The 85216-nt window shown below is 60.5% G+C and carries 51 protein-coding genes and 10 pseudogenes (1 of these 61 only partly in view); 31 read left to right on the forward strand and 30 right to left on the reverse strand.

Annotated elements, in window-relative coordinates; all coding sequences use genetic code 11:
- A protein-coding gene (locus JN403_RS24895) for a calcium/sodium antiporter (protein WP_275900189.1) crosses the window boundary here: on the forward strand, positions 1-384 show its end. It extends 678 nt beyond the left edge of the window; 384 of the gene's 1062 nt are visible here — the last part of the coding sequence; the start codon falls outside the window, past its left edge; the stop codon is at positions 382-384.
- 193 nt (positions 385-577) lie between these two features.
- On the opposite strand, the gene JN403_RS24900 is transcribed toward JN403_RS24895, so the two are convergent.
- The 5 genes and pseudogenes from JN403_RS24900 to ptsP form a co-directional block, all read right to left on the reverse strand.
- On the reverse strand, positions 578-1519 hold the full coding sequence (locus JN403_RS24900) for an AEC family transporter (protein WP_205484705.1): 942 nt from the start codon (positions 1517-1519) through the stop codon (positions 578-580).
- A gap of 101 nt (positions 1520-1620) precedes the next feature.
- Positions 1621-3182, reverse strand: a pseudogene (locus tag JN403_RS24905) (alkaline phosphatase D family protein).
- Between the two features lie 489 nt (positions 3183-3671).
- Positions 3672-5401: pseudogene (locus JN403_RS24910) on the reverse strand (PTS fructose-like transporter subunit IIB).
- 16 nt (positions 5402-5417) lie between these two features.
- Positions 5418-6356 carry a 1-phosphofructokinase gene (gene pfkB / locus JN403_RS24915; RefSeq protein ID WP_205484706.1) on the reverse strand — a complete coding sequence of 313 codons (939 nt, stop codon included), beginning with the start codon at positions 6354-6356 and terminating at the stop codon, positions 5418-5420.
- Positions 6356-9216 (reverse strand): annotated as a pseudogene (gene ptsP / locus JN403_RS24920) (phosphoenolpyruvate--protein phosphotransferase). The gene pfkB and the pseudogene ptsP overlap by 1 nt, the downstream one beginning before the upstream one ends.
- A gap of 382 nt (positions 9217-9598) precedes the next feature.
- Here ptsP and cra point away from each other — a divergent pair.
- The 3 genes from cra to JN403_RS24935 all read left to right on the forward strand — a co-directional run bounded on the left by cra (position 9599) and on the right by JN403_RS24935 (position 11901).
- Positions 9599-10594: a catabolite repressor/activator gene (cra, locus tag JN403_RS24925; protein ID WP_205484707.1), complete on the forward strand. Its 996-nt coding sequence runs from the start codon at positions 9599-9601 to the stop codon at positions 10592-10594.
- Positions 10595-10599: 5 nt separating this feature from the next.
- Positions 10600-11379, forward strand: a complete 780-nt coding sequence (locus JN403_RS24930; protein ID WP_205484708.1) for a TatD family hydrolase — start codon at positions 10600-10602, stop codon at positions 11377-11379.
- 93 nt (positions 11380-11472) lie between these two features.
- Positions 11473-11901 (forward strand): low affinity iron permease family protein, encoded by a 429-nt coding sequence (locus JN403_RS24935; protein WP_192170688.1) that lies wholly within the window; start codon positions 11473-11475, stop codon positions 11899-11901.
- A gap of 163 nt (positions 11902-12064) precedes the next feature.
- Here JN403_RS24935 and garD read toward each other — a convergent pair whose 3' ends face one another.
- The 7 genes from garD to JN403_RS24970 all read right to left on the reverse strand — a co-directional run bounded on the left by garD (position 12065) and on the right by JN403_RS24970 (position 21058).
- Entirely contained in the window at positions 12065-13618 is a 1554-nt protein-coding gene (gene garD, locus JN403_RS24940) for a galactarate dehydratase (protein WP_122534962.1), read from the reverse strand.
- A 12-nt stretch (positions 13619-13630) separates the two neighbouring features.
- Positions 13631-15001: an MFS transporter gene (locus JN403_RS24945; protein ID WP_205484709.1), complete on the reverse strand. Its 1371-nt coding sequence runs from the start codon at positions 14999-15001 to the stop codon at positions 13631-13633.
- A gap of 176 nt (positions 15002-15177) precedes the next feature.
- The gene (gene kdgD / locus JN403_RS24950) at positions 15178-16089 is read right to left on the reverse strand and encodes a 5-dehydro-4-deoxyglucarate dehydratase (protein ID WP_122534960.1); all 912 of its coding nucleotides are present in this window, start codon (positions 16087-16089) and stop codon (positions 15178-15180) included.
- Positions 16090-16538: 449 nt separating this feature from the next.
- The gene (locus JN403_RS24955; RefSeq protein ID WP_108120830.1) at positions 16539-17288 is read right to left on the reverse strand and encodes a FadR/GntR family transcriptional regulator; all 750 of its coding nucleotides are present in this window, start codon (positions 17286-17288) and stop codon (positions 16539-16541) included.
- Between the two features lie 120 nt (positions 17289-17408).
- Positions 17409-19145 carry an ABC transporter ATP-binding protein/permease gene (locus JN403_RS24960; RefSeq protein WP_205484710.1) on the reverse strand — a complete coding sequence of 579 codons (1737 nt, stop codon included), beginning with the start codon at positions 19143-19145 and terminating at the stop codon, positions 17409-17411.
- Between the two features lie 99 nt (positions 19146-19244).
- Positions 19245-19805, reverse strand: a complete 561-nt coding sequence (locus JN403_RS24965) for a response regulator transcription factor (protein ID WP_065990162.1) — start codon at positions 19803-19805, stop codon at positions 19245-19247.
- Complete coding sequence (locus tag JN403_RS24970) at positions 19802-21058, reverse strand: ATP-binding protein (protein ID WP_122534957.1); 1257 nt, start codon at positions 21056-21058, stop codon at positions 19802-19804. The genes JN403_RS24965 and JN403_RS24970 overlap by 4 nt, the downstream gene beginning before the upstream one ends.
- 207 nt (positions 21059-21265) lie before the next feature.
- Here JN403_RS24970 and JN403_RS24975 point away from each other — a divergent pair, with 207 nt between their 5' ends.
- The 11 genes and pseudogenes from JN403_RS24975 to JN403_RS25025 all read left to right on the forward strand — a co-directional run bounded on the left by JN403_RS24975 (position 21266) and on the right by JN403_RS25025 (position 37157).
- Positions 21266-21982 (forward strand): SIMPL domain-containing protein, encoded by a 717-nt coding sequence (locus tag JN403_RS24975; protein WP_122534956.1) that lies wholly within the window; start codon positions 21266-21268, stop codon positions 21980-21982.
- Positions 21983-22231: 249 nt separating this feature from the next.
- On the forward strand, positions 22232-24403 hold the full coding sequence (locus JN403_RS24980; protein WP_205484711.1) for an HET-C-related protein: 2172 nt from the start codon (positions 22232-22234) through the stop codon (positions 24401-24403).
- A gap of 112 nt (positions 24404-24515) precedes the next feature.
- Positions 24516-26114 (forward strand): ABC transporter substrate-binding protein, encoded by a 1599-nt coding sequence (locus JN403_RS24985; RefSeq protein ID WP_122534954.1) that lies wholly within the window; start codon positions 24516-24518, stop codon positions 26112-26114.
- A gap of 283 nt (positions 26115-26397) precedes the next feature.
- Positions 26398-28026 carry an ABC transporter substrate-binding protein gene (locus JN403_RS24990; protein WP_205484712.1) on the forward strand — a complete coding sequence of 543 codons (1629 nt, stop codon included), beginning with the start codon at positions 26398-26400 and terminating at the stop codon, positions 28024-28026.
- A 340-nt stretch (positions 28027-28366) separates the two neighbouring features.
- Positions 28367-29968: an ABC transporter substrate-binding protein gene (locus JN403_RS24995; protein ID WP_205484713.1), complete on the forward strand. Its 1602-nt coding sequence runs from the start codon at positions 28367-28369 to the stop codon at positions 29966-29968.
- A 156-nt stretch (positions 29969-30124) separates the two neighbouring features.
- On the forward strand, positions 30125-31504 hold the full coding sequence (locus JN403_RS25000; RefSeq protein ID WP_122623265.1) for an OprD family porin: 1380 nt from the start codon (positions 30125-30127) through the stop codon (positions 31502-31504).
- Positions 31505-31601: 97 nt separating this feature from the next.
- Complete coding sequence (locus JN403_RS25005) at positions 31602-33209, forward strand: ABC transporter substrate-binding protein (RefSeq protein WP_205484714.1); 1608 nt, start codon at positions 31602-31604, stop codon at positions 33207-33209.
- A 64-nt stretch (positions 33210-33273) separates the two neighbouring features.
- Positions 33274-34284, forward strand: a complete 1011-nt coding sequence (locus JN403_RS25010; RefSeq protein WP_065990182.1) for an ABC transporter permease subunit — start codon at positions 33274-33276, stop codon at positions 34282-34284.
- 10 nt (positions 34285-34294) lie between these two features.
- Positions 34295-35205 (forward strand): annotated as a pseudogene (locus JN403_RS25015) (ABC transporter permease subunit).
- A 10-nt stretch (positions 35206-35215) separates the two neighbouring features.
- Positions 35216-36183 (forward strand): annotated as a pseudogene (locus JN403_RS25020) (oligopeptide/dipeptide ABC transporter ATP-binding protein).
- On the forward strand, positions 36183-37157 hold the full coding sequence (locus tag JN403_RS25025) for a peptide ABC transporter ATP-binding protein (RefSeq protein ID WP_122534948.1): 975 nt from the start codon (positions 36183-36185) through the stop codon (positions 37155-37157). The pseudogene JN403_RS25020 and the gene JN403_RS25025 overlap by 1 nt, the downstream one beginning before the upstream one ends.
- Before the next feature lie 138 nt (positions 37158-37295).
- On the opposite strand, the gene JN403_RS25030 is transcribed toward JN403_RS25025, so the two are convergent.
- Both JN403_RS25030 and JN403_RS25035 read right to left on the reverse strand, forming a co-directional pair.
- Entirely contained in the window at positions 37296-39848 is a 2553-nt protein-coding gene (locus tag JN403_RS25030; RefSeq protein WP_205487699.1) for a sulfite reductase flavoprotein subunit alpha, read from the reverse strand.
- Between the two features lie 253 nt (positions 39849-40101).
- A complete protein-coding gene (locus JN403_RS25035) occupies positions 40102-42351 on the reverse strand; it encodes a TonB-dependent siderophore receptor (protein WP_205484715.1) in 2250 nt (749 codons plus the stop codon).
- Positions 42352-42546: 195 nt separating this feature from the next.
- Between JN403_RS25035 and JN403_RS25040 the strand changes: the two genes are divergently transcribed.
- The 5 genes from JN403_RS25040 to JN403_RS25060 all read left to right on the forward strand — a co-directional run bounded on the left by JN403_RS25040 (position 42547) and on the right by JN403_RS25060 (position 47402).
- Positions 42547-43227, forward strand: coding sequence for a Fe2+-dependent dioxygenase (locus JN403_RS25040; protein ID WP_205484716.1), 681 nt, complete (start codon positions 42547-42549; stop codon positions 43225-43227).
- Between the two features lie 3 nt (positions 43228-43230).
- On the forward strand, positions 43231-44034 hold the full coding sequence (locus JN403_RS25045; protein WP_205484717.1) for a tetratricopeptide repeat protein: 804 nt from the start codon (positions 43231-43233) through the stop codon (positions 44032-44034).
- Positions 44035-44257: 223 nt separating this feature from the next.
- Positions 44258-45505 carry an alpha-xenorhabdolysin family binary toxin subunit A gene (locus tag JN403_RS25050; protein WP_205484718.1) on the forward strand — a complete coding sequence of 416 codons (1248 nt, stop codon included), beginning with the start codon at positions 44258-44260 and terminating at the stop codon, positions 45503-45505.
- 11 nt (positions 45506-45516) lie between these two features.
- Complete coding sequence (locus JN403_RS25055) at positions 45517-46512, forward strand: alpha-xenorhabdolysin family binary toxin subunit B (protein ID WP_205484719.1); 996 nt, start codon at positions 45517-45519, stop codon at positions 46510-46512.
- Between the two features lie 152 nt (positions 46513-46664).
- On the forward strand, positions 46665-47402 hold the full coding sequence (locus tag JN403_RS25060; protein ID WP_205484720.1) for a hypothetical protein: 738 nt from the start codon (positions 46665-46667) through the stop codon (positions 47400-47402).
- A gap of 50 nt (positions 47403-47452) precedes the next feature.
- Here JN403_RS25060 and JN403_RS25065 read toward each other — a convergent pair whose 3' ends face one another.
- The gene (locus JN403_RS25065) at positions 47453-48616 is read right to left on the reverse strand and encodes a type III PLP-dependent enzyme (RefSeq protein ID WP_205484721.1); all 1164 of its coding nucleotides are present in this window, start codon (positions 48614-48616) and stop codon (positions 47453-47455) included.
- Positions 48617-49151: 535 nt separating this feature from the next.
- On the opposite strand from JN403_RS25065, the gene JN403_RS25070 reads away from it, so the two are divergent.
- From JN403_RS25070 to JN403_RS25080, 3 genes are all read left to right on the forward strand, one after another.
- Entirely contained in the window at positions 49152-49640 is a 489-nt protein-coding gene (locus tag JN403_RS25070) for a PAAR domain-containing protein (RefSeq protein ID WP_122534940.1), read from the forward strand.
- Positions 49641-49643: 3 nt separating this feature from the next.
- Positions 49644-50978 carry a PAAR domain-containing protein gene (locus JN403_RS25075; RefSeq protein ID WP_205484722.1) on the forward strand — a complete coding sequence of 445 codons (1335 nt, stop codon included), beginning with the start codon at positions 49644-49646 and terminating at the stop codon, positions 50976-50978.
- Between the two features lie 83 nt (positions 50979-51061).
- Positions 51062-51988, forward strand: coding sequence for a hypothetical protein (locus JN403_RS25080; protein ID WP_205484723.1), 927 nt, complete (start codon positions 51062-51064; stop codon positions 51986-51988).
- 60 nt (positions 51989-52048) lie between these two features.
- On the opposite strand, the gene JN403_RS25085 is transcribed toward JN403_RS25080, so the two are convergent.
- Genes JN403_RS25085 through JN403_RS25100 form a run of 4 tightly spaced genes read right to left on the reverse strand, consistent with a single transcriptional unit; the run spans position 52049 to position 55590 of the window.
- Positions 52049-53218, reverse strand: a complete 1170-nt coding sequence (locus JN403_RS25085) for an ABC transporter ATP-binding protein (protein WP_205487701.1) — start codon at positions 53216-53218, stop codon at positions 52049-52051.
- Between the two features lie 11 nt (positions 53219-53229).
- Positions 53230-53883, reverse strand: coding sequence for an ABC transporter permease (locus JN403_RS25090; RefSeq protein ID WP_065990219.1), 654 nt, complete (start codon positions 53881-53883; stop codon positions 53230-53232).
- Positions 53880-54848, reverse strand: coding sequence for a glycine betaine ABC transporter substrate-binding protein (locus tag JN403_RS25095; RefSeq protein WP_205484724.1), 969 nt, complete (start codon positions 54846-54848; stop codon positions 53880-53882). Before JN403_RS25095 ends, JN403_RS25090 begins: the two co-directional genes overlap by 4 nt.
- A gap of 28 nt (positions 54849-54876) precedes the next feature.
- The gene (locus tag JN403_RS25100; protein WP_205484725.1) at positions 54877-55590 is read right to left on the reverse strand and encodes an ABC transporter permease; all 714 of its coding nucleotides are present in this window, start codon (positions 55588-55590) and stop codon (positions 54877-54879) included.
- 332 nt (positions 55591-55922) lie between these two features.
- Between JN403_RS25100 and JN403_RS25105 the strand changes: the two genes are divergently transcribed.
- Positions 55923-57506, forward strand: coding sequence for a peptide chain release factor 3 (locus JN403_RS25105; RefSeq protein ID WP_122534936.1), 1584 nt, complete (start codon positions 55923-55925; stop codon positions 57504-57506).
- A 131-nt stretch (positions 57507-57637) separates the two neighbouring features.
- On the opposite strand, the gene ggt is transcribed toward JN403_RS25105, so the two are convergent.
- Both ggt and JN403_RS25115 read right to left on the reverse strand, forming a co-directional pair.
- Complete coding sequence (gene ggt, locus JN403_RS25110) at positions 57638-59305, reverse strand: gamma-glutamyltransferase (RefSeq protein ID WP_205484726.1); 1668 nt, start codon at positions 59303-59305, stop codon at positions 57638-57640.
- 122 nt (positions 59306-59427) lie between these two features.
- On the reverse strand, positions 59428-60327 hold the full coding sequence (locus tag JN403_RS25115; RefSeq protein WP_205484727.1) for a DMT family transporter: 900 nt from the start codon (positions 60325-60327) through the stop codon (positions 59428-59430).
- A 181-nt stretch (positions 60328-60508) separates the two neighbouring features.
- Here JN403_RS25115 and JN403_RS25120 point away from each other — a divergent pair.
- Positions 60509-61386, forward strand: a pseudogene (locus JN403_RS25120) (LysR family transcriptional regulator).
- 4 nt (positions 61387-61390) lie between these two features.
- Here JN403_RS25120 and JN403_RS25125 read toward each other — a convergent pair.
- The 3 genes from JN403_RS25125 to JN403_RS25135 all read right to left on the reverse strand — a co-directional run bounded on the left by JN403_RS25125 (position 61391) and on the right by JN403_RS25135 (position 64001).
- On the reverse strand, positions 61391-62287 hold the full coding sequence (locus JN403_RS25125) for a LysR family transcriptional regulator (RefSeq protein ID WP_205484728.1): 897 nt from the start codon (positions 62285-62287) through the stop codon (positions 61391-61393).
- Between the two features lie 152 nt (positions 62288-62439).
- Positions 62440-63024 (reverse strand): NAD(P)H-dependent oxidoreductase, encoded by a 585-nt coding sequence (locus JN403_RS25130; RefSeq protein ID WP_205484729.1) that lies wholly within the window; start codon positions 63022-63024, stop codon positions 62440-62442.
- 212 nt (positions 63025-63236) lie between these two features.
- The gene (locus tag JN403_RS25135) at positions 63237-64001 is read right to left on the reverse strand and encodes a sulfite exporter TauE/SafE family protein (protein WP_205484730.1); all 765 of its coding nucleotides are present in this window, start codon (positions 63999-64001) and stop codon (positions 63237-63239) included.
- Positions 64002-64262: 261 nt separating this feature from the next.
- On the opposite strand from JN403_RS25135, the gene argH reads away from it, so the two are divergent.
- Complete coding sequence (gene argH, locus JN403_RS25140; protein ID WP_205484731.1) at positions 64263-65690, forward strand: argininosuccinate lyase; 1428 nt, start codon at positions 64263-64265, stop codon at positions 65688-65690.
- Positions 65691-65772: 82 nt separating this feature from the next.
- On the opposite strand, the gene mmsB is transcribed toward argH, so the two are convergent.
- The 3 genes from mmsB to JN403_RS25155 form a co-directional block, all read right to left on the reverse strand.
- Positions 65773-66663 carry a 3-hydroxyisobutyrate dehydrogenase gene (gene mmsB, locus JN403_RS25145; RefSeq protein ID WP_205484732.1) on the reverse strand — a complete coding sequence of 297 codons (891 nt, stop codon included), beginning with the start codon at positions 66661-66663 and terminating at the stop codon, positions 65773-65775.
- A 151-nt stretch (positions 66664-66814) separates the two neighbouring features.
- A complete protein-coding gene (locus JN403_RS25150) occupies positions 66815-68341 on the reverse strand; it encodes a CoA-acylating methylmalonate-semialdehyde dehydrogenase (RefSeq protein ID WP_205484733.1) in 1527 nt (508 codons plus the stop codon).
- 57 nt (positions 68342-68398) lie between these two features.
- Complete coding sequence (locus tag JN403_RS25155; RefSeq protein WP_205484734.1) at positions 68399-69727, reverse strand: MFS transporter; 1329 nt, start codon at positions 69725-69727, stop codon at positions 68399-68401.
- A gap of 186 nt (positions 69728-69913) precedes the next feature.
- Here JN403_RS25155 and JN403_RS25160 point away from each other — a divergent pair.
- The 5 genes and pseudogenes from JN403_RS25160 (at position 69914) to JN403_RS25180 (ending at position 75817) form a co-directional block, all read left to right on the forward strand.
- Positions 69914-70860: pseudogene (locus JN403_RS25160) on the forward strand (LysR family transcriptional regulator).
- A gap of 424 nt (positions 70861-71284) precedes the next feature.
- Entirely contained in the window at positions 71285-72136 is an 852-nt protein-coding gene (locus JN403_RS25165) for a TIM barrel protein (protein ID WP_205484735.1), read from the forward strand.
- Positions 72137-72149: 13 nt separating this feature from the next.
- Positions 72150-73214: an isopenicillin N synthase family oxygenase gene (locus JN403_RS25170; RefSeq protein WP_205484736.1), complete on the forward strand. Its 1065-nt coding sequence runs from the start codon at positions 72150-72152 to the stop codon at positions 73212-73214.
- Positions 73215-73288: 74 nt separating this feature from the next.
- Complete coding sequence (locus tag JN403_RS25175) at positions 73289-74107, forward strand: ABC transporter substrate-binding protein (RefSeq protein WP_205484737.1); 819 nt, start codon at positions 73289-73291, stop codon at positions 74105-74107.
- 161 nt (positions 74108-74268) lie between these two features.
- Positions 74269-75817: pseudogene (locus JN403_RS25180) on the forward strand (amino acid ABC transporter permease/ATP-binding protein).
- Between the two features lie 3 nt (positions 75818-75820).
- Here the strand turns inward: JN403_RS25180 and recD are convergent.
- The 3 genes and pseudogenes from recD to recC form a co-directional block, all read right to left on the reverse strand.
- A pseudogene (recD, locus tag JN403_RS25185) lies at positions 75821-77907 on the reverse strand (exodeoxyribonuclease V subunit alpha).
- Positions 77904-81602, reverse strand: coding sequence for an exodeoxyribonuclease V subunit beta (recB, locus tag JN403_RS25190; RefSeq protein ID WP_205484738.1), 3699 nt, complete (start codon positions 81600-81602; stop codon positions 77904-77906). The pseudogene recD and the gene recB overlap by 4 nt, the downstream one beginning before the upstream one ends.
- Positions 81599-85083 (reverse strand): annotated as a pseudogene (gene recC, locus JN403_RS25195) (exodeoxyribonuclease V subunit gamma). Before recC ends, recB begins: the two are co-directional and overlap by 4 nt.
- Between the last annotated feature and the right edge of the window lie 133 nt (positions 85084-85216).

The raw sequence follows: 85216 nt of genomic DNA on the forward strand, positions 1-85216 counted from the left end.
GCCTTGCGTGGCGAGCGCGATATCGCGGTGGGCAACATCATCGGCAGTAATCTGTTCAACCTGCTGGGTGTGCTCGGCATCACGGCGCTGATTTCCACCGCGCCGTTATCGATCTCGCCCAATGCGCTGGATTTCGATTTGCCGGTGATGCTGGGCGTCGCGGCGCTGTGCGTGCCGCTGTTCTATTCGGGGTACCGGATCACCCGGCTGGAGGGGCTGCTGCTGCTCGGGCTGTACGCGGTGTATGGGCTGCACATCGTGGCGTTTACCACGGGCATGCCACTGGCCGAGCGACTGGAGCGCCTGATGATTCACTACGCGCTGCCGGTAATCGCCCTGTGCATCGTGGTGGGTACGGTGCGAGCATGGCGGCGTCAGCACTAAGCCCTGAAAAATCGTAGGGGCTCGCGAATGGTGGGAGCGAGCTTGCTCGCGAATGCGCAGGGACATCCACCAAATCTTCAGCGGCTGAAGTGACGTCTTCGTGAGCAAGCTCACTCCCACACGGAAAGTGATTGCTGCGCGAAAGCTTGGCGTACGGACGACAGCTATCTCCCACCCTTCAGCGCCGGGATTCCTAAATCCACCCGCCCCACTGCAGGATGAAAATCCCGATATTGGTGGTAACCGCCGCTGCCAAGGTGGTCATGACAATGATCGACGCCGCCAGCTCGTGATTGCCATTGGCCGCGCGGACCATGACGAAACTGGCCGATGCGGTCGGGGCGCCAAAGTACAGAAACAGAATACCCAGCTCCGCATGACGGAAGCCCAGCAACCACGCGCCCAGCGTGCAGATCAGCGGCAGCCAGACCATCTTCATCAGGCTCGCGCTGATCGCCAGCGTGCCGCTATCCCGCAACGACTTCAACGACAGCGTGCCGCCGATGCACATCAGCGCCAGCGGCAGAGTCATCTGCGCCAGATAGCTGCCGGACGTGTCGAGCCATTTGGGGAGCGGGATCTGGAAGTAGGCGAACGGCGCCGCAATGACAATGCTGATGATCAGCGGATTGGCCATGACGCTCTTGGTAATGCTCCACGGGTCGGACTTGATGACCGGGCTGTAGACCGCCAGCACAACGGTGGACAGGGTGTTGTAGAAAAGAATGACCAGCGCGGCGAGGATCGCACCCAGGGAAATGCCATAGTCGCCGTACATGCTCGCGGCCAGGGCGAGGCCAATGACACCGTTGTTACCGCGAAACGCGCCTTGGGTGTACGTGCCTCGTTCGGCGAACGGCACGCGGTAGATGGCCCAGCCCCACGACAACGCAAAACCCGCCAGCGTGGCGACGATGAAGTAAATCAACACGCCTGGCTGAAACGCCGCGTGCAGGTCAGCGTGAATGATCCCCAGAAACAGCAGTGCCGGCATGGTGCAGTTGAACACCAACGAGGAAGCGGTGTGAATGAAGCTGTCGTTGATCCAGCCCACGCGCTTGAGCAATACGCCAAGAAACAACATCGCGAAGACCGGCGCGGTGATGTTCAGGGTTTCCAGAAAGATTGCCAGCATGCACGCCAAACCCTGAGCCGTCGTTAGGTGGCTAATGATAGGCCAGCGGCGCGGGAAGTGTTACCGGCAATTGCGCAGTGGTCGTACAACCCAAGGATGCGTCAGGCGATGGGCGCGGGTTGCAGCGTCTTCTCAAACACCGAAACCCCGTCCAGATCCCGCAGCGTCACGGTCATCTCCCCGCTCTGGCCATCGATGTTCACCTCACCAAAAAACTGGAACCCGGCAAACGGCGAGGTGTTCTGCGCCGGCGGCGCCTTCTGGAACACCAACTCAGGCCCGAAGGTCTTGTCGAGTGTGTTAGGTCCGAAACTGCCTGCATTGAGTGGCCCCGCGACAAACTCCCAGAACGGGTCGAAATCCTGGAACACCGCTTGATCCGGGTGGTAGTGGTGTGCCGCGCAGTAATGCACATCGGCCGTGAGCCAGACGGTGTCGCGCACCTTCTGCTGGCGCAGGAAACCCAGCAGCTCGGCGACCTCCAGTTCGCGGCCCTTTGGCGCGCCATTTTCACCGTTGGCGATCGCCTCCCAGCGCATCACGCCGGGGCTGATCTCGCCGTCGGGCACGCCGAGGCCGATAGGCATGTCGGCGGCAATGACTTTCCACTGAGCGCCGGACGCTTGAAGTTCGCGCTTGAGCCAGTCCAGTTGCTCGCGGCCCAGGAAGGCGGTGGTCGGCCCGGGCTTGTCGGCCAGATTGGCGTCGTTGCCGTCGCGGTGGCTGCGCATGTCGAGCACGAACACGTCCAGCATCGGGCCGTAAGCGATCTTGCGATAGACACGCCCGCCGTTGTCGGCGCTCTGCAGGCGCATAGGGGAGTATTCGAGAAACGCCTGACGCCCGCGGGATGCCAACAGTTGGATGTCTTTGACCTTGTAGCGGTCGTCGAGCTGCTTGCTCGGTGACCAGTTGTTGGTCACTTCGTGGTCGTCCCACTGCCAGATCTGCGGGACCTCGGCGTTGAAGCGCCGCAGGTTCTCGTCCATCAGGTTGTAGCGGTAGGCGCCGCGGTATTCGTCGAGGGTTTCCGCGACCTTGCTCTTCTCTTCAGTGGTGATGTTGCGCCAGATGCGCCCGCCTTCGGTGACCACTTCGGCGGGCACCGGGCCGTCGGCGTAAATGGTGTCGCCGCTGTGGATGAAGAAGTCCGGCAAGCGCAGGCGCATGGCCTCATAGATGCGCATGCCGCCGATCTCGGGGTTGATGCCGAAGCCCTGGCCGACGGTGTCACCGCTCCAGACGAAGCGGATGTTGCGGCGACTGACCGGCACGCTGCGCAGGTGGCCGAACCAGGGTTCGCTGGCGACGCCGGTTTGCGCGTCTTCAAAAACACGCGGTAGAAGATGGCTTGATCCGCCGGCAGACCGGTCAGTTCGACGCGAGCGGTGAAGTCCGTGCGCTGGTCGGCGAGCAGCGAGACCGTGCGGCGGGGGTTGCTAAACATGCTGCGGGTGTCCCATTCGACCACCATGCGCGCCGGCCGGTCGCTGCGACTCCAGACCATGGCGCGGTCGCCGAGCACATCGCCGGACTGCACGCCGTCGGTCATCTTCGGGCGATCCTTCACCGAGGCAATGACCGCCGGCGCAAGCCCCGGCAACAACAATCCGGCGCCAGCGGCCTGGATGATACGGCGGCGAGTCAGGTCGAACCGGGACATGTTTATCCTCCTCAAGGGAATCCAAAAGGAGGACGCTAGCAGCGGATTGTTTGCGGGAGATGACAGGGCCGTGGGGTGAGGCTGAATGTTGACCCTGGCTGGCACAAAATCCAGTGCCATACTTCGCCCTGTGGGAGCGAGCTTGCTCGCGAAGAGGCCCGAACATCCGACACATCTCCGGAAGCCGGACCGCGCACTTGTAGGACTGGCTTTAGCCGGGAAGGCGTCAGCATTCACACCAAAAATCTGATGGCGAAAACACCGGCCTCTTCCCGGCTAAAGCCGGTCCCACTGACCGCATGCACTTTGTAGACTGGCTTTAGCCGGGAAGGCGTCGGTATTCACACCGCATTTTTTGATGGTGTGCCGACGGGCCTCTTCCCGGCTGAAGCCGGTCCTACAAAAGCATCGCGTGCATCCAACAGGACCGGCTGGAGCCACAATTTGTAGGACCGGCTTTAGCCGGGAAGAGGCCGGTGCGGTCGGCGATTACGCGCCGGCGGGCACCGCGTCCAGCTCTGCCGTTTCCGGTCGTTTCAGCAGCGCGTACAGCACGCCCGTCACGACGCTGCCCGCCACGATCGCCAGCAGATACAGCAGCGCATGGTTAATCGCATTCGGGATCAGCAGCACGAACAACCCACCGTGGGGCGCCATGAGTTTGCAGCCGAAGAGCATCGACAGGGCACCGGTCAGCGCGCCACCGACGATGCTCGCCGGAATCACCCGCAGCGGGTCTTTCGCCGCAAACGGAATCGCGCCTTCGGAGATGAAGCACAGCCCCAGCACGAACGCCGCTTTGCCCGCCTCACGCTCACTCTGGGCAAACTTGCGCCGGGCGATCAATGCCGCGATGCCCATGCCAATCGGCGGCACCATGCCAGCCGCCATGGTTGCCGCCATCGGCGCGCCGCTGCTCGAGGCCAGCAAGCCCACCGAAAACGCATAGGACGCTTTATTGATCGGCCCACCCAGATCCACGCACATCATCGCGCCCAGCAGCACGCCGAGCAGCACCGCGTTGGCCGTGCCCATGGTGTCGAGGAAGTGGGTCAGCCCTTCGAGCATACCGGCCACCGGCTTGCCCACCACGTAGATCATCACCAGACCGGTGAACAGGCTCGCCAGCAGCGGAATGATCAGAATCGGCTTCAGCGCTTCGACACTGGCCGGCAACTTCGCGTAGCGATTCACCGCCCAGGCGCTGTAACCCGCCAGGAATCCCGCGATGATGCCGCCAATGAAGCCCGCGCCCAAGGTGCTCGCCAGCAGACCACCGATCATCCCCGGCGCAAGGCCCGGACGGTCGGCAATGGAATAAGCGATGTAACCGGCCAGCAACGGCACCATCAACTGGAACGCCGCGCCCGCGCCGATCTGTTTCAAGGCTGCCGCCAGCGTGCCCGGTTCTTCCGCCGCATGAATGCCGAACACGAACGACAGTGCGATCAGCAAACCGCCCGCCACCACCATCGGCAGCATGAAAGACACGCCGGTGAGCAGGTGTTTGTAGACGCCGGTCTTTTCCTTTTGGAAGAGGCCTTGGACGTTGAAGCCGTGGACTCAACCTCCGCCTCCGCCAGCGCTTTCTTCAGCGTCGCTTCAGCTTGCTTGAGCGCAATACCGGTGCCGCAGCGATAGATGCGCTTGCCGGCAAAACGCTCGGTGGCGACTTCGATATCACACGCCAGCAGCACCACATCGGCGTCGGCGATGGCCTGGGCGCTGAGCGGGTTACGCGCACCGACCGAGCCCTGGGTTTCCACCTGCAGTTCATAGCCGAGCTTTTTGGCTGCCTGCTGAATCGCCTCGGCCGCCATAAAGGTGTGGGCAACGCCGGTCGGGCACGCTGTCACCGCCACCAGACGCGGCTGCGCGCTGGAAGCAGTCGGCGCAGCAGAAGTCGCGGTGTGCTCGCTGGCCAGCGCCGCCGCTGAACGCAGAAAGCCATCGGCGTCCTGCAATGCTTGGGCGGGCGTGGCCTGGTACAGGCGCTTGCCGGCGAAGCGCGCCAGGTCCAGCGCGCCGGTGTTGACGACCAGAACCCAGTCGGCCGCTTCGATCTCGCCCGGCGACAGTTGCTTCTCCGGATGACGCGGATCATGGATCTCGACGCTGGTGCTCCAACCCTGGCGCTGGGCCGCTGCATCCAGCAGACGTGCACTGAGGACGCTGCTGATTTTGCCGTTCGGACAGGCCGTAACGATGGCTAACTTCATCACACTTCCTCTCTTGTTATGCCGTCAGGGCGCGGACGTTGACGCCGCTTTCCAGACGTTTCAATTGCGCCGGATCATTGATGCCGAAGCCGATCTGAGTCACGGCCATGGCCGCAATGGCCGTGGCAGTTCGCAAGGTTTGCTCGGGTTTGTGTCCAGACAGCAAGCCGTGGACCATCCCGGCCAACAGCGAATCCCCCGCGCCGACGGTGCTGGCGACGGTGACTTTGGGCGGCAGTGCCTGCAACGCCACGTTGGAACTGAACCAGTGAACGCCCTCCGAGCCTTGGGAAATCACCACGTGCTCAATGCCACGCTGGCGCAGATCGGCCGCCGCCTCGGCTTGCGCAGCGATGGAAATGATCGGCGCATCAAGGGCGTCGGCCAGTTCTTCGGTATTGGGCTTGATCATCCACGGCGACGCTTCCAGGCCGGCGCGCAACGCTTCGCCGCTAGTGTCCAGCGCCACTTTCAAACCCATGGCGTTGAGGCGCAGCAACAGCGTTTTCAGCCACTGCGCGCTGACGCCGCGGGGCAGACTGCCGGCCACGACCACCGCATCAAAACTCGCCGCGATCTGTTCAACCCGAGCGGCCAGCGCCTGTTGCGCCTGAAGGCTGACTTCCGGGCCCGGGCCGTTGAGGTCGGTGATACGCCCGCTGCTTTCCGCCAGTTTGATGTTGCTGCGCGTCTCGCCCGGCACCCGCACGAACTCATCGACGAAGCCGCGCTTGGCGAACAGGGTTTCGAACGGCTGCTGGTTGTCGACGCCGAGGAAGCCCGCGACGGTCAGCTCGTGCCCCAGATCAGCCAACACCTGGGCGACGTTGATGCCCTTGCCCGCCGCGTGGCTGAGCATGGCGTCGCTGCGGTTGACCTGGCCGATCTGTAAGGGGCCCAACTGCACGGTCAGGTCCAGCGCCGGGTTCATGGTCAATGTCAGAATTTTCGCCATTACAGCCCCTCCACGAGGGCACGCACGTCCGCCGCGCTGCCAACGGCCAGGGCCGCCTGCGCAAGTTTTCGGGCTTCGATCAGATTCAATTCACGGACGCAGGCTTTGACTTCGCCGATGCTCCGCGCCGAGACGCTCAATTCATCCACACCCAGGCCGACCAGCACCGGCACGGCCAGCGGGTCGGCGGCCAACTCACCGCAGACGCCCACCCACTTGCCATGGGCATGGGCCGCACGCACGGTGATGTCGATCAGTTGCAACACCGCCGGGTGCAGGCCATCGGCCTGGGCGGACAGAGTCGGGTGACCGCGGTCGATCGCCATCGTGTACTGGGTCAGGTCGTTGGTGCCGACGCTGAAGAAGTCCACTTCCTTGGCCAGCACCGGCGCCAGCAACGCCGCCGACGGCACTTCGATCATGATCCCCAGTTGCAGGTCGGCCACCGGGATCTCCAGACGCAGGCGCTCGGTCATGTCCCGGGCCTGACGCCATTCTTCAACGGTGCCCACCATCGGGAACATGATGCGCAGCGGGCGATTGTCCGCCGCACGCAGCAACGCACGCAGCTGGCTTTCCATGATGTCCGGGCGTTGCAAGGTCAGGCGAATGCCGCGCACGCCGAGAAACGGGTTTTCTTCCTTATCGATGGGCCAGTACGGCAGCGGTTTGTCGCCGCCGACGTCCAGGGTGCGAACCACCAGCGGGCGACCCTCGAGATCAGTGAGCACGCGGCGGTATTCCGCTTCCTGGGTCGCTTCATCCGGCGCGGAGCTGTGGGCCATGAACAGCAATTCGGTACGCAGCAGACCAATCCCTTCGGCGCCCTGCTCCACCGCGGCCGGCGTGCCGGCGCTGTCTCCGATGTTGGCGAAGACCTCAACGGCGTGGCCGTCTTGGGTGATCGCTGGCTCCATGCGCAGGGCAGCGGCAGCCTTGAGGCGTTGCTCGCGGGTGTCACGGTCTTGCAAGGCGCGCTGCAGGGTCGCTTCGTCGGGCGCAACGTCGAGACGCCCGCGCTGGCCGTCAATCAACAACTGGGTGCCGGATTTGATCAGCAACACCGCATCGCCCGCACCCACCAGGGCCGGGATGCCCAGCGCCCGGGCAACGATGGCGCTGTGGGCCGTGGCGCCGCCGCGGGCGGTGAGAATGCCGGCGACACGGGCAGGGTCCAGACGCGCGACGTCGGACGGACCGACTTCATCCATCACCAGAATGTACGGTTCTTCCGGCTCAACCAGGTCTTCGACGCCGCAGATCTGCGCCAGCACCCGGCGGCCGACATCCCGCAAGTCAGCGGCACGCTCGGCCAGCAGCGCGTCTTTCAGCTGTTCCTGCTGACGCGCAGCGGCCTCGATCACGTTCATCCACGCGGCAGCGGCGCTTTCGCCTTGTTTCAGGCGCTGGGCCACTTCGTCGACCAGCTCGGGGTCGGCGAGCATTTCCTGGTGGGTGACGAAAATCTCGCGAATGGCCTTCGCCGTGCTGCGTTGAATCAATTGCTCGATGTCGACGCGCACCTGCGCCAGCGCGCTGTGCAGACGTTCGTGTTCGACGCTTTGCGATTCGCCCTGTGCCGGGTAATCGAACACCGGCAGAACATGCACGTGGGCCGGGCCGACGGCGATGCCGGGCGCAGCAGGCACGGCCTGAACCTGAGTGCCTGCGGCGGGGGCGCTGAGGGTTTTTTCAACAACCGCCGTGGCTGGCTTGACTTCGGTATGGGTCGGCAACGGCTCGATTTCTTCGCCCAGGCCTTCGAGCACCGCAGCAATCAAAGCGGGCAAGGCGTCGGCAGCAATGGTCGGCTCGGCAATGAACTCAAGGGACTGACCGCGCTGCACGCCGAGGCTCAGCAGTTTACTCAGGCTCTTGGCCGACACAGGATTTTCGGTGCCGTCGACGATGCGCACGCGAATGTCGCCGTCAAAGCCCTTGGCCAGTTGCGCGAGGATTTTGCGGGACGCGCATGCAGGCCGTGGGCATTGGCCAGGGTCACGCGCTCGCTCGGCCAGTCGGGCGGCACCTCGCCGCCCAATGCCTGAAGCACCGCGCGACTGCTGGTCGCTTCACCCAGTACGTGGCCGCGACCTTCGATCAGCAAGGCGCACAAACGTTCGAGCAACGCCTGGTGGGACTCACCCAGACTCGCCAGACAGAACAGCCCGGTCAGCGACTGGCCCAGATGACGCATGGGTTTGTCCGGCGTAACAAAGGCCAGGCCGGGCTTGTTGACCATCTGCTCGCTGTGCAGCCACCAGAGGCCTTCGCCTAACGGCAGCGGCTCGACCTGCTGCAGCACCGCCGCGAAACCGTTGTTCACGCACTCGGCCTTGCGCAGCAGACGCGCGCCGCGCCAGACCAGCTCTTCGAAATCGTCGACCATGACGCCCAGGCTGATCATCTGAGCATCGAGGGCCAGTTCCTGCGGCGCGCCTTGCAGCAATTTGAGCAGCGACTCGGGATCCTTCGCCTGACGCAGCGCTTCGCCCAGGTCGTTTTCACCCAGGGCGCGGGTCAGCAGTTGAAGCAAGCGCAAATGCTCGTCGGACTTGGCAGCGATGCCGATGGCCAGATAGACCATTTGCCCGTCGCCCCAGTCCACCCCCTCGGGGAATTGCATCAGGCGCACGCCGGTGGCGAACACCTGGTCGCGGGTCTGCGGCGTGCCGTGGGGAATGGCGATGCCTTGCCCCAGAAAAGTCGAACCCTGTTGCTCACGCGCCTGCAAGCCTGCAAGGTAGCCGGGAGCCACCAGGCCATCGGCGACAAGCAAGTCAGCCAGCAGTTGCAACGCGGCGGGCTTGTCCACCGCCGACTGGTCCATGGAAATTTGCTCTATGGTCAGCTCGAGCATTGCGTTCTCCTGTGCTGCGCGGGGTCGCGCCAGATTCTTGTTGTAGGACCGGTCGTACACACCGATGACTTACGGTTTGCTACTAATGAATGCGTAAACTCACATTGATACTTCGACTCAGCCCCGCCTTAGGCAAAGAACAGGGCAGAAGGCGCCATAAACAGGCCTGCTGAATCGTTTAATCTAGCGTGCCGCGCACGTTACTTGATAATCCATGCGGATTGAAGCTCATCCGGTCGAATCGTGTAGGAAACATCCTTCGCGGCACACACGCTTCCTACGCGACAACGGTCTGCTGTCATGATGGCTGTTAATCGGTGAAAATCCCTGCCACGGTAGTTCAGCTCTCACTTCTGCTTCTCATCACGAAAGGATGCCCGGCTTGAAACTCAGTGATATTGCGCGTCTGGCCGGCGTTTCTGTGACCACGGCCAGCTACGTGATCAACGGAAAGGCCGAACAGCAACGCATCAGCAGTGCGACGGTCGAGCGCGTGCGCGCGGTGGTCGACGCCCACGGCTTCCGGCCCAACCCGCAAGCGGCCGGGCTGCGCAGCCGGCATACCCGGACCCTTGGCTTCATCCTGCCCGATCTGGAGAACCCCAGTTACGCGCGCATCGCCAAGCAACTGGAACAGGGTGCCCGCGCGCGTGGTTACCAATTGCTGATCGCCAGTTCAGACGACGATCCCATCAGCGAGTTGCAGTTGTTGCAGCTGTTTCGCGCGCGACGCTGCGATGCGCTGTTCGTCGCCAGTTGCCTGCCGGCCAGCGATGACAGCTACCGCGCGCTGCAGCAGCAAGGGACGCCGGTCATCGCCATCGACCGGGAGATGGACCCGGCGCACTTCTGCTCGGTGGTCAGCGATGACCATGACGCCAGCCAGCAACTGACCCGCAGCCTGCTGGAGATCAAGCCGCGGCACATCGCCCTGATCGGCGCGCGGCCGGAGCTGAGCGTCAGTCAGGCGCGGGCCAGTGGCTTCGAAGATGCGCTGGAGGGTTTCGAAGGCTCGGTGATCATCGAACACGGCGACGCGTTCAGCCGTGACTGCGGCCAGCAACTCGCCAGCGAGATGCTTGATCGCCTGGGGTATTTCCCCGACGCGCTGATTACGACGTCCTATGTCCTGCTGCAAGGGGTGTTCGATTTGCTGCACCAGCGCCGCCTGAATCCGGACCAACTTCACCTGGGCACGTTCGGTGACACGCAGTTGCTGGATTTCCTGCCGTTGCCGGTCAATGCCATGGCCCAGCAGCACCATCTGATCGCTGAAAAAGCCCTGGCCCTGGCGTTGTCGGCCATCGAGCAGGATCAGTACGAGCCAGGCGTGCATGCCATCGTGCGGACATTCAAACAACGGATTCACGAGGCGTAAGCAACGTGCGACTGATCGACACCCACACGCACCTGGATTTCGATGACTTCGACGCCGACCGCGACGCCGTCCTCGCCAACAGCCGGCAGTTGGGTGTCGAGCGCATCGTGGTGCTGGGCGTTTACCAGCGCAATCTGCAGCGGGTGTGGGATCTGGCGATCAGCGAGCCTTCGGTGTACGCCGCGCTGGGTCTGCACCCTGTGTTCCTCGAAGAACATCAGCCCGAGCATATGCAGCAGATGCGCGACTGGCTGACGCGTCTGGCCGGGCATCCCAAGCTCTGCGCCGTGGGTGAAATCGGTCTGGATTACTACATCGAATCCCTGGACCGCCCGCGGCAACAGACGTTGCTTGACCAGCAGTTGCAGCTGGCGGCCGACTTCAACCTCCCTGCCCTGCTCCACGTGCGCCGCAGCCACGCCGACACCATTGCCGCGCTCAAGCGCTTCAAGCTCAAGCGCTGCGGCATCGTTCACGCCTTCGCCGGCAGCCGCGAAGAAGCCCGGGAATACATCAAGCTGGGTTACAAGCTGGGGCTGGGCGGTGCGGCGACGTGGCCGCAGGCGTTGCGCATGCACCGGGTGATCGCCGATCTGCCGTTGGAAAGCGTCGTGCTGGAAACCGACTCCCCGGACATGGCGCCGGCAATGTTTCCGGGCATGCGCAACAGCCCCGAGCACCTTCCCGATATATGCGCGGCCATCGCCGAACTGATGAAAATCCCTGCGGACAAACTGGCCGCAGCGAGCACCGCCAATGCGTGTGAAGTGTTCGGCTGGGACTGAAACCTGTCGCCGATTTCATGTTGCGATAAGAAATTTCAAAGACTTAGCGTGGTCCCTTGGGTATCTCTCTTGGTTAACTAAGGAAACCCGTTAATGAAATTCTCGAAGTTCGCGCAGGCCTTGTCGCAGTGGTCCGGCAGCCCACGAACCTTCCTCGTGGCGATTGCGCTGATCTGTGTGTGGGCCGTGACCGGGCCATTCTTCCACTACAACGACACTTGGCAGCTGATCATCAACACGTCCACCACCATCATTACCTTCCTGATGGTTTTTCTGATTCAGAACACCCAGAACCGCGACACCGATGAGATGCATATCAAGATCGACGAACTGCTGCGCGTGACGAAAGACGCGCAGAACGCCGTGCTGAGTCTGGATAATCTTGATCAGAAGGAATTGCACGCGCTGCGCAAGAAATACAAGGCGATGGGCGAAGGCGTGGAGTTTGATCACACCGAGGCGTTTCCGGAACCGGAGCCTGAGGCGGGTGAAGAGAAAGCGGGGTTGGTGACTAGCCGCTGATGCCTTTGACTCTTCAGTGGTTGAAGTGACGTATCCGCGAGCAAGCTCGCTGCCACAGGGGCGCTGAGTACGGCGCAGAAACCTGTGGCGACACGACCGCTCCCACATGGACCATGTACCAGCCGGGCTACCAAGCCCGGCTGGTAAAGAGCTGAACTCCGGCTTATGTGATCGGCGCCGGGTTGAACAGGGTGATGTCGTTGTGCAGACGATACTTCTCGGTCCAGGTCGTCTTCTTTCCGCTGGCGACGTCGAGGTAGAAGTGAAAAAGCTCCCATCCCAAGTCCTCGATGCTGGCGCGCCCGGTTGCAATGCGCCCTGCATCAACATCGATCAGATCGGGCCAGCGCTGTGCCAGCTCCGTGCGGGTCGACACTTTCACCACCGGTGACATCGCCAGACCATACGGCGTGCCGCGTCCTGTGGTGAACACGTGCAGGTTCATCCCGGCCGCCAGCTGCAGCGTCCCGCAGACAAAATCGCTTGCCGGCGTTGCGCAGAAGATCAGGCCTTTGCGCGTCACCCGTTCGCCAGGGCCAAGCACCCCGTTGATCGCGCTGCTGCCGGATTTGACGATCGACCCCAGCGACTTCTCAACGATGTTCGACAGCCCGCCCTTCTTGTTCCCCGGCGTGGTGTTGGCGCTGCGGTCCGCTTCGCCCTTGGCCAGGTAACGGTCGTACCAGTCCATTTCGCGAACCAGGCCTTCAGCCACTTCCATGTTTTCGGCACGGGAGGTCAGCAGGTAGATCGCATCACGCACTTCGGTCACTTCCGAAAACATCACGGTTGCGCCTGCGCGCAACAACAGGTCCGAGGCATAACCCAGCGCGGGGTTGGCGGTGATGCCGGAAAACGCATCGCTGCCGCCGCACTGCATGCCCAGAATCAATTCCGACGCCGGCACGGTTTCGCGACGGCGCTGGTCGAGCTTCTTCAAGCGTGTCTCGGCCAATTCCATGATCTGCTCGATCATTTCGTTGAAGCCGTGCTTCGAGTCTTGCAAGCGATACAGCCAGGGCTCGCTCAGGTCGACCGAGGCGTCGCCCGTGTGCATGACCTGATCGGCCTGCAGCTTCTCGCAGCCCAGGCTGATCACAAGCGCTTCGCCACCCAGGTTCGGGTTGCGCGCCAGGTTGCGCACCGTGCGAATCGGGATGTACGCGTCTTTGGCAGTGATGGCGACGCCGCAGCCGTAGCTGTGGGTCAGCGCCACCACGTCATCGACGTTCGGGTACTTGGGCAGCAGTTCCTCGCGGATGCGCTTGACAGCGAAATCCAGAACCCCGGTGACGCACTGCACCGTCGTCGTGATGCCCAGGATATTACGCGTGCCGACGGTGCCGTCGGCGTTGCGGTAACCCTCGAAGGTGAAGCCTTCCAGCGGCTCACCCCTGACCGGCACGGCGTCTGACATCGGCAGGCTGTCCAGCGCCGGCGCTGATGGCATGCGCAGCTGATCTTCCTTGACCCAACTGCCTTTCGGGATCGGCTGCAGCGCATAGCCGATGGTGTGGCCGTAACGAATGATCGGCTCCCCTTCGGCGATGTCCACGGTGTTCACCTTGTGGCTCTGCGGCACATTGTCGACGGTCACCAGTCCGTTATCGAATTCAGTCCCCGCCGGTACGCCCTGGTCATTGACCACGACGACGACGTTATCAAGCGCGTGCAAGCGAATGTAACGCGGCGAGTCGGCATGTTGGATCAAGTTCATCACGGTTTTTCCTCAGAGTTTCGCTTGAGAAAGCTCGGCTTCACTGGCCGGCAAGGCACCCTTCTGTGGGGTTTCCTTGAGTTCTACACGTTTGATTTCACCGACGATGAAGATGTAGCTGATCACCGCCACCAGCGCGTTGGCGCCGACGAACACCAGGGCCCATTTGAACGAACCGGTGGTGCTGATGATGTAGCCGATGACAATCGGGGTGGTGATAGAAGCGATGTTACCGAACATATTGAACAGACCGCCGCTCAAACCGGCGATTTGTTTCGGTGATGCGTCGGACATGACCGCCCAGCCCAGTGCGCCAACGCCCTTGCCGAAGAAGGCCAGTGCCATGAAGCCCACGACGACCCATTCGATGTCGACGTAGTTGCACGTCACGATCGAGGTCGACAGCAGCAGCCCACCAATGATCGGCGCCTTGCGAGCGAAGGTCAGCGAGTGGCCTTTGCGCAGCAGGTAGTCGGAAATAATCCCGCCCAGTACGCCGCCGATGAATCCGCAAATGGCCGGCAGCGAAGCGATGAAACCGGCCTTGAGGATGGTCATGCCGCGTTCTTGAACCAGGTACACCGGGAACCAGGTCAGGAAGAAGTAAGTGATGCCGTTGATGCAGTATTGAGCCAGGTAGATGCCCAGCATCATGCGGTTGGTCAACAACTGACGCACGTAGTCCCATTTCGGGCCGCTGGCAGAGCCTTTGCCCTTATCCTGATCCATGTCGACCATGCCGCCGTTGTTGGCGATGTGATCGAATTCTTCCTTGTTGATTTTCGGGTGGTTGCGCGGGCTGTGGATAACTTTCAGCCAGATCAGCGAGAACAGGATGCCGATGCTGCCCATCACGATGAACACGTGCTGCCAGCCGAAGGTGTAAACGATCCAGCCCATGATCGGGGCGAACAGAACGGTGGCGAAGTATTGTGCCGAGTTGAAGATCGCCGAGGCCGTGCCGCGTTCAGACGTCGGGAACCAGGCCGCCACGATACGGGCGTTGCCGGGGAACGACGGTGCTTCGGCGAGGCCGACCATGAAGCGCAGGGCGAACAGCAGGAAGATGGCGGTAGAGAGACCGAATTCGCCGACGTAGCCTTGCAGCACGGTGAACAGCGACCAGGTGAAGATGCTCAGTGCGTAGACTTTCTTGGAGCCGTAGCGGTCCAGAAGCCAGCCGCCGGGGATCTGGCCGGCGACGTAGGCCCAACCAAATGCGGAGAAGATGAAACCGAGGGTGACGGCGTCGATGCCGAGGCTTTTCTGCAGGCTGGAGCCCGCGATGGCGATGGTTGCACGGTCGGCATAGTTGATCGTGGTCACCAGAAACAGCATGAGCAAGATCAAATAGCGGACGTGCGTCGGCTTGGTTTTCTGCATGTTCGAAACTCCCACTAGTTATTTTTTTGCGCGGGTAAACGATCTTATGTGTGTGTGCTGCTCGCCTCTGCCCCTAAAACAGATGCGATGTGTAGCTGTGCTGCGAGCTGTCCGTTAGCGAAGCCCCGAGGGCAAAAAACCGCTGATCGCTCAGCGGTTTTGCGGCAACTGGGCGATTACTGCTTGCCCTGCTTGTCCATCAATGCAGCCAGCATGTCGACTTCGTCCGACGTCAGGTCAGTCAGCGGCGCGCGGACAGGGCCTGCGTCGTAACCGGCAAGCTTGGCGCCCGCCTTGACGATGCTCACCGCGTAGCCGTGTTTGCGGTTACGGATGTCCAGATACGGCAGGAAGAAATCGTCGATCAGCTTGCCGACGGTCTCGTGATCGTCTTTGGCGATGGCGTGGTAGAAGTCCATCGCCATTTTTGGCAGGAAGTTGAACACCGCCGAGGAGTAAACCGGCACGCCCAGCGCCTTGTAGGCAGCGGCGTAGACTTCTGCCGTTGGCAGACCACCCAGGTACGAGAAGCGGTCGCCCAGACGACGGCGGATCGAAACCATCAGCTCGATATCACCCAGGCCGTCTTTGTAGCCGATCAGGTTAGGGCAGCGCTCGGCCAGTTGTTCCAGCAGCGAAGGGGTCAGGCGGCAGACGTTACGGTTGTAGACGACAACGCCGATCTTGACCGATTTGCAGACCGCTTCAACGTGGAGGGCGACGCCGTCCTGGCTGGCTTCGGTCAGGTAGTGAGGCAGCAGCAGCAGGCCTTTTGCACCCAGACGCTCGGCTTCTTGAGCCATCTGGATCGCCTGGCGGGTCGGACCACCGACGCCAGCCAGAATCGGCACGCTGGTTTCGCAGGTGTCGACGGCAGTCTTGATGATTTCGGAGTATTCGTCGCCGGTCAGGGAGAAGAACTCACCTGTACCGCCTGCGGCGAACAGTGCGGAAGCGCCATACGGGGCGAGCCATTCCAGACGCTTGATGTAGCCAGCGCGGTGGAAGTCGCCTTGGGCATTGAAATCGGTAACCGGGAAGGAAAGCAGACCGTGAGAGAGGATGGACTTCAGTTCTTGTGGATTCATTATTCGAACACCCTGGGGAGCTATTTTTGTGGATGAAGCACCAGTCCTGCGCTGATGTCGTAAGTCATCGTACAACTGAGAGGGGGATCACTCAATAGCGTTTTGAAATATTTATGACGGGGGAGGATGAGTGGTGCCTGCTGATGCTGGCAGGGTGCGAAGCCCGGTTATGAGAGGCCGCAGTCGCTGCAGAGGCGTGCTGAATGGCGCGCTTTGTAGGAGTGAGCTTGCTCGCGATCGGGTGCAAAGCGGCAGCATTCTTGGTGATGCGGCGCGTCTGAAAGCACCGGAGCGTCATGTTTACGACTGCTGCGCAGCCGATCGCGAGCAAGCTCACTCCTACGGCCTCCGGCCAGAGTCAGCGAGCCGACGTCCAAGCCTGAATCACCGACCCGCGCAAACACCTTAGAGGGCAGCGCAGCTATGCCCTACCCTTCTAACAACGTGCCTCAAGCCCGCTGCGATTCAGCCTCTTCATGGGCATGACGCAGCCGTTCGCGGCTGTTAGTCAGGTGCAGACGCATGGCGGCGCGGGCGGCATCGGAATCCTGGCGCGCGATGGCGTCGTAGATTTCCTCGTGCTCGCGGCTCAGGCGGCTCATGTAATGCTGGTTGTCGTCGTGGGCCAGGCGCGCAGAATTCAGACGGGTACGGGGAATGATGCTAGTGCCCAGGTGATTCATGATGTCGGTGAAGTAGCGGTTGCCGGTCGACAGGGCGATGGCCATGTGGAACTGGAAGTCGGCGCCGACAGCATCGCTGGCATGGGCCGCGCTTTCGCTGAGTGCATCCAGCGCGGCGCGCATATCGGCCAGTTGCTCGGCGGATCGGCGTTGGGCGGCCAGGCCGGCTGATTCGACTTCGAGACTGATGCGCAGCTCGAGAATCGCCAGGACGTCACGGAGGGTGACGATGGTGGCCGGATCGATACGGAAACCGCTCGGGCTCGGCGTGTCCAGAACGAACGTGCCGATGCCATGCCGGGTTTCGACGAGTCCGGAGGCCTGGAGGCGAGAGATGGCTTCGCGAACAACCGTGCGGCTGACGCCCTGCTCTTCCATGATTGCAGACTCGGTAGGCAACTTGTCCCCGCGCTTTAGCCCGCCAGTGCGGATCCGCTCGGAGAGTTCAGTCACCAGTTCCTGTGCGAGACTGCGGTGCTTTCTGCGTGCGCGAGGCGGAGCGCTCTGATTTTCCATATCCAACATGCATCTCTAAATACGCTGAACGCTGATGATAGCTCACCGGGTTGTGCGATCACACAACAACCCCGGCGAAGCACTTGGTTTACGACACTTTATCGCTTCAGCACTCTACGCTTAAAGTGCCGATTCGGTTAGCGGCTGCTCGTGCAACTGGCCACCGTCGATGCGCACGTGGCGACCATGGAAGCACTTGAGGCTGCTGCGGTGGCCGATGCTGAGCAGGGTCACGCCCGGTAGCTCGTCCAGCAACGCCTGATACAGCGCGGCTTCATCCTCTTCGTCCATCGCGGATGTGGCTTCATCCAGGTAAAGCCAGTCCGGCGCGAACAGTAACGCTCGGGCAAAAGCGACGCGTTGTTGCTCGCCCGGCGACAGCAGGCGCTGCCAGTGTTCACTCTCGTCCAGTCGCGGGATCAGGTGATCGAGGCGGCAGGTTTCCAGCACCTGAGCAAAGCGTTCGGCAGGATAGACTTCGGGCGCCTGGGGATAACTCAGCGCCTCCCGCAGCGTGCCAATCGGCAGATACGGTTTTTGCGGCAGGAAGAACGCGCGTTTGGCGGGTAGCTTCACGGCACCATGGCCTTCTTTCCACAATCCGCCCATCGCCCGCAGCAGCGTACTTTTGCCACTGCCGGAGCGGCCGCTGAGCATGACCTTTTCGCCTGCCGCAATGCGAATGTTGGCATTGTTCAGCAACTGGCGACCGCCGGCGAGAGACAGCGCCAGACCCTCGAGCTGCAAGGCATCGCTCTCATGACTGACTTTGATGGCCGGCACGCGCGCTTCGTTTTCGTCCATGGCCTGACGGAAGCTGAGCAGACGATCACAGGTGGCGCGCCACGATGCCAGTTGGGTGTACGCGTCGATGAACCAGCTGAAATTCTCCTGCACATTGCCGAACGCCGAGTTGATCTGCATCAGTTCGCCCAGTTCGATCTTGCCGGCAAAATAACGCGGCGCAGCAACGACGAAGGCAAAAACGATGGCGATCTGCGAGTAACCGGCGGTGAAGAACGTCAGGCGCTTCTGCACCTTCATGATCGTCCAAAAGTTGCTCCAGACCATGCCGAACCGTGCGCTCAGGCGCTGATTCTCGTTGGCCTCGCCATCGGACAGGGCGATGCTCTCGGCGTTCTCGCGAACGCGCACGAGCGAGAAACGCATGTCGGCCTCGTAACGCTGTTGCTGGTTGCTCAGCACGATCAAGCGTTTGCCGATCAGGTGAGTCAGCAAGCTGCCGACCGCGGCATAAATAAGTGCGGCCCAGAACATGTAGCCGGGGATGGTGATGCCAAACAGCTCGATGCTGCCGGACACGCCCCACAGGATCACCGAGAACGACACCAGGCTGACCACCGTGCGCAGCAGGCCGAGGCTCAGGCTGAGGGTGTCGGAAGTGAAGTTATTGAGGTCTTCAGACAGACGCTGGTCCGGGTTATCGGTGTAACCGCCCTGCTCCAGCCGGTAGTAGTTCTTGTGCGCAAGCCATTTGGCAAAATGCTGTTCCGTCAGCCATCGACGCCAGCGGATGGTCAGCATCTGGGTCAGATAGAGGCGATAGACCGCGCCAAGTATGGCAATGGCGGCAATGCCGCAGAAGTACAGAATCAGGTGGGTAAAGGCGCCCAGATCCTTGTTCTGCAGGGCGTTGTAAAAGTCACGGTACCAGCTGTTGACCAGCACCGAGATAAACACACTGAACAGCGACAGCACGATCACTGCGATGAGCAGCACCCAGGCCATGCCTTTTTCTTCGCTGCGCCAGTAGGGCGTCACCAGCTTCCAGACCCGGGAAAAGAAATTCCCGTTTACAGCGTCATTGACCCTGGATTCGTCTACATCAAAATTCATGGCAAAAGCTCGGCAGCAGGCAATTGAAGGCGTTGGCGCCAATGTGCCAGACGCCACAGACGATCTTCCATGAATAAATGTTTAAGAAGCAGTCCCTGCTTAGCGACGGACCGGGCGCTTCTGCAACTTGCGCTGCAAGGTACGTCGATGCATGCCCAGCGCACGCGCCGTTGCGGAAATATTGCCCTCGTGTTCGGTCAACACGCGCTGAATGTGCTCCCACTGCAAGCGGTCGACGGACATCGGGTTTTCCGGCACCAGCGTGTCCAGGTCGGCGTGTTCGGACAGCAGCGCTGCCAGCACGTCATCGGCATCGGCGGGCTTGCACAGGTAGTTGCAGGCGCCGCGCTTGATCGCCTCGACGGCCGTGGCGATGCTCGAATAACCGGTCAGGATCAGCACGCGCATTTCCGGGTCCAGTTCCAGCAGCTTGGGCAACAGCACCAGCCCCGAATCGCCTTCCATTTTCAGGTCGACCGCGGCGTAGTCCGGAATGTCCTGCTGCGCGAGGGCCAGGCCCTCATCGGCGGAGCCGGCGGTGCTCACGCGAAAACCGCGGCGCGCCATAGCCCGCGCCATCACGCGGGTGAAAGTGGCGTCATCGTCCACCAGCAGCAGGTGCGGCAGTTCTTCGCCTTCAACCTGGATTTCGTCAGTCATGCTTCATCTCCTCGTGCGTCACGGGGCAGGCGCAGCTCGGTCAGCGTGCCGCCTTCCTCGTGAGGATAGAGTTTCACCGAGCCGCCCGCGCGGGTCACGCTGGCCTTACTCAAGAACAGGCCAAGGCCGAAGCCTTTGCCCTTGGTGGTAAAAAACGGTTTACCGATCTGCTCGGCGATGGCCAGCGGGACCCCGGCTCCATGATCGCGGATGCTGATGCGGATTTCAGTCACGGTCCAGTCCAGATTCACCTCAAGCCCTTCGGCGCAGGCATCGGCAGCATTGTTGAGCAGGTTCAGCAGCGCCTGGGTCAGGTCCGGCGGCGGCGCCAGCATCGGCACGTCACCCTGCCCCAGCCGTTGAAAGCGGTAAGTGGCTTCCGGGCGCATCAGGTGCCAGCGATTAAGCGCCTGATCGAGCCAGTGCGTAACGGTTTGTTCCTGCACCGACAGCCGGCGATTCGCTTCGGCGGCGCGAACCAGTTGCTGCAACGTCTCTTTGCACAGCTTGACCTGATCCTGCAGCACCGAAAGGTCGTCCTGCAGCGCAGGGTCTTTATGGTCCTGCTGCATTTCCTTGAGCAACACGCTCATGGTCGCCAGCGGCGTGCCAAGTTCATGGGCGGCGCCGGCAGCTTCGGTGGCCACCGCGAGTAATTGCTGATCGCGCGCGCCCTCTTCGCGGCGCAAGGCACGCATGTGTTCCTGACGGCGCAGTTCTTCAGCCATGCGCGCGGCAAAGAAAGTGATCACCCCGGCCGCCAGCGCGAAACTCAGCCACATGCCGTAGATCTGCATGTTCTCGCGGGCCACGAAGGCATCCAGCGGGAAGAACTTGGCCAGCATCAGGGTGTACAACGCCAGCGCAATACCCGACAGGATCAGCGAATAACGCCACGGCAGCGTCACGGCGGCGATGGTCAGCGGCACCAGGTAATAAGAAACGAACGGGTTGGTCGAGCCGCCGGAAAAGTACAGCAGCGCACTGTGGATAAACAGGTCGAATGCCAGTTGCACGGCGTATTCGAGCTCGGTCACCGGCCACGAGGTGCGCAAACGGATGGCCGTCAGCAGGCAGACGATCGCCGAGAAACCCAGGGTGATGTCCAGCTGCAGCCAGGGCAGCGGCAGCAAATCGAACAGATAGGCGAACCCCACTGAGCCCGCCTGTGCACCCAGCACCAGAATGCGGATGAACGTCAGGCGCCAGAGGTTCTGACGGGTGGCAGAAAGCAGTTGCAAGGGGGCGAGCATGAGCTCTCCTGATGAGCGCTCCAGGCGAATCGGAGCGAGTATAACCAATGCGACAACAGTTGCCGTCAAAGTGCGTCAAACCGCCACATCCATTTGACCTCCGCCCAATGGCGCAGGAACAAGCCTCCGGGTTCACAGTCTCATGGGCATCCGTCCGCCGAGGACTTGCCACATCCCTCGGGACGGTTCGCCAAACAAGGAGTTTTTATGTTCAGCCTTCGCCCCACTGCCACATTGTTCACCCTCGGCGCACTCGCGCTGGCCAGCACCCCTGCCCTCGCCGACGACGTTCACTACAACCAGGTTTCGGTCCGCGCCGAAGTCAGCCAGGAAGTGCAGCGCGACCTGATGACCGTCACCCTCTACACCGAATCGCAGAACACCGACCCGGCCAAGCTGGCGGCCGGCGTCACTGAAACCCTGAACAAGGCCCTGGGCGAAGCGCGTCAGGTCAAGGACATCAACATTCGTCAGGGCAGCCGCAACAGCTACCCGATCTACGACGACAAAGGCCAGAAGATCACCGGCTGGCGTGAACACGCCGAACTGCGCCTGGAAAGCGCCGACTTTGCCGCCCTCTCCAAGTTGACCGGCGACCTGCTGGGTGGCGACATGAAAATGGGCGGCATGGACTTCTCCATTTCCAACCCCGCACGCAAGACCAGCGAAGACGCGTTGCTCAAGGACGCTGTGACAGCATTCCGTGCTCGCGCGAAATTGGTGACCGACGCACTGGGCGGTACCGGCTACAAGCTGGTCAACCTGAACCTGAACACCTCCGGTTTTCCGCAGCCGTATCTGCGCGCGCCAGTCATGATGATGAAGGCCGCGCGTGCCGACGCCGCGCCAACGCCTGATGTCGAGGCCGGCACCAGCCAGGTCAGTGTGGCAGCAGATGGCGTGATCGAAGTCGCTATCCCTTGATGCACCCGGCGGCAGCCAAGGGCTGCTGCCTTTTCCCTCTCCCGCCCCCGCGTTATTCCGGCTATCCCGTGGCCGCTTCCCCATCAGCGCAGCTCCTATCTCCTACGTCCCGGGGCGATTCGGCCGATTTTCACGCTGCCCGAAATAAATAGAATTGTCCGCAGCAAAACACACCTGACGCGCACTCAAGGCCGCCTGCTCCAGAGGGCACAGCCGTGCGCAGCCAATGATTCAAGGAAGAATCCGATCATGCCTTTTCAAGCTCAAACCGTTACTCCTGTCGACGTGTCTACCCGCACGTTGCGCAGTACATTCGCGCTGGATCTACTGACCCACGTGGCCGAAACGCTCGCGCCAGAATCTTTTTCAATCGAGATGGGCAACGTCTTCGGTAACGACATTCCGCCTCACCTCTATACGAAGCTGCGGGACAAACTGCTGGCGGGTGAGGTGCAAAACCCTGCCGTGCTTCTCTCCTGGGAGCTGGGCTTCGAAGCCGACTATGACAACCGCGAGCGGGTCATCCGTGTCGATTGGTCATTCTTCGCGCGTACGACCGCCCATCCGCAGCACTACTGGTGGTTGCTCACCGCACTGCTCCACGAATTCGGCCACCACATCGACAACGTCCTGCGCCATGAACTGGCTGATGAAAACGCGCCATTGGCGAACGATGCCCCATTCGAGGAAGGCCATCTGTTCACCTTGTGGTTGACCGAAGCAGCCTCCCCGTCACGAGACGACCTGAGCTTCGCCACGTATTCCGAAGTGGCTTCCAGCGATCGTGAGTATGAGATGTCCTGGAAGAACGCTTGCGAAGCCATTCGCGACTATCTGGCCTCGACCGATCTGCGCATCGAGCCTTCCCACAGCAATTCCGACCGCGAAGCCTTCGAAGCCGGCAACGCCGAGGCGAAAGGCAGCACCCACCAGACGATTGAATGGGTACTGCAGGATTTCAAATTCAGCCGAACGGAAATCGACGCCGTTTATTTCGGCAACTGGCTACGGGATTACTCCCAGGTCGTTGATCCCAAGATCACCCGTGCACCCGACATGCCAAAAGAATTCCCGGCGACACTGTCCCGCGAGGGCTGGACGAATCTGGTCGACGTGCTGGCAGCCAAGAAATTTTTCGACCTGCGGATGCGCTATCCGAACGAAATGAAGGTCACGCCCACAACACTGGGTGTTTACCGGCCGACGGAGCACATCGACAATCCGCTGGTGACCAATCCGCCGTTCCCGGACCCGAAAGTGCGTGACCCGGACTTCGAAGCCTGGGTGCTATCCGGTGATCCGTCCCTTGGCGCGGACTTGGCCACGTCAATGAAACGCTACATCGGCAACGCGGTGGGCTACATGGAGCAGGAGCTGCGCCTGGCCATGGAACAGGGCCGTTCCCTCGACGGACTGCGCAGCTTCGGCGCCGCGCTGCATGTGCTCGAAGACCTGTTCGCCCATTCAAACTTCGCAGAACTGAGCCTGATCAAGGCCGGCCATGTCAGGGTTCTACCCTGGACAACGCCTGTTCACGTCAAATGGAACCTGCCTCTGGTCACGGGCACATTCGGGGCCACCGACGTCATCGCCAGTCTGGCGGGACCGCTGGGCAAAATCCTCTTTTCCACCCAGGAGCTTGAGTTCGAGCTCACTCAGCCGGGTTATCGTTCGGACAGAGATAAAGTGATGCTGGTGTTGCTGAGCGAACACCCTGATCAGGATTATTTCAACGCATTCAACGCGCTGCTGACGGCCAGGGACGGCCTGGTGACGCTCGCTAAAAAAATGGGCGTAGACACCCTGAAGTTCTATCGCTGGCTGATCAACACCCCGGCGGGCATTTTGCTGAACGCGTACAACAGCGCGGCACAAGGTGTGCTGACCTGGATCGGCAACAGCGTCGACGATGCGCAGACTCTGCTGGGCAGTGACCCGAACACCGATCCGACGCTGGAGCCGAGCCATTCGCAACTCTCCAAGGACCACGCCGAGCACCCGCTCCACGATTTGGCCGCGCTGCTCGCTACCGAAGCCGTGCGCAAAGTTGCCCAGTCCATGGTCGATTACTGGGCTGGCAAACCTGAGGCAGATCCGGTCGCCGTCGCGTCGGCATTCTTCTGCCATCCTGCCGACAGCGAATGGCAGTACCCGATCGTCAACGCATGGGCGGCCAGCAATCCGGCGGAAGTGGCACGCAGTGAATCGAAGAGCGAGCTGGACAAGACCCAGCAAGCGGCAATCGACGAACTTCGCGCCATCCAGAACACACTCATCAAAGACAGCCAGAGCTATCTGGACTACGTGTTCAACAGCAAAACCTCACAGGCCTCGGGCTTGCAGGGCATTCTGGAGCAGGGATTCATGAAAGTGGTTTCCGGCACCACCTGGTGGAAGGAGTTGCAGAACTTCATTAAGTAATAAGCTTATGAATTTACCTGGCTTGTTGCCCGAGTGAGCCGTGCGGCATTCTTGGCGGTCTATCATCCCGTCGATGAATTCAGGCATGAGTGCCGCACTTAATGAGGTTCACATGGACACCACCTTCAAACCCCTGCTCCTGGCAGCCGCAATGGCGCTGTGCGTTCCCTCGGTGCAGGCGGCCAGCACCCTTGTCTATTGCTCGGAAGCCAGCCCTGCCGGCTTCGATCCCAGTCAGTACACCAGCGGCACCGAGTTCGATGCGTCAGCGGAAACAGTCTTCAACCGCCTGACCCAGTTCAAGCGCGGCGGCACCGATGTCGAGCCGGGCCTGGCAACGAAATGGGACGTGTCCGAAGACGGCTTGACCTATACCTTTCACTTGCGGCCTGGCGTGAAATTCCATACCACGGACTATTTCACACCGACCCGCGACTTCAACGCCGATGACGTGCTGTTCACTTTCAATCGCCTGCTGAACCCGGACGACCCGTTCCGAAAGGCGTACCCGTCGGAGTCGCCGTACTTCACCGACATGGGGATGAACACCACCATCAAGCAGGTCGAAAAGGTCGACGACCAAACCGTCCGCTTCCAGCTGAATAACATCGACGCGGCGTTCATCCAGAACCTGGCGATGAGCTTCGCCTCGATTCAGTCGGCTGAATACGCGGCCCAATTGATCAAGCAAGGCAAGGCAGGCGACATCAACCTGAAGCCGATCGGTACAGGGCCGTTTGTGTTCAAGCGTTATCAGAAAGACGCGCAGATCCGTTACGTCGGCAACAAGGAATACTGGAAGCCGGAGGACGTGAAGCTCGATAACCTGATCTTCTCGATCAACACCGACGCCGCCACCCGTCTGCAGAAGCTGAAGACCGGCGAGTGCCAGATCAGTGGGTATCCGCGTCCACAGGACATCGAAGAAGCGCAGAAAGACCCGAACCTCAAGGTGTTGAGCCAGGCCGGTTTCAACCTGGGCTTTCTTGCGTATAACGTGACCCATCCGCCGCTGGATCAACTGAAGGTGCGTCAGGCGCTGGACATGGCCATCGACAAGCCGGCCATCATCAAGGCGGTCTACCAGGGCGCCGGGCAGCTGGCACAGAACGCTCTGCCACCTGCGCAATGGAGCTTTGATCCGAACATCAAGGACGCGCCCCACGATCCGGCAAAAGCCAAGCAGCTGCTCAAGGAGGCCGGCGTTGCGCCAGGCACGCAGATCAACCTGTGGGCGATGACCGTACAGCGTGCGTCCAACCCCAACGCACGCATGTCGGCGCAGATGATCCAGTCGGACTGGGCGAAGATTGGTATCAAGGCCAACATCGTCAGCTATGAATGGGGCGAGTACATCAAGCGCGCCAAGGCTGGTGAGCACGACGTGATGATCTACGGCTGGACCGGTGACAATGGTGACCCCGACAACTGGCTCGGCGTGCTGTACAGCTGTGGCGCGGTGAAAGGCAGCAACTACGCGAAGTGGTGCAACCCCAGCTACGACAAGCTGGTCACCCAGGCCAAGCTGACCAGCGACCGCGATAAGCGCGTCAAGCTGTACCAGCAAGCGCAGAACATTCTGAAGAACGACGTGCCAATCACCCCGATCGCTAATTCCAAGGTCTTTCAGCCGATGCGTAAAGAGGTTCAGGACTTCAAACTCAGCCCGTTTGGCCTGACGCCTTTCTACGGCGTAAGCCTGGCCAAGTAACTCGCTGAAACCAACAGAGAAGTAACACTCGATGACCGAAGCGGGTGCAATCGTCACGTTGCGATGCACCCTTTTGGTGCTACAAAGATATCGATATGCGACACGCAAACGTTCAACAGCGTCAGAAATTACACTTATGCGACATTCGTGTACGTTCGTGCCACTGTTTGACACCTTGCTGGCGCCAACATCTTGCTTTGGGTATGGCGCCTGCATAAGTATCCGTGGGACCGGCTCAAAAGGCCGTACCCTCAATCAAAAAATGACAACAACTGAGGCCACCATGCTCAAAAAAGCGGTCATTCCGTTTCTTCTCGGCGCAGGTTTGATCGCCAGCGCTCCCTTCGCCCATGCAGCATCGAATCTGGTGTTCTGCTCCGAAGGCAGCCCTGCTGGTTTCGATCCAGGTCAATACACCACCGGTACCGACTTCGATGCTTCGGCCGAGACCGTTTTCAACCGTTTGAGCCAGTTCGAACGTGGCGGCACCGCTGTCATTCCAGGCCTGGCCACCAGCTGGGACGTTGCCCCGGATGGCCTGACCTACACCTTCCACCTGCGTGAAGGTGTGAAATTCCACACCACGCCGTACTTCAAGCCGACGCGTACCTTCAATGCCGATGACGTGCTGTTCACGTTCAACCGCATGATCAACAAGGACGACCCGTTCCGTAAGGCGTACCCGACCGAATTCCCGTACTTCACCGACATGGCGATGGACACCAACATCACCAAGATCGAGAAGGTCGACGATCACACCGTCAGAATGACCCTCGGCACCGTCGATGCTGCGTTCATCCAGAACCTGGCGATGAGCTTCGCGTCCATTCAGTCCGCTGAATACGCAGCCCAGCTGCTGAAAGAAGGCAAGCCGGAAGACATCAACCAGAAGCCGATCGGCACTGGCCCGTTCGTGTTCAAGAGCTACCAGAAAGACTCCAACATCCGCTTCACCGGGAACAAGGACTACTGGAAGCCTGAAGACGTCAAAGTCGACAACCTGATTTTCGCCATCACCACTGACGCCTCGGTTCGTGCGCAGAAGTTGAAGAAAGGCGAATGCCAGATCACCGCTTACCCGCGTCCGGCTGACCTCGCTCCGCTGAAAGCCGACCCTGCGTTGAAGATGCCTGACCAGGCCGGCTTCAACCTGGGTTACATCGCCTACAACGTGATGCCCCAGATCAAAGGCGAAGACAAGCCGAACCCGCTGGCTGACCTCAAAGTGCGTCAAGCGCTGGACATGGCAGTCAACAAGAAATCCATCATCGATGCCGTGTATCAAGGCGCGGGCCAACTGGCGACCAACGCCATGCCGCCGACCCAGTGGTCCTACGACACCACCATCAAAGATGCACCGTTCGATATCGCCAAGGCCAAGGACCTGCTCAAGCAGGCGGGCGTGAAGGAAGGCACCGAAATCACCCTGTGGGCGATGCCGGTTCAGCGTCCTTACAACCCGAACGCCAAGCTGATGGCCGAGATGCTCCAGAACGACTGGAAGAAGATCGGCATCAACGCCAAGATTGTTTCCTATGAGTGGGGCGAGTACATCAAGCGCGCCAAGGCCGGCGAAAACGGCGCAATGCTGATTGGCTGGAGCGGCGACAACGGTGACCCGGACAACTGGCTGGGTACCCTGTTTGGCTGTGATGCCCTCAACGGCAACAACTTCGCCAAATGGTGTGACAAGCCGTTCGATACCTTGATCCACCAGGCCAAGGAAACCACTGATCAGGCCAAACGCACCGAGCTGTACAAGCAGGCTCAACACCTGCTCAAAGACGCGGTCCCTATGACCCCAATTGCTCACTCGACTGTTTATCAGCCAATGCGCAAGGAAGTTCAGGACTTCAAGATCAGCCCGTTCGGTCTGAACTCGTTCTACGGCGTCAGCGTCAGCGGCAAGTAATATCTTTAAATGACCACCCGGTCGCGTTGCCCCAGGGCGACGCGATCGCGTTGTCATGTGCTCGATCGTTAAATGAAATTGACTATCGTTAGATGAGTAGCGACTGGATTACAGTTATTGCCTACCAACGATAAGCACTTTTCCTACAAACTTTGAAGCATGCGTAACTATGGACTGTGCGGCGCCGGAGACATACCGTCTGACAAGCCGCACATACGGTCCGTTGTTTATCTTGAACAGTGGGATTTTTTTCCAGGCGTTGACTCTCCATTTGCGCAAACGATTGCAATGGATCGCGCAGGTATTCGCAGTAAATGCGCCTCTCACGATAAGGAATATCATGCGTACGAATATCGTTATGCCATCACTCATTGCCGCCGGCCTTCTGGTGATGACGCCTGTCGCTCAGGCTGCCAGCAAAAGCCTGGTCTTCTGCTCGGAAGGCAGCCCGGCCGGGTTTGATATCGGTCAGTACACCTCGGGCACCGACAACGATGCCGCCGAGCCGATCTACAACCGTCTCGCCGAGTTCGCACGCGGTGAGACCACCGTGGTCCCTGCTCTCGCGACAAGCTGGGATATTTCCCCTGACAACCTGACCTACACGTTCCATCTGCGTGAAGGCGTCAAGTTCCACAGCAACAAGATCTTCACGCCCACGCGCGATTTCAACGCCGACGACGTGCTGTTCACCTTCAATCGCATGCTGCACAAGGACCATCCGTTCCGCGTGGCGTATCCGACGGAGTTTCCGTTCTTCACCAGCATGGGCCTGGACAAGAACATCAAGTCGGTGGAAAAGACCGACCCGATGACCGTCGTATTCACACTCAACAAAGTTGATGCGGCGTTCATCCAGAACGTTTCCATGAACTTCGCGGCAATTCTGTCCGCCGAATATGCCGAAAAATTGATGGCGTCGGGCGATGTACGCGATATTAACCAGGCGCCTATTGGCACGGGTCCTTTTGTATTTCAGCGCTATCAAAAAGATTCTCAGATTCGCTATGTGAAAAACAAACAGTTCTGGGACCCGAGTCGGGTCAAGATTGATCAGTTGATCTTCGCCATCAATACAGATGCTTCGGTGCGTATTCAAAAACTCAAAAAAGACGAGTGCCAGGTGACGCTTAATCCGCGTCCGGCTGATGTCGCGTCGCTTGAGGCGGACAAGGACCTGCAGGTCATCAAAAAGCCCGGCTTCAACCTCGGTTACGTCACCTATAACGTGCGCCACGCCCCGCTGGACAACTTGCAGGTTCGTCAGGCGCTGGACATGGCGGTGGATAAGAAAGCGATCATCGAGGCGGTGTACCAGGGCGCCGGGCAACTGGCCCAGAACTCCATGCCACCGACCCAGTGGTCTTACGACGACACGGTCAAGGACGCGCCCTACAACCCGGAAAAAGCCCGCGAGCTGCTGCGCGCCGCCGGCGTCAAGGAAGGCACTGAACTGACCCTGTGGGCCATGCCGGTCCAGCGCCCCTACAACCCCAACGCGAAGCTAATGGCCCAGATGCTTCAGGCCGACTGGGCGAAGGTGGGCATCAAGGCAACCATCGTCAGTTACGAGTGGGGCGAATACCTCAAGCGCAGCAAGAACGGCGAGCATGACATTTCGCTGATCGGCTGGACCGGTGACAACGGCGACCCGGACAACTGGATGGGCACGCTCTACAGCTGCGCCTCCATCGGGGGCAATAACTACTCGATGTGGTGCGACGAAAAATATGACGCACTGGTCAAGGCCGCCGTTTCGAATACCAACAAAGACGAGCGCATCAAGCTGTACAAACAGGCTCAGCATTACCTGAAAGAACAGGTACCCATTACGCCGATTGCCCACTCGACGGTGATCCAGCCGCTGCGTAAGGAAGTGCAAGGTTTCCTGGTGAGCCCGTTCAACCGCAACAACTTCTCGGGCGTCAGCATCGCCGAATAATTCAAAACTTGCCTGGGGCGCAACCACGCCCTTTGGCATTGCTTTATCCGCATTTAGCCGGATAGGCAAGAAACTGGCCCATAGGGCCGCACCATCGAGCGGGCTACACCATAAAAAGCCCGCCTCTAAAAAAGCAGCAATCGGGAGCTTCAAAACGTGAAAAAAGCCAGCACCGCTGTATTCGCCTTATCCGTACTCGCCATCAGCGTCGCGGCCCAGGCAGAGCCGACCAGTCAGGAGTTCGTTCCGACCACACTGGCCACCAGCAACCTCCAGGGCGAAGCCAAGGGCTTTCTGGAAGACTCGAAGCTGACCGGTTCGACTAAGAACTGGTACGCCAACGAACTGTTGCGCCGTGGCGGCGAGTTCACCCGCAAAGAGAACGGCGTTGTGGTCGACAGCGACCCGCGCCGGATCAACTGGGTTCAGGGCACCATCGTTGACTACAGCTCGGGCTTTACCCAGGGCACTGTCGGTTTTGCCACGCAGATGGCGGTCTACAACGCCGTTGCGCTGGACCGTGACAAAGACGACCTGATGGGCGGCGCCAACCGTACGCTGACCGAGAACAACGGCGACCCTGTCGGGCAGTGGAGCAAGATGGGCCTGGCCAACATCAAGGCGCGCGTTTCCAATACGACCCTGACCGCCGGCCGCCAGTCGATGAACACCCCGGTGCTGGCCTACATCGGCAACCGCGCACTTCCTTCGAGCTTCGAAGGTGTGAGCATCCTGAGCGAAGAGTTCAACAACATCTCGATCCAGGCCGGCAGCTTCGACCGCGTGTCGCCACGTACCGAGCAGAGCCTGACCAAGTTCCGCTCCGAGTACACCAACAACACCGCCACCGCCGACCGCGTTGACATGGCGGGCGTGGATTACAAGCCGTTCAAGAGCCTGACCACCAGCTTCTATGCCTCCAATGTCGAAGACTTCTGGCATCAGTACTACTTCGCCTTCACCCACGAACTGGGTGACCCTGATGTACTGGGCCTGAGCACCAACCTGAACTACTACAAGACCAAGGATTCCGGTCAGAAGAAGATGGGCGAGATCGACAACGACACCTACAGCCTGTCGTTGACCGCCACTCACAAGGCGCACAGCTTCAGCGTCGCGTACCAGGAAGTCGAAGGCGACACCTACTTCGACTACGTCCACGACACCAACGCCATCTTCCTGGCCAACTCCCTGCTCTCGGACTTCAACGGCCCGAACGAGAAGTCGGTTCAGCTGAGCTACCTGCTGAACATGGCCGACTACGGTGTGCCAGGCCTGAAGTTCAACATCTATCAGGCGCGCGGTTTCGACATCGACGGTACCCATTACAAAGGCACCGCCTATGACGTCTCGCGAATGGACGGCGAAACTCACTACGAATACGGTGTTGGCTCGTCGTACACCCTGCAGTCCGGCCCGCTCAAGGCTTCGACCATGCGTGCGACCTACACCACTCACCGCGCGAGCGCCAATCAGGCTGACGGCAGCATCAACGAGTTCCGTCTGGTGACCACGATTCCATTCAACATTATGTAATCAGCATGATCGATCGGGCCTCACGGTGCGGTTTATACCGAACTTCGGGGCCCGATACCGACTCACTAATGGCTTCATCACTTGCGGAGTGCGTTACTTGAAATCGACATTCAAACTCGCAACATTGCGCAGCGCGATCGCACTGGCGGTATTCAGCGTTGCGGTCGGCGTATCGGCCAAGCCTCTGGTGGTCTGCACCGAAGCCAGTCCGGAAGGTTTCGACACGGCGCTCTACACCACCGCCGTGACCGCCGATGCGTCGGCGGAAACCATTTACAACCGTCTGGTGGATTTCAAGCCGGGCACCACCGAGATTGTTCCCGCGCTGGCTGACACGTGGGAGATCAGCGATGACGGCCTGACCTACACGTTCCATCTGCGCAAGGGCGTCAAGTTTCACACCACCGAATACTTCAAACCGACCCGCGACATGAACGCCGATGACGTGGTGTGGAGCTTCCAGCGTCAACTGGACCCCAACCACCCTTGGCACAAACAGTCGATGGTCGGTTACCCGTACTTCGAAAGCATGGGTTTCAAAGAGCTGCTGAAGAACGTCGAGAAAGTGGACGACAGCACCGTCAAGTTCACCCTGACCCGCCGCGAAGCGCCGTTCCTGGCTGACGTCGCCATGGCATTCGCTTCGGTGTACTCGGCGGAGTACGCCGATCAGTTGCTCAAGGCCAACAAGACCGACAACCTCAACAGCCAGCCCATCGGCACCGGTCCGTTCGTCTTCCAGCGCTACGCCAAGGACGCTCAGGTTCGCTTCAAGGCCAACCCGGATTACTTCCGTGGCAAGCCGCCGGCTGACACCCTGATCTTCGCCATCGCCACCGACAACAATGTGCGCCTGCAGAAGCTCAAGGCCAACGAGTGCCAGATCGCCCTGTATCCGAAGCCGGACGACATCCCGAGCATCAAGAAAGACACCAACCTCAAGGTTGATGAGCTGAACGCGATGACCACCGCGTACATCGCCATGAACACCACGCACAAATACATGAGCGACGTGCGGGTGCGTAAGGCCATCGAAATCGCATTTGATAAAGAAGCCTACGTCAACGCGCTGTTCGGCAAAGGCAACGCCACCGTCGCCGTGAATCCGTATCCGGACACGCTGCTGGGTTACAACAAAGACCTGAAAAACCCTGCCCACGACCTGGACAAGGCCCGCGCCTTGCTCAAGGAAGCGGGTGTCCCTGAAGGCACGGTACTGACCCTGTTCACGCGCAACGGCGGCGGTCCGACCAACCCGAACCCAATGCTCGGCGCACAAATGATGCAGGCCGACCTGGCCAAAGTCGGCATTAAGTTAGATATACGCGTCATGGAATGGGGCGAAATGCTCAAACGTGCCAAAAACGGCGAACACGACATGGTGTCGGCCGGCTGGGCAGGTGACAATGGCGACCCTGATAACTTCCTGACCCCGAACCTCAGTTGCGAGGCCGCCAAAAACGGCGAAAACTACGCGCGCTGGTGTAATCAGAAGTTCCAGACGTTGATCGATCAGGCTCGGGAAAAAACCGACCCGGCCGAACGCGCTGCGCTCTACGAGCAAGCTCAGGTGATCTTCAATCAGGACCTGCCATGGATCAGCATGGCGCACACCAAGATGTTCACTGCAATGCGCAACAACGTGGAGGGTTACCACATCAGCCCTCTCACCACTAATAACTTCGCTACCACCCAAGCGAAGTAGAAGAAGAATCCGGCGGGCTCTGCTACCCAGAGACTCGCCGGTACCTGATGAGGTACACGAGAAGATGTTTAGTTTTATCGCTCGCCGAGTGGGGTTGCTCATACCCACCTTCTTCGGCATCACCTTGCTGACCTTCGCCTTGATTCGCCTGATTCCGGGCGACCCTGTCGAAGTCATGATGGGTGAACGCCGGGTCGATCCGGAAATGCACGCCCAAGCCATGGAACGTCTTGGCCTGAACAAACCCCTTTATGCGCAATACATCGATTACGTCGGCAAGCTCGCCCATGGCGACCTGGGCGAATCGCTGCGTACGCGCACGAGCGTGTGGTCCGAATTCACTTCGCTGTTCCCGGCAACACTGGAACTGTCGATTGCGGCGCTGATCTTCGCAGGCATCCTCGGGCTGCTCGCCGGTGTGATTGCGGCACTGAAGCGAGGGTCCCTGTTCGACCATGGGGTCATGGGTATCTCCCTGGCGGGGTACTCGATGCCGATCTTCTGGTGGGGCCTGATCCTGATCATGTTCTTCTCGGTATCCCTGGGCTGGACCCCGGTATCGGGACGTATCGACCTGCTCTACGACATTCCTCCGAAAACCGGCTTCATGCTGATCGACACCTTGCTCAGCGATGAAGAAGGTTCGTTCATGGACGCCCTGCGTCATCTGATTCTGCCGGCCATCGTGCTGGGTACTATCCCGCTGGCGGTCATCGCCCGGATGACCCGCTCCTCGATGCTCGAAGTCCTGCGTGAAGACTACGTGCGCACGGCGCGCGCCAAGGGCCTTTCGCCGGCTCGCGTGGTATTCGTTCACGGCCTGCGCAACGCGCTGATCCCGGTGCTGACGGTTTTCGGTCTGCAAGTGGGCACGCTGCTGGCCGGTGCGGTTCTGACCGAAACGATCTTCTCCTGGCCGGGCATCGGCAAGTGGCTGATCGAAGCCATCGGCGCCCGTGACTACCCTGTCGTGCAAAACGGCATCCTGCTAATCGCCTGCCTGGTGATTCTGGTCAACTTCGTGGTGGACATCCTCTACGGCTTTGCCAACCCACGCATTCGTCATCAGCGCTGAGATCCCTTTTATGAGCACACCTACTCCCGTAGTAGCAGTCGATCAAAGCCTGCTCTACCCGTCCGTTTACAAAGAGTTCTGGCTGCACTTCGCCAAGAACAAAGGCGCCGTCGCGGGCCTCTTGTTCATGCTGGTGATCGTGTTCTGCGCCCTGTTCGCGCCGTGGGTTGCCCCCATGACCCGAGCGAGCAATACCGTGATTTCCTGCTGACCCCGCCGGTCTGGCTTGAAGGCGGGCAATGGCAGTTTCTCTTGGGCACCGATGAACTGGGCCGCGACCTGCTTTCGCGTCTGATCCAGGGTTCGCGCCTGTCGCTGCTCATCGGTCTGTCGTCGGTGGTGATGTCGCTGATTCCGGGGATCCTCATGGGTCTGCTGGCCGGTTTCTTTCCGAAGATCCTGGGTCCGACCATCATGCGTCTGATGGACATCATGCTGGCACTGCCATCGCTGCTGCTGGCTGTGGCCATCGTCGCGATCCTCGGCCCTGGCCTGATCAACACCGTCATCGCCATCGCCATCGTTTCGCTGCCGTCGTACGTTCGTCTGACCCGTGCTGCGGTCATGGGCGAACTGAACCGTGACTACGTGACCGCCGCGCGTCTGGCCGGCGCAACGCTGCCGCGCCTGATGTTCATCACCGTCCTGCCGAACTGCATGGCGCCGCTGATTGTTCAGGCGACTCTGAGTTTCTCCTCGGCGATCCTCGACGCTGCGGCGCTGGGCTTCCTCGGTCTGGGTGTACAACCGCCGACGCCTGAGTGGGGCACCATGCTCGCTTCGGCCCGCGACTACATCGAACGCGCCTGGTGGGTGGTGAGCCTCCCGGGTCTGACCATTTTGCTCAGCGTGCTGGCAATCAACCTGATGGGCGACGGTCTGCGCGATGCGCTGGACCCGAAACTCAAGAACGCCGCCTGAGGACGTCCGAATGTCTCTTTTAAACATCAAGAACCTCAACGTGCGCTTTGGCGACGCCACGGCCACCCCGGTCGTCGATGGCCTGGACCTGGCCGTCGACAAGGGCGAAGTGCTGGCCATCGTGGGCGAATCGGGCTCGGGTAAATCCGTGACCATGATGGCGCTCATGGGCCTGATCGAGCACCCCGGCATCGTCACCGCCGACGCTCTGGTCTTCGACGGCAAGGACATGCTCACGCTCAATGCACGCCAGCGTCGCAAGATCGTCGGCAAAGACATGTCGATGGTCTTTCAGGACCCGATGACCGCGCTGAACCCGAGCTACACCGTAGGCTTCCAGATCAAGGAAGTGCTCAAGCAGCACTTGGGTCTGTCGGGGCGTGCTGCCCATCAGCGCGCACTGGAATTGCTGCAGAAGGTTGAAATCCCGGGCGCTGCACAGCGTCTGGACGCCTACCCGCATCAACTCTCGGGGGCATGAGCCAGCGCGTTGCAATCGCCATGGCCATCGCCGGCGAGCCGAAACTGCTGATCGCCGACGAACCGACCACCGCGCTGGACGTGACCATTCAGGCGCAGATCATGGACCTGCTTCTGGCCCTGCAAAAAGAGCAGGACATGGCGCTGGTGCTGATCACCCACGACCTTGCGGTGGTGGCTGAAACCGCTCAGCGGGTCTGCGTGATGTATGCCGGGCAGGCGGTGGAAGTGGGTCAGGTCCCCCAACTGTTCGACATCCCGGCGCACCCGTACAGCGAAGCATTGCTGGCAGCGATCCCCGAACACAGCATGGGCGCCGCGCGCCTGTCGACGCTGCCGGGTATCGTGCCGGGTCGCTATGACCGTCCAAGTGGTTGCCTGCTCTCGCCGCGCTGCCCGTACGTCCAGGATAAATGCCGCCAGCAGCGCCCGGGCCTCGACCCGAAAGCCCATAGCCTGGCGCGTTGCTTCTTTCCGCTGAATCAGGAGGTGGCGTGATGAGCGAAATCGTACTGACCGCTCGTGACCTTACTCGTCACTACGATGTGTCCCGTGGGCTGTTCAAGCCCCATGCAACCGTGCGCGCGCTCAACGGCGTGTCGTTCGAACTCGAAGCCGGCAAGACCCTGGCGGTGGTCGGTGAGTCCGGCTGCGGCAAGTCCACCCTCGCCCGCGCGCTGACGCTGATCGAAGAGCCTTCTTCGGGATCGTTGAAGATCGCCGGCCAGGAAGTCACCGGCGCGACCAAGGCGCAACGCAAGCAGCTGCGCAAAGACGTGCAGATGGTGTTCCAGAGCCCGTACGCATCGCTCAATCCGCGGCAGAAAGTCGGTGATCAACTGGGTGAGCCGCTGCTGATCAACACCAGCCTTTCCGCCGCCGAACGCCGAGAGAAAGTGCAGGCGATGATGGCTCAGGTCGGTCTGCGTCCCGAGCACTATCAGCGCTACCCGCACATGTTCTCCGGCGGTCAGCGTCAACGTATCGCGCTGGCCCGGGCGATGATGCTGCAGCCCAAAGTGCTGGTGGCGGACGAACCGACTTCCGCGCTCGACGTGTCGATTCAGGCCCAGGTGCTGAACCTGTTCATGGACCTGCAGCAAGAGTTCAACACTGGTTACGTGTTCATCTCCCACAACCTGGCGGTGGTGCGTCACGTCGCCGACACGGTGTTGGTGATGTACCTCGGTCGCCCGGCCGAAATGGGTCCCAAGGAAGAGATCTACAACCGTCCTCTGCACCCGTACACCCAGGCGCTGCTGTCTGCGACTCCGACGATCCACCCGGACCCGTCGAAGCCGAAGATCAAAATCGTCGGCGAATTGCCTAACCCGCTGAACCCGCCGTCCGGCTGCGCGTTCCACAAGCGCTGCCCCTACGCGACCGAACGCTGCGCCGTCGAAGTGCCGGAGCTGCGCTGGGTCGACAACCGCCAGGTTGCCTGCCATTACGCGGAACAGTTTGTGGCGTGATAGTTGAGTAAGGAAAAGGCCGTTGCGTGTGAGCGCAACGGCCTTTTTGTGGCTGGCGTAGGACCGGCTTTAGCCGGGAACTGCAGTTTAGGCTGGCTTTAGCCGGGAGTGACCCGACAGGCTCACAAGCAGATCCGATCAATACACATCCCGCCGATACCGCCCCTGCTCTATCAACTCCCGCACCGCGTCCTCACCCAGCAATGCGTTCAACGTTTCATCGACCCCGGACGCCATGCCTTCGAGGCTGCCGCAGATGTAAATCACAGCGCCTTCATTCAGCCAGCGACGCAGCTCATCAGCCGCCTCACGCAACCGGTCCTGCACATAGATTTTTTCAGCCTGATCCCGGGAAAACGCCAGGTCCAGACGCGCCAGATTCCCACTCGCCAGCCAGCCATTAAGCTCGTTCGCGCAGTGGAAATCGTGCGCTCTGTTTCGCTCGCCAAACAGCAACCAGTTGCGCTGCTCACCCGAAACGACGCGCGCTTTGAGCAAGCTGCGCAGGCCTGCCAACCCGGTGCCGTTGCCAATCAAAATCATCGGCATCGACTCGGCCGGCTGATGGAAACCACTGTTGCGACGCACCCGCACACTGACCGCGCCGCCCACTGCGACATGCTCGGTCAACCAGCCCGAACACAGCCCGAGACTGCCATCGGGGTGCAGTTCCTGACGCACGATCAGCTGCAACACACCGTCCTCGGCAATCGACGCGATTGAATACTCGCGCATCGCCAGGGGCACCAGCGCATCGACCAACGCCTGCGCATGCAGGCCGACCAGATGACTGCGATTGACCGGCAACTGACGCGTGGACAAGGCTTGGCCGAGGGTGTCGCTCAGGCCGTCGACGGTGACTTGCGTGTCGGCAGCAATACCCAACCCGGACAGGAGCTGCTCGACCATAGACGCCGGGTTGCGCGGCAATACCTCCACCAGATCGCCGGCCTCCCAGCGAGTCGCCGACTCACACGTCAGGCCGAGCATGAACACTTTCGATCCCACGCTTCCGGGGTTCAGCCATTCCCGGGCCACCAGCGTCCAGTTCCGATACTCCGGCGCTTGCCAGACCGTCGTCGGCGTCGAGCCCGTCAACTGACCCAACTGCTGTTGCCAGTGTTGCAGCGCTGCACCGTCGCCGCTGTCCACTTCAACCGGCGCGAACAGCGTGCGCCCGCCCCGCTCGGCCAGCCAGCCGTGCAGCCGCTGAGCGAAACCGCAGAACTGTTGATACTGGCGATCGCCCAGCCCAAGCACCGCGTAGTTGAGGTTATCCAGCGCCAGCGGCCGGCCCAGCACTTTGCGCTCGAACCCGCGGGCACTGTCCGGTGCTTCGCCGTCGCCAAAGGTACTGACGACGAACAGCGCGTTGCGGCTCTGGTGCAGGTCCTGCTCTGTGATGTCGCCCAGACGCTGCACCTTCACCGGCAGGCCGGCGGTCTGCAGTTGGCTGGCCGTCTGCCAGGCGAGTTGCTCGGCAAATCCGCTCTGGCTGGCGAAGCCGATCAGCCAGGCCGCGCCCTGCTCGCCTGTCGTCGCCGACACTTCACCGCGGGCGTTGCGGATCTCGCGCTTCTTGCGTCGGCGGTCCAGGTAGAGCAACCAGCCGGTGATGAAGAACAGCGGCATCAGCAACGCGGCCACGGTCACGACGATGCGCCCGATCAGGCCAAAGTAGCTGCCGGTGTGCAGCGCGTAGTTGCTGATGAGCAACTGGGCGCCGAGGCTTTTCTCGGTGTAACGCGACACTGCCTTGAGCGTACCGTCGGCCGGATCGAGGGTGATCTGGTTCAACGCGCGGGGGTGCGGCGCGGATTTGAGGAGGTAGAACACCGTCGCCATCTGGCCCGGTGCCTGAGGCATGCGCAGGTTGTACGTCTTGAGGTCCGGTCCGGCCGCGCTCTGAATGGTCTGCCAGATCGCGTCGTAATCCGGGGCCGACGCCGTGAGTTCCTTAGGCGCCTCTTTCACAGCAGGACCTGGACGCGGCCCTCCGCCACGGCGTTGTTCGCCCGCCACGGGAGGATCGCCAATCAGCTTGGTCATGCCGTTGCTGAACCAGTCGTAGGACCACATCAGCCCGGTGATCGCCAGCAGCAGATAGATGATCAGGCACCAGGTGCCGAACACCGAATGCAGGTCCCAATTGAAACTGCGTCCCTTCTTCGCCCAGTCCATGGTCAGCCAGACGCGCCAGTTCAGCGGCTTGCGCGGCCAGCGCAGATACAGCCCGGACAGGCAGAAGAAAATGAGGATAAGCGTGCAGGCCGCGGTGACCTGTTTGCCATATTCCCCTGCGGCAAGGAATCGGTGCAGGTTAAGGATGAAGCCGAAGAAGTCCTGACCCACGGCGTCCTCGGTGAACGCGCCGGTGTAAGGGTTGAAGTTGTGCATCTCGCCGCGACGCTGCCCCGGCGGCGGCTTGAACCAGACCTGAGCGACCTTGTCGCTGTCGACATCAATGCGAAACATCGCCACCGTGTCTTTGCCCTGGGCTTCAACCTTGCTGACCATTTCCGCCAGAGACAGTTGACGCCCCTGAGGCTGCACGAACAACACATCGGGGTTGAGCACGTCGAGTATCTCGTCCTCGAAGGAATACAGCGCGCCAGTGATCCCCATCAGGGCGAGCACCAGACCGGCCGTGATTCCGAAGAACCAGTGCACTTGAAACAGGACTTTCTTCAACACCCTCGACCCCTCACTCACCCGCCACGGCGCGCATTATGCGCACAAACGGCATACATTCTCATCTGTGGCTGATTCTTGATGCGAAGATGTGGGGTGAACGCGTCCTGACACCCCGCGCTCACCCGGCCAACATACATCCTGTAGGAGTGAGCTTGCTCGCGAGGAGGCCGGGACATCCGCTGGATACCCAGCGGTCGATTCCGCCTTCGCGAGCAGGCTCGCTCCCACAGGTGTCGGGTTCGCTTTCAGATCAGAAGTGGAAGCTGGCACTCATCAGCGCGGTACGCCCGGCGGCCATGTGGGCGTAGTGAGTGGTGAAGACCTGGTCGTAATAGCGCTTGTCGGTCAGGTTCTGCACGTTCAGCTGCAGGTCGACGTTCTTGGTCAGCGCGTAGGTGGCCATTGCGTCGTAGCGCCAGTAGGACGGCACCTCCACCGAGTTGGCTTCATTGCCGAAACGCGAGTCGACGAAGGTCGCGCCGCCGCCCACGGTCAGCTTCGGCATCAGTTCGTAGGTCGACCAGAAGTTGAAGCTGTTGCGCGGCGTGCTCGGCATGTGATTGCCCTCGTCCGCCTTGCTGGTCGCACTGACGATCTCGCTCTCCATGTAGGTGTAGCCGCCGTAGACTTTCCATTTGCCGGTGATGTTGCCGCTGTAGGTCAGCTCCAGACCGTCGACACGCTGCTCGCCGTCCAGCACCTGGAACGTCGCGTTGTCAGGATCGGTCACCCGCGCGTTGGTCTTCTCGGTGCGGAACAGCGCAGCCGTCAGCGACAGGTTGTCGTCGAAGAAATCCCACTTGGTGCCCAGCTCGTAGTTGCGGTTCTTTTCCGGATCGAGGTTGGCGTTGTTCGCCGCGATTTCCAGACCGCCGTTGCCGCTGGTCTCACCCGACGGGTTGCTGGACGTCGACCATGCTGCGTAGATGCTGCCGTTCGGCAGCGGCTTGTAGGTCACGCCGACCTGGTAATTCCACAGTTGGCTGGTGTTTTCACGCTTGAAGCCGCCCGCCACCGAACCGCGGCCGCCCGTACTGTAACCGCTGGAGCGCACGTCGTAATCGTCGTAACGCAGGCCGAGGTTCAACGACCACTGCTCGTTGAATTTCAGCGTGTCGAACACATACGCGGCACTGGTTTTGGTGTCGGTATCGGTGTACGCCTGGCTGTCGGTGATGGTGCCGTTCCAATCGTCTTTCGGTGACGGGTTGGACAGGCTGGTGCAGTCGCCCGAGGCCAGCAGCGCTGCGTTGCACGTCGAACCAATGGTCCCGCCACTGGCGCTGAGCACGTTGTAGCCGCGGTTGTGGGTGTCCTGATACGAAAACTCAAGGCCGGTCACCAGGCTGTGCTGAATGAAACCGGTGTCGAATTTCGCTTGCAGGTCGGTCTGGTTGACGAAGCCGCTGGAGGTGGAATTGCGGCTCTTCGCCGAGCGCGAGACCAGGCCCCTGGCGACGTTGCCGCGGCTGTCGTCCGGGTTGGTGACAATGTAATCCAGCGTCGAGCGCGACATGCGGAAGCTGTTGGAGATCGTCAGGTTGTCGTTGAGGTCGTGTTCGAGGCGGATCGTGCCGCTGTCGTTGACGCTCTTGCGGTAATCGCGGTCGGTCAGGCCGTAGAAGTTGTTTTCATTGACGTGGGCCGGCTTGTCGACCACGTACTGGCTGCGACCGGGGGTGCTGGTCAGCGGGATGCCATAGTCGGGCATGTCGTCGGTGGACAGGTGGTAGTAGTCGACCTTGACCCGCGTGTCGGTGCCCAGACCGAATGCGAACGAAGGCGCAACGCCCCAGCGGCTGTTGTCGACATCGTTGCGGCCGGCGACGTTGGAATCATGCTTCATCAGGTTCAGGCGGAAGGCCGAGGTGTCGGTCATCTGCTTGTTGACGTCGAGGGTGTAGCGCTGAGTCTGGTCCGAACCGAAGGTGTAGCCACCGTTGAAGGCATCGCCCAGATGAGCGCCTTTGGTGACGAGGTTCAGGCTGCCACCCGTGGAGCCTGCGCCGGTGAAGGCCGAGCCCGGGCCTTTGCTGACCTCGACCGACTCGACGTTAAAAATCTCCCGGCTCTGCGCCGCCACGTCGCGCATGCCGTCGACGAACACGTCGCTCTCTGCGTTGAAGCCACGGATGATCGGGCGATCCGCATTCGGGTTACCGCCCTCGCCCGCGCCAAAGGTAATGCCGGGGGTGGTGCGCAATGCGTCAGTCAGGCTCGTGGCTGCGGTGTCGCGGATCACTTGCTGCGGGATCACCGTCACGCTCTTTGGCGTCTCGCGCAGGGGTGCGGTGTACTTTTTCGAGGTCGATTCTTCGGTCTTGTAAGCCGTGTCGGCCCGCTCGCCGTCAATGTTGGTGGCCCCGAGATTCAGAGCATCCGATGCAGGTTCCGCAGCCTGCGCCATATGGGCGGCTGACATCGCCGCAAGGGCAACACCGACGGCGCTGACGATGGAACGCTGCGAATGGGCGGTAACCGGTTGTGCTTGGCGCGACATTTTCCTTCCCCAAGGAAACAATAAGGCGGCGGAATATAGTTGAGACTGCTTCGCATTCGCAGAAAACTTACATTCTTTACACTTTCCCATTACCGAATTTTCACATCTACCCATTCACGCGCGCGGGCCACGTTTTACACGATCAATAAGAATCACTATCATCCGCCGCTTCATTCTTCTCGCGGGTCGCGATTCATGCTCCTACATATCCCCGGTCTGTTTTCACCCGAGGAGGTGCTACGCATCCGACAGGCTCTGGAAGAAACCGAATGGGCTGACGGCAGAATCACCGCCGGGCATCAGTCGGCGAAAGCCAAGCACAACCTGCAGTTGCCCGAAGGCCATCCGCTCGCCGTGGAGATTGGCGCGGCGATGCTCGAGCGCTTGTGGCAGAACCCGCTGTTCATGTCCGCCGCCCTGCCCCACAAGGTCTTCCCGCCATTGGTGAATTGCTACACCGGCGGCGGCAGTTTCGATTTTCATATCGACAACGCCGTGCGTCAGGCCAAGGGCAGCACCGAGCGAGTGCGCACGGATCTTTCATCGACGCTGTTCTTCAGCGATCCCGATGATTACGACGGCGGTGAGCTGGTGATTCAGGACACGTTCGGCGCCCGTCAGGTGAAGCTGCCGGCGGGCGACCTGCTGCTTTATCCGGCCAGCAGCCTGCACAAGGTCAACGCCGTCACACGGGGCGCGCGGTACGCCTCGTTCTTCTGGACCCAAAGCCTGGTGCGGGACGATGGCCACCGCACGTTGCTATTCGAAATGGACACGGCCATCCAGCAACTCAGCCGCGATGTGCCTGATCACCCCTCGCTGCTTCAACTCACCGGCACCTATCACAACCTGCTGCGGCAGTGGGCCGAGGTCTGAGTCATGACCTGGAATCTGCGACGTGAAGAGGTGCTCGATGGCGACCAGTTGCGCGCCATGCTGGAAGAGAGCCCGGCCAGTGCCGCAAAGGCGATTCTGAGCGCGGCGCAGGCCAACATCGTCGACGCCCAGGCGCTGCTCGGGCAGATCCTGCTCGACGGCAGCGGCATAGAACGCGACCCGGCGCTGGCGCTGGTCTGGTTTCAGATTGCGGCCCGTCGCGGCCACGCGATGGCCCAGAACATGGCCGGCCGTTGCCACGAGCATGGGTGGGGCTGTGAGCCGGATGCCGCAAAGGCTGCCGAGCATTATCGTCTCGCCGCCGAAGCCGGACTTGATTGGGGTTTTTATAACTATGGCAATCTTCTGGCAACCGGCCGTGGCGTCAATAAAGACCAGGCCCGCGCATTGGCGTGTTACCGCAAGGCGGCAGAGCTGGGTCATGCGAAGTCGATGAACCTGGTGGGGCGTTATCTGGAAGAGGGTCTGTCCTGCGAGCGAGATCTCGCCGCTGCCCATGAGTGGTATCGGGGCTCGGCGGAGGGCGGCGACTTCCGTGGGCAGTTCAGCTATGCGTCTGTGCTGGCGGATCACGGTCAGGTCGATGAAGCTCTGATCTGGTTCAAATCTGCGCTTGCCCTGGGCAACCTCAATTTCCTGCGGGTTAGTCGTAGAACACTCATAGCTTCCAGCCATCCCGAAATACGCGCGCTGGCCATCGACTACAGCCGCAAGGCGGCGGATCTGGGCAACGACGACGAGACTGCCTTGTCTGAATGCGTGGGTATTACTCGCACGCCCGCTTAGTATTCTGTTGAAACATCTACAATAACCACGCCTTATCTGCCCGCCCCTGTTGAGTCAAGGGCGACACCGGATGGAAGTTGTAATTGTTCCTACAGCAGATGAAGCCGAAGCCGCTTTGACATTTCGTGATAGACGCAACTAATCTACGGCAACTGCAGCAGCAAGTGCAGTGAGTATGTTGAAAAGACGCCAGGAAGGCGCCTAACTAAAACAGGGAATTATTATGAGTAACGCACTCAACTTAACGCCGGATGCCTCTCTGGCAGAGACGGCGAACAACGCAGCCAAGGCACCTAAAACACTAATTGATGCTTCAACCGGCGCGATGACCGGCAGCCTGAGACCCAAAGGGCTAATCCTGACCAAACAACAAATCATCGACCTGTACCTTTATGAGCAGAAAGGCCTGCATTTACCCACCTCCGAGGCGGATGTAAGTTCATACCTCGGATATGACTCGATGATCTCGCCTGGCCGTGGACTCGCTGTCACCGATTTTGTCAAAACGTTCACAATTATCAAATCCCATGCCAGTCAATGGGATGGCCTGCGCCAGCGAGTTAAACAAGTCAGCAGCGAGCTGAAAGTGTTTGCCGCCAGTATCATCAATACTGGAAAACACATGACGTCGACGCTTGACGAAATCGCGGCGCTCAAAGTGTTGAAACAATATGGCATTAAAACGCTGGAAGACCTGAGAAGGGTTGAAGCGGAGATGGGCGATAAGTTTCCGGGGATCACGCTGGACGATGATGATCTGGAGAACGTGACCACCATCACGGCGTTGCTCGAAGTCCTGCAGGAAAAAATCGACGCCCGAGCGCTTCAGACAGAACAACTCAAGATTGACCTGGACAACTTCTCGCTCGAACTGGCCACCCGCGTTCGACCGCAGATCACGTACCAGTTGACCGCCATCGATAACAATAACTTTAAAGAGGACGTCGTCCGCCTGCAAACCGAAATCGAGGCGCTCACTAAAGAAGTAGACGAGAAGAATGCCAGCTATAAAAAAATGGTGAATGATTCATTGACGTCTGCCTCCAGCCTCAACTTAATCGGCTTGGGCATGGCCATCTATATCGGTGTAGAAGCAGAAAAGGTCCGGAAGGAACGAAACGAGCTTAAAAAAACCCGAGATGCGAAAAATGCGGAAATGGGTATGAAAAACATGATTCTGAAACGCCTGAATGAGGTTAAGGCCGACCTGCAGGATCTGGAGTTCCTGAGCCTTCAGGCCGACGCCGCTACGCAAAACCTTGTGACTGTCTGGAATGCCCTTCATCTGTACGTCAGAACGTCAAAAGAGCAATCGGACATTATCACCGACGCGCTGAAAGTTAGCCTGCTGGCGTATCACTTCGACGAAGTTGTGGAGCCGTGGAAATACATTCAGAGCGACGCCGACGCACTGTACGCGGTGTTCGCAGAAGCCGACGAAGAAATCAAAAAACTACCTCGTTCCGTTTAAGGTCTTTTCCCATGAACATTATCCCGTTTAGCACCGAAGTCACCTACACCGCACCAGACTATGAGCTGATTAAACTCAATATTGGCAAAATGCTCCAACAAAACGCCGAGGCGGATTTTGCCTTCAATGAAACCAAGTATCTGCCCTCCATTCACACCAAGGCGCGTGGTCTGCACACCTCTATCGTGCAGGCAAAGCGCAACATTGACGAGAGTATTGACACGCTGAAAACGGTCTCTGCCAAGGCGCTCAGTAACCTGAATAAATATCGTGCGCAGGCCACTGAAGAACTGACGGACGAAGAAATTGAAGCGAATACTTACGCGCGAGAACAGACAATCATCACCTTTAAAAAAGCGTATGCGCCTGCGGTGGAGGTCATTCAACAGCGATACAAGGCACTCGCGGACGTTACATTTGATCCGGCGCTGACGACGACCTACAAGGATGCCCTGCAGGCTGATTTGACGCAGCTGAACACGGCGCTGGCAGCCATTGATGCTGAAGCCGCCGCGCTGGAAAACTCTCGGACCATTATTAACGATGCAATGGCGGTGCTTGAGAAGGGTAACTTTGTCGATATCGCCAAGGACACGCTGATCACCGCCGAAAGCATTTCCGCCCTCGGACTCGTCGCCCCGCAGGTCGAGATCATCAAATTTGCTATCGAGCACATGAAAAAAACACTCGAGAACATTGGCGAAGCGCTCAACTATCTCACCATGTATGAGCAACGCGAGCTTCTGGTCAGCAAGATCAAGGCATTGAAGCCCAAACAGGCAGATTACGCGGCACAGGTAAAGACCATCAGCAGCAAGACGAAACTGATCGTCAGCATTCACGGTTTATTCGAGAACTTTTTCGGCGCACGTGCTGAGTATTCGAAAGTTGAACAATCGATCAGCGCATTCGCTGATCTTATGGCGGTAACCAAACAGGCAGACTATGAAGACCGGTTGGTGGCTGCGGCCCCTTCTCTTGTTGCCTATCTGAACATTGCTCGCTGAGCCCCTGGAGACAGTGACAGCCAATGCGCTGTCACTGTCAGTCCACCGACAAGGATGTCGATATGTCCACACCCTTCTTCGCGCTCACCAACTTCGAAGCGCTCAACCGCTACCGTATTACCCTGCAACAGGCCAAGGAAACCACCGACCGCGTGAAGCAGGAACTGGGGCTGACCTCGAATCAGGTGTTTGTCCAGCTTCACCAGCCGAGCCTTGATATGACGCTTATCCAGGTGAGGGGCCGGCTTCAAAGCTGGCCCGAATTGTTTGAGTGGCCCAATCGGATTTTCTATCAGCAGTCAGACCTGGTGGGCGATATAAGGCGGCTCGACGCTGAATACTCGCGGGTCTTGGACGGAATGAACACCGCTGAGCGTGGCGGTTTTTTGTCTGCGCTGGACTTCTCACGGGCGCCTTTTGAACTGAACGGCCGGATGAAAGTGTTGAGTGTCGGACCGGGTTTTTCGTTCGTTCAGCAGGTAAAGCAACACGTGCTCAATCTAAACAATCAATACAACAGCGCTGCGTTTACCTGCAGCAACGTGTACCAGAACTCGTCGCTCATCTTGCCGCGTCTGATCAACTTCATGCAGGTTGCGATCGAGACGTATGCAAAAGAGCGCAATGTCGATCCTCTGAGCAACGACGCCGGGATTGTCACCGTAAGAGCGCTCATTGAACAAATGAAGGACGAACAGCGGCTACTGGCGGATGCATCAAGGGATCTCAGCGAGGGTTATTCCAACCTGGAGCGTCTTGTTTCCGGCGCGCTGGATGAATTCAAAGACCTTTTCACCTCGATCACCCTCCAGAGGTTTCATGAGATGGTTGAATCGGCGCTGGTCCGACTGGACTTGGCAGAAGAACTGACCGAGCACACCCGACAATGACTCAATAAAAAACCCGCGATCTCTCGCGGGTTTCTGTCCGGCGGCCGGGCTTAGACGTAGTAAGACTTCAGCGGCGGGAAGCCGTTGAACTCAACAGCGCTGTAACTGGTGGTGTACGCCCCTGTCGAGAGCCAGTACAAACGATCACCGATGGCCAGGTTCAATGGCAGGCCGTACTTGTAGTTTTCGTACATGATGTCGGCGCTGTCGCAGGTCGGGCCGGCAATAACCACTTCTTCCACTTCGCCTTTCTTCTCGGTCCAGATCGGGAACTTGATGGCTTCGTCCATGGTTTCGATCAGGCCTGAGAACTTGCCCACATCCGTGTACACCCAACGCTCGACAGCAGTGCGGGATTTACGCGACACCAACACCACTTCGCTGACCAGAATACCGGCGTTGGCGATCAACGAACGGCCCGGCTCCAGAATGATTTCCGGCAGGTCATCACCGAAGTCTTCTTTCAGGTAGCGAATAATTTCTTCGGCGTAGGTTTCCAGGCTGTTGGTGCGGGTGATGTAGTTGGCCGGGAAGCCGCCGCCCATGTTAATCAGCTTGAGAACGATGCCGTCTTCTTCTTTCAGACGCTCGAAGATCACTTTCACTTTAGCGATCGCGGCGTCCCAGACGCTGATGTCACGCTGCTGCGAACCAACGTGGAACGAGATGCCGTAAGGGACCAGGCCCAGTTCACGGGCAAGGATCAGCAGGTCCATTGCCATGTCGGTCTGGCAGCCAAACTTGCGTGACAGCGGCCAGTCAGCCGTGGTCGAGCCTTCGGTGAGGATGCGCACGTAGACTTTGGAGCCCGGCGCAGCCTTGGCGATGTTGCGCAAGTCGGCTTCGGAGTCGGTGGAGAACAGACGCACGCCCTTCTCGTAGAAGTAGCGAATGTCTTTGGATTTCTTGATGGTGTTGCCGTAGCTGATGCGATCCGGGCTGACACCGCGATCCATCACCTTGTCCAGCTCGTAGATCGAGGCGATGTCGAAGCTCGAGCCCTTGTCCTTCAGCAGGTCGATGATTTCGACCGCCGGATTGGCTTTAACCGCGTAATACACTTTGGCAAATTCGAAGCCTGCACGCAGGTCGTCGTAGGCCTTGCTGATCATCGCGGTGTCGATGACCACGAACGGGGTTTCTTGCTTGTCGGCAAACGCCTTCATCTTATCGAAGGTGCTTTTCTCGAAATAATCTTCGACCTGGATCGACATGCGGGGACTCCTGTTGGCAAACGGTAAAAAACAATGGGTGTGAGCGCGCGGCTCGTGAACGTCCTCCGTATCCCCACTTTGGTTCGCCTACTTCGCAAGGCTGCTCGGCCGAAAGCAAAAGGCCATCCGGTGACAGGTCACGGTTGGCCTTGCTGTCTCGTCGTCAGTACTTGAGCCGGATGGATCGTTTCCAGCATGGACGTTCGGCGCGAACTGTAGGACCTGAGGGGCCGGAGATCAACTAAAAATGTCGCGTTTCTGCCCGTTTTTGCCAGACGGGAATCCGCGCACGTTCAATCAACCCGTAGTAACCGACCGACATGACAGGGTGATGTTCCCGGTGGGTGGCAAATGGGCAATCCGCCACGAAAGCCACCTGTCCGTCAGACATCGGCTACCTGATCACCCGAAATGCCCTACGCACCGGATCTCTCTCCCCCACGTATCCCATTGATCCTGATCACTAGGGTTGGCGTCCATTCGCTTCGCTCGAACTGTACGAGGCGCTGAATCAACCTGACCAAGGATCAAAGTCATGCACAAGACTGCCTATTCCCCGCTGTACACCAATGACGTCACCTCCGAGTACCTGCGTGATCTGGATCGACCGCCCTTTTCGGAAGAGGCGCTGACCACGTTCAGTCCGGCAGCGCTGGCTCAGGTGAGAGAGAGTGAGGCATACAAGCAAGCCCACCCCTGCACCGGCATTTTCCGGGTGGCGGCGGAAGGCAGCCAGACCCGCGATGGTGGTGTGATCGTGAGAGGCACCCTTGGCGTGGAGTTCAGGCTGGCGGACGGCCGTGAGGTTGCGGGTGCTCGCGTCGGTGACTGCGCCGTTTACCCCGATGGCACTGAGGCACAGGTCGTCACTGGTGCAGGAAAGGCGAACAGCCAAATGGCGCTGGTGGGCAGCCGCTTGAGCAACGGCGACGTGATCATCAGCACGCCGCAGGGTTCTCTTCTTCTGCTTCAGCGCAAGGATGTCGCCTGGCCGGATGACTTTCTGCCCGACGTGGAGAATTGAAGCATGACAATCTTCGATATCAACGGCCGGGAGCAAGGCCTCGACGGCGACCTAACCACCACCGGCGCCATCTGCCACGCCAGCCTTGCTCAAACTTCGCTGGAAGATGGCCGCATGGCATTGCGGCTCGGCGACAAGACCAGCCCTTGCGGCGTGTGTGGGCAAGTGGGCGAAATTGTCGAAGGGGACGACAGCTTCACGTGGGATGGCATACCGACCGCCGTGCATGACGCGCTCGTGTTGTGCGCGTGTCCGCCGGGCGCGAATCGATTGATTGCTCCGCGGTCAGGGCGTGCGGGAGCCAGTCGAGCGGCACCGGACGCCGCTGCGGCGCCACATCCTGCTATGCCCATGTCGAACACCTCGTCTTCTGTTTATCCACACACCACTACGGCGCCGGGGAAAATCTTCGCCCGTGCGTTCGCCATCCGCGACAGCGAAACGGGGCAGCCGCTCGCGAACCGGACATTCACGGCGACGGTGGATGGTCAGCAAAAGTCAGGTACCACCGACAGCAACGGATTGGCGCGCGTTGAGGGTTCTTCAGCAGATTCTGTCGTTTCCGTCCACGTCATGTTCCGCTCGCCCGCACGCGAGTTGAACGAGCTTGCAGGAATGAACACCCGGGTGGTGACCAGTACGACGCGTGTCGAGACGTTGATCCACGGGGAAACGCCGAAGCCCATGGTGATCACCGTGAATGATCGGGCCGCAACGCGCGAGGCGATCATCCGGAAGGTGCGTGAGCTGGGCCACGGGTTTGTTGAGCGGTCGGAGTGGCACGCGAAGCCGCCTAAAAAACCTTTGGTTCGCGACTGGGATTACACAATGATTGCGCTTCATCATGCAGGGAGGAGTTATTCGTGTGGTGTGGGGAGTGAGCAAATGCTGGACACTCAGGCGAAGCAACAAGGCAAGATATTTGACGACTTCAGTTACCACTTTGCAATTGATTGCGCGGGCATCATTTATGAAGGAAGGGACATTCGCTTCAAAGGCGAGCATCTAATTCTCTATAACTCGAATGCCATCGGCATCGTCTTGTTGAACAACTTGACGACCGAGGAGGAAGGGGCTGATTTCATTGCAAAGGCCCGAATCACGTTGAATCATATGGGGCTCAGCACTACCAACGAACTCCCCACCCCTCAAAAGAGCGCAACTATAAACCTGATCACCGCACTAAAAAGCGTATTCTCGATCAATTTCTTTGGCGGCCATAGGGAGTTTCCTCGCCAAGACACCAAAGAAGCAAAAATCTGCCCAGGAAACATTGGGATGGGTTTCGTTAACGTGGTACGCGCCACCACCGGCCTACACAGACCACTACGAGAATAAAAATATCGCCTTCTATCAGAGCTCACTCAAAACCAAAAAACACATACAACCGAACCTCACATTTACGGCACATTGACTCGCTTATGACCCAATCCAAACCGCTAGGCCTTACCACGCTAATCCTATTTGTATTCAGCAATGCCATGATGATGAACTACATCACTTACAAGCAAAACGTGGACCTGGAGCCCGTCGTCCTTGCCAGCGTCGCATCGCTGGCATCTATCATCATAGCGTTACCCCTGTTCCTGTTTAACCGCTCTCCGCCACTCACTGCTGTATCTTCAAAAAGACTGATCAAGCCTTACCTCTGGATCACCCTGTTTACGTTTACCTGCTGGACCAGCGGCTATACCGCCTTGTTAAATCTAAACCCAGCCGCGGTTGCCGCCATCGCCCTAGCCGTCAGCGCGCTCATCATGGCGTTGACGGACGTACTAAAGCTGGGAAGGCTGGGAAGGCTGGGCGTAGTCGGCTCAATGCTTGCATTGGGCACAGTTTGGGTGCTGTCAACTTCATATAGCTCAGTCATACAAGGCGCAGGCCTACATGATGATTACGAGCTGGAAATAGGCGTGACTTTTTCAATAGCGTGCGGTATTTCGCTTTACTTCATCGCACTCCTAAGCAAGCGACTCAACGATCTCGGCCAATCTTTTCACAAGATACAGGTCCGTCGATCACTGTTCGCGTTTCTAGTGTGCACAACGATCGGATTGCTGGATGGCGCCCTCGCGACCATCGTTTCTGAGGCGCCTCAGTTGGCGGCGCTGACAGTGCTCTTCCTGATCTTGATGCAATCAGCACTTGTGCTGTCCATAAGAACAATCAGCCGGCCTATCCTGACGGTGGGTTTTGCTGGAACCGCCCTTTACACACTGATCGCACAGCTAGCGTTTTTCCAACAGTCCGTTGACTCACTCATGGTCATCACGATTTTAGGGAACGCCCTGGGCGTGGTCCTTATGTCGTTCGTGCAGACCAAGAGCAACCTGACATGTCAGCGGTGACGAGTCAGCGGCACCACCGTCAAAAAGGCCCGGGCACCAAAGGCACCCAGGCCCTTCACCTCAACTCAACGCAGCCTGCTCCACCAACTCAGCCGGCGAAACAATGCTGGTCTTCATCCCGCGCGACTGGCCGGAACTCAGGTAAGCCGCGATCGATTCCTGCGTCACTTCACCCAGGAATACATTCTCGGCATCCAGCACCGGCAGCCACGAGCGGTTGAACTCGTACATGCGCGACAGCAGGATGCGCAGGTGTTCGTCGTAGGCGGCGGTGGCGTTGAACGGGCGCAGGTATTGCTCGCACGTGCCGGTCTGGCGGTGCAGGTCGCGGCGGCGGACGTAGCCCATCGCCTTGTTTGCGGCATCGGTGACCACCACATAGCGGCGGTCGTTTTCGTCCATGATTTCCAGCGCATCGGCGACCGGGGTTTCCGGGCTCACGGACGGCGCGTTGTCCGCTGCGTCTTCGGCCTTCACCAACAGCAGGCGCTTGAGCGTGCTGTCCTGGCCGACGAAGTTGCTGACGAAATCATCCGCCGGGTGCGCCAGCAGGGTGTCCGGGTGATCGATCTGCAGCAGCTTGCCGGCGCGGAAGATGGCGATCTTGTCGCCCAGCTTGATGGCTTCGTCGATGTCGTGGCTGACCATGATCACGGTCTTGTTCAGCGCGCGTTGCATCTCGAAAAACTCGTTCTGGATCATCTCGCGGTTGATCGGGTCGACCGCACCGAAGGGCTCGTCCATCAGCAGCAGCGGCGCGTCGGCGGCCAGCGCACGAATCACACCGATCCGCTGTTGCTGACCACCCGACAGCTCGCGCGGATAGCGATGCAGGTACTGCTTGGGTTCCAGCTTGATCATGCTCATCAGTTCGCGGGCACGGTCGTGGCACTTCTGCTTGTCCCAACCCAGGAGCTTGGGCACGACCACGATGTTTTCTTCGATGGTCATGTTGGGGAACAGGCCGATCTGCTGAATCACGTAGCCGATGTTGCGGCGCAGTGTGACCTCGTCGAGACCGGTGGTGTCCTCGCCGTTGATCAGCACTTTGCCGGAGGTCGGCATGATCAGCCGGTTGATCATTTTCAGCGTTGTACTTTTGCCGCAACCCGACGGACCCAGGAACACGCAGATCTCGCCTTCATTGACGGTCAGGCTCACTGAGTCGACGGCCTTCACTTCCTTGCCGTTGCTCTGGAAAGTCTTGGTGAGGTTCTGCAGCTCAATCATTTGTTTGGCGATCATTTCAGGAGTCCTTTTGGAGTCAGCGAGCGTTGCAGCCATTGCAGAAGCAGGTCGGCGAAGATGGCCAGAATGCTGACCAGTACGGCGCCGACGATCAGCATCGACATATCGCTGCGGCTGATGGAAGCGAGGATGAGTACGCCCAGACCGCCCGCGCCGATGGTGGCGGCGATGGTCATGACACCGATGTTCATGACCACGGCAGTGCGTACGCCAGCGAGGATCACTGGCACGGCGATCGGCAGTTCAACCATGCGCAGGCGCTGGCCGAAGGTCATGCCGATGCCCTTGGCGGCTTCACGAATGCCCGGCTCGACGCCGGTGAGCGCCAGGTAGGTGTTGCGCATGATCGGCAGCAGCGAGTAGAGAAACACTGCGGTGATCGCCGGCATCGGGCCGAGGCCCTGACCGAACTTGGAGTAGAACGGCAGCAGCAAGCCGAACAGGGCAATCGACGGGATGGTCAGCAGCACCGTGGCGCTGGCCTGCAACGGCCCGGCGAGGGTCGGGAAGCGTGTCATCAACACGCCCAATGGCACGCCAACCACGATCGCCAGCGTCACCGCGATGCCGACCAAGGTGATGTGTTGCAGCGTCAGGTGCATGACCTGATTCCAGTCCAGATGGGAGAAAGCGCTGAGGAAACTCATGGTTTCTCCTCCTGTTTTGCCGCCGGCGCCGGTGGGACCGGCACGCTGTCGGCGGAAGGATTGATCGGATGCTCGCGCAGGAATTCAGCCGCCACCACGGTAGGACTTTCGTGGTCGACGTCGATGCGCGCGTTCAGCGTGCGCATGGTCTGGTTATCCAGCAGCGCGGCGAGGGGCTTGAGCAAATCGGCCAGTTCCGGGTGCTTGTCCAGGTATTCTTTGCGAATGACTGGCGCCGCGGTGTAGTCCGGGAAGTAGTGCTTGTCGTCCTCCAGCACCTTGAGTTTGAACGCGTTCAGACGGCCGTCGGTGGTGTAGACGAGCCCTGCAAAAACCTGCCCGTTGCGCAGCGCGGTGTAGACCAGTCCAGCGTCCATCTGACGGGTGTTTTCACGCCCCAGGTTCATGCCGTAATGCTTGACCATGCCCACCAGGCCGTCGGAACGGTTGGCGAATTCGGTGTCCAGCGCGACGATGTGACCCTTGTCGGCCTCGGCCTTGAGCACCGTGGTCAGGTTAGACATGTTGTTGACCTGCGGGTACTGCTGGGCAATTTTGTCCGGCAGCGCCAGCGCATAGGTGTTGTTGAACTTGGACGGTGACAACCAGACCAGCCCCTTCTTGGCGTCCAGCTCCTTGACGCGCTGGTAGGTCTGATCGCTGTCGAGCTTTTCGTCGACATGGTTGTAGGCAACCAGCGACACGCCGGTGTACTCCCACAGCAGATCCAACTGGCCGGTTTCCTGGGCACTGCGCGCCAGGTTGCTGCCAAGGCCGCCAGTGATCTGAACCTGATAGCCCTTGTCGCGCAGGTATTGCGCCGTCAGTTCGGCGAGCATGGTCTGTTCGGTGAACACCCGCGCGCCGATGCGCAGCACGGGCATTTCGGCCGGTGCATCCGCGGCCTGGACGAAACCGGACAGCAACATCCCGACGCCCATGATTAATGTGCATAACTTCTTCATAGCAATTCCTTTCTCAGCGGGGCTCGACTTATCGAGCCAGGCCGCGTTCCAGCCAGAGACGGCTTGCCAGGGTCACGGCACCATCGAGCAACAGCGCGAGCAACGCGGTACACGCGGCGCCCAGCACCAGTTGCGGCTGATTGTTCAGGGCGATGCCGGGGAAAATCAGGCTGCCCAAGCTGTTCGCGCCAATGAGGAACGCCAGTGGCGCGGTCCCGACGTTGATCGCCAGGGCCACGCGCACGCCGCCGATGATGATCGGCACGGCATTGGGCAGCTCGACGCGCCACAGCACCTGGCGCGGTGTCATGCCGATGCCGCGAGCAGCTTCTTTAAGGGAACCCTGAACGTTTTTCAGGCCTTCGTAGGTGTTGCGCACGATGGGCAACAACGAAGCGAGGAACAAAGCGAAGATCGCCGGACCGCTGCCGATGCCCAGAATACCCAGAGCGATGGCCAGCACGGCGAGAGGAGGAACGGTGTTACCGATGTTGAAGATCTGCATGAAGCGTTCGGCGCGGCCAACCATGTTCGGTCGGCTAAGGACAATGCCGGTCGGGATCCCGACCACCAGTGCCGCCAGCATCGAAGCCAGCACAAGCCAGACGTGGGCTTGCAGATAAAACAGCAGATCATCCTGATATTGCCTGATGGTACTGATGCCGATCCATTGGATCAGCAGGGCCAGGAGTGCGATGACAATCACACCTCCCAACAGCCCCTTGCCATAGCGATTTGCCACGGGCGGACTCCTTATTTCAGTCGGCGAACGTCTGGCGTGGAACTGGCCTCTTCAGGCAGCACGCGAACGTTCGCGAAGAGCAGCGGGTGGGTCGCCGGAAAGGTTGATACCTCGGCGAAAACACAAGCCATGAGCGCAGCTTCGTCAAGCTAACTTGCTGATTTTGCAACCCTTGGCGTGTAGCGATACCAGGGAATGGACGTCTCCTTAACCGCAAAGGTTCCCACGTGCGATGGTATCTGGCCACCCCTTATCGACTGAACGGTTCGGTTATTGCTCTGGTTTGGGCTATAATCGCCGCCCTTTTTGAATCACCTCTCGGGCGATTTCCCATGACCAGACAGGCCGCCGAAGTCGCGAAACGCCGCACTTTCGCCATCATTTCCCACCCCGATGCGGGTAAGACCACCATCACTGAAAAGCTGCTGCTGATGGGCAAGGCCATTTCCGTCGCCGGTACGGTGAAGTCGCGTAAATCCGACCGTCACGCCACCTCCGACTGGATGGAAATGGAGAAGCAGCGCGGGATTTCCATCACCACCTCGGTCATGCAATTCCCGTATCGCGATCACATGATCAACCTGCTCGACACCCCGGGCCACGAAGACTTCTCCGAAGACACCTACCGCACGTTGACCGCTGTCGACTCGGCGCTGATGGTGCTTGATGGCGGTAAAGGGGTTGAGCCCCGCACCATCGCACTGATGGACGTTTGCCGCCTGCGCGACACGCCGATCGTGAGCTTCATCAACAAGCTCGACCGCGACATTCGCGACCCGATCGAGCTGCTCGACGAGATCGAAGCCGTCCTGAAAATCAAGGCCGCGCCCATCACCTGGCCGATCGGTTGCTACCGCGACTTCAAGGGTGTGTATCACCTCGCCGACGACTACATCATCGTGTACACCGCCGGTCATGGTCATGAGCGCACCGAGGTGAAAATCATCGAGAAGCTCGACTCGGACGAGGCCCGCGCCCACCTGGGCGATGAGTACGATCGCTTTGTCGATCAGCTGGAACTGGTTCAGGGCGCCTGTCATGAATTCAACCAGCAGGAATTCCTCGACGGTCAGCTGACGCCGGTGTTTTTCGGTACGGCACTCGGCAACTTCGGGGTCGACCATGTGCTCGATGCCGTGGTCGACTGGGCGCCGAAGCCACTGGCCCGCGTCGCCAACGAGCGCACGGTAGAGCCGGTCGAGGAGAAATTCAGCGGCTTCGTGTTCAAGATCCAGGCGAACATGGACCCCAAGCACCGCGACCGCATCGCGTTCATGCGCATCTGTTCGGGCAAGTACGACAAGGGCATGAAAATGCGCCATGTGCGCACCGGCAAGGACGTGCGCATCGGTGACGCGCTGACGTTCTTCTCCAGCGAGCGTGAACAGCTTGAAGAAGCCTACGCGGGCGACATCATCGGCCTGCACAACCACGGCACGATTCAGATCGGCGATACATTCAGCGAAGGCGAGGCGCTAGGCTTCACCGGCATCCCGCACTTTGCCCCTGAGCTGTTCCGTCGCGTACGCCTGAAGGATCCGCTGAAATCCAAGCAGCTGCGTCAGGGTCTGCAGCAGCTGGCCGAGGAAGGCGCCACTCAGGTCTTTTTCCCGCAGCGCAGCAACGACATCATCCTCGGCGCCGTCGGTGTGCTGCAGTTCGATGTGGTCGCCAGCCGCCTGAAGGAAGAATACAAGGTCGAGTGCGCCTACGAGCCGATCACCGTGTGGTCAGCCCGCTGGATCGACTGCAGCGACAAGAAGAAGCTCGAGGAATTCGAGAACAAGGCTGTGGAAAACCTGGCCGTGGACGGCGGCGGTCACCTGACCTACCTCGCCCCCACCCGGGTCAACCTGGCCTTGATGGAAGAGCGCTGGCCCGACGTGAAATTCCGCGCGACGCGGGAGCATCACTAAGGCTCACTCCTCCGAGTGATCGTTCCCACGCTTGTGGGAGCGAGCTTGCTCGCGAAAGCGGCATGACAGACAGTATGAGTAGCCTGAACTGACGCATTCGTGAGCAAGCTCACTCCCACACGGGCCTCTCGTTACTTCACCACCATCCCCACACCCCGCCCACGGGGATCGGACGCGGTTTCGACCTTCGTGCCGTCGATCTTGATCGCCTGCACATTGCCCATCGACCAGCCCTGATCCTTCAGCGTGTAACCCATGGCCGTCAGCTCGTCGGCCACCGGGGTTGCCAGCGGTGCAAATTTCTCGGTGTAGATCGTGTCTTTCGGCAGCAACTGGTGATGAACCCGCTGCGCCGCGACGGCGTCTTTCAGCGGCATGTGGAAGTCATAGATATTGTTCAGCACCTGAAACACCGTGGTGAAAATCCGTGAGCCACCCGGCGTGCCCAGCACCAGTGTCACGGCGCCGTCGCGGGTGACCAGACTTGGGCTCATCGACGACAACATGCGCTTGCCAGGCTGAATAGCGTTGGCATCCCCGCCCACCACGCCGAACGCATTGGCAACGCCCGGCTTGGAGCTGAAATCATCCATCTCGTCGTTCAGCAAAAAGCCTGCGCCCTTGACCACCACGCCGCTGCCGTAATCCCAGTTCAGGGTGTAGGTGTTGCTGACCGCGTTGCCCTTGGCATCGACGATGGAAAAATGCGTGGTCTGGTGCGACTCAAGCCCGGCCTTCACGTTCTCCGTGGGCGAAATTGCCGTCGGGTTGACCTCGTGGGCGCGCTTGGCCAGATAGGCGTTGTCGGTCAGCTGATTCACCGGCGCCACGGAAAAGTCCGGATCGCCGAGGTAGTTGGCGCGATCGGCGAACACGCGTTTTTCAATTTCAGCGAGCAAGTGGATGTAGCGCGCCGAGTTGAGCGGCACGTCTTTGAAGTCATCGGCAAGCAGCTGCTTCATGCCGATCAATTGCGCCAGCGCAATGCCGCCGGAACTGGGCAGCGGCGCGGTATAAAGCGTGTTGCCGTTGAAGTTCACATGCAGCGGCTTGCGCCAGACCGCCTTGTAATCCTGCAGGTCCTCTTTGGTGATAAGGCCGTTGTCGTGCTGCATCTGCGACACCAACAGGTCAGCCGTCTGCCCTTGGTAAAACTCGTTGGCACCCTTGTTGGCAATGCGCTCCAGGGTCTTGGCCAGCTCCGGTTGGCGGAAGGTCTCGCCGGTCTTCATGTCGCCGAAGTAATCGGCAAAATTGGTCTTGCCGTTGAGCTGCTTGATCGCTTCGGCACCGTACATGTACTGCTTGTCGGCGACCTTGAAGCCGTTTTTGGCGTAACCAATGGCCGGCGTCAGCAGCTCGGCCCACGGCAGCTTGCCGAATTTCTGATGGGCTTCCCACAGCCCCATCACGGTGCCGGGAACGCCTGAAGCACGTGCGCCCACCAGGCTCATGCCCGGGATAACCTCGCCCTTGTCGTCCAGGTACATGTTGCGCGTCGCCGCTTTTGGCGCGGCTTCGCGGTAGTCGAGAAAGTACGGTCGGCCGTTCATGAACAGCGTCATGAAGCCCCCGCCGCCAATGTTCCCCGCTTCGGGGTAGGTGACCGCCAGCGTGAACGCCGTGGCAACCGCAGCGTCGACTGCGTTCCCGCCCTTTTTCAGAATCTGCGCAGCGACCTGAGCACCGTATTGGTCCGGGGCCGCAACGGCGCCGCCTTCCAGTACCACGGCATATACCGGCGAACTCGCGGCGAAGATCACCGACAGGGCAAGGGTTTTGAAGGTCACTGCACGCATGGGGCTTCCTTGATGACAAATGCGACAGCTTGAAACTGATGGGCTGTCTGGAGGCTGAAGAGACTAACGGTCCGGCTGCACATTAATGATGAAACTTGCCACAAACGCAAACAGCCAGGCCCCTAAAGCGGGGGACGTTCAGGCTCATCCCGGACGGGAAACACCACCGCCCTCTCCCGCCGCAGATTGAGTGCCAAGACACTCGCCAGCACCACAATGGAGCCTACGATAACTCGCTGCGAAGGCAGCTCGCCCAGCATCACCGAGGCAATGGCGATGGCCATCGGCGGCGTCAGGTACAAACTCATCGACGCACGGCTGACGTCCATATGCTTCAAGACGTACGCCCAGGCCAGGTACGCCAGTGCGCTCGGGAACAGCCCCAATACCCCTACGGCCACATTGACCCGCAGCGGCGCGTTGAGGATCTCGCCGATCAGCCCCGGCAGGTAAACCAGCAGAAATACCGTGCCGGCCCAGACCGTGTAGCAGACCATGGTCAGGCCGTCGTACCGGTGGCTGTGACGCTTCTGCAGCGAGAAATACACGCTCCAGGAAAACGCCGCCGCCAGAATCAGCAGCCCGCGCGCGTCCATATGGCCGATGCCACGATCTCCGGTGACAACAATCGCGGCGCCCACCAGGCCGAGCGCCACACAACCCCAACGCCAGACGCTGACTCGCTCCTTGAACACGAAATGCGCCAGCAGCGCGGTGAACAGGGGCGTCGACTGCACCAGCACGCTGGACGCCCCGGCACTCACGCCGGCCTGGCCGAAATTCAGCGCGATGTGGTGCAGGCTGACGGCGAAGAAACCCAACACCGCGAGCAACGGCAGGTCCTTCAGGCGCGGCAACGCGATACGGTGCGACGAGGCGATTAACAGCATGAACACCGACGCGATCAGAAAGCGCAGCAGCGCCAGATGCCCGGGCTCGTAGGCCTGCAAACCGATGCGAATGCCGGTCGGCGAGAAGCCCCAGCAGGCGACCACGAAGAAAGTGGCCAGGGCGACTCTCATCCCCTGCCAAGGCACCGCAGCACTAACCGTTGTCTCCGACCCGCAAACGGGTTCAGCCACCACGTTCATATCGATACTCCTGCCGACAAGCCCGACGCCTGCCCATGGCTGCGAGTATCGAAACAACCTATGCTCACCACAACCGAACAATAATGACTCAACCCCTCACTTTTGGTGATGAATGGAACTGGCCCAGATTCGCATGTTCAAGACCGTCGTCGACACCGGCAGCATTGCCCGTGCCGCAGAGGTGTTGCATTGCGTGCCATCGAACATCACCGCACGGATCAAGGCGCTGGAGGCGGAGCTGGGCACCGAGCTGTTCTACCGCCAGGGCCGCGGTTTGCGCATCAGCCCGGCGGGGAAATCTTCCTCACCTACGCCGGCAAGATGCTGAGCCTGGCCGACGAAGCCAAACGCGCGGTGCATCCGGATGCGGCGCCCTCCGGGCCGTTGCGCATTGGCGCCATCGAGTCCTCGGCCACGGCGCGGCTGCCGAGACTGCTGGCGCGTTTTCATGCACGTTACCCACAAGTGTCGCTGGAGCTGACCACCGGCACCGGCACGCAACTGCTCGATGCAATGCTCAACCAGAAGCTCGATGGCGCGATCGTCGCCATCGACGTCAAACGCCCACGGCTCAAGCGCACGTCGATGTACCGGGAGGATCTGGTGCTGATTGCGGCAGAGTCGTTGGGGCCGATTTCCAGTGCCGCAGATCTGCAGGGCAAATCGATTTTCATGTGGCCCGAGGGCTGCCCTTACCGCGCAGCGCTTGAACGCTGGTTGCACAACGACGGCCAGACCCAGCCCATCGTCAGCATCGCCAATTACGGCACCATCGTCGGTTGCGTCAGCGCCGGGGCGGGCGTGGCGCTGGTGCCCAAAGGGGTTTACGAGCAGTACCGAAAAGGCTCGGGTTGGGTCGGTTATGAATTCCCTGAACTGACCTCCATCGACAACCTGTTTTACTGGCACGAAAGCGCCCAGCATCACCCCGCGCGGGAGGCGTTTGTGGAGATGTTGCGGGCGGAGTTCAGCGGGGTTGGCGACGCGTAACGCGTCAGGCGGCGTACACCGCCAGCTTCTCCTGAATGAAATCCAGAAAGCACTGAATCCGCAACGCCAGTTGCGAGTTGCGGTAGTAGACCGCGTGGATCGGCTGGCGATAGCCACTGTTGGCTTGCGGCAGGATGACGTTGAGGCGGCCCTGGCGGATGTCCTCGTGGGTCATGAAGTGTGACAGGCAGACGATGCCCTCACCCGCCAACGCTAACTGGCGCAACGTCTCGCCACTGGAAGCGGAGACCGTCGGCTGAATGAACAACCGATCCCCATCGGCGTGGCGCAACGGCCAGTGGTTGAGGGTTTCGGTCTGGGTGAAGCCGAGCAGCGAATGCCCGCTCAGCGCCTCCACGGTTTTCGGCGTGCCGTGTTTTTCGAGGTATTCCGGGCTGGCGAGGATGTTCAGCGGGCTGCTGCCGAGTGGCCTTGCGTGCAGCGTGGAATCGGCCAGCACGCCAATGCGGATTGCTACATCGGTGCTCTGTTCCAGCAGATCAATGATCAGATCATTGCTGTTCAGCTCCAGCTGGATGTCCGGGTACCGCGCGCGAAACTCCGCGACGTACGGAACAATGGAATGCAGCATGAAGGGCGACGCCGCGTTGATCCGCAAGCGGCCGGAGGGTGTCTGCTGGCGCACCGACATGCGCTCTTCCAGCTCTTCCATCTGATCCAGAATCTGCCTGGCCCGCTCGAGGAAATACTTGCCCTCCTCGGTCAGGTCCATGCGCCGCGTGGTGCGGTTGATCAACGTCGTGCCCAGCTTGCCTTCCAGTCGCGACAGCGTGCGGCTGATCGCCGACGGCGTCTGCCCGACCTGCTCGGCAGCGGCGGAAATCGAACCGCTCTCGATCACCGTGACAAACACCTGCAACTCATCCGACCTGGCTTTCACTGTTGTCTCCCGCTCACAAGAGACCGGATATTAGCGCTCTTCGGAGCAAGCTATAAGCTATAAGCTGCAAGCTGCAAGCTGCAAGTGAGCCGTGAGCCGTGAGCCGTGAGCTTGAAGCTTGCCGCTTGAAGCTTGTAGCTCGCTCCTCCCTCTCAGATTCCGAACACCGACGCTAAGTGCGCCTCATACCGCTTCACGTCTGTGTCGACATTCGGCATCTTCATCACGTCCACTGCCAGGAAGGTCGGCAGGCCGGTCATGCCCAGGAACTGGTTGGCCTTATGGAACGGGAAGTACACGGCATCCACGCCCTTGGCTTCGAAGAAGTCTGCGGGGTCGTCGAACGCTTGCTGCGGCGCGTTCCAGGTGGCCGAAATCATGTATTGCTTGCCGTGCAGCAAACCGCCGCTGCCATACCGCCGGGACGCATCGGAACGGGTGCGACCGTCGTTGGTGTACAGGCTGCCGTGACCTTCGGTGAACACTTCGTCGATGTACTTTTTCACCGTCCACGGCGCGCCCATCCACCAGCCCGGCATCTGCCAGATGATCACGTCGGCCCAGAGAAACTTCTGCACTTCCTCGGCCACGTCATAGCCACCGTCGATGAAGGTCTGCTGCACATCAAACCCGGCGCGGTCCAGAAACGCCATGCCGGCTTCATGCAGGGTGGTGTTGTAGCGGCCATCGGAATGCGCGAATTGTTTGCCGCCATTGAGAAACAGTACTTTTTTCATATCAAGCCTCGTCCGCCGTCAATGCAGCCCGCGGTTCAGCGGCACTGGATTGAGGGTCTTCAATTGGAATGGACGGCAGAATATCGGTTGCATCAGGCGGGAATAAGCCGGGAGCGGGCAAAATACCTTTGCGTGCCAATCACGAATGAAACGCTGATTCATGAATTCAAGTTGTCGCGCACGTAGATGAAAGTCTTAGCCGGAGCGAGTTTTCAGCCAGCAATCATCAGGTGCGTACCCAGCAGCGCCATGCCGATAAAGAACATCCGCTTGAACACCAGCGCGCTGATACGTTGACGCAGCCACTGCCCGAACATCATGCCCAGCAACGCGGGAACCAGCGCCAGCAACGAGGCGCCCATTTCGGCGCTGCCCACCGCGCCATTCCAGAACAGACCAACGCCCAGTGCCAGGGTCGAGACGGTGAACGACAGTCCCAGCGCCTGCACCAGTTCATTGCGATCCAGCCCCAGGCCCTGAATGTAAGGCACCGCTGGAATCACGAAGACGCCGGTGGCCGAGGTGACCAGGCCGGTGATGAAGCCGCACAAGGGCCCGAGCCAGCCCTCCGCAGCGGACGGCACTTTGAGCGTCGGCAGAAACAAGCCGCATAACGCGTAGACGAACAGCGCGCCGCCCAGCGCCCTCGCCATGCCGTGCCCGTTGCCGAGGCCCAACGCGTATGAGCCGAGCAGCGTGCCGATGACGATCGTCAGCAGCAACGGCCACAACCGCACGCACAATCCGCGCAAATGCCCGCCGATTGCCAGCTGCCAAAGGTTGGTGAGTGTCGAGGGGATCAGCAGCAACGCCGCCGCCTGGCTGGGCAGCATCATCACCCCCAGCAGGCCCATCGCAACCGTCGGCAGCCCCATGCCGATCACGCCCTTGACCGTCCCCGCCAGCAGAAACGTCAGCAGCACCAGCACTGACAACGTCCAGCCAAGGTGCTGATACAGCGATAGAAAATCAGTCATGGGCGCATCCTGCGAAAGGTCGACGATGGGCAACAACGAACGTTGCAATCGGCGCCACTTCACCACATTCCGGCGCCTGGGGTAATGGAAAAAATGCTCAGCACCACGCGGCTGATCAGCAGGCCAATGCGGGCAGCTTTCCATTTTTGCCAACCCGACTTGCCATTTGTGACGTTTCAACGGCAGCGGGTTTTTCCTAGGATCCCCTGACGTCGCCGACGCCTGGTTCGCCAGCCATCACGTGTTTAAGGGAGAATGCATATGTCCGATGCCACTGAGCGTCTATGGGGCGCGCGCTTCAAGTCAGCGCCGGCTGAAGCGATGGCCAACCTGTCACGCTCGCCCGCCGTCTATTTCCGCATGACGCCCTATGACGTCGCGGGGTCCAAGGCCCACGCCCATGAACTGGAGCGCGCCGGTTTGCTGGACGCCGATGAAACTCGCCGCATCATCGACGCGCTGGAATCGATCGACGAGGACTTCGCCGCCGGCACGATTCAGCCGATTCCCGCCGACGAGGACGTGCACACGTTCATCGAGCGCCTGCTCACCGAACGCCTCGGCGCACTGGGCGGCAAGCTTCGCGCCGGGCGCTCACGCAACGATCAGACGGCCAACGACATGCGGCTGTTTTTGCGTGACCGCATTCGCGTGCTGACCCTGTCGATTCTGGATTTGCAGCAGGCGTTGGTCGGCCAGGCCGAAGCGCATATCGAGACCATCGCGCCGGGTTTCACCCACTTGCAACAGGCTCAGCCGATTGTCTTCGGGCACCATTTGATGGCCCATGCCCAGGCGATTCATCGTGACATCCAGCGCCTGCAAGATTGGGATCAGCGCTTCAATCTATCGCCCCTCGGCGCCGCCGCCATGGCCGGGTCCGCCATCGCCCGCGACCCTCAACGTTCGGCGGCGGAAATGGGCTACGCCGGCCCGTGTGAGAACTCCATCGACGCCGTCGCCAGCCGCGATCACGTGGCCGAGTTTCTGTTCTGCGCGAGCATGCTGGGGATCAATATTTCTCGCATGGCCGAGGAGTTCTGCATCTGGACGTCGCGGCAGTTTCGCTGGGTCGAGCTGGACGATGCCTACGCCACGGGCAGCTCGATCATGCCGCAGAAGAAGAACCCGGACATCGCCGAATTGGCGCGGGGCAAATCCGGCCGTTTGATCGGCTCGCTGACAGCGATTCTGTCGGTGCTCAAGGCGCAGCCGCTGTCGTACAACCGCGACTTGAGCGAAGACAAACACGCGATCTTCGACGCGCTGGACACGCTGAATCTGGTGCTGCCCGCTTTCGCCGGTATGGTCCGGACGATGACGGTGCGCAAGGACGAATTGCTGCGTCAGGCGCCATTGGGTTTTACCTTGGCGACGGAGATTGCGGACTGGCTGGCCGTTCGCGGCGTGCCGTTCAAGGAAGCCCACGAGATCACCGGGCAACTGGTTCAGCTGTGTGAGGCGCAGGACATCGGGCTGCCGGAGCTGACGCCAAAGATGCTCGCCCACACCGACCCGCGCCTGACGCCACAGGTGTTGGAGAGCCTGACGCTGGAAGCCGCACTGGCAGCGCGCAGCGGCTGGGGCGGAACGTCGCCGGTGCGAGTGGCCGAACAGATCGCGCGGTTTAAACAGCACCTGGTGGCGCAAGAGCAGTGGGCCAAGGATTACAGCGGCCCGCGGGGTTAATTGCGCGCAGCCGGTCCCACTGACTGATCGCGTGCCTATTGTGGGACCGGCTTTAGCCGGGAAGAGGCCGGGCCATGCACCATCATTTTTCCTTCTTGATGTACCCCTCAACCACCGCCGAGAAATCCTTGCCGCCATCACCCCGCAGGCTCATCGCCTGATACAGCTGCTGTGCCAGCGCGCCCATGAGCACCGGTTGGCGCGCGGCTTTGGCAGCCTCGGTTGCCAGGCCCAGGTCCTTGAGCATCAGCTCCGCACCGAACCCTCCGGTGTAGCCCCGCGACGCCGGGGCGGTTTCCACGACGCCGGGCCACGGGTTGTACATTTCCGAGCTCCAACAGCGCCCGGTCGAGCTGTTGATGATGGTCGCCAGCACCCCGGTGTCGATGCCCAGGCTATTGCCCAGCGCCATGGCTTCTGCCACGCCGATCATGGAAATGCCCAACAGCATGTTGTTGCAGATCTTCGCGATCTGACCGGTGCCGACATCGCCGCAATGGACGATGTTGCGGCCCATCTGCGCCAGGATCGGCTTGAGCACCGTGAAGTGCTCAAGGCTCGCGCCGACCATGAACGTCAGCGTTCCGGCCTGCGCCCCGCCCGTGCCGCCAGAAACTGGCGCATCGCCAACGACTACACCCTGTTTCGCCGCTACCGCAGCCACATCGCGGATGGTTTGCGGATCGATGGTGCTGCAGTCCACCGCCGGCACCCCTGCGCTGATGCCAGCCAACACGCCGTCGTCATTCAGATAAACCGCGCGGACGTGAGCGGCCGCCGGGAGCATGGTGATGACCAGGTCGGCGCCCTGAGCAGCATGTTTGGGCGACTCACTGATGCGGCTGCCCAATTCGGCCAGTTCGGCCAAGACCTGTTGGTTAACGTCGAACAAATGCAGCTGATGCCCGGCACGGATCAGGTTCCGCGCCATCGGCGCCCCCATATTGCCCAGGCCGATGAATGCGATTTTCATGGTTGCTCTCCTTGTTCAGTTCCAGTTCCACAGGTGACGCAGGCCCCTTGTGGGAGCGAGCTTGCTCGCGAAGCGATCGTTCAGATGGCACAACGCTGAATGACGCAACGCGATCGCGAGCAGGCGAAGGCTCACTTAAAGCGCGTCGCACTCAACGCAAATTGATCGTCGTGTTCACCCCGTCATTCACGCTGTCGTCATCGAACCAGCGGCTGGTGACGGTCTTGGTCTGAGTGTAGAACTGCACCACCTGTTTGCCGTACGGCCCCAGATCCCCCAGCTTCGAACCACGCGAACCGGTGAAGCTGAAGAACGGCACCGGCACGGGAATCGGGATATTGATGCCGACCTGACCCACATCGATTTCACTCTGGAATTTGCGCGCCGCCGCACCGCTCTGGGTGAACAGCCCGACGCCGTTGCCAAACGGGTTGGCGTTGACCAGCGCGATGGCCTGATCCAGCGTGTCGACTTCCAGCACCACAAGCACTGGCCCGAAGATTTCCTGAGTGTAGATTTGCATCTCGGTGGTCACGCCGGTGAACAGCGTCGGCCCGACGAAGTTGCCGTCCTCGTAGCCCGCCACCGTGATGTCGCGCCCGTCCAGTTCAAGCGTGGCGCCTTCCTGAACGCCGCTCTCGATCAGATCAAGAATCCGCTGTTTCGCGCGCCTGGAAATCACCGGCCCGACATCGGTGCCCGGCTCGCTTCCCGCATTCACCTTGAGCTTCTGCGCCAGCGCCTTCAGCTCGGGAATCCACTGTTTCGCCGCGCCGACCATCACCACCGCCGACGTCGCCATGCAGCGCTGACCTGCCGCACCGAAACCGGCGCCGACCAGCGCGTTGAGGGTCTGCTCGCGATTGGCATCAGGCAGCACGACGGCATGGTTCTTCGCGCCCATCATCGACTGCACGCGCTTGCCGTGTTTGCCCGCCAGCTCGTAAACGTGAGTGCCCACTGCCGTCGAGCCAACGAAGGAAACCGCCTTGATGTCCTTGTGGGTGCAGATCCCGTCGACCACCTCTTTGCCGCCGTGCACGACATTGAGCACGCCCGCCGGCACACCCGCCTCAACCGCCAGTTCCACCAGCAGCATGGTCGACATCGGGTCCTGCTCGGACGGCTTGAGCACGAAGGTGTTGCCGCAGGCGATGGCCATCGGGAACATCCACAGCGGGATCATCGCCGGGAAGTTGAAAGGCGTGATCCCCGCGCAGACGCCGATGGGTTGACGCAGCGTGTAGGTGTCGACGCCACCGGCTACGTTTTCAGCGAACTCGCCCATCTGCAGCGTGCCAATGGAGCACGCGTGCTCGACCACTTCCAGACCGCGGAAGATATCGCCCTCGGCATCCGCAATGGTCTTGCCCTGTTCGGCGCTGAGCACGACGGCGATGCGCTTGGAATGTTCGCGAATCAGCGCCTGCAACTTGAGCATGATGCGCATGCGGGCGCCAATCGGCGTGTGCCGCCAGGTGGTGAATGCCTTCTGCGCAGCGGCGACAGCGGCATCGACCTCAGCGGCCGTGGCGAACGGCACGTGGGCCAGCACTTCCTGGGTGGCGGGGTTGACCACGTCGAGCCACTCGGTGGTTTGCGACTCAACCCATTCGCCGCCGATAAGCAGCTTCACGCGGGCCACGGTGGTGTTGTTTTTGTTCAGTGACACGTTCATTGCCATTGCTCCATTCAAGGCAGCGCGCCAGCGTGGGCGCGCTGAAAAAAGTCGATTTCAGGCAGCGCGATGGCGGGGCGGATCACGCTTCATCAGCGCGGTACAGACCAATGCCACTAACGCCATGCCGATCAGGTAAACGATCACGTAGTGCGGACTGCCGCCGCCCATGGCCAGCAACTGCGTGGCGATCATTGGCGCAAATCCGCCGCCCAGGACGCCCGCTAACTGCACCGAGACGGAGATGCCGCTGTAGCGAATTTCCGCCGGGAACTGCCGGGCAAATAAGAGGGACTCCGGCGCGTACAGGATCGGGAAGACCACGCCCACCGCCAGCACCATCGCCCACCACACCATCTGCGGTTCGCGGGTGCCAAGCATGGCGAAGAACGGATAAACGAAGGCGCAGAGCAGTAGAAGCCCGGCGAAATAAAGACGTTTCTGACCGACCTTGTCGGACAGGTGCCCACACAGCGGCATGGTCACCAGGGACAGCGCAGCGCCGGCAGTGATCGCGCTCAGCACGTCGGCGCGGGGGATGAGCAACTGGTTGGCGGCGTACGCCAGTGCGAAGGTCACCGACATGTAAAACCAGGCATTCTCGGCCGTGCGCGCGCCGATGATGGTCAGGGTTTCTTTCGGGTGTTCGCGGAACACTTTGAACAGCGGCACTTTGACGGCGATGTTGTCCTTCTTGATCTTCTCGAAATCGGGCGACTCCGGGACTTTCAGGCGAATCAACCAGCCCACGCCCAGCAGCACGACGCTGGCCAGAAACGGAATGCGCCAACCCCAACTCAACATGTCGGCCTCTGGCAATTTGGCGACCATGCCCATGGCCAGCGACGCCAGCACCAGCCCTGCGCCAACGCCGGTTTGCGGCAGGCTGCCGTAGAAACCCTTGCGGCCTTCGGGCGCATGTTCGACGGCCATCAGCACCGCCCCGCCCCACTCGCCGCCGACCGCCATGCCCTGCAAGAAACGCATCGCGACGAGCAACACTGCGGCCCAATAGCCGATCTGCTCGTAGGTCGGGATCAGGCCGATGATAATGGTCGGAATACCCATCAGCATCAGCGTGAACAGGAGCATGGACTTGCGCCCGATCTTGTCGCCGAAATGGCCGAACACGATGCCGCCCAGTGGCCGGCCGAGAAAGCCCACGGCGTAGGTGGCGAACGCCGCCAGCACACCGATGATCGGGTCCAGTGCAGGGAAGAAAATCTTGTTGAAGATCAGTGCGGCAGCCGTGCCGTAGAGGAAAAAGTCGTACCACTCGATGGTTGTGCCGGCCATGCTCGCCGCGCCGGCAAGCCGGTAGGATCGGGCATTTTTCACGGGGCTGGCATCGAGTGCGCCAGCGTCCGCCGTAATAGCGTTCTTCATAAACTCCTCCGCTTATTTATTGTTGTGCAGGGTGTTATGGCATGTGGGATGAGGCGATTTACCGGGCCGTTACCTCGTTGGTTTCAGCAGCTGCAACAGGCGTTGACGGGCAGGTTGGATCCGGCCGCGCTTCGGAGTATAGATGTGCAAACTTCTAATAAGAACGCACATAAAAGCAGGTTCAACATGCAAAAAAACATCACGTCCCTGAGCGCACTGAACTGGGATGACCTGAAGTTTTTCTCGAAGTGGCGCGCACGCGCAAGGCCAGTTCCGCGGCCAAACGTCTCGCAGTGGACTACACCACGGTGTCGCGACGGATCGGCTCGCTGGAGACGTCACTGGGCACGTTGCTGTTTGAAAAGTCCCGCAACAATGGCTTCATCCTCACCGCTGAAGGCCAGCGATTACTGGGCGCGGCCGAGTCCATCGAAAGCACGCTGCATCTGGCCTGCGAGCAGGTTTCCGGCTCCGGCGTCGCGTTGTCGGGGCATGTGCGCATGGGCTGTACCGAAGGCTTCGGCAGCTTCTTCATCACCCCGCAACTCAGTCACTTCACCGACACGTACCCGGCCATCTCTGTCGACATCCTGCCGCTGCCGCACTTCATCAGCCTGTCCAAGCGCGAGGCTGATATCGTCATCGCGCTGGAACGTCCGGAGCACGGGCCTTACGTGTGCTGCAAACTGTGCGACTACAGCCTCAGGCTCTACGCCACCCAGGATTATATCGACACCCACGCGCCGATTTTCAGGACCGAAGACCTCGCCGACCATCCGTTCATCAGCTACGTCGACGACCTGGCCTTCAGTTCGGAATTGCTCTACCTCAGCAACCTGCTCCCCGGCGCCCACGCCACCCTGCGCAGCACCAGCGTCATCGCCCAATACGTCGCCGCGCTGCAGGGACGAGCGCTGGCGATCCTGCCGTGTTTTCTGGCGGCACAGGATTCACGATTGCTACCGGTGCTGGAGAGTGAGGTGGATATCACCCGGCAGTTCTGGATGTATTGCCGCGAGGACTTGAGGAAGCTCAAGCGGATTACGTTGTTGTGGGATTACATCCGCGCCGCCACCGAGTGCAATCAGGCGTTTCTGTTGGGCAAGACTGGTCGGATGACGTTTGTGGATTGAATGGGGGATCTGGTCCGGACGGGTCGTTGAGCACCACTCGGTCCCGTGGGAGTGAGCTTGCTCGCGAAAGCGGCAGTTCAGGCGCTGAAGATGCGGTGGATGTTCCTACTTATCCGCGAGCAAGGTGGAGCGCCACCCCGGTCACTTCCACATGACCGTCGCATGCCTGAAGTCTGCGTCTACTTCGCCCCTCCCGAACATAGTTCAGAAATCTCTGAACTATGCATTTGAGCTTTCCTATTCTTCCCGTTCCTCAGCCAAATCAAAGATCGCCCCCAATAAAGGAGCCCGTCCATTAGAGACCCGGCCCGAAGATTGCCTTTTCTGATGTGACTGCCGCTGTACCCCGTCTTGGCCTGTGCCGTGGCGGAGCCCTGTCTCGGGTCACACGTCAGCCGCACGACGCAATCTTTGAGGACGCTCGATGAAACTGGAAATCTTCCGCACGCTCTGGGGCTACCGCGCCAGCAAGGCCCAGGCGCTGGACGAGTTGCTGGAAGCCGGGTTCGACGGCATGGAAGCACGCCTGCCACTGACGCCTGTCGAGCGCGCGGAATTCGGCGCCTTCCTGCGCGCCAATCACGTGCCTTACATCGCCACGGTGTTCACCGCCTACGACGTCCTTCCGGAACAATCAGCAACCATCGCAGAGCACCTCACCGATCTGGAACAGAAGCTCGCCTGGTCAAACGAAGTGGCGCCGCGTTTCGTCAACGTGCTGGCGGGCAACGACCGCTGGCAATTGCCGCAGCAGGTGGACTTCTTCGGTCAGGCGCTGGAGGTGGCGCGCAAGCATGGTCAGGCAGTGGCGTTCGAAACCCACCGCGCACGCTCGCTATTCAATCCGTGGGTCACCCTTGAGCTGATCCGCCAATTGCCCGATCTACGTTTCACCAGCGACATCAGTCACTGGATCGTCACCTGCGAGCGTTTGCTCGACGACCCGGAAGACGACCTCAGCGCGTTTGTCGAGCGCGTTAATCACATTCAGGCTCGGGTCGGTTACGACCAGGGTCCGCAAGTCCCGCATCCCGCTGCCCCCGAGTACGCCCGCGAGCTGGCTTTCCATCAGCAGCACTGGGAAGCCGTGTGGAAATCCCAGCAGGCGCGGGATTGCCAGGTCAGCACGATGACGCCTGAATTCGGCGCCGACGGCTATTTGCATCACCTGCCCTTCACCAATGTGCCGGTGGCCGATCTCTGGTCGCTGAACGTGTGGATGGGCCAGACCGAACGCGAACACTTCCAGCGCTTCACCCACACACCAAGCCGATAAGGAGCGTTTCGTCATGCCAGATCCGTCGCACGCGGCAGCCCCGAAGGTCGCCAATTTCAGCAGCATTCCCGTGGTCGATATCGCCGGCCTGTTCAGCCCCGATATCGCCCGGCGCCAGGCCGTCGCCGACCAACTGGGCAAGGCGGCGCGGGAAGTGGGCTTTCTTTACGTCAGGAATCACGGCATCGCGCCGTCGTTGATCGACGGCCTGCGTCAGGCCGCCAAGGACCTGTTCGCCCAATCCCTTGACTACAAGATGCAGCATTACATCGGCACGTCGCGCAGTCACAAAGGCTTCGTGCCCGAGGGCGAAGAGGTGTATGCCAAGGGCAAGCCGGACCACAAGGAAGCGTTCGATATGGGTTTCGAAGTGGGCGATGACGACCCGCTGGTGATCGCCAAAACCCCGCTGATCGGCGCCAACGAGTGGCCGGACCTGCCCGGTTTTCGCCCTGCGGTAGAAGCGTATTACGCGGCGGTATTTGCCTTGGGCCGCCGCCTGTTCGATGGCTTTGCGCTGGCGCTGGGCCTGGAGGAAGGCTACTTCGAAGCGATGGTCACCCGTCCGCCCTCCAAGCTGCGTTTGATTCATTACCCGTTCGACGGCGCGGCCCAAGACGCGCCCGGAATTGGTGCGCACACCGATTACGAGTGCTTCACCATGCTGCTGGCCGACAAGCCCGGCCTGGAAGTCATGAACGACCTTGGACAGTGGATCGACGCGCCCCCGGTGGAGGGCGCGTTTGTGGTCAACATCGGCGACATGCTGGAGGTCATGACCGCTGGTACGTTCGTTGCTACGGCTCATCGGGTCCGCACGGTCAGCGAGGAGCGCTATTCGTTTCCGCTGTTCTTCGCCTGCGACTTCCACACCCAGATCAAGCCCCTTCCGCAGTTCGACAAGGGCACGGCCGACTACGAAGAAATCACCATCGGCGAGCACATGTTCGGTCAGGCGTTGCAGACCTACCAATACCTGCGGCGCAAGGTCGAGAAAGGCGAAATCAAGTTGTACGAAAAGGCCCGCAAGCCGTCGAGCTTCGGCCACCTGAAGAATCAGACACAGGACGTATCGTGATGCGATACGGCGCCTTGCATCACTCAAAAACCCAGCACACCCAACCCTACCTTCCTGACGTGGAGTCACCGACGATGCGCAACACTCTGAACACTGCTGTCCGCTTGACCGTGCTTGCCTCTGCGGTGCTCGGTACATCCCTGTTTGCGGCAACCGTCGCTCAGGCTGCCACCACGGTGACGCCCGGGCAGTTCAAGGTCGGCATGGAGATCACCTATCCGCCCTTCGAGTCCTACGACGAGAAGAAGAACGTCGTCGGTGCCGACCCTGACCTCTCGCGCCTGCTCGCCAAGCACATGGACCTCAAAGCGGAGTTTGTCGACACCAAGTTCTCCAGCCTGATCCTCAGCCTCAATGCCGGTCACTACGACGCGATCATTTCGGGCATGTACATCACGCCGGAGCGCCAGACCCAGGCCCAGACCATCCCCTACGCCGTAACGGGCGCGGCGATCATGGTGCTCAAGGACAGCCCGCTCAAACCCAAGGTGCCGGAAGACTTGTGCGGGCTGAAAATCGGCCTGGAAAAAGGCACCACGTGGGTCACCCAGTTCAACAAGCTGTCCGCCGAATACTGCGTGCCGAAGGGCAAAGGCCCGGTCGCCGTCAGCGAATTCCCGTCCGCGCCGGAAGTCACCCAGGCGCTGCTGTCGGGCAACGTTCAGGCGCAAGTGGAAATCGACGGCGCCGCCGGCATGATCGCCGAACGCACCAAGGGCCGCGTGGTGGTCAGCACCGAGCATTCCATCTATCAGCAGACGCTTGGCATCTACGTCAAGAAGGGCAATGACGAGCTGTATCAGGCGTTGCTCAAGGCCTTCGACGAGACCAAAAAATCCGGCGAATACGCTGCGCTGTTGAAGAAATACAACCTGGAAGCGCCCGCCAACTGACGGTTTGATGCTTTACCCCTTGTAGGAGTGAGCTTGCTCGCGATCACGGTAGGTCAGTCACCTCAGCGGTGTCTGTGCTTATGCCTCGCGAGCAAGCTCACTCCTACAGGGATCGCGTTTGTTAAGGGAATCCCGCCGGGCCGCCCTGCTGAGGTGTGTGTATGCAATTCGAATGGTCCTACTTTTTTCTTTGTTCTCGGTCGCTGACTTCTGGGAATCCTGCATCACCGTGATCGAGCTCAGCGCCCTGGGCTGGTTTATCGGCATGCTGCTGGGTTTTCTGCTGGCCTCGGCCAAGCTGTCGACCGCGCGCTGGATCAGCGTTCCGGCGTCGATTTATATCTGGTTCTTCCGCAGTGTTCCGCTGCTGGTGCTGGTGGTGTTTACCTACAACCTGCCGCAGATGTTTCCGGTCACCCGTGACGTACTTTCCAACCCCTTCTATTCCGGCCTTCTCGCGCTGGTGGTTACGGAAGCAGCGTACATGGCGGAGATTCACCGCGGCGGCCTGATCTCCGTCGCCAAGGGCCAGAAAGAAGCCGGCCGCGCCCTGGGTGTCGGCCTGATCGGGATGCAGCGTCTGATCGTCATCCCGCAGGCGTTCCGTATCTCCCTGCCAACGCTGGTGAATGAATACATCACCGTGGTGAAACTGACCTCGCTGGTGTCAGTGATTTCCCTCACCGAACTGCTGACCGTGGGCCAACGCCTGTACGCGCAAAACTTTCTGGTGATGGAAACGCTGTCGGCCGTCGCGGTGTATTACGTGATGATCGTGACGGTATTCGGCTGGCTGTTTCACTGGCTGGAGCAGCACCTTGAGCTGAGCAATCGCAAGCCGCAGACCCTCGACGACACCGCCCTGACTCACCTGCGCGCCAGCCTGGTCGCGCAGCCCGCGGTAGTACGCCAGCCGACAACAGGACCGGGGTCGGCGCCAGCGCTGAAGCTGGTCAACATCCACAAAAGCTACGGGCAGCATGAAGTGCTCAAGGGCATCAATCTGGAGGTGAGCGCCGGTCAGGTCATTTCCATCATTGGCCCATCGGGCTCGGGCAAGACCTCACTGATTCGCACGGTCAACAGCCTCGAAACCATCGACAAGGGCGAGATCATCCTTTTGGCGAGGGCTACATTCATGCCGGCGACAACCCCAACGCGCCGCAGATCCGCCGCGGCGTGCAGCGCATCGGCATGGTGTTTCAGAACTTCAACCTGTTCCCCCATCGCACCATTCTCGACAACGTGACCTTGGCGCCGCGTTATCACGGTCGCGACCGGGAAGTCAGCGAACACCGTGCCTACGCCCTGCTCGACAAGGTCGGGCTGCTGGCCCACGCGCACAAATACCCCCACCAGTTATCCGGCGGTCAGCAACAGCGTGTCGCGATTGCCCGAGCGCTGGCGATGGACCCGCAGATCATGCTGTTCGACGAGCCCACTTCTGCGCTAGACCCGGAGCTGGTGGGCGACGTGCTGAAGGTCATCGCCGAGCTGGCGAAAGAAGGCATGACGATGCTCATCGTGACCCACGAGATGGACTTCGCCCTGTCGATTTCCGACCGGGTGATCTTCATGGAAAACGGCATCGTGCAGGTCGACGCCGCGCCGCAGACGATTCTTTCCGATCAGTGCGGCGCGCGCGTGCGCACGTTCATGGGGCTGGATCACGCCGTTGCGCAACCAGCGCCTGCGCTCAAAGAGGCGTGAGCCTCACAGCCCCAACATCAACCCGCTCAGGCGCTTGACCTTGCGCCGCAGGGCTTCTTCAAACACGCCCTGACGCGGCTCGATCAGGCTGAACCAGTGCTTGGCCCGGGTGATGCCGGTGTAGATCAGCTCCTTGGTCAGTACCGGGTTCAGCGCCTCCGGCAAAATCAACGCCGTGTGTGCGAACTCCGAGCCCTGGGACTTGTGCACCGTCATCGCGTACACCGTTTCCACGTCATTGAGCCGGCTCGGCAGCACGAAACGCACGCCGCCGCTGCCGTCGTTACGGGGGAATGCGACGCGCAGCGCCTGACGGTTCTCCTCGACCGGCCCCTCGGGCAGACGCAGGGCAATGCCGATGTCGCCGTTCATCAAACCCAGCCCGTAGTCGTTGCGCGTCATCAGCACCGGGCGGCCCTCGTACCACTGATGATCGCTCTCGATCAGACCGGCGCTGAACAGCGTTTCAGTGATCCGTCGATTCAGCCCTTCCACGCCCCACGGCCCTTTGCGCACGGCACACAGCAGCTGGAACTCATCAAACGCGTTCAGCACCTGCCGCGCCCATTCGACGCTGCGCGGGTCTTCGATCTGCGTCAGGTCTTGCGGCCGCTGCGCGTGCATCACGCCCAGATAATGACGGTAACCCTGCGGGCCGTCGCCGTGACCGTCGAGCAGCAGTCGCGACAGCGCACGGTCCTGCTCACCCTTGAGCACCAGGGAAAACAGGTCCGGATACTGACGAGCCGTAAGCAATGCGCGCGCTTCCTGGTCCTGCTGCTGATTCACCAGCTTGGCCAACTGACCGATGCCGCTGCCCGCGACGAAACGCCGGGAATGGCGCAGCATCACCACCTGTTGCGCCAACGCGTGATGCTGATCGTCGCCCTGCTGCAAACCGCTTCTGGACAGATCTTCACCGCTGACCGATTCAAGCCACGCCTGGGTCTGCGGGCTGTACATCCCCGCCTCCGCGTCGCGGCACAAATCGCCCAGCACCGCGCCGGCCTCAACCGACGCCAGTTGATCCTTGTCGCCCAGCAACACCATCCGCGCATGGGGCGGCAGCGCGTCGAGCAGGTTGGCCATCATTTCCAGGTCGATCATCGAAGCTTCATCGACAACCAGCACGTCCAGCGGCAACGGGTTGCCCGCGTGATGCCGGAAATGCCGCGTGCCCGGACGACTGCCCAGCAAGCGGTGAACCGTTGTGACTTCGCTGGGGATCTTCTGCCGGACGTCTTCCGGCACTTGCAGCGACTGCACCTGATGACTGATCGACTCGGTCAGACGTGCCGCGGCCTTGCCGGTCGGTGCCGCCAGACGAATACGCAACGGTTTGCCGCGTTCCACTGCCGGCGATTGCAGCAGCGCCAGCAAGCGCACGACCGTGGTGGTCTTGCCCGTGCCGGGGCCGCCGGTGATGATGCTGAACGCGCCTCGGGTTGCCAGGGCGCATGCCAACTTTTGCCAGTCGATCAAGGCGTCAGGTGCGTGATTGGCCGGGCCGAACAGCGCATCCAGCCGCTGGGGCAAATCGCTGAACCCCGTTTCCACCTGAGCCAGCCGCCGACGCAACGCCGTATCGATCCGTCGCTCGTACGTCCAGTAACGGCGCAGATACAGGCGCCGGTCGGATAAAACCAATGGCCTCTGCGCCGCCGCGTCGCTGGTATCCCCGGCGTGGGCAACCAGCGCGCTGGCTTCCAGGGCCTTGCACCACGTTGCGCCGTCGAGTGACTTAAGCAGCGAGGACGGCAGCAACATAGGCGTCGACAACACATCCCCTCCGGCGGCAGCGACAAGGCGAAGTCCGGCTCTTTCAGGGTTTCGTAGAGGTCCAGGCAGACGTGGCCGTGGCCCAACTGGTGGCTGGTCAGCGTGGCCGCCAACAGCACAAGCGAATCGGCGGCAGGATCAAGGTCAGCCAGGAACGCCACGAAGGCCTTGTCCAACGCGCGCAACCAGCCGCGTTCGACCCAGCACTGCAGCAACAGCAGCAAATCCTCCACGCGGCTGAGGGGTTTCAGGTCGGCCAGGCTGTCGGCGTCCAGCGCCGTGGGCATCAAGTGGGCGAAGGTGCGGTTCATACGAGGTCTCCTGACAGCACGTCTTCCGTGATCGGCGCTCGGCCCTGAAACAGCAGATCGAGACTTTCGATCAGTTCGCGGGGCGGTCTTGTAAACCACGCACCCTGACTCGCCGCACGGCTGCCGCGCACGAACAGATACACCGCGCCGCCCATGTGCCGGTCGTAATCGTAATCGGCGAGCCGCGCCTTGAGCTGACGGTGCAAGGCCAGGAGGTAGAGCACGTATTGCAGGTCGTAGCGGTTGTCCAGAATCGAGTGTTCCATCGCCTGCTCGGTGTAGGCATCGTCGTCGACGCCGAGCCAGTTGGATTTGTAATCGGCAACAAAGTAACGACCTTCGTGCTCGAACGTCAGGTCGATGAAGCCCTTGAACATGCCGTTGAGCGAGACCGTTTCTGCCGCCGCCCGAGGCGCGCCGTTATGGGTGTAGCGGCGGACCAGCGCGTCCATCTGCGCCACATCGACCTTCGAGCACGCGAACCAGAACTCCATTTCGACGCGGTACTGGTTCGGCTGGTCCAGCTCGCACAAGGCCATGGGCTGCGCATCCGTGCCCAAACGCAGCGGCAGGGTCAGCAGATGCTGCAGCCAATCGGTCAGCGTGTTGATCCAGCCTTTCCAGTCGCGCCGGTTGCAGCGTTGGGCGACGACTTTCTCCAGCGACAGCGGATCGGCAGCCGCCTCGGCAAAGCCCTTCTCGCCCGCCCATTCCAGCAAGCCGTGCAGAAAGGTGCCGGGGTTGGGGCCGCGCGGGAATCGGTGGATATCGCCGCCGCTGACCATCACCTCTCGCGGCGCATCCGGGTCGAGACGCTCATCGTCGAACAGCTTCTGCGCCTGGGGGCTGTCCGGCGACTGATCGCCGCTGTCGGTGATGGTGTCGCCAATGCGGAGCGCGCTGTAGGACGCAATCCACCAGTTCTCCCGGGCGCTGCGTCGGGGCACGCGCGGCTTGCTCAACGCGACCTCGTTGCGCGGCGCGCTGAAGGACTCTGTGGTGGGTAACGGCACAGGCTCAACCTTAACGGCGGGATGATCGTCTGCCAGCGAACGCAGCCACTGGCCCAACGCTACCGAATCAGCCAGCTTCTGCCCGCCGCCGAGCAAATAGCCCAGTGCCGAGCGGTGCAGTATCGAAGCACTGTTGCTGCCGCGCTTGAGATCGGCCACGCCCAGCCAGCACGCGTGTTGGGCGCGGGTCAGGGCCACATACAGCAGACGTAGATCCTCTGCCAGACGCTCGTCGTCCGCCTGCTCGATTAGCGCAGGCGTGGGTTTGAGACTGATCTGCGCGTGGCCTTCGGCGTCATGGAAGTGCAGCGGCAGACGGCTGCCATCCACCGGCTTCGTTGAGCAGATGAAGGGCAGAAACACCAGCGGGTATTCCAGGCCTTTGGACTTGTGGATGGTCACCACCTTGACCAGTTGTTCATCGCTTTCGAGGCGCAGGATCTGCTCTTCTCCCGCCTGACCGGACAACGCCAAATGCTCGCTCAGATGACGAATCAGCGCCTGCTCGCCGTCCAGCTCGGCGGCCGCCTGCTGCATCAGTTCGCTGAGGTGCAGCAAGTTGGTCAGTACACGCTCGCCATCGGTTCGCTGAACCAACGCCTGGGGCAATTTGAAGTCGTGCAGCAGCCGACGCAGCATGGGCAGCACGCCTTGGGTGCGCCAGATGCGTCGGTAATCGCGGAACTGCATCACGCGATTTTCCCACGCCAGTTCGTCCTGATTCAGCAGCTCAAGTTCGGCCAGCGGCAACGCAAGGGTGATGCACGCCAAGGCCGCGCGCAGGGTTCGCTCGGCGTCAGGCTCGGCGCAGGCCTTGAGCCAGGCGAGCAGGTCATGGGCCTCTTGCGCCGCGAACACCGAGTCTTTGTCCGAGAGATACACACTGCGCACACCACGCGCCGACAACTCGCCTCTCACCGCCTGCGCTTCCTTGCCGTCACGTACCAGAATCGCGATGTCGGCGGGCATCAGCTTTTTTAGCGGCTCTCCAGCTTTGGCAAAGCCCGCTTGCCCTTGTTGCCCGGCGTTGAGCAAACGGACGATCTCACTGGCGCAACTCGCCGCCAGTTGCTGACGATAAACCGTGCCCGACACCGGCTGATCGGTTTCCAGCTGCCAGACGTTGAGCGCCGCAAGCACTTGCCCGTCGACCTGCAACGTCTCTTTACGGCCCTGAGACCCGACCGCCAGAAACGGCACGGGATTGTCCTCGGACGTGCGGAACAGGAACGCACCGCGACCGGCCTCGCTCGTCTCCGCGCGCGTGAACACGTGGTTAACCGCATCGACCATCGCGTGGCTGGAACGGAAGTTGGTGCCCAGCGTGTGCAAGCGGCCGGTGGTGGCCTGTCGGGCGCGCAGGTAGGTGTAGATGTCCGCGCCGCGAAAGGCGTAGATCGCCTGCTTCGGGTCGCCAATGAGGAACAGCCCGGTGCTTTCGTCGTTGGCCTCAAGCCGGTAGATGCTGTCGAAAATGCGGTACTGCACCGGGTCGGTGTCTTGGAATTCATCGATCAACGCGACCGGAAACTGCTCGCGGATCAGCGTCGCCAGGCGCTCGCCGCCGCTGCCGCGCAATGCAGCGTCCAGCCGCAGCAGCATGTCGTCGAAACCCATTTCAGCGCGGCGCCGCTTCTCCTCTTCGAAGCGCGCACCGACCCATTGCGCAGCGTGTTCGAGCACCGCCGCATCGGGCGTTGGCAGCGTGTCCAGCGCCACCTTGAGCTCGACCATCGCCTCGAACGCCGGGTGCGACGGCGGATTGTTCTTCCACGCTTCGGCGATGCCGTCGGGCGTCAGCCTGGTGAAACCGGTGCCGAGGTCCAGTTGCTCTTGCTCATCGTCATTGGCCCAGGCAATCAGTTTGTCGAACCAGGGCCTGAAATAACGTTCCTGCATCTTGCGACCGTCGACCACTTTGCACGCGACGCCGTCGATGCAGATCGCATGCAGCTCCGCGGCCCAGTTAGCCCATGGCGCCTTGAGCTGGCGGAGGGTTTCGCGCCGCTCCTGAATCGACTGCTCGATGATCTGCGTCGGGGTTTGCGTCACGCTCGCCCGTTCACTGCCGAACAACGCGCGCACCCTTGGCAACAACGCCGCAGGGCCGCTCCAGTTCTCGCGCACCCAGATCAGCGCGTCATCGCTCATGGGGTAGCAGAACTTGCGCCAGTAATCGCGCAGCACTTCGCTCAGCAAATCGGTGTGATCGGTTTCCAGGCTCTGGGTGAACAGGCTGCCGCTGTCGAAGGCGTGCTCGCGCAGCATGCGTTGGCACCAGCTGTGAATGGTCGAAACTGCCGCCTCGTCCATCCACTGCGCCGCGATGTCGAGACGACTGGCGCAGCCGGGCCATTGCTCGATGGCAAACTCGTCACGCAAACCGGCGATCAACGCGTCGGGCGCTTCGATTTCTTCACGGAAGAACCGCGCGGCTTCGGCCAGTCGCGTACGAATACGGTCGCGCAGTTCCTTGGTCGCCGCGTCGGTAAATGTCACCACCAGGATCTGCGGCGGCAACAGCTCACGGCCAAACCCTGAGTCCTCGCTGCCATGCCCCAACACCAGACGCAGGTACAGCGCCGAGATGGTGAACGTCTTGCCGGTGCCGGCGCTGGCTTCAATCAGCTGGCTGCCTTTCAGCGGGAAGCGCAGGGCCAATGGTTGTTGTGCGTCACTCATGCGCCGGCCTCCTGGCGAGAAAGTGCCTGCCAGGGCGCTTCAAAAATGGGCTTGTATAACGCCTCGCACCAACCCACGAACTCTTCGCTGCCCAACAATGCATCGAAGTCCGGGAACTGACGCGCCAAGGCGGTGCTTTCGGCACGCTCGCCATTGCTGTTCTGGCCATCGCCTTCATAGGCCTTGCGCGCGGCGGCTTCGGCTTTGATTTCGTCGTTCTGCCCCAGCCAGGCGAAGGCCGTCTTGACCGCGATCGGCAGCGGTCGCTGCATGCCTTGGTGCCAGGCCAGCAGCAGGTCGTTGAGGGTGCGCGTGGCGGTGTCTTTGTCCAGCGGCGGCAGCAGGAGGGTTTCGTCGCTGGCCACGAGCGCGGTGGTCAACGGCAGATCGCACGCGCAGGCCACCAGATGGTTCACCCACGGCTTGGTCAGACGATGCCACTTGCGCGTCTTCTTGCTGGCAATGGCATTGGGGATAGCGGTGATCGCGAGTAACTCATTCTGAGGGTTCTGATAAAGCCCATCGACCCAGCCATCGAGCTCGACGCCCTGATGCTGATAACTGACCGGCAACGCGCTGTGCAGCCGCACCGGCCAGCGAACCAGCAATTCGTGATAGCGGGCGACGAGATCGGGCAGCGGTTCGATCAGTTCATCCTGCAACAAGGTGCCGAACCCGGCCATCGGCAGCAGTCCGCTGCCCTGCAAGCGCGTCGCTTGTGCGTGGAGCGATTCCTGAATGTGCCCGGGATCTGTGAGCGCCGCTTGCAACAAGCTGTCGCTGAGGCCGTAGCGCTCAAGCGCGTCGAGCACGAAAGGCTCCTCGTCCGCCAAGGGCGCTTCGGCAACTTCGAAGAATATCTTCAAGCGCTGACTGAAGAAGTGCTTCACCGGATTGCGCAGAAAATCCTGCAATTGCATCAGGCTAAGCGGCTCTTCCTGCTGGTGCTGTTGCAGCGCTTTTATTTCGCCTGCTTCGGTGAGGGCTTCGTGCAGCACTTGCCACTCGCGGGCGAAGCTGAAGAACTCCGGGTTCTCCTGAAAGTACTTGGCGCTGAAAGGCTGCAGCGGATGCTCGACGGTGAGTCTGTGCAGCAACTGCTGGCCCGGATCACGCTTTTTATCGTCCTCGGGCTCGATGGCATCGGCCAGCCGCCAACCGCTGGACAGATGATCGCGCAGCTGCCCGATGAGCACCGAAGCCGGCCGCTCGGAGTTGTCGCGAATACTGCGCCCCACCCAGCTGATGTACAGCTGATCACGGGCGGACAGCAGCGCTTCCAGCAACAGATAACGATCATCCTCGCGCCGGGAACGGTCGCCGGGACGGTAATCGCTGCCCATCAGATCGAAATCCAGCGGCGGTTGCGCGCGTGGGTAATCGCCGTCGTTCATACCGAGCAGGCAGACGATTTTGAATGGAATGGCGCGCATCGGCATCAACGTGCAGAAGTTGACCGAGCCGGCCAGAAAGCGTTGGGACAACCGCCCTTGGTCCAGCCCAGCCAGCCAGGCTTCACGCACGACCGTCAACGGCAACTCTTCTTCAAGGCCAACGTTCTCGCAGGTCTGCAGCCAGGTTTCACGCAGGGTTTCCAGCTGACTGAGCAGGTAGTCGTCGTGCTCACTGTCGGCCATGAAGAACAGCTGCATGATCGCCTGAAGGCGCGCGCCCCACATCGCCGGCGTCGCAGGCTGTGAGAGTTCATTGTGCGCAACCTGAAGCGCGTCGATCAGGGATACGAGAGGGCCAATCAGGGCCGCATCCAGCCCGCCGATTTCGTCATAGGGCTGAATGCCGTCGTAAGCGGCACCCGCACCGACGGCGTAGCCCAGCAACATGCGACGCAGACCAAAGTGCCAGCTGTTCTGCTCAAGCTGTTCCGGCAGCCCCAGCCCCTCACGCTGCTTAGCATTGAGCCCCCAGCGCACGCCTGCCCCCTCAATCCAGCGGTGCAGGGTTGGCAGGTCTCGCTCATCAATGCCGAACCGCGCTCTTAGCGCAGGGACGTCCAATAGATCGAGGATTTCACTGACCGGGAACCGACTGTCTGGAATCTTCAGCAAGTGCTCCACGGCGATCAGCAGCGGATCACGGCCTCGTTGGCCCTGGTCGGCGAGGGTGAAGGGAATAAAGCGACGGTCGTCGCGATCCAGTTGGCCGAAGACTGCGCGAATGTGGGGGCGTAGCTGTCGATGTCCGGCACCATGACGATGACGTCCCGAGGACGAAGGTCCGGATCCTTGCTGAAGCGCGCGAGCAGTTGGTCGTGGAGCACCTCCACTTCGCGCTGGGCGCTGTGGGCGACATGAAAGCGAATGGAGCGGTCGGTCTTGATATCCACGGGCGGCCAGACTTCGCGGGTCTCGCTCAAGGGGCGCAGCTCGAGGATATCGTCCTGGAGTTGATTCAGGAGCGTCTTGGGCTCGCTCTCGCTGAACAGGTCGATGCGCCCGTCGCGAAAGATCGAACGATAGCTATTCGGGTCATCATGGCTGTCGAGGAGATTGATGTAGTCACGACCCTGCTTGCCCCACGCAGCCAGTAACGGGTGAGCGTGCTGGTGCAGCGCATCAGGGTTCAGCACCACCGGCATGCCGGGTTTTCGTGATTGGCGTTTGTATTCGTGACGCAGGAGATCCTTGTCAGCCACGATGTCTGCCCAGTGATGGCGGCAAGGGTTGTGAACACAGAGCAGGACCTGGCTGAAACGAGCCAGACCGGCGAGCGCTTCCAATGCCTGAGCGGGCAATGACGAAATGCCGAAGACGATCACTCGCGCCGGCAAACCCGCCGGTGCCTCGGTCAGGATGTTGATACGTTCGATGTAACGCTGATGCACCCCAGCCCGGCTCTGGGCCATGCCCTCTGCCCCGACATCATGGAGCAGTGCACCCCACAGTTCGGCTTGCCAGCAGTTCTCTGCTTTCAGCGGCTTTGGTTCTCCCCGGCCGGTCCTGAGTTGATGCTTGCCAGCAGCCCAATCTTCCAACCAGTCGGCGCGGTACACCTGATATTGGTCGAACAGGTCAGCGAGTCGCTCGGAGAGCTGGTAGCGCTTGCGCAGGTCAGTGTCGGCCGTCAGGAATCGTTGCAGTGGCTCGAAGTGTGGCTGATTGATCAAGCCGGGGAGCAATCGCATCAAACGCCAGGTCAGGGGAGCTTTGTCGAGCAACGAGGTTTCCGGAATCTCTGCCTTGCCCAACACCGCTCGATACAGCTGCCACATGAAACTGCCAGGCAGCTGCACATCGATCGCGGCAGCGATACCGCAACCACCTTGATCATCGTCCTGTGCATCTTCTGCCAACGCGAGCTTCAGCCACTGCGCGATACCGTTGCTTTGTACCAGCGCTACCTCGTTTTCAAGGGGAGTCAGGGGATAACGTCGCATCCATGACACAACAAGGCCACGCAGCTCATCCAGGCGATTCCCATGGACCACCATAAACCCGGGGTTGAGATTGGATGTCACCGGCATAGCTGCGTCCCTTGGTCTTTCAAAAGAGGGAGAAGACTAACAGAGGGAGAGGTTTGGTTAACGGTCGATCTTGTTGCGTCGGACGCCAACCCGCACTTGGGGGCTGACGAGTTGCGCAGAAGTGGTTGCCAGT

The organism is Pseudomonas sp. 15A4, assembly GCF_016925575.1.
Lineage (GTDB): Bacteria > Pseudomonadota > Gammaproteobacteria > Pseudomonadales > Pseudomonadaceae > Aquipseudomonas.

Coding starts and splice junctions, on each gene's coding strand:
- JN403_RS24900 (WP_205484705.1), bottom strand. CDS start 1,519: ATGCTGGCAATCTTTCTGGAAACCCTGAACATCACCGCGCCGGTCTTC.
- pfkB (WP_205484706.1), bottom strand. CDS start 6,356: ATGGCGAAAATTCTGACATTGACCATGAACCCGGCGCTGGACCTGACC.
- JN403_RS24935 (WP_192170688.1), top strand. CDS start 11,473: ATGAAATTCTCGAAGTTCGCGCAGGCCTTGTCGCAGTGGTCCGGCAGC.
- garD (WP_122534962.1), bottom strand. CDS start 13,618: ATGAACTTGATCCAACATGCCGACTCGCCGCGTTACATTCGCTTGCAC.
- JN403_RS24945 (WP_205484709.1), bottom strand. CDS start 15,001: ATGCAGAAAACCAAGCCGACGCACGTCCGCTATTTGATCTTGCTCATG.
- kdgD (WP_122534960.1), bottom strand. CDS start 16,089: ATGAATCCACAAGAACTGAAGTCCATCCTCTCTCACGGTCTGCTTTCC.
- JN403_RS24955 (WP_108120830.1), bottom strand. CDS start 17,288: ATGGAAAATCAGAGCGCTCCGCCTCGCGCACGCAGAAAGCACCGCAGT.
- JN403_RS24960 (WP_205484710.1), bottom strand. CDS start 19,145: ATGAATTTTGATGTAGACGAATCCAGGGTCAATGACGCTGTAAACGGG.
- JN403_RS24965 (WP_065990162.1), bottom strand. CDS start 19,805: ATGACTGACGAAATCCAGGTTGAAGGCGAAGAACTGCCGCACCTGCTG.
- JN403_RS24970 (WP_122534957.1), bottom strand. CDS start 21,058: ATGCTCGCCCCCTTGCAACTGCTTTCTGCCACCCGTCAGAACCTCTGG.
- JN403_RS24975 (WP_122534956.1), top strand. CDS start 21,266: ATGTTCAGCCTTCGCCCCACTGCCACATTGTTCACCCTCGGCGCACTC.
- JN403_RS24980 (WP_205484711.1), top strand. CDS start 22,232: ATGCCTTTTCAAGCTCAAACCGTTACTCCTGTCGACGTGTCTACCCGC.
- JN403_RS24985 (WP_122534954.1), top strand. CDS start 24,516: ATGGACACCACCTTCAAACCCCTGCTCCTGGCAGCCGCAATGGCGCTG.
- JN403_RS24990 (WP_205484712.1), top strand. CDS start 26,398: ATGCTCAAAAAAGCGGTCATTCCGTTTCTTCTCGGCGCAGGTTTGATC.
- JN403_RS24995 (WP_205484713.1), top strand. CDS start 28,367: ATGCGTACGAATATCGTTATGCCATCACTCATTGCCGCCGGCCTTCTG.
- JN403_RS25010 (WP_065990182.1), top strand. CDS start 33,274: ATGTTTAGTTTTATCGCTCGCCGAGTGGGGTTGCTCATACCCACCTTC.
- JN403_RS25025 (WP_122534948.1), top strand. CDS start 36,183: ATGAGCGAAATCGTACTGACCGCTCGTGACCTTACTCGTCACTACGAT.
- JN403_RS25035 (WP_205484715.1), bottom strand. CDS start 42,351: ATGTCGCGCCAAGCACAACCGGTTACCGCCCATTCGCAGCGTTCCATC.
- JN403_RS25040 (WP_205484716.1), top strand. CDS start 42,547: ATGCTCCTACATATCCCCGGTCTGTTTTCACCCGAGGAGGTGCTACGC.
- JN403_RS25045 (WP_205484717.1), top strand. CDS start 43,231: ATGACCTGGAATCTGCGACGTGAAGAGGTGCTCGATGGCGACCAGTTG.
- JN403_RS25050 (WP_205484718.1), top strand. CDS start 44,258: ATGAGTAACGCACTCAACTTAACGCCGGATGCCTCTCTGGCAGAGACG.
- JN403_RS25055 (WP_205484719.1), top strand. CDS start 45,517: ATGAACATTATCCCGTTTAGCACCGAAGTCACCTACACCGCACCAGAC.
- JN403_RS25065 (WP_205484721.1), bottom strand. CDS start 48,616: ATGTCGATCCAGGTCGAAGATTATTTCGAGAAAAGCACCTTCGATAAG.
- JN403_RS25070 (WP_122534940.1), top strand. CDS start 49,152: ATGCACAAGACTGCCTATTCCCCGCTGTACACCAATGACGTCACCTCC.
- JN403_RS25075 (WP_205484722.1), top strand. CDS start 49,644: ATGACAATCTTCGATATCAACGGCCGGGAGCAAGGCCTCGACGGCGAC.
- JN403_RS25080 (WP_205484723.1), top strand. CDS start 51,062: ATGACCCAATCCAAACCGCTAGGCCTTACCACGCTAATCCTATTTGTA.
- JN403_RS25085 (WP_205487701.1), bottom strand. CDS start 53,218: ATGATTGAGCTGCAGAACCTCACCAAGACTTTCCAGAGCAACGGCAAG.
- JN403_RS25090 (WP_065990219.1), bottom strand. CDS start 53,883: ATGAGTTTCCTCAGCGCTTTCTCCCATCTGGACTGGAATCAGGTCATG.
- JN403_RS25095 (WP_205484724.1), bottom strand. CDS start 54,848: ATGAAGAAGTTATGCACATTAATCATGGGCGTCGGGATGTTGCTGTCC.
- JN403_RS25105 (WP_122534936.1), top strand. CDS start 55,923: ATGACCAGACAGGCCGCCGAAGTCGCGAAACGCCGCACTTTCGCCATC.
- ggt (WP_205484726.1), bottom strand. CDS start 59,305: ATGCGTGCAGTGACCTTCAAAACCCTTGCCCTGTCGGTGATCTTCGCC.
- JN403_RS25115 (WP_205484727.1), bottom strand. CDS start 60,327: ATGAGAGTCGCCCTGGCCACTTTCTTCGTGGTCGCCTGCTGGGGCTTC.
- JN403_RS25130 (WP_205484729.1), bottom strand. CDS start 63,024: ATGAAAAAAGTACTGTTTCTCAATGGCGGCAAACAATTCGCGCATTCC.
- JN403_RS25135 (WP_205484730.1), bottom strand. CDS start 64,001: ATGACTGATTTTCTATCGCTGTATCAGCACCTTGGCTGGACGTTGTCA.
- argH (WP_205484731.1), top strand. CDS start 64,263: ATGTCCGATGCCACTGAGCGTCTATGGGGCGCGCGCTTCAAGTCAGCG.
- mmsB (WP_205484732.1), bottom strand. CDS start 66,663: ATGAAAATCGCATTCATCGGCCTGGGCAATATGGGGGCGCCGATGGCG.
- JN403_RS25150 (WP_205484733.1), bottom strand. CDS start 68,341: ATGAACGTGTCACTGAACAAAAACAACACCACCGTGGCCCGCGTGAAG.
- JN403_RS25155 (WP_205484734.1), bottom strand. CDS start 69,727: ATGAAGAACGCTATTACGGCGGACGCTGGCGCACTCGATGCCAGCCCC.
- JN403_RS25165 (WP_205484735.1), top strand. CDS start 71,285: ATGAAACTGGAAATCTTCCGCACGCTCTGGGGCTACCGCGCCAGCAAG.
- JN403_RS25170 (WP_205484736.1), top strand. CDS start 72,150: ATGCCAGATCCGTCGCACGCGGCAGCCCCGAAGGTCGCCAATTTCAGC.
- JN403_RS25175 (WP_205484737.1), top strand. CDS start 73,289: ATGCGCAACACTCTGAACACTGCTGTCCGCTTGACCGTGCTTGCCTCT.
- recB (WP_205484738.1), bottom strand. CDS start 81,602: ATGAGTGACGCACAACAACCATTGGCCCTGCGCTTCCCGCTGAAAGGC.